Source organism: Rhizobium leguminosarum bv. viciae (assembly GCF_012276115.1).
In the GTDB taxonomy this organism is placed as follows: Bacteria; Pseudomonadota; Alphaproteobacteria; order Rhizobiales; family Rhizobiaceae; genus Rhizobium; species Rhizobium leguminosarum_T.
The window spans coordinates 1-112,179 of record NZ_WIEU01000014.1 but is presented as its reverse complement, the minus strand read 5'-3'; the positions used below and the strand labels follow the sequence as shown (position 1 = coordinate 112,179).

Annotated in this window: 105 protein-coding genes and 7 pseudogenes; 50 read left to right on the top strand and 62 right to left on the bottom strand. The window is 61.4% G+C overall.

From position 1 onward, the window contains the following. Window positions 1-78: 78 nt before the first annotated feature. Complete coding sequence (locus GFM02_RS23065; protein ID WP_168322906.1) at window positions 79-1,089, bottom strand: extensin-like domain-containing protein; 1,011 nt, start codon at window positions 1,087-1,089, stop codon at window positions 79-81. Window positions 1,090-1,298: 209 nt separating this feature from the next. On the opposite strand from GFM02_RS23065, the gene GFM02_RS23060 reads away from it, so the two are divergent. From GFM02_RS23060 to queF, 6 genes are all read left to right on the top strand, one after another. Beyond that, window positions 1,299-3,557, top strand: coding sequence for a TonB-dependent hemoglobin/transferrin/lactoferrin family receptor (locus tag GFM02_RS23060; protein WP_168322905.1), 2,259 nt, complete (start codon window positions 1,299-1,301; stop codon window positions 3,555-3,557). Window positions 3,558-3,822: 265 nt separating this feature from the next. After that, window positions 3,823-6,012 (top strand): anthranilate synthase, encoded by a 2,190-nt coding sequence (locus tag GFM02_RS23055; protein WP_168322904.1) that lies wholly within the window; start codon window positions 3,823-3,825, stop codon window positions 6,010-6,012. Window positions 6,013-6,140: 128 nt separating this feature from the next. Beyond that, entirely contained in the window at window positions 6,141-6,380 is a 240-nt protein-coding gene (locus tag GFM02_RS23050; RefSeq protein ID WP_003541831.1) for a hypothetical protein, read from the top strand. A 15-nt stretch (window positions 6,381-6,395) separates the two neighbouring features. Then, complete coding sequence (locus GFM02_RS23045) at window positions 6,396-7,067, top strand: DUF2161 domain-containing phosphodiesterase (protein ID WP_168270686.1); 672 nt, start codon at window positions 6,396-6,398, stop codon at window positions 7,065-7,067. A gap of 154 nt (window positions 7,068-7,221) precedes the next feature. Next, complete coding sequence (gene emfA, locus GFM02_RS23040; RefSeq protein ID WP_168322903.1) at window positions 7,222-8,136, top strand: CDF family cation efflux transporter EmfA; 915 nt, start codon at window positions 7,222-7,224, stop codon at window positions 8,134-8,136. Then, window positions 8,136-8,600 (top strand): preQ(1) synthase, encoded by a 465-nt coding sequence (gene queF / locus GFM02_RS23035; RefSeq protein ID WP_168270690.1) that lies wholly within the window; start codon window positions 8,136-8,138, stop codon window positions 8,598-8,600. Before emfA ends, queF begins: the two co-directional genes overlap by 1 nt. Window positions 8,601-8,725: 125 nt before the next feature. On the opposite strand, the gene GFM02_RS23030 is transcribed toward queF, so the two are convergent. Continuing rightward, the gene (locus tag GFM02_RS23030; protein WP_168322902.1) at window positions 8,726-9,520 is read right to left on the bottom strand and encodes a DUF2076 domain-containing protein; all 795 of its coding nucleotides are present in this window, start codon (window positions 9,518-9,520) and stop codon (window positions 8,726-8,728) included. 331 nt (window positions 9,521-9,851) lie between these two features. Between GFM02_RS23030 and GFM02_RS23025 the strand changes: the two genes are divergently transcribed. The 3 genes from GFM02_RS23025 (at window position 9,852) to leuA (ending at window position 14,007) form a co-directional block, all read left to right on the top strand. Beyond that, entirely contained in the window at window positions 9,852-10,436 is a 585-nt protein-coding gene (locus GFM02_RS23025; protein WP_077978929.1) for an ATP-dependent Clp protease proteolytic subunit, read from the top strand. Between the two features lie 161 nt (window positions 10,437-10,597). Next, window positions 10,598-11,827 (top strand): benzoate/H(+) symporter BenE family transporter, encoded by a 1,230-nt coding sequence (locus GFM02_RS23020; protein WP_168322901.1) that lies wholly within the window; start codon window positions 10,598-10,600, stop codon window positions 11,825-11,827. Between the two features lie 428 nt (window positions 11,828-12,255). Then, window positions 12,256-14,007 carry a 2-isopropylmalate synthase gene (gene leuA, locus GFM02_RS23015; protein ID WP_168322900.1) on the top strand — a complete coding sequence of 584 codons (1,752 nt, stop codon included), beginning with the start codon at window positions 12,256-12,258 and terminating at the stop codon, window positions 14,005-14,007. 24 nt (window positions 14,008-14,031) lie between these two features. On the opposite strand, the pseudogene GFM02_RS23010 reads toward leuA, so the two are convergent. After that, window positions 14,032-14,516, bottom strand: a pseudogene (locus GFM02_RS23010) (winged helix-turn-helix transcriptional regulator). Between the two features lie 5 nt (window positions 14,517-14,521). Between GFM02_RS23010 and GFM02_RS23005 the strand changes: the two are divergent. Then, on the top strand, window positions 14,522-15,502 hold the full coding sequence (locus tag GFM02_RS23005; protein ID WP_168322899.1) for a quinone oxidoreductase family protein: 981 nt from the start codon (window positions 14,522-14,524) through the stop codon (window positions 15,500-15,502). 57 nt (window positions 15,503-15,559) lie between these two features. On the opposite strand, the gene GFM02_RS23000 is transcribed toward GFM02_RS23005, so the two are convergent. From GFM02_RS23000 to GFM02_RS22985, 4 genes are all read right to left on the bottom strand, one after another. After that, complete coding sequence (locus GFM02_RS23000) at window positions 15,560-16,405, bottom strand: anti-sigma factor family protein (protein ID WP_168322898.1); 846 nt, start codon at window positions 16,403-16,405, stop codon at window positions 15,560-15,562. Window positions 16,406-16,407: 2 nt separating this feature from the next. Continuing rightward, the gene (locus GFM02_RS22995; protein ID WP_168322897.1) at window positions 16,408-16,917 is read right to left on the bottom strand and encodes an RNA polymerase sigma factor; all 510 of its coding nucleotides are present in this window, start codon (window positions 16,915-16,917) and stop codon (window positions 16,408-16,410) included. 187 nt (window positions 16,918-17,104) lie between these two features. Further along, the gene (locus tag GFM02_RS22990) at window positions 17,105-17,665 is read right to left on the bottom strand and encodes a tetratricopeptide repeat protein (protein ID WP_168322896.1); all 561 of its coding nucleotides are present in this window, start codon (window positions 17,663-17,665) and stop codon (window positions 17,105-17,107) included. A 159-nt stretch (window positions 17,666-17,824) separates the two neighbouring features. Next, on the bottom strand, window positions 17,825-18,733 hold the full coding sequence (locus tag GFM02_RS22985; RefSeq protein WP_168322926.1) for a metallophosphoesterase family protein: 909 nt from the start codon (window positions 18,731-18,733) through the stop codon (window positions 17,825-17,827). A 49-nt stretch (window positions 18,734-18,782) separates the two neighbouring features. Between GFM02_RS22985 and GFM02_RS22980 the strand changes: the two genes are divergently transcribed. After that, complete coding sequence (locus GFM02_RS22980; RefSeq protein WP_168322895.1) at window positions 18,783-19,283, top strand: NUDIX domain-containing protein; 501 nt, start codon at window positions 18,783-18,785, stop codon at window positions 19,281-19,283. Window positions 19,284-19,367: 84 nt separating this feature from the next. Here GFM02_RS22980 and GFM02_RS22975 read toward each other — a convergent pair whose 3' ends face one another. Further along, window positions 19,368-20,378 carry a glutathione S-transferase family protein gene (locus GFM02_RS22975; RefSeq protein ID WP_168322894.1) on the bottom strand — a complete coding sequence of 337 codons (1,011 nt, stop codon included), beginning with the start codon at window positions 20,376-20,378 and terminating at the stop codon, window positions 19,368-19,370. Window positions 20,379-20,644: 266 nt separating this feature from the next. Here GFM02_RS22975 and GFM02_RS22970 point away from each other — a divergent pair, with 266 nt between their 5' ends. Further along, window positions 20,645-21,208: a GNAT family N-acetyltransferase gene (locus GFM02_RS22970; RefSeq protein WP_168270700.1), complete on the top strand. Its 564-nt coding sequence runs from the start codon at window positions 20,645-20,647 to the stop codon at window positions 21,206-21,208. Window positions 21,209-21,263: 55 nt separating this feature from the next. Here the strand turns inward: GFM02_RS22970 and GFM02_RS22965 are convergent. The 5 genes and pseudogenes from GFM02_RS22965 to GFM02_RS22945 all read right to left on the bottom strand — a co-directional run. Continuing rightward, window positions 21,264-21,412 (bottom strand): annotated as a pseudogene (locus GFM02_RS22965) (GNAT family N-acetyltransferase); the annotation flags it as partial. A gap of 4 nt (window positions 21,413-21,416) precedes the next feature. Beyond that, window positions 21,417-23,486 (bottom strand): hypothetical protein, encoded by a 2,070-nt coding sequence (locus GFM02_RS22960; protein WP_168322893.1) that lies wholly within the window; start codon window positions 23,484-23,486, stop codon window positions 21,417-21,419. A 1-nt stretch (window position 23,487) separates the two neighbouring features. Continuing rightward, window positions 23,488-26,301 (bottom strand): DUF4159 domain-containing protein, encoded by a 2,814-nt coding sequence (locus GFM02_RS22955; protein ID WP_168322892.1) that lies wholly within the window; start codon window positions 26,299-26,301, stop codon window positions 23,488-23,490. Next, window positions 26,298-27,218, bottom strand: coding sequence for a DUF58 domain-containing protein (locus tag GFM02_RS22950; protein WP_065280837.1), 921 nt, complete (start codon window positions 27,216-27,218; stop codon window positions 26,298-26,300). The genes GFM02_RS22955 and GFM02_RS22950 overlap by 4 nt, the downstream gene beginning before the upstream one ends. Window positions 27,219-27,231: 13 nt before the next feature. Continuing rightward, window positions 27,232-28,242 (bottom strand): AAA family ATPase, encoded by a 1,011-nt coding sequence (locus tag GFM02_RS22945; RefSeq protein WP_131664584.1) that lies wholly within the window; start codon window positions 28,240-28,242, stop codon window positions 27,232-27,234. Between the two features lie 158 nt (window positions 28,243-28,400). Between GFM02_RS22945 and GFM02_RS22940 the strand changes: the two genes are divergently transcribed. From GFM02_RS22940 to GFM02_RS22930, 3 genes are read left to right on the top strand one after another with little or no spacing between them, the layout of a single operon-like run. Beyond that, complete coding sequence (locus GFM02_RS22940) at window positions 28,401-29,024, top strand: DUF1285 domain-containing protein (protein ID WP_168306207.1); 624 nt, start codon at window positions 28,401-28,403, stop codon at window positions 29,022-29,024. Then, window positions 29,021-29,671 carry a CoA pyrophosphatase gene (locus tag GFM02_RS22935; protein ID WP_020051065.1) on the top strand — a complete coding sequence of 217 codons (651 nt, stop codon included), beginning with the start codon at window positions 29,021-29,023 and terminating at the stop codon, window positions 29,669-29,671. The genes GFM02_RS22940 and GFM02_RS22935 overlap by 4 nt, the downstream gene beginning before the upstream one ends. Further along, the gene (locus GFM02_RS22930) at window positions 29,668-30,921 is read left to right on the top strand and encodes a CCA tRNA nucleotidyltransferase (RefSeq protein WP_168322891.1); all 1,254 of its coding nucleotides are present in this window, start codon (window positions 29,668-29,670) and stop codon (window positions 30,919-30,921) included. The genes GFM02_RS22935 and GFM02_RS22930 overlap by 4 nt, the downstream gene beginning before the upstream one ends. Here the strand turns inward: GFM02_RS22930 and GFM02_RS22925 are convergent, their stop codons facing one another. From GFM02_RS22925 to hemF, 3 genes are all read right to left on the bottom strand, one after another. Then, window positions 30,922-31,107, bottom strand: coding sequence for a DUF1059 domain-containing protein (locus GFM02_RS22925; protein WP_003565542.1), 186 nt, complete (start codon window positions 31,105-31,107; stop codon window positions 30,922-30,924). 114 nt (window positions 31,108-31,221) lie between these two features. Next, the gene (locus GFM02_RS22920) at window positions 31,222-31,491 is read right to left on the bottom strand and encodes a hypothetical protein (RefSeq protein ID WP_131664587.1); all 270 of its coding nucleotides are present in this window, start codon (window positions 31,489-31,491) and stop codon (window positions 31,222-31,224) included. Between the two features lie 103 nt (window positions 31,492-31,594). After that, entirely contained in the window at window positions 31,595-32,506 is a 912-nt protein-coding gene (gene hemF, locus GFM02_RS22915; protein ID WP_168322890.1) for an oxygen-dependent coproporphyrinogen oxidase, read from the bottom strand. A 178-nt stretch (window positions 32,507-32,684) separates the two neighbouring features. On the opposite strand from hemF, the gene GFM02_RS22910 reads away from it, so the two are divergent. Then, entirely contained in the window at window positions 32,685-32,945 is a 261-nt protein-coding gene (locus GFM02_RS22910) for a hypothetical protein (protein ID WP_003541775.1), read from the top strand. 3 nt (window positions 32,946-32,948) lie between these two features. On the opposite strand, the gene GFM02_RS22905 is transcribed toward GFM02_RS22910, so the two are convergent. Further along, window positions 32,949-34,595, bottom strand: coding sequence for a Na/Pi cotransporter family protein (locus tag GFM02_RS22905; RefSeq protein WP_168322889.1), 1,647 nt, complete (start codon window positions 34,593-34,595; stop codon window positions 32,949-32,951). Window positions 34,596-34,804: 209 nt separating this feature from the next. Beyond that, window positions 34,805-35,266 carry a tRNA (cytidine(34)-2'-O)-methyltransferase gene (locus GFM02_RS22900; protein WP_131664590.1) on the bottom strand — a complete coding sequence of 154 codons (462 nt, stop codon included), beginning with the start codon at window positions 35,264-35,266 and terminating at the stop codon, window positions 34,805-34,807. Between the two features lie 386 nt (window positions 35,267-35,652). On the opposite strand from GFM02_RS22900, the gene GFM02_RS22895 reads away from it, so the two are divergent. Then, window positions 35,653-37,509 carry an ABC transporter ATP-binding protein gene (locus tag GFM02_RS22895; protein ID WP_168270707.1) on the top strand — a complete coding sequence of 619 codons (1,857 nt, stop codon included), beginning with the start codon at window positions 35,653-35,655 and terminating at the stop codon, window positions 37,507-37,509. A gap of 111 nt (window positions 37,510-37,620) precedes the next feature. Here GFM02_RS22895 and GFM02_RS22890 read toward each other — a convergent pair whose 3' ends face one another. After that, a complete protein-coding gene (locus GFM02_RS22890) occupies window positions 37,621-37,851 on the bottom strand; it encodes a ribbon-helix-helix domain-containing protein (protein ID WP_026265371.1) in 231 nt (76 codons plus the stop codon). Between the two features lie 161 nt (window positions 37,852-38,012). Between GFM02_RS22890 and GFM02_RS22885 the strand changes: the two genes are divergently transcribed. Beyond that, window positions 38,013-39,926, top strand: coding sequence for an ABC transporter ATP-binding protein (locus tag GFM02_RS22885; RefSeq protein ID WP_168322888.1), 1,914 nt, complete (start codon window positions 38,013-38,015; stop codon window positions 39,924-39,926). Here GFM02_RS22885 and GFM02_RS22880 read toward each other — a convergent pair. Continuing rightward, window positions 39,882-40,814, bottom strand: coding sequence for an endonuclease/exonuclease/phosphatase family protein (locus GFM02_RS22880; RefSeq protein ID WP_168283993.1), 933 nt, complete (start codon window positions 40,812-40,814; stop codon window positions 39,882-39,884). The genes GFM02_RS22885 and GFM02_RS22880 overlap by 45 nt on opposite strands. 283 nt (window positions 40,815-41,097) lie before the next feature. On the opposite strand from GFM02_RS22880, the gene petA reads away from it, so the two are divergent. The 4 genes from petA to GFM02_RS22860 all read left to right on the top strand — a co-directional run bounded on the left by petA (window position 41,098) and on the right by GFM02_RS22860 (window position 44,526). Then, window positions 41,098-41,676 carry a ubiquinol-cytochrome c reductase iron-sulfur subunit gene (gene petA / locus GFM02_RS22875; protein WP_026265370.1) on the top strand — a complete coding sequence of 193 codons (579 nt, stop codon included), beginning with the start codon at window positions 41,098-41,100 and terminating at the stop codon, window positions 41,674-41,676. A gap of 14 nt (window positions 41,677-41,690) precedes the next feature. After that, entirely contained in the window at window positions 41,691-42,959 is a 1,269-nt protein-coding gene (locus GFM02_RS22870) for a cytochrome b (protein WP_020051055.1), read from the top strand. 24 nt (window positions 42,960-42,983) lie between these two features. Continuing rightward, on the top strand, window positions 42,984-43,868 hold the full coding sequence (locus GFM02_RS22865) for a cytochrome c1 (RefSeq protein ID WP_168322887.1): 885 nt from the start codon (window positions 42,984-42,986) through the stop codon (window positions 43,866-43,868). A gap of 115 nt (window positions 43,869-43,983) precedes the next feature. Next, entirely contained in the window at window positions 43,984-44,526 is a 543-nt protein-coding gene (locus GFM02_RS22860; RefSeq protein ID WP_131664596.1) for an adenine phosphoribosyltransferase, read from the top strand. 21 nt (window positions 44,527-44,547) lie between these two features. Here GFM02_RS22860 and GFM02_RS22855 read toward each other — a convergent pair whose 3' ends face one another. Continuing rightward, window positions 44,548-45,015, bottom strand: coding sequence for a MaoC family dehydratase (locus GFM02_RS22855; protein WP_168270711.1), 468 nt, complete (start codon window positions 45,013-45,015; stop codon window positions 44,548-44,550). Between the two features lie 16 nt (window positions 45,016-45,031). Continuing rightward, window positions 45,032-45,523: a MaoC family dehydratase gene (locus tag GFM02_RS22850; protein WP_168322886.1), complete on the bottom strand. Its 492-nt coding sequence runs from the start codon at window positions 45,521-45,523 to the stop codon at window positions 45,032-45,034. Window positions 45,524-45,604: 81 nt separating this feature from the next. Here GFM02_RS22850 and GFM02_RS22845 point away from each other — a divergent pair, with 81 nt between their 5' ends. Further along, window positions 45,605-46,684: a hypothetical protein gene (locus tag GFM02_RS22845; protein WP_168322885.1), complete on the top strand. Its 1,080-nt coding sequence runs from the start codon at window positions 45,605-45,607 to the stop codon at window positions 46,682-46,684. Window positions 46,685-46,700: 16 nt separating this feature from the next. Here the strand turns inward: GFM02_RS22845 and ychF are convergent, their stop codons facing one another. Beyond that, the gene (ychF, locus tag GFM02_RS22840) at window positions 46,701-47,804 is read right to left on the bottom strand and encodes a redox-regulated ATPase YchF (RefSeq protein WP_168322884.1); all 1,104 of its coding nucleotides are present in this window, start codon (window positions 47,802-47,804) and stop codon (window positions 46,701-46,703) included. Between the two features lie 153 nt (window positions 47,805-47,957). Between ychF and GFM02_RS22835 the strand changes: the two genes are divergently transcribed. The 3 genes from GFM02_RS22835 to clpS all read left to right on the top strand — a co-directional run bounded on the left by GFM02_RS22835 (window position 47,958) and on the right by clpS (window position 49,030). Continuing rightward, a complete protein-coding gene (locus GFM02_RS22835) occupies window positions 47,958-48,236 on the top strand; it encodes an AbrB/MazE/SpoVT family DNA-binding domain-containing protein (protein ID WP_168322883.1) in 279 nt (92 codons plus the stop codon). After that, entirely contained in the window at window positions 48,226-48,624 is a 399-nt protein-coding gene (locus GFM02_RS22830) for a type II toxin-antitoxin system VapC family toxin (RefSeq protein WP_168322882.1), read from the top strand. Before GFM02_RS22835 ends, GFM02_RS22830 begins: the two co-directional genes overlap by 11 nt. Before the next feature lie 94 nt (window positions 48,625-48,718). Beyond that, entirely contained in the window at window positions 48,719-49,030 is a 312-nt protein-coding gene (gene clpS / locus GFM02_RS22825; protein WP_168322881.1) for an ATP-dependent Clp protease adapter ClpS, read from the top strand. Window positions 49,031-49,058: 28 nt separating this feature from the next. On the opposite strand, the gene GFM02_RS22820 is transcribed toward clpS, so the two are convergent. From GFM02_RS22820 to GFM02_RS22800, 5 genes are all read right to left on the bottom strand, one after another. Continuing rightward, window positions 49,059-49,520: a GNAT family N-acetyltransferase gene (locus GFM02_RS22820; RefSeq protein WP_168322880.1), complete on the bottom strand. Its 462-nt coding sequence runs from the start codon at window positions 49,518-49,520 to the stop codon at window positions 49,059-49,061. Beyond that, window positions 49,517-50,248: an aminoacyl-tRNA hydrolase gene (pth, locus tag GFM02_RS22815; protein ID WP_168322879.1), complete on the bottom strand. Its 732-nt coding sequence runs from the start codon at window positions 50,246-50,248 to the stop codon at window positions 49,517-49,519. The genes GFM02_RS22820 and pth overlap by 4 nt, the downstream gene beginning before the upstream one ends. 190 nt (window positions 50,249-50,438) lie before the next feature. Beyond that, window positions 50,439-51,152, bottom strand: coding sequence for a substrate-binding periplasmic protein (locus GFM02_RS22810; protein WP_026265367.1), 714 nt, complete (start codon window positions 51,150-51,152; stop codon window positions 50,439-50,441). A 25-nt stretch (window positions 51,153-51,177) separates the two neighbouring features. Continuing rightward, a complete protein-coding gene (locus GFM02_RS22805) occupies window positions 51,178-53,529 on the bottom strand; it encodes an EAL domain-containing protein (protein ID WP_168322878.1) in 2,352 nt (783 codons plus the stop codon). Window positions 53,530-53,713: 184 nt separating this feature from the next. Next, on the bottom strand, window positions 53,714-54,322 hold the full coding sequence (locus GFM02_RS22800) for a 50S ribosomal protein L25/general stress protein Ctc (RefSeq protein WP_168322877.1): 609 nt from the start codon (window positions 54,320-54,322) through the stop codon (window positions 53,714-53,716). Between the two features lie 296 nt (window positions 54,323-54,618). Here GFM02_RS22800 and GFM02_RS22795 point away from each other — a divergent pair. Beyond that, a pseudogene (locus GFM02_RS22795) lies at window positions 54,619-56,701 on the top strand (putative bifunctional diguanylate cyclase/phosphodiesterase). Window positions 56,702-56,803: 102 nt separating this feature from the next. Beyond that, window positions 56,804-58,339: a hypothetical protein gene (locus GFM02_RS22790; protein ID WP_168306222.1), complete on the top strand. Its 1,536-nt coding sequence runs from the start codon at window positions 56,804-56,806 to the stop codon at window positions 58,337-58,339. Between the two features lie 220 nt (window positions 58,340-58,559). On the opposite strand, the gene GFM02_RS22785 is transcribed toward GFM02_RS22790, so the two are convergent. The 6 genes from GFM02_RS22785 to lgt all read right to left on the bottom strand — a co-directional run bounded on the left by GFM02_RS22785 (window position 58,560) and on the right by lgt (window position 64,541). Then, a complete protein-coding gene (locus tag GFM02_RS22785; protein WP_020051039.1) occupies window positions 58,560-59,492 on the bottom strand; it encodes a ribose-phosphate pyrophosphokinase in 933 nt (310 codons plus the stop codon). A 105-nt stretch (window positions 59,493-59,597) separates the two neighbouring features. Further along, on the bottom strand, window positions 59,598-60,419 hold the full coding sequence (locus tag GFM02_RS22780; protein WP_168270721.1) for a hypothetical protein: 822 nt from the start codon (window positions 60,417-60,419) through the stop codon (window positions 59,598-59,600). 91 nt (window positions 60,420-60,510) lie between these two features. Beyond that, window positions 60,511-61,662: a M24 family metallopeptidase gene (locus GFM02_RS22775; protein ID WP_168270722.1), complete on the bottom strand. Its 1,152-nt coding sequence runs from the start codon at window positions 61,660-61,662 to the stop codon at window positions 60,511-60,513. Between the two features lie 5 nt (window positions 61,663-61,667). Next, complete coding sequence (gene pgeF / locus GFM02_RS22770) at window positions 61,668-62,462, bottom strand: peptidoglycan editing factor PgeF (protein ID WP_168270723.1); 795 nt, start codon at window positions 62,460-62,462, stop codon at window positions 61,668-61,670. A 111-nt stretch (window positions 62,463-62,573) separates the two neighbouring features. Continuing rightward, window positions 62,574-63,674, bottom strand: coding sequence for a class I SAM-dependent methyltransferase (locus GFM02_RS22765; RefSeq protein ID WP_020051035.1), 1,101 nt, complete (start codon window positions 63,672-63,674; stop codon window positions 62,574-62,576). 18 nt (window positions 63,675-63,692) lie between these two features. After that, the gene (gene lgt / locus GFM02_RS22760) at window positions 63,693-64,541 is read right to left on the bottom strand and encodes a prolipoprotein diacylglyceryl transferase (RefSeq protein WP_168270724.1); all 849 of its coding nucleotides are present in this window, start codon (window positions 64,539-64,541) and stop codon (window positions 63,693-63,695) included. Between the two features lie 202 nt (window positions 64,542-64,743). Here lgt and GFM02_RS22755 point away from each other — a divergent pair, with 202 nt between their 5' ends. From GFM02_RS22755 to GFM02_RS22740, 4 genes are all read left to right on the top strand, one after another. Further along, entirely contained in the window at window positions 64,744-65,004 is a 261-nt protein-coding gene (locus GFM02_RS22755) for an accessory factor UbiK family protein (protein ID WP_003541711.1), read from the top strand. A gap of 390 nt (window positions 65,005-65,394) precedes the next feature. Beyond that, a complete protein-coding gene (locus tag GFM02_RS22750; protein WP_003541709.1) occupies window positions 65,395-65,895 on the top strand; it encodes a YbjN domain-containing protein in 501 nt (166 codons plus the stop codon). A gap of 1 nt (window position 65,896) precedes the next feature. Further along, window positions 65,897-66,724 carry a pyrroline-5-carboxylate reductase gene (gene proC, locus GFM02_RS22745; RefSeq protein WP_168270725.1) on the top strand — a complete coding sequence of 276 codons (828 nt, stop codon included), beginning with the start codon at window positions 65,897-65,899 and terminating at the stop codon, window positions 66,722-66,724. Between the two features lie 10 nt (window positions 66,725-66,734). Then, the gene (locus tag GFM02_RS22740) at window positions 66,735-67,076 is read left to right on the top strand and encodes a tRNA-binding protein (RefSeq protein WP_168322876.1); all 342 of its coding nucleotides are present in this window, start codon (window positions 66,735-66,737) and stop codon (window positions 67,074-67,076) included. A gap of 14 nt (window positions 67,077-67,090) precedes the next feature. Here GFM02_RS22740 and GFM02_RS22735 read toward each other — a convergent pair whose 3' ends face one another. Then, entirely contained in the window at window positions 67,091-67,786 is a 696-nt protein-coding gene (locus GFM02_RS22735) for an MBL fold metallo-hydrolase (RefSeq protein ID WP_168270726.1), read from the bottom strand. A 287-nt stretch (window positions 67,787-68,073) separates the two neighbouring features. On the opposite strand from GFM02_RS22735, the gene GFM02_RS22730 reads away from it, so the two are divergent. Both GFM02_RS22730 and GFM02_RS22725 read left to right on the top strand, forming a co-directional pair. Next, window positions 68,074-68,691, top strand: a complete 618-nt coding sequence (locus GFM02_RS22730; protein WP_168322875.1) for a DUF1236 domain-containing protein — start codon at window positions 68,074-68,076, stop codon at window positions 68,689-68,691. 185 nt (window positions 68,692-68,876) lie between these two features. Next, window positions 68,877-69,146 carry a hypothetical protein gene (locus GFM02_RS22725; protein WP_003541697.1) on the top strand — a complete coding sequence of 90 codons (270 nt, stop codon included), beginning with the start codon at window positions 68,877-68,879 and terminating at the stop codon, window positions 69,144-69,146. A gap of 143 nt (window positions 69,147-69,289) precedes the next feature. Here GFM02_RS22725 and GFM02_RS22720 read toward each other — a convergent pair. Continuing rightward, window positions 69,290-69,733: pseudogene (locus GFM02_RS22720) on the bottom strand (aminotransferase class IV); the annotation flags it as partial. A gap of 254 nt (window positions 69,734-69,987) precedes the next feature. Between GFM02_RS22720 and GFM02_RS22715 the strand changes: the two are divergent. The 3 genes from GFM02_RS22715 to GFM02_RS22705 are packed head-to-tail and all read left to right on the top strand — an operon-like array spanning window position 69,988 to window position 72,582. After that, window positions 69,988-70,479, top strand: a complete 492-nt coding sequence (locus GFM02_RS22715) for a MarR family winged helix-turn-helix transcriptional regulator (RefSeq protein ID WP_168322874.1) — start codon at window positions 69,988-69,990, stop codon at window positions 70,477-70,479. Further along, entirely contained in the window at window positions 70,480-71,181 is a 702-nt protein-coding gene (locus tag GFM02_RS22710) for a response regulator (RefSeq protein ID WP_011652933.1), read from the top strand. A gap of 24 nt (window positions 71,182-71,205) precedes the next feature. Next, a complete protein-coding gene (locus GFM02_RS22705; RefSeq protein ID WP_020051028.1) occupies window positions 71,206-72,582 on the top strand; it encodes an ATP-binding protein in 1,377 nt (458 codons plus the stop codon). Between the two features lie 26 nt (window positions 72,583-72,608). Here GFM02_RS22705 and GFM02_RS22700 read toward each other — a convergent pair whose 3' ends face one another. The 6 genes from GFM02_RS22700 to GFM02_RS22675 all read right to left on the bottom strand — a co-directional run bounded on the left by GFM02_RS22700 (window position 72,609) and on the right by GFM02_RS22675 (window position 77,607). Next, the gene (locus GFM02_RS22700; protein ID WP_168322873.1) at window positions 72,609-73,346 is read right to left on the bottom strand and encodes an ABC transporter ATP-binding protein; all 738 of its coding nucleotides are present in this window, start codon (window positions 73,344-73,346) and stop codon (window positions 72,609-72,611) included. A 4-nt stretch (window positions 73,347-73,350) separates the two neighbouring features. Beyond that, window positions 73,351-74,193 (bottom strand): ABC transporter permease, encoded by an 843-nt coding sequence (locus GFM02_RS22695; protein WP_168322872.1) that lies wholly within the window; start codon window positions 74,191-74,193, stop codon window positions 73,351-73,353. A 19-nt stretch (window positions 74,194-74,212) separates the two neighbouring features. Next, window positions 74,213-75,181 carry an aliphatic sulfonate ABC transporter substrate-binding protein gene (locus tag GFM02_RS22690; protein ID WP_168322871.1) on the bottom strand — a complete coding sequence of 323 codons (969 nt, stop codon included), beginning with the start codon at window positions 75,179-75,181 and terminating at the stop codon, window positions 74,213-74,215. 238 nt (window positions 75,182-75,419) lie between these two features. Continuing rightward, complete coding sequence (locus GFM02_RS22685; RefSeq protein WP_017961454.1) at window positions 75,420-75,875, bottom strand: BA14K family protein; 456 nt, start codon at window positions 75,873-75,875, stop codon at window positions 75,420-75,422. A 140-nt stretch (window positions 75,876-76,015) separates the two neighbouring features. Further along, a complete protein-coding gene (locus GFM02_RS22680; RefSeq protein WP_003561293.1) occupies window positions 76,016-76,231 on the bottom strand; it encodes a cold-shock protein in 216 nt (71 codons plus the stop codon). A gap of 485 nt (window positions 76,232-76,716) precedes the next feature. Continuing rightward, complete coding sequence (locus GFM02_RS22675) at window positions 76,717-77,607, bottom strand: DMT family transporter (RefSeq protein WP_020051024.1); 891 nt, start codon at window positions 77,605-77,607, stop codon at window positions 76,717-76,719. A 98-nt stretch (window positions 77,608-77,705) separates the two neighbouring features. On the opposite strand from GFM02_RS22675, the gene GFM02_RS22670 reads away from it, so the two are divergent. Continuing rightward, the gene (locus tag GFM02_RS22670) at window positions 77,706-78,176 is read left to right on the top strand and encodes a DUF3052 domain-containing protein (protein WP_168270730.1); all 471 of its coding nucleotides are present in this window, start codon (window positions 77,706-77,708) and stop codon (window positions 78,174-78,176) included. A 4-nt stretch (window positions 78,177-78,180) separates the two neighbouring features. On the opposite strand, the gene GFM02_RS22665 is transcribed toward GFM02_RS22670, so the two are convergent. Genes GFM02_RS22665 through GFM02_RS22655 form a run of 3 tightly spaced genes read right to left on the bottom strand, consistent with a single transcriptional unit; the run spans window position 78,181 to window position 82,532 of the window. Beyond that, window positions 78,181-79,323, bottom strand: coding sequence for a PQQ-dependent sugar dehydrogenase (locus GFM02_RS22665; RefSeq protein WP_168322870.1), 1,143 nt, complete (start codon window positions 79,321-79,323; stop codon window positions 78,181-78,183). Window positions 79,324-79,381: 58 nt separating this feature from the next. Then, complete coding sequence (locus GFM02_RS22660; RefSeq protein WP_168270732.1) at window positions 79,382-80,155, bottom strand: class GN sortase; 774 nt, start codon at window positions 80,153-80,155, stop codon at window positions 79,382-79,384. Next, on the bottom strand, window positions 80,145-82,532 hold the full coding sequence (locus GFM02_RS22655; protein ID WP_168322869.1) for a marine proteobacterial sortase target protein: 2,388 nt from the start codon (window positions 82,530-82,532) through the stop codon (window positions 80,145-80,147). The genes GFM02_RS22660 and GFM02_RS22655 overlap by 11 nt, the downstream gene beginning before the upstream one ends. Before the next feature lie 384 nt (window positions 82,533-82,916). Here GFM02_RS22655 and GFM02_RS22650 point away from each other — a divergent pair, with 384 nt between their 5' ends. From GFM02_RS22650 to GFM02_RS22625, 6 genes are all read left to right on the top strand, one after another. Further along, the gene (locus tag GFM02_RS22650) at window positions 82,917-84,119 is read left to right on the top strand and encodes a pyridoxal phosphate-dependent aminotransferase (protein ID WP_018495440.1); all 1,203 of its coding nucleotides are present in this window, start codon (window positions 82,917-82,919) and stop codon (window positions 84,117-84,119) included. Window positions 84,120-84,219: 100 nt separating this feature from the next. After that, entirely contained in the window at window positions 84,220-84,480 is a 261-nt protein-coding gene (locus GFM02_RS22645) for a type II toxin-antitoxin system Phd/YefM family antitoxin (RefSeq protein WP_020051018.1), read from the top strand. Between the two features lie 2 nt (window positions 84,481-84,482). Beyond that, complete coding sequence (locus tag GFM02_RS22640) at window positions 84,483-84,869, top strand: type II toxin-antitoxin system VapC family toxin (protein ID WP_026265364.1); 387 nt, start codon at window positions 84,483-84,485, stop codon at window positions 84,867-84,869. Window positions 84,870-84,969: 100 nt separating this feature from the next. Then, window positions 84,970-85,956, top strand: a complete 987-nt coding sequence (locus tag GFM02_RS22635) for a glycosyltransferase family 8 protein (protein ID WP_168322925.1) — start codon at window positions 84,970-84,972, stop codon at window positions 85,954-85,956. Between the two features lie 46 nt (window positions 85,957-86,002). Beyond that, the gene (locus GFM02_RS22630; protein ID WP_168270735.1) at window positions 86,003-86,872 is read left to right on the top strand and encodes a 3-deoxy-manno-octulosonate cytidylyltransferase; all 870 of its coding nucleotides are present in this window, start codon (window positions 86,003-86,005) and stop codon (window positions 86,870-86,872) included. 95 nt (window positions 86,873-86,967) lie between these two features. Continuing rightward, on the top strand, window positions 86,968-87,657 hold the full coding sequence (locus GFM02_RS22625; protein WP_168322868.1) for a glycosyltransferase: 690 nt from the start codon (window positions 86,968-86,970) through the stop codon (window positions 87,655-87,657). Window positions 87,658-87,696: 39 nt separating this feature from the next. On the opposite strand, the pseudogene GFM02_RS22620 reads toward GFM02_RS22625, so the two are convergent. After that, window positions 87,697-87,972, bottom strand: a pseudogene (locus GFM02_RS22620) (calcium:proton antiporter); the annotation flags it as partial. A gap of 276 nt (window positions 87,973-88,248) precedes the next feature. On the opposite strand from GFM02_RS22620, the gene GFM02_RS22615 reads away from it, so the two are divergent. Next, window positions 88,249-88,536, top strand: coding sequence for a DUF2188 domain-containing protein (locus GFM02_RS22615; protein WP_003541669.1), 288 nt, complete (start codon window positions 88,249-88,251; stop codon window positions 88,534-88,536). Here the strand turns inward: GFM02_RS22615 and GFM02_RS22610 are convergent. Further along, complete coding sequence (locus tag GFM02_RS22610; RefSeq protein ID WP_168322867.1) at window positions 88,533-89,048, bottom strand: GrpB family protein; 516 nt, start codon at window positions 89,046-89,048, stop codon at window positions 88,533-88,535. The two genes, GFM02_RS22615 and GFM02_RS22610, sit on opposite strands and share 4 nt — an antisense overlap. Before the next feature lie 105 nt (window positions 89,049-89,153). Next, complete coding sequence (locus GFM02_RS22605) at window positions 89,154-90,053, bottom strand: LysR family transcriptional regulator (protein WP_168322866.1); 900 nt, start codon at window positions 90,051-90,053, stop codon at window positions 89,154-89,156. Between the two features lie 94 nt (window positions 90,054-90,147). Here GFM02_RS22605 and GFM02_RS22600 point away from each other — a divergent pair, with 94 nt between their 5' ends. Next, complete coding sequence (locus GFM02_RS22600) at window positions 90,148-91,170, top strand: NAD(P)H-binding protein (RefSeq protein WP_168322865.1); 1,023 nt, start codon at window positions 90,148-90,150, stop codon at window positions 91,168-91,170. On the opposite strand, the gene GFM02_RS22595 is transcribed toward GFM02_RS22600, so the two are convergent. The 6 genes from GFM02_RS22595 to trxB form a co-directional block, all read right to left on the bottom strand. Next, entirely contained in the window at window positions 91,167-91,967 is an 801-nt protein-coding gene (locus tag GFM02_RS22595) for an aminoglycoside phosphotransferase family protein (protein WP_168322864.1), read from the bottom strand. The genes GFM02_RS22600 and GFM02_RS22595 overlap by 4 nt on opposite strands. Before the next feature lie 75 nt (window positions 91,968-92,042). Beyond that, window positions 92,043-93,167 (bottom strand): alkene reductase, encoded by a 1,125-nt coding sequence (locus tag GFM02_RS22590; protein WP_168270741.1) that lies wholly within the window; start codon window positions 93,165-93,167, stop codon window positions 92,043-92,045. A gap of 25 nt (window positions 93,168-93,192) precedes the next feature. Next, on the bottom strand, window positions 93,193-94,359 hold the full coding sequence (locus tag GFM02_RS22585; RefSeq protein WP_168270742.1) for an MFS transporter: 1,167 nt from the start codon (window positions 94,357-94,359) through the stop codon (window positions 93,193-93,195). A 1-nt stretch (window position 94,360) separates the two neighbouring features. Next, the gene (locus tag GFM02_RS22580; protein WP_011652911.1) at window positions 94,361-94,654 is read right to left on the bottom strand and encodes an ArsR/SmtB family transcription factor; all 294 of its coding nucleotides are present in this window, start codon (window positions 94,652-94,654) and stop codon (window positions 94,361-94,363) included. A 553-nt stretch (window positions 94,655-95,207) separates the two neighbouring features. Further along, window positions 95,208-96,104 (bottom strand): LysR family transcriptional regulator VtlR, encoded by an 897-nt coding sequence (locus GFM02_RS22575; protein ID WP_018446649.1) that lies wholly within the window; start codon window positions 96,102-96,104, stop codon window positions 95,208-95,210. 22 nt (window positions 96,105-96,126) lie between these two features. Next, on the bottom strand, window positions 96,127-97,101 hold the full coding sequence (trxB, locus tag GFM02_RS22570; RefSeq protein WP_168306030.1) for a thioredoxin-disulfide reductase: 975 nt from the start codon (window positions 97,099-97,101) through the stop codon (window positions 96,127-96,129). A gap of 230 nt (window positions 97,102-97,331) precedes the next feature. Between trxB and GFM02_RS22565 the strand changes: the two genes are divergently transcribed. After that, window positions 97,332-97,799, top strand: coding sequence for an Lrp/AsnC family transcriptional regulator (locus tag GFM02_RS22565; protein WP_003541645.1), 468 nt, complete (start codon window positions 97,332-97,334; stop codon window positions 97,797-97,799). Window positions 97,800-97,831: 32 nt separating this feature from the next. Here the strand turns inward: GFM02_RS22565 and GFM02_RS22560 are convergent, their stop codons facing one another. Beyond that, complete coding sequence (locus GFM02_RS22560; RefSeq protein ID WP_168322863.1) at window positions 97,832-99,178, bottom strand: sigma-54-dependent transcriptional regulator; 1,347 nt, start codon at window positions 99,176-99,178, stop codon at window positions 97,832-97,834. A 4-nt stretch (window positions 99,179-99,182) separates the two neighbouring features. Continuing rightward, window positions 99,183-101,051: an ATP-binding protein gene (locus GFM02_RS22555; RefSeq protein WP_168322862.1), complete on the bottom strand. Its 1,869-nt coding sequence runs from the start codon at window positions 101,049-101,051 to the stop codon at window positions 99,183-99,185. 224 nt (window positions 101,052-101,275) lie between these two features. On the opposite strand from GFM02_RS22555, the gene GFM02_RS22550 reads away from it, so the two are divergent. Then, window positions 101,276-102,610 (top strand): dicarboxylate/amino acid:cation symporter, encoded by a 1,335-nt coding sequence (locus GFM02_RS22550; RefSeq protein ID WP_168322861.1) that lies wholly within the window; start codon window positions 101,276-101,278, stop codon window positions 102,608-102,610. 71 nt (window positions 102,611-102,681) lie between these two features. Here the strand turns inward: GFM02_RS22550 and GFM02_RS22545 are convergent, their stop codons facing one another. The 5 genes and pseudogenes from GFM02_RS22545 to GFM02_RS22525 form a co-directional block, all read right to left on the bottom strand. Beyond that, window positions 102,682-103,740 (bottom strand): glycosyltransferase family 4 protein, encoded by a 1,059-nt coding sequence (locus tag GFM02_RS22545; RefSeq protein WP_168322860.1) that lies wholly within the window; start codon window positions 103,738-103,740, stop codon window positions 102,682-102,684. Window positions 103,741-103,767: 27 nt separating this feature from the next. Beyond that, the gene (gene greA, locus GFM02_RS22540) at window positions 103,768-104,244 is read right to left on the bottom strand and encodes a transcription elongation factor GreA (protein WP_018074018.1); all 477 of its coding nucleotides are present in this window, start codon (window positions 104,242-104,244) and stop codon (window positions 103,768-103,770) included. Between the two features lie 185 nt (window positions 104,245-104,429). Next, window positions 104,430-105,695: a T6SS phospholipase effector Tle1-like catalytic domain-containing protein gene (locus GFM02_RS22535; RefSeq protein ID WP_168322859.1), complete on the bottom strand. Its 1,266-nt coding sequence runs from the start codon at window positions 105,693-105,695 to the stop codon at window positions 104,430-104,432. A 138-nt stretch (window positions 105,696-105,833) separates the two neighbouring features. Next, a complete protein-coding gene (gene carB / locus GFM02_RS22530; RefSeq protein ID WP_168322858.1) occupies window positions 105,834-109,322 on the bottom strand; it encodes a carbamoyl-phosphate synthase large subunit in 3,489 nt (1,162 codons plus the stop codon). 272 nt (window positions 109,323-109,594) lie between these two features. After that, window positions 109,595-110,368 (bottom strand): annotated as a pseudogene (locus GFM02_RS22525) (LytTR family DNA-binding domain-containing protein); the annotation flags it as partial. Between the two features lie 47 nt (window positions 110,369-110,415). Between GFM02_RS22525 and GFM02_RS22520 the strand changes: the two are divergent. Both GFM02_RS22520 and ypfJ read left to right on the top strand, forming a co-directional pair. Beyond that, complete coding sequence (locus GFM02_RS22520) at window positions 110,416-110,946, top strand: DUF2306 domain-containing protein (protein WP_168322857.1); 531 nt, start codon at window positions 110,416-110,418, stop codon at window positions 110,944-110,946. A 77-nt stretch (window positions 110,947-111,023) separates the two neighbouring features. Further along, on the top strand, window positions 111,024-111,944 hold the full coding sequence (ypfJ, locus tag GFM02_RS22515) for a KPN_02809 family neutral zinc metallopeptidase (RefSeq protein ID WP_168322856.1): 921 nt from the start codon (window positions 111,024-111,026) through the stop codon (window positions 111,942-111,944). A gap of 128 nt (window positions 111,945-112,072) precedes the next feature. Here the strand turns inward: ypfJ and GFM02_RS22510 are convergent. Beyond that, window positions 112,073-112,179: pseudogene (locus tag GFM02_RS22510) on the bottom strand (IS110 family transposase); the annotation flags it as partial.

Here is a 112,179-nt window from a genome sequence, read left to right as displayed (position 1 = left end):
CGCTCCGCCGTTTCTTCGCATTCAAGTCTAGTGGTTGGATGGCCCGATTCAAGAGGGAATCGCAAACCATTGAAATGATTAGTGACAGTAGCGATAGCCGCCCTTCCTCTCGATCACGTCGAGGTGGAAGTGGGTCTCGTGGGCGGCGTCGCTTTCGGGGTCGAGGACGGTGGTGAAGTAGAGGCAGCCGGCGGCGCTGACGGTGCGCTGGAAGGCGCCGGTCAGCGTCGAATCCTCGCGACGGGAGCGGACGGCGACATCCTCGCCCTTTTCGAAATGGAAGCTTGCGATATCGATAGCGTTGCCGCGGGCATGTTCGGAGATCTTGCCGGTTCCAGCGCCGTTGCGCAGGCGGCACATATAGGACGTTGCCTGGTTGACGGTGGTGATGCGGCCCTGCTCCGGCAGGGCGGCGGAAGCCGCCGGGATCACGCTGTCCTTCATCCAGCGGGCAAGGGCGAGTGCCGCCGGGCAGCGCATCGTTGCTTCCGGCTTCAGCCTGATGCCGGGAAGGGCTTCGGAGACGATGATCGGCTTGTCGATGCCGCAGCCGTTACCATCGTCGATGCGCGGCGTGTCCTTGAAGACGACGCCCAGGGACTGAAGGGCGGCAGTGCATTCGGCATGCTCGGCATCGCTTTCGGGTTCTATCGTCAGGTGTTGCTCTTCCAGTGTCTGCTCGCCGGGCGGCTTACCTTCTTCCGTCGGCGCCTGCGAGCTTTCAGGGCTGCCCGGCGGCCGTGGTGGACCTTGCATCGGCTCTGCCGGCTCGGGCTTTGACGGTGCGGCCTGCGGCGCTGGCGGCGGGTGCGGTACCGGTGCCTGCGGATCCTTTAGATCGGGTTTCGGCTGAGGGGTCGGGACCTCTTCGGGCGCGGGCGGATCCGCCTCCGAGGACGGGGAGGTGGGGCTGGTCGCCTGTCCGGCATCTGGCCGAGGTTCGGGCATCGGGCCTTGCGGGGGCAGACGGGCGCCGGCAAGAAAGGCGGTAGCGGCGACAAGGATCGCCAATGTCGAAAGTTTTCTCAACGCGTCCGATTCCTCGTATCCGTGGCTGAAGACAACGCATGAGGGCGTTTTTCGTTGCAATTGTGCAACGTCATTGAAGATCGCTAAAACTTGATAGATTTATTCAACATAAAGCGACGGCTTATGTTGACAATGCTCCTCATGTTTTTTATGCGGCGAAAAGAAGGCGGAAAACTACTTCGTCTTCATCCGTAAAAGCCCAGCCAGCCCCTCGAGCGTGCGACACGCCACGACCAGCCAGCCCGGTAATCATCATGAGAGGGTAGGTTATGATCGTCCGGCATTGGCGCTCGGTTCTATTGGTCTGCACGGCAGTTGCAGCTGTTCTTCCTGGTTCGCAGTCTTTCGCGCAAAGCGCTCCGGCCACCACGCCGGAAGCCACGCCGGAGGACAGCACCGTCCTGCAGAAGATCGTCGTCAAGGGCAAACGCGTGGCGCCGGGCAGCGTCGCCGATACGCCGCTTGCGACCGAGATCACCGCGACGCAGCTCGAAGAAAAGCAGGTCACCAATTTTGACGATATCGGCCGCAGCATCGATGCAGGTGTGAATTATTCGCGTGGTGACGCAGGCTTCAATCTGCGCGGCCTTTCCGGCGCTCGCATCCTGACCACGATCGACGGCATTCCGATCCCCTATATTTCGAACAGCTCGCGCCAGGGTGCCTTTGCGCCGGCCAACGCCAACGGCGGCGGCGACACCTTCGATTTCGATTCACTGTCCTCGCTCGATATCGTGCGCGGCGCGGATTCGAGCAAGGGCGGTTCCGGCATGCTCGGCGGCGCCATCGTTCTCAATACGCTGGAGCCGGAGGATCTTATTCCCGAAGGCCGGGATTGGGGTGCGATCGTCAAGTCGACCTATGACAGCGAAGACCGCAGCATTTCCGGCTCGGCCGCCGCTGCCAAGAAGATCGGCAACACGTCGATCCTCTTTCAGGGCGGCTACCGCAAGGGCCATGAACGCGACAATATGGGCGACAACGACAGCTACGGTGCTCTTCGCACCGAGGCGAATCCGGCTGATTTCGATCAGAACAACCTGCTCTTCAAACTGCGCCAGGAGCTGGAAGGCGGCCATCGCATCGGCTTGACAGCGGAACGATTCCGCCGCGATCTTAAGACCGACCTGCGCCAACTCCAGGGAGGCACCAGTCCTCGCAACTTCATGATCGACAATTATGACGGTCGCGAACTGCGTGACCGCGATCGCGTATCGCTCGATTATGATTATGAAGCGCAGTCCTCCGACGCGTTCTTCAGCAGTGCGCGTGCCACGCTCTATTGGCTGGATTTGAAGAAGGAAGCCGGCAGCAGGGGCCGTACGACCGCCAATGTGGCCTATGGACGTAACAACGAGATTGAAAACGAAACCTGGGGCTTCAGCGGCACGGCAACGAAGGATTTCGAATATTCCGGTCTCAGCCACTCCGTTCGGGTGGGCCTCGACGTCGGCGTTTCGAGCTGGAGCCAATATAGCTGGGCACTTTGCCCGACGCCCACAACGTGCCCGGCGCTAAATAACCAGGCGGAAGTGCCCAATGTCGACAGCCAGAATCTTGGGCTGACCTTCGAAGACAAGATCGAAATCGGCAATACCGGCTTCGCGCTGACACCCGGCTTCCGCTTCGACTGGTTCAACTACAATCCCTCGACCGGCGGGAGTTTCGCAAGCAATACCGGGCTTGCCCGTTTAGGGGACCTGAACGACCGAACGGAAGCCGGCGTGTCACCGAAGATTCTTGCGACATACGACCTGACGCCTGACGTGCAGCTCTATATGCAGCTGGCAGTCGGCTTCCGCGCACCCACCGTGGACGAACTCTACAGCCGCTTCTACAACCCGACGGGCCGCTACGCCCAGCTTGGCAATCCCGATCTGGAACCCGAAATCGGCCGCGGCGTCGAAATCGGCGCTAATTTTGACACGGGCGATTTTACCGGTCGGGTCGCGGCCTTCCACACCCGCTACCAGAACTTTATCGAGACGGTGACGAGCGTCGACGCGACCGGCTTTACGGAATTCAACTACATGAACGTGTCTGCGGCCACGATCTCCGGTATTGAAGCCAGCGCCGCCAAGACATTCAATAACGGCATAAATCTGCATGCGTCACTTGCCTATGCCTATGGCAGAAATGAAGAAACCACTCAGCGCCTACGCTCGGTGGCACCGTTCAAGGCGATCGTCGGCGGCGGCTGGAGCAACGAGACTTTCGGCTTCGACCTTTCCTCGACGCTGTCGGCCGGCATGCTCACCGACCATCTCGATACGCCCGTCAGCAACACCAACGACACGACCTTCGATGCGCCCGGCTACGCAATCGTCGACCTGACTGGCTGGTGGACGCCGGAACAGGTGCCGGGCCTGCGCGTGCAGGCAGGCGTCTACAACATCTTTGATCAGGAACATTACAACGCGCTCGCCGTGCGCGAGGTCAATCTGAGCTCGGCGACGGCGTCCCAGCCGCGGGAGTGGTATTCGGAGCCGGGCCGTACGTTCAAGGTGTCGATCACCAAGACCTTCTGACGCCAATCACGCCTTCAAGGCTGGGGAGGGGCGGCTTTCGGGCCGCCCTCTTTCATTCCCGCATTCGCCTCTTGCGCAATCGCTGATCTCAAGCTAACAATTTTCCCATGATCAAGTCCTTGAACATTGCTGTTTGGTGGTGGGTTCGCTAAGGCGGCCTCGACCAATCGTGTCCAAAGACGACGAGTGAGCCGCCCGAAACTTCGAGGCGGCTTTTTTTGTTTATGGCCGCCTGTCGTCCGGGCCCCGATAACGGAGTGGAACAATGGTAACGATCCTGCGGGATGATGGTGCGGAAATCTACGAGACCAAGGGCGGCATATCCGTCACGCGGCAGCGGCGGGCGATCCCCTACGGCGATGCGGTCTCTTCCTATGTCGACAAGCTCGACGAGCGCCGCGGCGCGGTGTTTTCGTCGAACTACGAATATCCGGGCCGCTATACGCGCTGGGATACCGCCGTCGTCGATCCGCCGCTCGGCATCTCTTCCTTCGGGCGCGACGTCTGGATCGAGGCCTATAATGAACGCGGCGAAGTGATCCTCGGCTTCGTGACCGAGCGGCTGAAGACCGTGTCCGACATCGTGCTCGGCGCTTCCTCGGCCCGCCGCCTCGACCTCACCGTCAAGACGCCGGACCGGGTGTTCACCGAGGAAGAGCGCTCAAAGATGCCGACGGTCTTCACCGTGCTGCGCGCCGTTACCGACCTGTTTTATTCGCAGGCGGATGCGAGCCTCGGGTTCTACGGCGCCTTCGGATACGACATCGCCTTCCAGTTCGACGCGATCGATCTGAAGCTGACGCGACCCTCCGACCAGCGCGACATGGTGCTCTACCTGCCGGACGAGATCCTCGTCGTCGACAACTACGCCGCCAAGGCCTGGGTCGACCGTTACGACTTCGAAAAAGACGGCGTGACGACCGAGGGCAAGACCCAAGATATCGCAGCGGAGCCCTTCAAACACACGGATGCCATTCCGCCGAAGAGCGATCACCGGCCGGGCGAATATGCCGAGCTCGTCACCAAGGCGAAGGAAAGTTTCCGCAAGGGCGACCTTTTCGAAGTCGTGCCTGGGCAGAAATTCATGGAGCGCTGCGACAGCAAGCCGTCCGACATTTCAAAGCGGCTGAAGGCGATCAATCCCTCGCCTTATTCCTTCTTCATCAATCTCGGCCATCAGGAATATCTGGTCGGCGCCTCGCCCGAAATGTTCGTGCGCGTTTCCGGCCGTCGCATTGAGACCTGCCCGATTTCGGGCACGATCAAGCGCGGCGACGACCCGATCGCCGACAGCGAGCAGATCCTGAAGCTCCTGAATTCCAAGAAGGACGAGTCCGAGCTCACCATGTGCTCGGATGTCGACCGCAACGACAAAAGCCGTGTCTGTGAGCCGGGTTCGGTCAAGGTGATCGGCCGCCGGCAGATCGAGATGTATTCGCGCCTCATCCACACGGTCGACCATATCGAAGGGCGCCTGCGCGATGACATGGACGCTTTCGACGGCTTCCTCAGCCACGCCTGGGCCGTCACCGTCACCGGCGCCCCGAAGCTCTGGGCGATGCGCTTCATCGAGAGCCATGAAAAAAGCCCACGCGCCTGGTATGGCGGGGCGATCGGCATGGTCGGCTTCAACGGCGACATGAACACCGGCCTGACGCTGCGCACCGTGCGCATCAAGGATGGTATCGCCGAAGTGCGCGCCGGTGCGACGCTGCTCAACGATTCCATTCCTGACGAAGAAGAAGCCGAAACAGAACTGAAGGCCTCTGCCATGCTTTCCGCCATCCGAGACGCCAAGACGGGCAATTCCGGCAGGATCCAGCGCGACGTCGCAAGCGTCGGCAAAGGCATCAGCATCCTGCTCGTTGATCACGAAGACAGTTTCGTCCACACGCTCGCCAATTACTTCCGCCAGACGGGCGCGACGGTTTCGACCGTGCGCACGCCGGTGCCGGAGGAAATCTTCGACCGGCTGAACCCGGACCTCGTCGTGCTGTCGCCCGGACCCGGAGCGCCGAAGGATTTCGACTGCAAGGCGACGATCAAAAAGGCGCGGGCGCGCAACCTGCCGATCTTCGGCGTCTGCCTCGGTCTGCAGGCACTCGCCGAAGCCTATGGCGGGGAACTGCGCCATTTGGCGCTGCCGATGCACGGCAAGCCCTCGCGCATCCGCGTGCTGGAGCCGGGTATCGTCTTCTCCGGCCTTGCCAAGGAGGTGACGGTCGGCCGCTACCACTCGATCTTCGCCGATCCCTCGACGCTGCCGCGTGAGTTCATCATCACGGCCGAAAGCGACGACGGCACGATCATGGGCATCGAACACGCCAAGGAACCGATCGCCGCGGTGCAGTTCCATCCGGAGTCGATCATGACGCTCGGCGGCGATGCCGGGATGCGGATGATCGAAAATGTCGTGGCGCATCTGGCGCGCAAGGTGAAGACGAAAGCTGCCTGAGGATTTCGACGGTTATTCGGCCTGCCCTTTCCCCGATTGCGGGGAGCGGCAGGCCGTTTTCGAAAGGCCGGTTGACTTCTTCAGGCAAATCAGAACATTTCAGGAACGATCAATCGGGATATCTCGCCGTGGCCAATGCTGAAAAGTTCATCGTTCTCCCTTACCGCAAGAACCGCGGCAATCTCGTGCCCGGCGAAATGCGCCAGGCATCGAACTCCGTCAGCGCGGAGAAAATCGCATCGGCGATGTCGGAGCGTTTCGTCGGCGTGGCGGCTTATGCCGTGATCGTCGATGAGGAAACCGGCGATATGTCGTCGCCGCGATTGCTTGCACGATATGGCGAGATTGCCGATCTCAACGCTGCCTGAGGCGCGGTTTTCAATATGGAGACATCGCTCTACCTGCCGGTCAAAGCTTTCCTGGAGGCGGCGGGTTATGTCGTGAAGGGTGAGGTCGGCGGGTGCGATCTCGTGGGCCTCAGCGATGCCGAGACGCCGGTCGTGGTGGTCTGCGAACTCAAGCTCTCCTTCAACCTCGAACTGCTTCTCCAGGCGGTCGACCGCGCGGCGATGAGCGATGAGGTCTGGATCGCGGCCCGCGTCTCCGCCAAGGGTCGAGGGCGGGAGACCGACAAACGCTATCGCGATCTCTGCCGTAGGCTCGGCATCGGCATGCTCGGCGTCTCCGATGCCGGCGAGGTCAGCATCATCGTCAGTTCCGTCTCGCCGATGCCGCGCACCAATCCCAAGCGGCGCACGCGCCTCGTCAAGGAGCATCAGCGCCGCCACGGCGATCCCGCCGTCGGCGGCAGCACGCGGGCGCCAATCATGACCGCCTATCGTCAGCAGGTGCTGCTCTGCGCCGCCGCAATCGAGCGTGGGGTCGGGCGGCCGCGGGATATGAAGGCTCAGGTGCCCAATGCCGGCCGAATCCTGCTCGACAACGTCTACGGATGGTTCGAACGCAAGGAGAAGGGCGTCTACGTCCTGACGCCTGCAGGGCGGGCGGCGCTCTTGCGCTGGCCGCAGACTATTCTCTCCGAGCTTGGTCCTTGAGTCACGCGGCAGGGGAACCTCATTGCCCTTTGACAAATCCGCCGTCTTCCCCCATATCACCTTCAACTGAACCGCCTGCGCGACATTCGCGTGGGCGGTTTTGCGTTTCAACGGCTTGAATTCTGCAATTCATTCGCAACCGCAGGGGAACGATATGAGTGACAACGGCGATCTTACGGTTCGTACGCTGGCGATGTGGGGGATTCCGCTGTCGCTCGGCGTCATGGGTCTGAAGATGGTGGCGTGGTGGGTCACCGGGTCGGTGGCGCTGCTGTCGGACGGGCTCGAATCGTCGGTCAACGTCGTTGCCGCCTTCATCGCCTTCTTCGTCATCCGCTATGCGCAGAAGCCGGCTGACCACGACCATCCCTTCGGTCATCACAAGGCGGAATATCTGTCTGCCGTCACTGAGGGCGTGCTGATCGTCGTCGCTGCCCTGCTGATCGTCAACGAAGCTGTTGGTTATCTCGCCGAGCCACGCATGCTGGATGCACCTGTGCTCGGCCTTGCGATCAACTTCGCGGCCGGTGTCATCAATGCGATCTGGGCGCGGTTGCTGATCCGGACTGGACGCAGACATCGCTCGGCAGCGCTCTCGGCGGATGGACAGCATATCATGTCCGATGTCGTGACCTCCGTTGGGGTGCTCGTCGGCCTGCTGCTGGCGCTGGCAACGGGATATGCGATCTTCGACCCGGTGCTTGCCATTCTCGTTGCCGTCAACATCCTCTATCAGGGCTGGAGGGTAATCTCGCAATCGATCGGCGGGCTGATGGACCAGGCGGTCGAACCGCAGGAGGAGGAAGCGATCAAACAGGCGATTGCCACCCACGCGGAGGGTTCGATCGGCGTGCATGATCTGAAAACGAGGCGGGCGGGCACCGTCACCTTCATCGATTTCCACATGGTGGTGCCTGGCGGGATGTCGGTGCGGCAGGCGCATGATATATGCGACCGCCTTGAGGATGCCATCAGGGCGGTGCACGAGGGCGCCACTATCGCAATTCATGTGGAACCGGAGGGTGAAAAGGCTCACGGCATCCGCGTCAAAGTCGTCAAGGAGGTATAATGCCGAGTACCGATGTTTCCAGCCTGTCGATGCTGGGTCAGCAAACCGAAACCGCGCAATCGCCGGAGGAGGCAATGCTTGAAAAAGTGCCGTCCAACCATGCCGGCACCGATTACGTCGTGCGCTTCACCGCGCCGGAATTCACCTCGCTCTGCCCGATGACCGGGCAGCCGGATTTCGCTCATATCGTCATCGATTATATCCCCGGCGAATGGCTGGTGGAATCGAAATCGCTGAAGCTCTTCCTGCATTCCTTCCGCAATCACGGCGCTTTCCACGAGGATTGCTCGATCTACATCGCCAAGCGCATCGTCGAACTGCTCGATCCGAGGTGGCTGAGGATCGGCGCCTACTGGTATCCGCGCGGCGGCATTCCGATCGATGTCTTCTGGCAGACGGGCACACCGCCGGAAGGCGTGTGGCTGCCGGAGCAGGGCGTCGCCACCTACCGCGGCCGTGGGTGAGCCGCGGTCGGGCGCAGCCCGAGCAATCGATCCAGTGAATCGATTGCAGCGGCGAACGCCCTGAGCTTAGAGCGAAGGGCCGGGCAACGGTGCGGCAACCGCTGCCCATCTCTACCCGCTAAATCTCACACATCCGTAACGTCATCGCCGGACGAGTCGTCGGTTGAATCGTCGCCGTCGTAATCGGCCTGCTGCAGGTTGGCGTCGTTGTCATCGCCTGTGTTGTCGGAGGCCTGGCGGGCGTCATCATTGCCGTAATAGTTGTTGATGACGGTTTCCTCGGTCGGTGCGCTGGCATTGCCGAGTGGATTGGCGCCGAAGGGCGAACCCAAGCCGAGCGCGGCCATGTGGTTGCCGAAGATGCCGCTCAGCGAATTGGCAAGCAGCATGCCGCCGGCCACGCCCGCTGCCGTGCCGAGCGCGCCGCGCAGGAAGCTGCCGCCGGCCGACGGCGCATCGGCCTGCTGGCTCCAGGGGCCGGTCGGCTGCTGCTGCGTCTGGCGGGCATTGCCGTCGCCGCGGGGATCGTCATAGCCGCGGGACTGCTGGCCCCAGGGGCCAGGATTGGAGGAGCCAGGATTGGAGGGGCCAGGATTCGAGGGAACTGGGGCCGGCTGCTGCGTCTGGGTATTGCCGAAGATCGAGCTCAGGAAGCCGCCGCCCTGTTCGGCCTGGTGGTGTTCACTCGCGCCGGCTTCCAGCTGGCGGACATGCTCTTCGAGTTCCTTGATATGATTGGCGGCCGCCTCCAGCCCCTTTTCCTGAACGATGACGGCCTGGGCCAGATAATAGGTGGCGGAGGGCTGTTCGCGCGTCGCCTGGTCGATCAGCACTTCGGCCTCGCGGTCGCGCGGTGTGGCCGCGGCGCTGCGTACGCGGTCGAAGAGGGCGGTCAGCAATTGGCGTTCTTCGGGTGACATTGTCCTGCCTCCTAATGATCTAGAGCGCCGCGCGTCCGATAGGACGCGCTAAGGACGCTCTATCAATTTAAAGCTGCGCATAATCCTTTCCGACAATCGATTCGATTGTCGGGGTTATGCGCTGGCGGCGTTTGCCGCGTGAAACTGAGGTAGGAACCGATTTAGGCTTTTCAAAGCCTTTCGCCGTTACAATTCAGTAAGGCTTGCAGAACGGCGTGCGGCTTCTTAAGGATATCTCCATCGCTTCGATGCCTTGTGTTTTTCCCGCATTGTTTTAGGCATTGAGTCGCACTATGTGCGAGGAACCCGAATTCATCTCCAAGAGGTTCGAATGAACGACGAAGACCAGGACGACAAGACGAAGGAACTGCCGCTCGGCAAGGAAACGGAGGCGAATCTTTTCAAGTCGCGTTCGATCTTCATCTACGGACCGATCAATCAGGAATTGGCGCAGAAGGTCTGCTCGCAGCTCGTGGCGCTTGCCGCGGCGAGCGACGAGGACATTCGCATCTATGTCAATTCGCCCGGCGGCCACGTCGAATCCGGCGATTCCATCCATGACATGATCAAGTTCATCAAGCCGAAGGTCTGGATGATCGGCACCGGTTGGGTTGCCTCGGCCGGCGCGCTGATCTATGTCGCCACTCCGAAGGAGCGGCGCCTGTGCCTGCCGAACACGCGCTTCCTGCTGCATCAGCCCTCCGGCGGCACGCGCGGCATGGCATCCGACATCGAAATCCAGGCGCGTGAAATCATCAAGATGAACGAGCGCCTGAACAGGATCATGGCGGAGGCCACCGGCCAGCCGCTCGACAAAATCGACAAGGATACGGATCGCGACTATTGGCTTTCAGCCGAAGAGGCGAAGGAGTATGGCCTCGTTTCACGGATCGTGACGTCGCAAGCCGAGATCTAAGTTTTCTCAGCCAAAGCTGCCAAGAACCCGCCCTTGCCTGCCGATCGCAGGTGAGGGCGTTCTGTTTTCGGATAGTGCTGAACGGAGATGATCTTCCAGCGGCAAGGTCCGAACGGAAAGCAATGAATCCGGACTTGCGCCTGGGACAACCATCATGCTCCATGCGCCATTCGCGCAGCTCGAGTCCCGCCATGCTCAAAGATTTTTCCGTCCAAGCCCTGTTCATGGGGCTGCTGACCGCCTTCGTCGGTTCCGCCAGTTCCTTCGCCGTTGTGCTGCACGGCTTGCAGGCGGTCGGCGCCACGGATGTACAGGCGGCTTCCGGGCTGATGGCATTGTCGATTTCCATGGGCGTCTGCGCGATCGTGTTGAGTGCGGTGACCCGATTGCCGGTCAGCATCGCCTGGTCGACGCCGGGCGCCGCGCTGCTGGCGAGCACCGGGACGATCGAGGGCGGCTTCAATGCGGCGGTCGGGGCATTCCTGATCTGTGCTGCGCTGATTATCGTTGCGGGACTGTTCAAGCCGCTCGGGCGAGCGGTTGCCGCCATTCCGGCACCACTCGCCAATGCGATGCTCGCCGGCGTGCTGATCGGCCTCTGCTTCGCGCCGGTGAAGGCGATCGGATTCAATCCGCTGTTCGGCCTGCCGATCGTCGTCGCCTGGATCGTTGTCGGCGCCTTCAAGCGGCTTTGGGCGGTGCCGGCAGCACTCGCGGCTTTCGTGCTGGTGCTCGTCTTCGGCGTCGATATCCCTGACGGTGCGCTAGTCTCGCTGGAACGATCATTGGTGCCGACGGCGGAGATCGTCCGGCCGGTGTTTAATCTTGCCGGCCTCATCTCGATCGCGTTGCCGCTCTTCATCGTCACCATGGCCTCGCAGAACATTCCGGGTATCGCGGTGCTGAAGGTCAATCACTACGATCCAAAGCCCGGTCCGCTCTTTGCCGTCACCGGCTTCTTCTCGCTGCTCTCGGCGCCGTTCGGCGGCCACGCGGTCAATCTGGCGGCCATCACCGCGGCGATGTGCGCCGGACAGGATGCCCATGCCGATCCGAAGCGGCGCTATTGGGCGTCACTGATCGCCGGCGTCGGTTATATCATCCTCGGGCTGCTCGCCGGCACGGTGACGGCCTTCGTCGCGCTCGCGCCTCCGATCCTGATCGAGGCGGTGGCGGGGCTGGCGCTGGTCGGCGCCTTCTCGTCCTCGGCGATGTCGGCCTTCCAGGCGCCGGCCTCGCGCGAGGCGGCGGCAATCACCTTCCTCGTCACCGCCTCCGGCGTTTCCTTCGGCGGTATTTCCGGCGCCTTCTGGGGCCTGATCGCTGGTGGGCTGATGCTCGCGCTGTCGCGGCTGGTAAAGATTTGGAAAGACCGGGCTCAGTCGAGGTAACGGAAGGTCGTTGTGCTCTCCAAATGCCGGATCCTGGCGCTTTCAGGCAACTCCGCCGGCAATAGGCTGGCAATTCGTCGACCGTTGGCGACGACCAAAAGCGGGCAAGGACTTGCCAGCGTCACCGCCCGAGGTTATAAGCGCGGTCATGAAGACCACTGGCGCCAGAATTTCTGACACGATTGCACGCGGCCGCATCGCCTTGCGTGACGTCTCGCGCGCCCTGACCTCGCTTCTTCTCCTCGGCCTTACGCGCGGTTGCCGGGTCCTTTGAGGAGCGCCCGGCGGCCGAAAGCCCGCCCGGCCATCGCTCCTCGCGACTCACTTTCAAAATTGACCTAACGACCGACAAGGTCCGCATTTGTTTATCGCCAAGCCCGACGTGATCGGCTAAGAGCGGGCAAATGCCGGGACGAGGAGACGATACGATGGACGCGAAGACGCAATCCCCCCGAGATAAGATGGCCTCCAAGAGCGAGATCAGCTCCGCAAAAGGCATGCCCGACGCCGCGGTGAAATACCGGGCCTATCCGCAGGTGAACATTCCCGACCGCACATGGCCGACGAAGGCCATTACCAAGGCACCGGTCTGGTGCTCGGTCGACCTGCGCGACGGCAACCAGGCGCTCGTCGACCCGATGGGCCACGATCGCAAGGCGCGCATGTTCCATTTGCTGATCGAGATGGGCTTCAAGGAAATCGAGATCGGTTTCCCCTCGGCTTCGCAGACCGATTTCGACTTTGCCCGCTGGTGCGTGGAGGAGGGCAATGTTCCCGACGACGTCTCCCTGCAGGTATTGGTGCAGTGCCGCCCGGAACTCATCACCCGCACCTTCGAAGCGCTGGAAGGCGCAAACCGGCCGATCGTGCACTTCTACAACTCCACCAGTGAGTTGCAGCGCCGCGTCGTCTTCGCCAAGGACGTGCAGGGCATCAAGCAGATCGCCGTCGATGCCGCCAAGATGATCACCGATATGGCCACGAAGGCCGGCGGCGGTTACCGTTTCGAATATTCCCCGGAAAGCTTTACCGGCACCGAACTCGATGTGGCGCTGGAGATCTGCAATGCCGTCATCGAGGTCGTCAAGCCGACGCCCGATAACAAGCTGATCATCAACCTGCCGTCCACCGTCGAGATGGCGACGCCGAACGTCTATGCCGACCAGATCGAATGGATGTGCCGCAACCTCGACAATCGCGAGAACCTGATCGTTTCGCTGCATCCGCATAACGACCGTGGCACCGGCATTGCCGCTGCCGAACTGGCACTGCTGGCAGGTGCCGACCGTGTCGAAGGCACGCTGTTCGGCAATGGCGAGCGCACCGGCAATGTCGACATGGTGACGATGGCGCTGAACATGTTCACGCAAGGCGTCGATCCCGAGATCGATTGCTCGAATATCGAGCGCATCAAGGAAGTGTTCGAATATTCGAACCAGATGGCGATCGGCGAGCGTCATCCTTACGTCGGCGAACTGGTCTATACGGCCTTCTCCGGCTCGCATCAGGATGCGATCAACAAGGGTATGAAGGCAGCACAGGTCGCCAACCATCCCGTGTGGGAGGTCCCGTACCTGCCGATCGATCCGCGCGATGTCGGTCGTTCCTACGAGGCGATCATCCGCATCAACTCTCAGTCCGGCAAGGGCGGCATCGCCTATATCCTGCAGCAGGATTACGGGCTGAACCTGCCGCGCAACCTGCAGGTGGAATTCCGCGAGGATATCCAGCGCATCACCGACGTAGAGGGCAAGGAGCTTCCGTCCCGGCGCATCTACGACCGCTTCATCGAGCGCTACGTGACGCAGCCGGAAGGGCGCCTGCGCTTCGTCGACCATCACACCTATCCCGACACTGAGCACAAGGGCCAGCGGATCGTCGCAGCCGAGATTACCGACAATGGCGAGATTAAGCGCATCGAAGGGCGCGGTAACGGTCCGATCGACGGCTTCATCAATGCGCTGTCGCATTATCTCGGCATCGAGATGTCGGTCGAGGACTATTCCGAGCATTCGCTCCAGCATGGCTCGAACGCGGCGGCGATCTCCTATGTCGAGACCTCCTATCCCGGCGGCAAACTCTTCGGCGCCGGCATCAATACCAACATCGTCGCGGCATCGCTGGAAGCGATCGTCTCGGCCGCCAACCGCGTGCTCGACGTGAAGGCCGGCAAGGCCTGATCGGAGGTCTCGATCGGATAGGTTTCAGGCCGCGATCGCATCGGTGCGGCGCGGCCTGACGATGCAGTGGCAATATCGCCGGCTTCGTTGCGCGCCTCTGCGTGGCGCTGGCCCCATTGGCAGAGCGCCAGCAGCACCGGTTCGAGACCGAGGCCGACTTCAGTCGCACTGTATTCGACGCGGGCGGGGACTTCGGCGAAGACTTGGCGGGCGACCAGCCCGTGCTGCTCCATCTCGCGCAGCTGCTGGATCAGCACCTTCTGGGTAATGGCGGGCATCATCCGCTTCAGCTCCGAAAGACGCTTCGGGCCGGAGAAGGCGTAATAGAGGATGATGGGTTTCCAGCGCCCCGAGATCACCTTCAGCGCACGCTCGACCGGTAGCTCGGGGAGTCTTTTCATCGGCTCAGCCATGGTCACCTCCTGGTGGGTATGGCACTAAAGAGTGTGTATTTTTATCTGATATTCTATTGCTAAACCTGCCCCACGCCAATCAGACGTGAGGTGCATCTGCCATGAAAGCCGTCCAATTCACTCGCTTCGGTTCGCCCGATGTTCTCGATGTCGTAGAACTGCCGGTCCCCGAGCCGAGGCCGGGTGAGGTTCTCGTCCGCGTCCATTCGGCGGGTGTGAACTTCTTCGAGGTGTTGATGCGGGCCGACCGTTACGCCGTAACGCCCGACCTGCCGATGTTTCCCGGTGTCGAGGTCGCGGGTACGATCGAGCGAGCAGGGCCTGGTGCCGACCGCTCGCTCATCGGCATGCGGGTTGCCATTCCTCTCTTTGCGATCGGGCGCGGTTCGGGCGGCTATGCCGAATTCGTCGCGGTCGACGGCGGGGCGGTGGTGCAGCTGCCGGATGCGGTTTCGTTCGAGGCGGCTGCCGGGCTGATGGTGCAGGGGCTGACAGCGTTGCATCTGCTGCGCCGCAGTCCCGCGAAAGGCAAGAATGTTCTCGTGAGTGCTGCAGCGGGCGGTGTCGGGTCGCTGCTTGTGCAGCTCGCGAGACGTGACGGGGCGAAGATGGTGATCGCGGCGGCGAGCAGTGACGAGAAGAGGGCGCTTTCCCTGTCGCTCGGCGCCGATCATGCGGTCGATTATACGGCGCCTGGCTGGCAGGAGGACGTCAAGAGCCTGACCGGAGGGCTCGGCGCGGATATCATCTATGAAACCGTCGGCGGCGTGTTTTCAAGGGCGGCACTCGATGCGCTGCCGCCTTGCGGCGAGCTGGTGCTGGCGGCGATGGGGCGATTCGGGCTTGAGGCGGCCGATGTCGAGCACATGCTTGATGACAATCAGTCAATCAAGGGATTTTCGCTGTTGCCGCTGCTGACGCCTCACGGGGTGCTGGAGGATCTTGCCGCGCTCTTCGAGCTTGCCGCGGCGGGCGCCCTGACGGTTATCGATGGCGGTCGTTTCCCACTGCATCAAGCGGCGGAAGCCCACCGCGCCATCGAAGGGCGGCGGGCAGTCGGCAAGGTGGTGCTGGTGCCTTAAATCAAAGAAGGCGATGCACGATGTCGTGCGATACCGCTCGGCATCATGCTCCGCCAATCAGATCGCGGTAGCGATCTCCATGGCAAGCTGGCCGAGCGTTGCTTCGGCGGAGGGGCCGGCAAGCACATAGGATGTGCCGGCATTGTGCCAGGTCACGAGGCCGATCTCGTCCTTGATCGTTTCCTTGAAGTCGTCGGTCTCGGGCGGCTGCGCGTCCTTGCGGAAACAGATGGAGATAACGTCGCCGTCGGCGTTGGAATAAACGAGCTGCCCGACAGGGCGGCTGTCGCCGAGAATGACACGCGCGCCCTGGAAGGTCCAGGCTTCGGCGCTGAGATTAGGCACGCGGAAGGGCACGCCGATCGCGGTCGTCAGCCAGCTGGAGATTTCCTCGGCCTGCGAGGCGGGCACTTCGACGAGATGGCGGGGCTGGCGGATTAGCAGGCGCTGATAGGCGGTGACGTCGCCCAGCCAGTCGTTGGTATTGGTCGGTGCCGCACTGGTGGTGGCCATGGTGGCGATCTCGTCGGCATCGGGGCCTGCGCCGACGAAATAGCCGATACCGCAACCGACGACGAAGAGGATGAGGGCGGCGGCCAGCGCCTGCGGGCCGCTCGGCGCCAGTTTCACCTGCGGACGCGTGGCGCGCTGGACGATCGGCGTTTTCGGCGGCTGCGTGCTCTTGATCGAGCGGACGAGGGCGAGCGGTACAGGCTCTTTCAGAATATCGTCGAGGCGGCGGCGGCCGAAATCAGCCCCGTGGCGCAGCTTCTCATGCAGCCGGCGTGCATTCTCGTCGCTTGCCAGACGCTGCTCCAGTTCGTGCCGCTGTTCGGGCGAGACTTCGCCGTCGAGAAGGGCGGTAAGCTGGGCTTCGAGCGGCAATTTCCTAAGATCGAGCAAATTCAGAACCTGTGGATCGGGTGGGTGCCGGCAAGCCCGGCAAAATGCAGCCTCGCGGTCGCGAGCTGCGAGACGACGTTTGCCACTGGAATGCCCATGATGTCGGCCGCCTGCTGGTAGCTGTGGCCTTCGACGTCGACCAGCAGGAACATGCTGGAAACGCCATCCGGCATATCGGAAATCATGTGATGAATGGTGTCGGGATCGACCGCGGCCGAGCGTTCGCGCGCGGCCTCGCGAATATCGGTGACGTTGCCGCGGACGGAAGCTTTCGGCTTGCGCTTGCGGTTGTCGTCGGTCCATTGCTGGCGGGCAAGCGTGTAGATCCAGCTTTCCAGCCGGCCTTCGCCGTTCCATTGATGACCTTTGGAGACGGCGCGCTGACAGACGGCCTGAACGAGTTCATCGGCCACGGCAACCTCGCCCGCGAGCGTGATCGCGAAGCGGCGAAGGCGGGGCAGGAGGCCGACGAGATCACGCCGGAGATCGATGGTCGTTGCGGGCTGACGCATTGTCTATCCAAGAAGCATTCACAATGGTTTCGCGGACGAAGGGTTCGCCGTCGGGCGCGAAACCGACTTTATCGACGCCGTCGATGCATACGCTTTATGAAACAAGTCTCCTGCACTTCGCAAGCATCCGGTCGTCTTCATCCCTCTTTCCCAAGGGATTTTCGTATTGTGGCGTGCAAAGCTTGCGTCAATATGTCTTGTAGCCGTTCAAGCTTTGCAGCAGGGAGCGATAGGCCCAAGTGCCTTCGCCGCCGCGATCACGGATTTCGACAAGCTGGACGCGAGCACCCTGGATGTCTCCCTGTTCCACCAGCGCCATGCCCATATAGGAGCGGGCGAGGATATAATTCTCATCCGCCTGCAGCGCCTTGCGGTAGTAGAACATGCCGAGCTCCATGCGCCCGGCCTTGCGGTTGGCGTAGCCGAGATAATTGAGGACGCGCGGGTCGTTCTGGTTGCGAGCGAGATTGAGCATGGTGATGGCGTTGTCATACTGGCCGGCATAGGCAAACTCGCGGGCGAACTGATAGAGATCGTCGTCGTTGAAGCTGCTCTTCTTCGGGTTGACACATTCCTTCTTGGCCTTGTCCCAGACCTTGCCGCCGGTGCAGGTCTTGGTCGTCTGGGTCTTCGGCGGCGGATTGGTGTCATCGTTGCTGTCGCCGGCCGCGGAAGCGGCCGTGGCGATGCCGAAGGCAAAGCCGGCGGCGAGCGAAAGTCTGGACAGGTGGCGGAAAGAAAAAGTCATCGGCGCGCTCCGTTCTCAGGCAATGCAGTTGCTCGGATTGTACGCTTACCACTAAAAATACCAAGAGGGTAAGCAACCTCTGTGGCAAATGCTGCGACGGTGGACTGATGTCCTCGCGGATCGATTCAAGTGCTGCACAAAAAGAGTCTGGAACCAGCGCTAAGGCGCGAAAATATCGGCGCTTTCCGGCATCACCGCGTCGCCGGCCCTGTTGAGGCTGAAGCGCTCGCCGCTGAGCTCCCAGGCACCGGGAGAGCCATCAATGGAGAAGAGGTTGTAGGCAGCGGGCGGCTTGATGCTGCCCGGTCCCTGCGAGGCAGAGGCGATACCGACGACTGGCACCGGCTGCATCTGGCCGCGCAGCCAATTTAGCGTGTTCAGGTGCGTATGTCCGTGCAGCACGAGTTCGGCGCCGCCCGTCGAAATCACGGCGGCGAAGCGGCGGATGCCGATCATCCGTTTGTAGAAGGCCGTGGCGCCGCGGATCGGCGGGTGGTGGATCATGACGACGCGGAAGAGACCGGCTTCGCCAGCCGCACGCAGTATGTTGACGGTATCGCGGGCCTGTCGCGCGCCGAAAAAGCCAGAGGCGGCGAAGGGAGGGGTGGCGACCGCCGTCGAACAGCCGACAATCGCGACTTTGCCGCGAACTCGGAGATAGGGAAAGATATGGCGGTCGTCCTGCCATTGCGGTGGAGCGAGATCGCCGCGGACATAATCGTACCAGGCACGCATCGACTTCTCGTAGGAGCCGGGCACATAGGCGTCGTGATTGCCGGGAACGACCGACGTGTCTGCGGGATCGCCGAGCGCGCGCAGCCAGGCGGCGGCCGAGCGGATCTCGATGCCGCTCGCCAGATTGACGAGGTCGCCGGTGACGGCCAGGTGATCGGCCTGATGGGCGCGGATGTCGTCGAGCAGCAGATCCAGCGTGCTGCCGAAAAGGTGCTTGCGTCGATTTCGATGCCAGTTCACAAAGCCTGTTATGCGTTTTGAAAACAGCTCTTGAATGGAAAGACTGGGCAACGGCCCGAGGTGGACGTCGGAAATATGCGCGAGCTTGAACATGCTACGAGACATAGACCAGCTTATTGACAAATCAAACACATCCGGCGCGATGAAGAGCCGAAACGGAACGATCGTGGATAAAGAGAAGCGGCCCCCTCACATCCGGCTGGCCTTGCGCCTCCTGCATGTCTATTTTTCCTTTGCCCGCGGCATGACCATGGGTGTTAGGGCGGCCTGCTTCGATGCGGACGGTCGGATTTTCCTCGTGCGCCACAGCTATATCGGCGGCTGGCACATGCCGGGCGGCGGGCTGGAGCGCAACGAGACGGTCGAGGAAGCGCTCGTCAAGGAATTGCGCGAGGAGGGCAACCTCAGGATCATCGGCAAGCCGCAGCTGTTCCACGTCTATTTCAATACCACGACCACAAAACGCGACCATGTCGTCTTCTACCGTGCGACCGTCGAGCAGACGGCGCCGCGTCCGCCGGACTGGGAGATATCCGACAGCGGCTTCTTTTCCCTAGACAGCCTGCCCGAGGGCACGACTGATGCCACCCATCGCCGTCTTGCCGAGCTTCGGGGCGAGCAGGGGCCCGACCATCGCTGGTAAGTTCAGGCCGCGGCAAGCCCGCTGCACAATTTACTCTTAAATCGGAATCGATTTTAAGAGTAAATTAAGCAGCAATTTAAAGTTCTACAGCGTCCTTTGCGCGTCTAAAAAGACGCGCTGCGCTGTAGCGCGGCCATGCGGGCTGTCGAGATCGAGGGCCGGGCCGACGGGGACGATGCCGGTCGGGTTGATCGTCTTGTGGCTGCGGTAATAGTGCTGCTTGATATGTGTCAGATTCACCGTCTCGGCAACGCCAGGCATCTGGTAGAGATCGCGGAGGTAGCCTGGCAGGTTGCGGTAATCCGCGATGCGGCGGATGTTGCATTTGAAGTGGCCGACATAGACGGGGTCGAAACGCACCAGCGTGGTGAACAGGCGCCAGTCGGCCTCGGTCTGCCTGCTGCCGAAGAGATAGCGGTTTTTGCCGAGACGTTCATCGAGCATCTCGAGCGTTTCGAACAGCTTGGCCACATTTTCCGCATAGGCTTCCTGGGTGGTGGCAAAGCCTGCCTTGTAGACGCCGTTGTTGACTGTGTCGTAGACGGTGGCGTTCAGCGCATCGATTTCGGAGCGAAGGTCCTCGGGATAGAAATCGGCTGTCGAGCCGGTCAGCCCGTCGAAGGCACCGTTGAACATGCGGATGATCTCGGCGGATTCGTTGTTGACGATCGTGCCGGTCTTCTTGTCCCAGAGCACGGGAACGGTGACGCGGCCGGAATAGTGCGGATCAGCCTTGACATAGACCTGCCAAAGCGCGGACGCGCCGAAGAGGTGGTCGCCGGTGGCGCCGTCGCCGACCTTGAACTCCCAGCCGTTCTCGAGCATCAGTGGATCGACGACGGAAACCGAGATCAGCTCTTCGAGCTTCTTCAGCTTGCGGAAGATCAGCGTGCGGTGCGCCCAGGGGCAGGCGAGCGAGACATAGAGATGGTAACGCCCGGCCTCGGCCTTGAAGCCGCCGCTGCCGGAAGGGCCGGCCCCGCCGTCGGGTGTCACCCAGTTGCGGAACTGCGAGGGCTGCCGCTTGAAATGGCCCTTGCTCTCCTTCGTGTCGTACCAGGCGTCGTGCCAGACGCCGTCCACCAACATTCCCATGATCTTCATTCCCTTGATTGCGTGTTGGAGCGGAAGATATCGCAGATGGCAGGGCTTTACAGGCGGCAAAGATTGAACAGTGCGTCACATCGTTCGGGCACCGCATAATTCAGTGTTGCAGCGTCCTTTGTAGCTCTCGAAAAGATGCGCAGCGCTGTGGTCGTGCATTTTGCGTTGGACGACGGAAATTTTTCCTGCTATCGGGCTTTTCACGATTTTCGGACCCCTGCCCTGATGTTCATTTCCAGAAACCCGCGACGACGCTGATGCTCCCGAACGCCCAAGGCGTGTTCGAGACCCATCAATCTGTCCATCCGGTTTCTGTCATCATGTACAAGCACGATCTCGTCTACCTCACTGAAGACGCGTCTCATGACGCCGCCATCGAACACATCAACGAAGAAGCCTTCGGTCCCGGCCGCTTCACGCGCGCTGCCGCGCGCATCCGTGAGCAGGGGCCTCATGATCTGTCGCTTTCCTTCATCTGTACCGATAATGGTGAGACGATCGCCTCCGTGCGCATGACGCCGGTGCTGGCCGGCACGGTGAAGGGACATCTGCTCGGCCCGCTCGCCGTCCGCCCCTCCCACAAGAACAAGGGCATCGGCCGGGAACTGGTGCGGATTGCGGTGGAGGCGGCAAGACGCAAGGGCTCGGAAGCCGTCATCCTCGTCGGCGATCCACCCTATTACGGCCCGCTCGGCTTCGAGAAGGTTGCCTATAACGCGCTGTCTTTTCCAGGCCCGGTCGATCCCGGCCGTGTACTCGTCGTTCCGATCGCCGAGGGCGTACACGTGCGGCTGAAGGGCACGATCGCCTGGCGCGAATGATCTTGCAACCGCCCGCTATAGGCTTTTCCGGAGGAAGCTATGCGTGCGGCTTCCGGGTCACTTTGCAGTCGGTATCGCGGATGAGGACGGCGAGCGGGCCGCGATCCGAAGGCCGACATCGCTGGTGTTGAAGGCTGAGAGCGCATCGGGGATCACCGCCAGTTCCTCCGGCGAGGGCGAGGCGGTGATCTCGAATTCCGGCATGAGATTAGCGCCCTTCGCGCCACCACATGGCGCCGAAGGCGAGCAGCAGGATGCCGACGCCGGCGAAACCGGCAAAGAGCGGCAGCGTGTTAATGCCCTTCAAGACTGTCTCATTGGTCATGCGGATCATCATGCGATCGTTGTCGGAGACGCGGACCTGGCCGCGCACCGGCAGGATCGGCGGCACGGAGATCGCGCCATTTGCATTGGAGACGCGGGCGACGAGACCCTTGCTTCTGTCTGCGACCGGCTGCAGTACATCGGTCGTCGAGATCATCGCCTTGAATTCCGGTGCGTCGACGGCGCCGATATGGACAAGCGTCGACAGCCTGCCGTTGCGGATTTCGAAGAGACCGATTTCGTCCATCCTCTTCTCGGCCTTGTAGAGCCCCGGTTCGGACTGGGTGAGCGGCAGGGTTTCGGTCTTGCCGGAGGGATAACGCACGGTGGCATTGCCGGGATTGTCGCCGATCGTCTGGCGGGTGACTTCAAGGGTCCGGCCGGAGGCGCGCGCCGTCAGCGCTTCTTCCTCGAGCGCCGGCTCCTTCATCAGCCAATGGGCGATACGGCGATAGAGCGAAACATTCGGACCGCCGCCTTCGAAGCCGCGCGCCCAGAGCCAGCCCTGATCGGAAAGCAGCATGGCGACGCGGCCCTGGCCGGCGCGGTTCAGCACCAGCAGCGGGTGGTTGTCGGCGCCGAGCATGATGGTCTCGCCCTGCGGCCGGTCGACATCGACGCTACGGAACCAGCGGCCCCAATGCGGCGGATCCTCGCCCGAACCGTCCAGACCGCGCGTGACGGGATGTTTGCGGCCTTCCTCGGAGAGGCGGGGATAGAAGGCCTTCTCGATCATCTCTCCGGTGGGCGTTGCCGGCAGGACCGTGGAAAGCGGCGTCAGCGCAATCGAATCTGGGCCGGCATGCTCGGGACCGGCGGCGATCAACAGCGCGCCGCCATTGTCGACATATTGCGCGATGTAATCGTAATAGAGCAGCGGCAGCACGCCGCGGTGCTGGTAGCGGTCGAAGATGATCAGGTCGAAATCCTTGATCTTGTCGACGAAGAGCTCCCGCGTCGGGAAGGCGATCAGCGACAGCTCGTTGATCGGCGTGCCGTCCTGCTTTTCCGGCGGACGCAGGATGGTGAAATGGACGAGATCGACCGAGGCATCGGATTTCAGCAGATTGCGCCAGGCGCGCTCGCCGGCATGCGGCTCGCCGGAGACGAGCAGGACGCGGAGATTCTGGCGGATGCCGTCGATGACATGGACGGCGCGGTTGTTGGCGGTGGTGACTTCGCCAGGAAGTGCTGCGACCGAGAATTCGAGTACATTGCTGCCGCCACCCGGCACCTTGAAGGAGAAGGGCGTATCCTGCCCAGGCGTCGCCTGCAGGGTGGCGATCTCGTCACCATTCAGCTTAACCGTGACATCGGCCGTGCCGCCGGGGCTCGGGCCGTCGTCGAAGACGCGCAAGATTACCTGCTGCTCCTCGTTGACGATGCCGAAGCGCGGCCCCTTGATGACCTCGATGCGGCGATCGAATTCGTTGGCCTTGCCGGTGACGAGGCCATGGATCGGCGCGTCGAAACCGAGCGCCTGATTGGCGCCCGGTACATCATGGACTTCACCGTCGGTCAGCATGATGGCGCCGCCGATGCGGGCGGGCGGGACATCGGCAATGTTGGCCGACAGCGCGTCGAACAGGCGCGTCGACGGCACGTCGGAATTGACGTCGCCTTCGACATCGACGAAGCGGGGCTCTATCTGGGGGAAGCGGCCGAGCTGTCCCTTCAAGGCCGCAAGCGCATCGTCGGTCATCTTGACGCGATCGGGCGTCTGCTGGCTCTGGCTTCGGTCGACAAGAACGGGAACGATCGTCGACAACTGATCCCGATCTTCCTGCAGCAGCACAGGATTGGCAAGCGCGGTCAGCATGGCGAGTGCTGCCAGCGTTCTGATCCAGGCGCCGCGAATGCCGCGCAAGATCGCGAAGACGGCGATAACAGCGCTGACGACAGCCAATGCAGCCAGAACCGACCAGGGCAGGAAGGGCGAAAAGTCGAATGTCATCTCATTGTCCTAACCGTTCGAGGAGGTCGGGAACATGGACCTGGTCGGTCTTGTAGTTGCCGGTCAGCATGTACATCATGATGTTGACGCCGGAACGGTAGGCATATTCGCGCTGGGTTTCATCCGACGGCACGGTCGGCAGTATCGGTACGCCGTTGTCGTCGATCGCCCAGGCGCCGGCGAAATCATTGCCGGTGATCAGGATCGGCGAAACGCCGTCGGCCGTCGCCGCCGATTTTTCGCTCGGCCCCTGACCGCCTTGCCGGGCCTCGATCCAGAGAGGGCTGCCGGCATAACGACCGGGAAAGCTCGATAGGAGATAGAAGGATTTCGTCAGCACGTGATCGGACGGTACCGGCTCGAGCGCCGGAATGTCCAGATTGGCGAGGATTGCCTGCAGCCTCTCACCGTTGGCGCTGACATTGCCGCCATTGTCCAATGCGCTGATCTGATCGCGCGTATCGAAAAGCACGGTGCCGCCATTGCGCATATAGGCATCGATACGGCTGATCGCCGCCGACGACGGCATGGGCGCTGTTGCCGAAACCGGCCAGTAGATGATCGGATAGAAGGAGAGCTCGTCCTTGGTGAGGTCGATGCCGACGGGCGGTGCCGGCTCCAGCGTCGTGCGAAAGGTCAGGAACTGGGTCAGTCCCTCGAGACCGCGATCGGATATATTGTCCACATCCTGTTCGCCGGTGACGACATAGGCGAGGTGCGTGTTATCGAGCCTCTGCAGGATGAGGTCGTCGCCGGGCTTGGAGTCGTCGGCGTGAAGCGTGCCTGGTTGCATTAGGAAGCCGGCGCCGACGGCGACCGCGATCATCGCTGCAGTGCGGACAGCCGGGCGCAATCGCGAGAATGCACCATTCATGAAGAGGACGATCAGGCTATCGGCCAAGAGCAGCAGAAAGGCTGCAAGAAAGAGGGCGGGTTTTGCCGACCAGCTTTCGCCGCCGATCAGGCCTTCGCGCATGGCATTGGTCCCTGTTGTGTCGATCGGCTTCAGTTCGGCGTTCTCGGGCAGCACGTTGAGGGAGGTGAAACCATCCTCCGAACCGTAGAGCCCGGGAGGGTTGTCGAAATTTGCCGTCGGTTCGACTCCGGCCTGTGGAATGAGCGGTCGCGCCGAACCCGTCTCGGAGACGAGCGTGCCCTTGGCCGTCAGCATGCGGAATGGCGGCAGAGTTTCGGAGACACGCGCATTGCCGCGCGCCTCCGACGTCACGCCGCCCGAGCGCGATATCTGCAGGAGGTGACGCAGCATGTCGACGAAAGTGCCGGAGATCGGCAGATCGGACCAGGTTGCTTCCGCGGTGACGTGAAACAGGACGATCTGGCCGGAGGCGAGCTGCTTCATCGTCACGAGCGGCGTGCCGTCAGCCAGGCTTGCCCAGGTGCGTTCGGCAAGATCAGGCGTCGGTTCGGCAAGCACCTGCCGCTTGACGACGACATCGGCGGGACGCGCTATGCCGGCGAAAGGCCCGATACTCGGAAATTCGGCAAGCGACTGCGGCTCGCTCCAGGACAAGGTGCCGCCCAGCGCCCGTTCTCCCTGACGCAGGATGACAGGGATCAGCGGATCGTCCGCAGGGGCTGCCGCCATGCGCGGGCCGGCAAAACGCAGGAGCATTCCGCCATTCGATATCCAGCGCGTCAAAGGCTCGTAGCTCTCCTCCGGCAGCCGGCCGATATCGGCCATGATGATGATGGAGGGATTGCTGGCGAGAAGTTTTGGTATTGCGACCGAAAGATCGGAATCGGCAGGTTGGATTAGATCCGCATAGGGTTGCAGCGCCCGCTGGATATAATAAAGCGGCGAGAGCAGCGGCTGGAATTCGTCCCCTCCTTCACCTGACAGCAAGACGACGCGGCGGCGCTTGAATGCGTCGTCGAGAAGGTGGACGGCGCCTGCCGTCGCGCCATTGTCGACGCTGACGCGCGCGAAATCGTTGCGCATCTCGAAGGGGGCGCTGATCGAACTCGTCGCGACGCTCTGGCCGGGGCGGAAATCCGCCCTGCCATTGGCGATCGAGCGGCCCTGGGTATCGACGGCGTTCAGCGCTACCGATGCGGCCTGCGCACTGTTGAGCCGCGTGACCTTGACGGTCATGGCATCCGCCGCATTGTTGGCCGCCGTGATCGCGACTGTCCGCGCGGCATCGCCCTCGATCAGGCGCAGATCGGCGGGTTGGAGTTCGGCGAGCCTGCGCACCGTCGCGTCGTCGGGCTTGGCGGCGGCGCCGTCGGTCAGGAAGGCGAGGGTGCCGGGCTTGATGCCGTTCAGCGCGGCGCGCAGCGCCTGGAAGGCGCGTTCGCGGTCCGGCACAAGCGGTCGTGGCTCGGCGGCGCGCAGCTTGTCGCGGGCGGCAGCGGCGGTGCCGGGCACGGCGTCGTTGGTCGGATCGGCGGTGAAGGCGATCGACACAGGCGTGCCGGCGGATTCGGCGTCGTCTATCAATGCGTCGGCGGTCTGGATGCGGCGCTCCCAGTCGGGTGCCGTCGCCCAGCTGTTGTCGACGAAGAGGACGAGCGGGCCACCTAATGCGAGCGAACTGGTGCGTGGATTGAAAACCGGATCGGCGATCGCAAGGATGATGGCGGCAGCGAGCAGCATGCGCAGAAGCGTCAGCCACCACGGGCTTTGCGCCGGCGTCTCCTCGCGCTTCAGCACGGAGGCGAGAATTTTCAGCGGTGGAAAGACTTCGGTCTTCGGACGTGGCGGCGTCAGCCGCAGCAGCCACCAGATGACGGGCAAGGCAAGGAGCGCGCCGAGAATGGCGGGATAGGCGAAAGCGAAGGGAAGGGCGTTCATAGCTGCCCTCCATGGGTTGCCTTGGCCGGCATGCCGGACAGATACATGTGCACAGCGACCAGCGCCTCCGATGCAAGGTGATCGGTGCGGTGGCTCGCGAAGGTCCAGCCGAGATGGCGCAGCGACTGGCCGAGGCTGTCTCTGCGGGCGAGATAGGCGGTGCGATAGGCCTCGCGGATATGTTCGGCGCGGCCGGAGATAAGCTTGGCGCCGCTCTCGGGATCGGTGAATTCGGTGCGGCCGCTATAGGGGAATATCTCTTCAGCGGGATCTGATATCTCGACCACGTGGCCGCGCAGGCCGCGGCGGGCAAGCGGGCCGAGCCGTTCCATGATTGCCGGCGCATCATCGAGGAAATCGCCGATAAGGACGAGGTCGCTCCAGCCACGGATCATCGCCGTTTCCGGCAGGCCGCCGGTCAGCGGCGTGTGCATGAGAGCGGCTGCGAGGCGTTCGGCGGCGTTACGGGCGGAGGCGGGCTCCATGATGCCGGGGCAGCCGATGCGCTCGCCGGAGCGGGCGAGGATTTCGGCAAGCGCCAGCATGATGACCAGCGCGCGGCTTTCCTTGGAGACGCTGCCATAGCTCGACTTGTACATCATCGAGGGCGACATGTCGCACCAGAGCCAGATCGTATGCGCTGCCTCCCATTCGCGCTCGCGCACATAGGTATGGTCGTCGCGGGCGGAGCGGCGCCAATCGATGCGCGACAGGCTCTCGCCCTCGGCATAGGGACGGAACTGCCAGAAATTCTCGCCGATGCCGCGCTTGCGGCGGCCATGCCAGCCGGCGATCACCGTATTGGCGATGCGCTTGGCTTCCACCAGGCAGTCCGGCACCAGGGCGGCCCGCTGCCTGGCGCGGGAAAGGGCATCGCTGCCTGACGTCGGGTTGACGATCTGTCCGATAGATGCCACGCGTCCGGCTTCCTTATCCCTTTGCCTGCTTGACCAGTCCGGCGATGACGTCACGCACCGACATGCCTTCGGCGCGGGCGGCGAAAGTCAGCGCCATGCGGTGCTGGAGAATGGGTTCGGCGAGCGCGAAGATATCGTCCAGAGACGGGGCGAGACGGCCTTCGTAGAGCGCGCGGGCACGCGCGCAGAGCATCATCGACTGGCCGGCGCGCGGGCCGGGGCCCCAGGCGACATTCTTGTCGGTCGAGGCATTGCCCTGTCCTGGGCGGGCGGAACGCACCAGCGCCAGGATGGCATCGACGACCGTGTCGCTCACCGGCATCTGGCGCACCAGGGTCTGGATCTCGAGCAGCCGCTGCGCATCGATGATGGCTTCCGGCCGGGTTTCGCCCAGGCCCGTCGTCTCAAGCAGGATCTGGCGCTCGGCGGCGAGTTCAGGGTAGTTGACGTCGACCTGCAGCAGGAAGCGGTCGAGCTGGGCTTCGGGCAGGGGGTAGGTGCCTTCCTGCTCGAGCGGGTTCTGGGTGGCAAGCACATGGAAGGGCGCCGGCAGGTCATAACGCTGGCCGGCGATCGTGATATGGTATTCCTGCATGGATTGCAGAAGTGCCGACTGGGTACGCGGCGAGGCACGGTTGATCTCGTCGGCCATCAGGAGCTGGGCGAAGACCGGGCCCTTGACGAAACGGAAGGAGCGGCGTCCACTGTCGTCCTGGTCCATCACCTCGGAGCCGAGAATATCCGAGGGCATCAGATCCGGCGTGAACTGGATGCGGTTGGCGGCAAGGCCGAGCACCTCGCCGAGCGTCGTCACCAGTCGGGTCTTGGCAAGGCCGGGAACGCCGACGAGCAGGGCATGACCGCCTGACAGCACGGCGAGAATGGTGTTCTCGACGACGCTTTCCTGACCGAAGATCACTTTCGAGACTTCCCCGCGGATGGCGGCGATATCGGAGAGCGCCTTTTCGGCGGCGGCGACGATCGCCTTTTCATCGAGGCTGGCTTCGGTCTTCATCATACCCATGCGTATCTCCAACGGCTGAAATCATTCGGCAGCGAATCGGCGGACTTATACATGTGCCTCATACCCGATAGAGTTATGGAGATGTGACGGGCTGACAAGTTCGTTGCGAATGACTATCTCGTGACTTTACTTCGTTAAGGACAAACCGGGACGGAAGAATGGCAGCCGAGGAAATCAGCGGACAGGCGGATGCGGCGGGACTTGCCGCACTGATTTCGCGCGCGTTTCAGGAAAATGCCGGTAAAAAACGAGGATTACCGCCGGTAGAGCGGTGGAATCCGCCTTTCTGCGGCGATATCGACATGGAAATCCGGGCGGACGGTACCTGGTTCTACATGGGTACGCCGATTGGCCGACCGGCGCTGGTGCGGCTGTTCTCGACGGTTTTAAGAAAAGACGACGACCAGAAGACCTATCTCGTAACTCCTGTGGAAAAGGTCGGTATAAGGGTCGTCGACGCGCCTTTCATCGCCGTGGAGATGAGCGTGACGGAGGGGCAAGGCCAACAGGTGCTGACCTTCCGCACCAATGTCGGCGATGTCGTGGAGGCGGGAGGAGAGCATCGGCTGCGCTTTGCCATTGCAGGCGAGAATGCCGAATTGAAACCCTATCTGCATGTGCGCGGGCGGCTGGAGGCGCTGGTGTCGCGTGCGGTGATGTATGAACTGGTGGCGCTCGGCGAGACGCTCGAGGTCGAGGGACAGGCGATGTTCGCCGTCCGCTCCGCCGGAGAAGTCTTTGCGATGATGCCGGCCGATGAACTGGATGCGCTTTCCCGATGAATGATGCGATTACCCAACGTTATCCGCTGTTTTCCGCAGCCGAATTCCGCCGCCGCGCGCTCAACCAGAATGGTGGGCCGGTCGATCACGCCTGGCGCGATCACGGGGACCACATCCTCAATCCCGATATCGTCGCCGAGGTCGAGACCTTCGAGCTGCGCGACGCCGCCGTGCTCGTGCCCGTCGTCGACGACGGCGAGGAAGCGCATGTGATCTTCACCAAGCGCACGGCGACGCTGCGCAAACATTCCGGGCAGATCGCCTTTCCCGGCGGCTCGATCGATCCCGCCGATATCTCGCCCGAAATGGCGGCGATCCGAGAAACGGAGGAGGAGATCGGCCTGGCCGGTTCCTTCGTCGAAACCGTCGGGCGGCTGCCGAATTACCTTGCCTCGACGGGCTTCCGCATTACGCCGGTGCTCGGCGTCGTCTCGCCGGGCTTTGCGCTGGCGCTGAACCCGACCGAGGTGGACGACGTGTTCGAGGTGCCGCTTTCCTTCCTGATGGATCCTGCCAATCACACCCGCGACAGACGTGTCATCGACGGCATCGATCGGCATTTCTACCGCGTGCCCTATGAAAGCAGAATGATCTGGGGCATCACCGCCGGCATCGTCCGCACGCTCTACGAAAGGCTTTATGCATGACCGGCATCGCCGACCAAGCATGGTTTCTCGACCCGGCCCTCGGCCGGATCTTAGCGCTTCTCAACGCCGATGGCGGGGAAGGGCGGGTGGTTGGCGGAGCGGTGCGCAACAGCCTGATGGGCCTGCCGGTCAATGATGTGGACATAGCGACGACACTCAGACCGGAGGCGGTGATGGAGCGGGCGGCGGCGGCCGGCATCAAGGCAGTCCCAACCGGCCTCGATCACGGCACGGTGACGCTCGTCATCGATGGCAAGCCCTTCGAGGTGACGACCCTTCGCACCGACGTCGAGACCGACGGACGCCGTGCCAAGGTTGCCTTCAGCACCGACTGGAAGGCAGACGCCGAACGGCGGGATCTGACGATCAACGCGCTTTATGCCGATGCAAAGGGCGAGGTGGTGGATCTCGTTGGCGGACTTGCCGACATTGAGACGCGCAACATCCGCTTCATCGGCGATGCCGCGAAGCGCATTGCCGAGGATCATTTGCGTATCCTGCGCTTCTTCCGGTTCTTTGCCTATTACGGTTCCGGGCGGCCGGATGCGGAGGGGCTGAAGGCGTGTTCCCTCGCGCGTTCGAAACTGACGACGCTTTCGGCAGAACGCGTCTGGTCTGAACTGCGAAAGCTACTTGGCGCCGACGATCCTGGCCGCGCGCTGCTGTGGATGCGGCAGGTGGCGGTACTGACTGAAATCCTACCGGAATCGGAACGATGGGGGATCGATGCGATCCCTTCGCTGATCGCCACCGAAAAGGCGCTCGGCTGGACGCCCGATCCGCTGCTGCGTCTTGCGGCGATCGTGCGGCCCGATGCCGCGCGCATGGAGGCGCTCGCAGTCCGGCTCAAGCTCTCGAATGCGGAAGCGGCCACTCTCAAGGCCTGGGCAATGGCAGCGCCAGTCAAAGACGACATGTCGTCGGCCGCCTTCGAACGGCTACTTTACCGCAACGGCGCCGACGGCATCACGATACGGCTGAAGCTGGCGCTTGCGGTGGCGCGCGGCAAGGCTGAAGGTGATTTCGACGAAATGGCGCGGTCGGCGCGGCTTAGCAAGCTGCTGGACAGAGCAATGCACTGGAAGAAACCACAGTTTCCGCTGAACGGCGGCGACGTGATTTCTGCAGGAATCGCGTCCGGCCCGCGCGTCGGCGAACTGCTTGCCGGTCTGGAAAGCCAATGGGTGGAGGAAAATTTCGTTGCCGACCGGGCGGCGCTGCTCGCCCGGCTGCAGGAACGCGTGCAATAATCAGGCTGCGTTCACCTCGTCGCGAATGCGAGCCTTGATATTATCCACCATGTTCTCGCGGATCGTGGTTTCGCCGTGAGCATTTTTCAGGTGCTCGACGGCACGGCGGACCACCTCGGCGTCGCTATCTGCCCGTGTATGCCAGGCGCAGCCCGGAACGAGAGTGCCGCATTCGAAAAGTCGCATGGTCTTCTCCTCTGTTCGAAACACAACGACGATCGCGATCTTACGCGATTTATGAATGTGCGGGGGGAGGGAAGGTTCCGGCCGGCATCGACATGCCGGCCAGTACAGGCCGTGTCAGTCGGGCATCGCCCAGGCTTTGTAGGTATCCAAGAGGTGGTCGGGCATGTTGCTGTTGGCGGCCGCTGCTTCGTTCTGCAGCTGTTCCGGCGACTTCCCGCCGGCCAGTTGCAGCTTAACCTGCTCGATGAAGCAGGACAGCGGCAGATCCGAACCGCTCTTGGCCCGCAGTTTCTCGGCAATGCGCGTCAGAAATTCGGACGTGTCGATCGTGCGGGATGTTTCCTGGACATCCGTGGACGTTGGCGAGCCACTTTGTATCGTCATGACAATCCTCCTCCGATTGTTACGCACATACATATAAAGTTAGGACGCACTGAATTTTCGTGAAGGTCTGTCAACTCGAATTTATCGATAAGATCTCACAGTTTCATGGCCAGCGCACGACAGGGGGCAGCGATGAGAGAATGGATTCAACGTTGCCGCCGGTTTTCAGGCCGAAGATCGTGCCGCGATCATACAGCAGATTGAATTCGACGTAGCGGCCCCGGCGGATCAATTGTTCGTCGCGGTCGGCCTCTGTCCACAATTTATTGAAATTGGAGCGGACGATTTTTGGATAGACCATGGCGAAAGCCCGGCCGACATCACGCGTGAAGGCGAAATCGGCGTCCCAGCCGCCGGCTTCCTCGTTTGAATGCAGCCAGTCATAGAAGATGCCGCCGATGCCGCGGGCCTCGTTGCGATGTTTCAGGAAGAAATATTCGTCGCACCAGGCTTTGTACGCATCGTAATCGGCGACGGTATGATTGCGGCAGGCGATCTCCATGGCCTTGTGGAAGAGCTGGCTATCCTCGTCCTCCTGCGTGCGGCGGCGCGACAGCACCGGCGTCAGGTCGGCGCCGCCGCCGAACCAGCGGCTGGTGGTGACGACCATGCGAGTGTTCATGTGCACCGCCGGAACGTTTGGGTTGACGGGATGGGCGATCAGCGAGATGCCCGAGGCCCAGAAACGCGGATCGTCCTTGGCGCCGGGTATCTGGGCGCGGAAATCCGGGGCGAATTCGCCGTAGACAGTGGAGGTATGGACGCCGACCTTTTCGAAGACGCGGCCTTCCATCATCGACATCCGGCCACCGCCGCCGGCGCCGTTTTCGCGTGACCAGTCCTTGGCGACGAAGCGGCCGGGCTCCTGGTCGGACAGCGGCCCTTCCAACTCATCCTCGATGGCTTCGAAGGAGGCGCAGATCGTATCGCGCAATCCCTCGAACCAATTGCGGGCAGCAGCCTTCTTCTCTTCGATATCGTCAGGCAAGCCGATCGGCAGTTCCGGTCTTTCCATTTACGCCTCCAACGGTCGGCATCTCCTTCGGAGGCGACTCGCTCATTCTTGATTGCACGCCATGATTAGCAGTTGGCGCTGCATCTCGCCAAGCCGAGGCAAGCACCGCCGAGCACTTCCAAGATTCGACTCGCAAATCAAGAATTTCGATACTACCTTTTCCGAGGAGGTAGGTTTGATGAAGAAAGTTCCAGGGCCTCCGTCCTTCGACGGCCTGAAGCGCAGGATAGCAAGACATCGGGCGGAAAATCCCCCGAGCAAGAAAGACCATTTCGTGCGTGAGACATATTGCCTCGGCCTCATGGACGCACGCGCCAAGGCGCGCGAATGGTTCGACGAATATCCGAAAGCCGCTTACTGGACCGAGGTGGAAAGCTGGCGCCAGCTCGACGGCGACCAGATCGAATTCACCATGCGCCGCCTGCCTTCGGCCGACTGACCGTCACTTCGCAGTCGCCCGTACGCGGCTTTCGATCAAGAGGCCGTTTTCATCCATGATCGGATGCGCCACCGAGACGATGTGAGCGTTGAGGCGCTTCAGGTCGCGCAGCATGTCGAGATGCAGCGAACTCGTCTGCAGGCTGTCGGCGCGGCCGTCACGCAGGCGTTCGAGATGGCGCTCGGCAGACTGTTTCTCCATCCGGCGCACCTCGACCTTTACCTCCATCATCTGGCGCGCCAGATTGAAATCGCGGGTGACGAAGATCGTCTGGGCGACGCGCAGATTGTCGATCGTCAGATCGAACAGCTTGCGCAGTTCCTGATGACCGTCCTCGGAAAATTTCAAACCGAGAGAGATTTTCTTCGCCACCTGCTCCGCCAGGCCCTTCTCGATGATGTCGCCCATATGTTCGAGATTGATCGCGTAATCGATGACGACGATCGAGCGGCGGGCGTTTTCGTCGCTGAGTCCCTCGCGGCCGAGCTTCGAAAGATAGACCTTCACCGCCTGCTGCAACCGGTCGACGCGCTCTTCGAGAGCCGGAATCTCGGCAAGCTTGGATGCATCCCCCTGCTCGAAGCCTTCGGAGACCCGGATCAGCATGCGCTCGATGAGATCCCCGACGCCGAGCACTTCGCGTGTGGCGCTGGCAAGGGCAACCACCGGCGTCGAAAGCTCCTGCACATCTAAATATTTCGGGGCGCTCTCAGGCTCGGCTTGATCCGGCACCAGCCGGGTCATCAGGGCGGCGAGCGGCCGGGAGAATGGCCAGGCAACCGCTGCCAGCAGAAGGTTGAAGGCAAGATGCGCATCGACCGGCAGCTTGGCGGGACCAAAGGGCAGCATCTGGATGAGTTCCGCGCCATATCCCGCCAGCGGTAGAGCGATGAGGCAGCCGAGCGCGCGGACGGCGAGATTGCCGAGGGTGACGCGCCGCGCCGAAGCCGGGCCGGACAATGTCGCGACGACAGGTGGTATAGCGCCGCCGAGATTGGCGCCGAGGACGAGCACGATGACGAGTTCGGCGGAAATCACGCCGGCCGAGGCGAGTGACAGGATGAGCACCACCACCGCAAGGCTCGACGAGGATGCGAAGGCAAGTGTTGCCGAGACGATCATCGCCACGGGCAGGGCGCCGTCCAGCAGGCCGATGAAAGCGGCAAGGGCGGGAGAGGCGCGCATCGGTTCTGTTGCAAGGCCAAGCAGGTGCAGCGACAGTAGCATCAGGCCGATGCCGATCAGCGCTGTGCCACCACCCTGGCTGGTGCTTGAACGGCCGCGGCAAAGCACGATGCCGGCAAGAATCAGGAGGGGAGAGAGCCATTCGATGCCCGTTGCCACGATCCAGGCGGTGATCGCGGTACCGACATTGGCGCCGAGCAGGACGATCTGCGCCATGCGCGGCTTGATCAGGTCACGCTCGACGAAGGAGGCCGTCATCAGTGCCGTTGCCGTGGAGCTCTGCAGCGCGATGGTTGCGCCGAGGCCCGACAGGAAAGAACGAAGGCTGCCGCGTGTGCCGGTAGCCAGACCTGTTCTCAGGCGGGCGCCGAAGGCCCTGGACACGCCATCCTTTACCTGCGCGAGGCCGAACAGCAGCAGAGCCACGGCGCCGAACAGGTTGATCATGATGATTGTAGAGTCCATTTTGTTGTTTTATTCTTCTTTCACGTCCTAAGAGCGTAGTTTTTCTAAATAAACCTTTCCAAGCCGTTGGAATCTTAGAGGTCGTGGAGCAGTTTTTATTGTTCGGCTAATAAATATAAACCGGTTTGACGGCTTGGCAATGTCATTTTCCGACAATGCCAAGCTGATTTGCGATTGCGCCGGCCTATGCTCCGCCAGTCTGATGTCGCTCAAGCCCAGACGGTTTGGCGCATCGCCTCGCCGACGATCATCGCGGCCGAGACGGCGACGTTGATCGAGCGCTGGCCTTCGACCATCGGGATCAGGACGCGCGCATCGGCTGCTTCATGCACCTGATCCGGCACGCCAGCGCTTTCGCGACCGAAGAGCAGGATATCGTCCGGGCGGAAGGCAAGATCGGTATAGCGATCCGCCGCCTTGGTCGAGGCGAGGATCAGGCGGCGGCCGGTGCTCAGACGCCAGGCCTCGAAGCGGTCCCAGTTGACATGGCGGGTGAGGGCGGCGGCGGCGATATAGTCCATGCCGGCCCGTTTCAGGTTGCGGTCGGAGATGTCGAAGCCGGCGGGCTCGATCAGATCGACCGCGAAGCCAAGGCAGGCGGCAAGACGCAGGATGGTGCCGGTATTGCCTGCTATATCCGGCTGATAGAGTGCCAGTCTGAGTGAAGTCATGATGCGCCGTTTTCCCGCTTTCGCCGCTCAAGGCCTAATGCAACTGTGATTTCGGCGCAACAGGGCGCGTTTTGACCCGACGAGATGAAATTTTTGGCACAATAGGGCTGGAAAATTCCTCGTTTTCGCGTTATCGGTGCATATCTTCAATCGCCAGCAAGGAGCGCCAGAATGAATATTTTGCTGTATGTGCGCCTCCCGGCCGTGATGCCAAGCGGTGCGATTTTCCGCCGATAGGGCGGGTTTCTTCCCTGAATTTCCTTTTTTGATCCATTGTGCGGCTGTCTCAGCCTCGCCCCTTGAACGTTCGGTTCCCATATGTGCTTGCATGGCGCTGGGATGGCGCGAAGCCGGGAGCCGGAACGCTGACGTTTCGGAGCAATTTTATGTTTGGCTGGTTCGAACAGCGACTCAATCCCTTTCCCAGCGAGGACCCTGTCGCCCCGCCGAAAGGTCTCTTTGCCTTTTGCTGGCATTACAGCAAGCCGGCTGCGCCCTGGCTCGGCCTGATGGCCGTGCTGACGGCGCTGATCGCTATCGGCGAAGTGGCGCTCTTCCAGTTCCTCGGCGACATCGTCGACTGGCTGACCAATGCCGACCGCGCCACATTCCTGGAGAGAGAAGGCCACAAGCTTTTCTGGATGGCGGCGCTGGTGCTGGTCGGCCTGCCTGTGGTAGCCGGGCTCGATTCGCTCATCATGCACCAGATGATGCTCGGTAATTATCCGATGATCGCACGCTGGCAGATGCACCGCTTCCTGCTGCGCCACAGCATGTCGTTCTTTGCCAACGAGTTTGCCGGGCGTGTCGCCACCAAGGTGATGCAGACCTCGCTTGCCGTACGTGAAACGGTGATGAAGATCCTCGACGTCTTCGTCTATGTCGTCACCTACTTCCTGACGATGATCATCGTGATTGCGGCGGCGGACTGGCGGCTGATGATCCCGATCCTCGTCTGGCTCGCGGTCTATATCAGCATCGTCGCCTATTTCGTGCCGCGGCTTCGCAAGATCGCGGCGGCGCAGGCGGATGCGCGTTCGATGATGACGGGCCGCGTGGTCGACAGCTATACGAATATCGCGACGGTCAAGCTGTTTTCGCATGCGGGCCGCGAGGAGGTCTATGCCAAGGAGGGCATGGACGAGTTCCTGCAGACCGTGCACAAGCAGATGCGCAAGGTGACGCTCTTCCACATCTTCGTCTATGTGAACAACTGCGTTGCGCTCTTCGTCATCTCGGGCCTGTCGATCTGGTTCTGGCTGAACGGGGCGATCTCGGTCGGTGCCATCGCCATCGCTATCGGTCTTGCCATGCGCGTCAACGGCATGTCGCAATGGATTATGTGGGAAGTCTCCGCGCTGTTCGAAAATATCGGTACGGTCTATGACGGCATGGAGATGATGAGCAAACAGCACGACATCGTCGACAAGCCGGGCGCACCCACCCTGATGGCGAAGAAGGGCGCGATCCACTACGACCGCATCCGCTTCCACTACGGCAAGAGCAAGGGCGTCATCGACAACCTGTCGCTCGACATCAAGGCAGGCGAGAAGGTCGGTCTGGTCGGCCGTTCCGGTGCCGGCAAGACGACGCTGATGAACCTGCTGCTGCGCTTTTACGATCTGGAGGCCGGCCGCATCACCATCGATGGGCAGGATATCGCCGGTGTCTCGCAGGAAAGCCTGCGTTCGCTGATCGGCGTGGTGACGCAGGACACCTCGCTGTTGCATCGCTCGATCCGCGACAACATCGCCTATGGTCGTCCCGAAGCAACGGATGACGAGGTGATCGAGGCCGCCAAACGCGCCAACGCCTGGGAGTTCATCGAAGGCCTCGTCGACATGCAGGGCCGCGCGGGGCTCGACGCGCAGGTCGGCGAACGCGGCGTCAAACTGTCAGGCGGCCAGCGGCAGCGCGTCGCGATCGCCCGCGTCTTCCTGAAGGACGCGCCGATCCTGGTGCTCGACGAGGCGACCTCGGCGCTCGATTCGGAAGTCGAGGCGGCGATCCAGGAAAACCTCTTCGCCTTGATGGAGGGCAAGACGGTGATCGCCATCGCCCACCGGCTGTCGACGCTGACGGAGATGGATCGGCTGATCGTGCTCGACAAGGGCCGGATCATCGAGGCCGGCTCGCACAGCGAACTGATCGAAGCAGGCGGTATCTATGCCGACCTCTGGAACCGCCAGTCCGGCGGCTTCCTCTCCGATCACGCCGACGAAGCGGAAGTGGCGGCGGAATAAGATGAAATGAGGCCCTCCCTGCGAAAGCGGGGAGGGCCTCTTTTTCTTAGGATGGCTATAAGCTTGCCGGACGGTTGCTGAAGGCCTGACTGGCGTTTGCCTCTTATCCGTTCAAAGACTGTCGGCCCAATCGATCACGCGGTGATGTTCGACGACGATCATGGTGTTGGCGGCTGCGATCGTGCGCAGTGCGACGAGACGACGCTGCTCTTCCTGGTCCAGCCAGGCGGTAATGGCCTCAGCGACGATCTCGTCGCGCGGCAACCCCAGGGCGAATGCCAGAGCATCCAGCCTTTCTGCAAGCGGAAGCGGAATATGCGCATCGAGCACTTTCGTTTCCATGGGAATATCTCCGGTAAAGCGCGATCGTAACGTCAGATTGTGACCGGTTCGGGGGCATTCAATGGGTATGCCGCCGATGTTACCGATAATTACCAAAATATAACACTCTGTCCGCTTTTCATTCTCTTTGCCGGTCCGGCTATTCCGCCTATATCGCTTCTATGTTGCTGAAGCCCATCCTCCGCCGGTTCGAAACCTGGATCGATCCGTTCCGCCCCCGCGCCAATCTCCAGCCGCCGCGCTCGACGCTCGGATTCATCTGGTTTTATATCGGTCAGGCGAGGATGCCGTTCGTTGCCATGCTCGTCCTCGGCGGCACGTCGGCGGCGATCGAGGCTGCGCTCTTCTGGTTCGTCGGGCGGCTCGTCGATATCCTCGGTAGCATCACGCCGGGCGCCGGCTGGAGCGGCCTTCTCGCTGCCCATGGCGGCGAGTTGTTCGGCATGCTCGCCCTCATCGGGCTGGTGCGCTTCGTCATCGCCTTCCTGATCGCGCTGGTCGACCAGCAGGTGATCACGCCGGGCTTCTACAATCTCGCACGCTGGCAATCCTATCTCCACGTCTCCAGGCAGTCATTGTCGTTTTTCCAGAGCGATTTTTCCGGACGCATCGTCACCAAGGTCTGGTCGGCCGGGCAGGCCACCGGCGATCTCGTCACCTCGCTGATGGAAAGCGTCTGGTTCGTCGGCATCTATGCCGTAACGACGCTCGTGCTCGTCGCCCGGCTGGACTTTTCCCTTGCCGTTGTCGTGCTGTTCTGGCTTGGCGCCTTCAGCCTGCTTGCCCGCCACTTCGTCCCGCGGATCCGCCATCATTCTCGCGAAACGGCGGAAGCCGGATCGATGCTGAACGGCAGGATGGTCGATTCCTACAGCAACATGCAGACGCTGAAGCTGTTTGCACGCGACGAGGAGGCCGACCGCTACATGCGGCAAGGCTTCGATATCTATCAGGATACGGTGCTGCGCTTCACGCGGTTCATCACCGGCGTCAGGGCCTCGATGGCGCTGCTTTCCGGCCTGATGATCGTGACGATGGCGGGCCTGAGCGTCGATCTCTGGCTGCGCGGCCTCATCAGCTCGGGTGCGGTGGCGTTTTCGCTGGCGCTGGTGCTCAGGCTGAATTTCCTGCTCGGACGGTTGATGACGCAATTCAACGGCATCATGCGCAACCTCGGCACCATCCAGAACGCCGCCGAGCTGATCTCCCAGCCTCTGGGGCTCGTCGATCGGACCGATGCGAAGACGCTGGTGATCCGGCAGCCCGGCATCCGCTTCGACAATGTTTCCTTCCGCTACGGCAAGGGCCACGAAGCGGTGGTCGAGAATTTCTCCATGACCATCCGGCCCGGCGAGAAGGTCGGGATCGTCGGCCGTTCGGGCGCGGGGAAATCGACGCTGATGAACCTGCTGCTGCGCCTCTACGACATTCAGGACGGCCGCATTCTCATCGACGGCCAGGATATATTAGCCGTGACGCAGGAATCCCTCAGGATGCAGATCGGCGTCGTCAGCCAGGACACCGCGCTGCTGCATCGTTCGGTGCGCGACAATATCCTGTTCGGGCGGCCGGATGCCGGCGAGGAGGGGCTGGTCGAGGCGGCCAGGCGCGCCGAAGCCATCGACTTCATCGAACGCCTGCAGGATCAGCAGGGCCGCAGAGGTTTCGATGCGCATGTCGGCGAACGCGGCGTCAAACTGTCCGGCGGGCAGCGCCAGCGTATCGCCATTGCCCGTGTCATGCTGAAGGACGCGCCGATCCTCGTTCTCGACGAAGCGACGTCGGCGCTCGATTCGGAGGTGGAAGAAGCGATCCAGTCCAATCTCCACCGGATCATGGAAGGCAAGACGGTGCTTGCGATCGCCCATCGGCTGTCGACGATCGCCGCGCTCGATCGGCTGATCGTCGTCGATCTCGGACGGATCATCGAGGAAGGCAGCCATGACGCACTGCTTCGCCACGGCGGGCTCTATGCCGAACTTTGGGCGCGCCAGTCCGGCGGCTTCCTTGCTGCGGATGATGACGTGGGCTCAAGGGTCGACGACGAATTCCGCCATGAGGCCAAAATGATTTGATCCGAAGCCGTTTTCGATGCGGCGGACCGATTTCAGCCGCAGCGGCGCGCGGGCAAAGATATGATCGATCGGAATACCGAAGGCGCCGGCGCGGATCGGCCATGTCGCGGGCTCCAGCGATGCCGTGCCCAAGCCTTGAGTGCGCATGAGATACTGCACGTCGGGCGCGAGAATCGATGTATTGAAATCACCGGCCAGAACGAGCGGTCCCGAAAGGGTAGGGATGACCTCCGCGAGATCCCAGATCTCCAGACCGTGGAACTCGTCGTAATAAGGTTTGGTCAGGTGCGCGGCGAGGAAATTGACCTTCTGGCCTTCGAAATCGATCGTCGAGATCGTCAGCCGGTTGCGCCAGAGCAGGCCGAGATTGCGGATGCGGGGTTCGATCAGCGGACGCTTCGACAGCACCAGCGTATCGCATTGCTCCATGCCGACACCGCAGCCGATATAATAGGGATAGGTCTTCAACAACCGCGGCAGTTCCGACAGCAGCGGCTCGGCCTCCAGGATGTTGACGACATCGGCGCCTGAGGCGATGACCATGTCGGCGATGTCAGGGCCGTTTGCGAAATTATCGTTCTCGATATTGAAGGACATCAGCCTGAACAGGGCCGGGCGGCTCTCTTCAACTGATGGTTCGACGAATTCGCGCATCATCACGATGCCATGGACTGCAAGAACCACCGATACCGAGAGGGTCAGCAGGCCATACCAGTGCCGCTTGACGAGAAGGGCAGCAACCGAGGCAACCGCGCCGGCTGCCGCCAGATGAACCTGGAAGCTGTAAAAGAAGGACAGCAAATAGAAATCGGTGACGTATCGCAGGGAGATAATGGCGAGAACGAGCGTCGTGAGAACGCTGAATACGCAAAAAATCGTGTCTCTCATCCGCTCCGGTCCGGCTCACTTGCATGGCTCGGACTGCGCCTATCACGAGGGCATTTTTGTTGCAATGCAACATAATGGCAAGCGCGTGTTTGCCTTAAAAAATTCATCCCAAATTTCCCGCGACATTGTGCCCTCATCCCCTTGCCAAGGCTGGACATAATTTGCGATCAAGCATAGAACGCGCCGGATTGCTGGGGAATCTATGGCCGAATTGTGTCTAGAGAGATTCGCCGGTTGAGGGGTAGGGCGGAATTCCGCGAAAATTGCGCAGAGGATGTTAGCCGTGAGCGAACACGAAACGACAAGCGAGGGCACGGGCGAACCCACTCGCCGTGATTTCCTTTATCTCACCACTGGTATGGCGGGCGCAGTCGGCGCCGTCGCGGTCGCTTGGCCGTTCATCGATCAGATGCGTCCTGACGCTTCGACGCTCGCTCTCGCCTCAATCGAAGTCGACGTTGCCAGCCTGGAACCCGGCATGTCGCTGACAGTCAAATGGCGCGGCAAGCCGATCTTCATCCGCAATCGCACCCCGGAAGAAGTAACGGCCGCAGCCGATGTTCCGCTGTCGGATCTCAAGGACCCGATCGCGCGCAATGCAAACCTTCCCGCCGACGCTCAGGCAACGGGTGTTGACCGTTCGGGCGGCAAGGACAAGGAAAACTGGATCGTCATGATCGGCACCTGCACGCATCTCGGCTGCGTACCGCTCGGCCAGGCCGGCGAATACAATGGTTGGTTCTGTCCCTGCCATGGCTCGGTCTACGACACGGCCGGCCGCGTTCGCAAAGGTCCTGCGCCCGAGAACCTGCCGATCCCGACCTTTTCATTTGTGTCCGATACCAAAATCAAGATCGGTTGAGGGGAGACTGATATATGAGTGGCCATTCCAGCTACGAGCCATCAACCGGCCTCGAGAAATGGGTCGATGCGCGCCTTCCACTGCCGCGCATGGTCTATGATAGTTTCGTCGCCTATCCGGTTCCGCGTAACCTGAACTATGCCTATACTTTTGGCGCAATGCTCTCCGTCATGCTGATCCTGCAGATATTGACGGGTGTGGTTCTCGCCATGCACTATGCCGCCGAGACGACGATTGCCTTCAACTCCGTTGAAAAGATCATGCGCGACGTCAATCATGGCTGGCTGCTGCGCTATATGCATGCCAATGGCGCGTCTTTCTTCTTCGTCGCGGTCTACCTGCATATTGCCCGCGGCCTCTACTACGGCTCCTACAAGGCGCCGCGCGAAATTCTCTGGATTCTCGGCGTGGTCATTTATCTCCTGATGATGGCGACCGGCTTCATGGGTTACGTTCTGCCGTGGGGCCAGATGTCCTTCTGGGGCGCCACCGTCATCACCGGCTTCTTCTCGGCCTTTCCCCTGATTGGCGAATGGTTGCAGCAGTTCCTACTCGGCGGCTTTGCCGTCGAACAGCCGACGCTGAACCGCTTCTTTTCGCTGCATTACCTGCTCCCCTTCATGATCGCCGGCGTCGTCGTCCTGCATATCTGGGCGCTGCACGTCACCGGCCAGACGAACCCAACGGGCGTCGAGGTCAAAACGAAGACGGATACGGTGCGTTTCACGCCTTATGCGACGATGAAGGATGCGCTTGGCGTATCGGTCTTCCTGCTGGTCTATGCCTATTTCGTCTTCTACCTGCCGAACTTCCTCGGTCATGCCGACAACTACATCCCGGCCGATCCGTTGAAGACGCCGGCCCACATCGTTCCGGAATGGTACTTCCTGCCGTTCTATGCGATGCTGCGCTCGATCACCTTCAACGTCGGCCCGATCGATTCCAAGCTCGGCGGCGTGCTGGTGATGTTCGGCGCGATTATCGTACTGTTCTTCCTGCCCTGGCTCGATACCTCAAAGGTCCGTTCCGCCGTCTACCGTCCCTGGTACAAGCTGTTCTACTGGTTGTTCGTGATCAACGCGATCATCCTCGGCTGGCTTGGCTCGCAGCCGGCGGAGGGCCTGTTCACCACGATCTCGCAGATCTGCACGCTCCTCTACTTCGCTTTCTTCCTGGTCGCGATGCCGGTTCTCGGCTTGGTGGAAACACCGCGCCGCATCCCGAACTCGATTACCGAAGCGGTGCTCGAAAAGCGCAACAAGACCGTAGTGGTCAAGGCATAGCGAGCGACGGAAGGGAATAGAAATATGAAAACGCTTGTTACAAGCATTCTTTCGTTCGCATTCGCCGCCAGTTTCGGCAGTGCCGTGCTGGCTCAGGAGGCGACGCCCGCCAACGGTGCAGCTCCGGCCCATCACGAGGAAAGCGAAACGCCTCACTATCCGCTGAAGCATCCGAAGGAAGAGGAATGGTCTTTCGCCGGTCCGTTCGGCCATTACGACAAGGGCCAGCTCCAGCGCGGCCTCAAGGTCTACACGGAAGTCTGTGCAGCCTGTCATTCGATGAAGCTCGTGCCTTTCCGCACGCTCGACGAGCTCGGCTATTCCGAGGCGCAGGTGAAGGCCTTCGCCGCGAACTACGAGGTCCAGGATGGTCCCGACGCCAGCGGCGAGATGTTTACCCGCAAGGCGGTTCCTTCCGATTACTTCCCGTCGCCTTTCCCCAATGCTGAAGCCGCGGCTGCTTCCAACAATGGCGCGGCTCCGCCCGATTTTTCGCTGATTGCCAAGGCCCGCTCAGTCGAGCGCGGCTTTCCGCAGTTCGTTTTCGACATTTTCACGCAATATCAGGAAAGCGGCCCGGACTATATCCACGCACTGCTGACCGGCTATGAAGAGCCGCCGGCCGGTTTCCAAGTGCCGCAGGGGGGACATTATAACCCTTATTTCAATGCTGCCGCCGTCCTTGCCATGCCAAAGCCGCTCTCTGACGGCCAGGTGACCTATGACGACGGCGCGCCGGCGACGGTCGACCAGTATTCGAAGGATGTCACCGCCTTCCTGATGTGGGCAGCGGAGCCGCATCTCGAGGAGCGCAAACGCACGGGCTTCATGGTCATGGTCTTCCTGGCGATTTTCACGGTGCTGATCTATCTGACGAAGCGCTCGATCTACGCCAATAAGGAACATTGAGCGGTTCCCCGCCGGATTTCGAAAGGCGGCCTACGGGCCGCCTTTTTTGTTGGTTCCGCCCCTCGTAATTGGTAGGGTGCGGCCAGTTTCATGCGTTCGCAGATATGGATTTTCCATGAATAATACGACTTCGGAGCTCGCAGCCAGCATCCGCTCCATTCCTGACTATCCCAAGCCCGGCATCATCTTCCGCGACATCACCACGCTGCTCGGCAACCCTCGGGCTTTCCGCCGGGCGGTCGACGAACTCGTGCAGCCCTATGCCGGCACGAAGATCGACAAGATCGCCGGCATGGAGGCGCGCGGCTTCATCCTCGGCGGCGCGGTGGCGCACCAGCTTTCCTCAGGCTTCGTACCGATCCGCAAGAAGGGCAAGCTGCCGCACGAGACTGTGCGCATCGCCTACAGCCTGGAATATGGCGTCGACGAGATGGAGATGCATCGCGATGCTGTCCAACCCGGCGAGAAGGTGATCCTGGTCGACGACCTGATCGCCACCGGCGGCACCGCGGTCGGCGCGACGAGGCTATTGCGCCAGATTGGTGCGGAAGTCGTCGGCGCCTGTTTCGTCATCGACCTGCCGGATCTTGGCGGCCGCAGGAAGCTGGAAGAGCTCGGCGTCGTCGTGCACACACTGGTCGAATTCTCCGGTCACTGACCGGGTGCCATTCCGGCTGTGTCAGTCGAATTCGAGGACGCTGCTTTCGAAGCGGATAACGGCATCTCCGTTTTGATTGACGCCCTCGCAGAGGATGGTGTTGAGGTGCCATCCCGGCCGCGACGCGAGCGCGCGGCTGGAGAGGAAGGCGACGGAATAGGTCACGACGTCGCCTGCGAAGACCGGCCGCAGCCATTGCAGTTTCTGGAAACCGGGTGAGGGGCCGAGGTTCGGCGACGTCAGGCCGTTTTGCGCGAGTGCGGCGCTCTGTCTTTCCCAAAAGGCGAGGAAGGTTCGCATCCAGGCTGCGGTGGTGTGCCAGCCCGAGGCGCAGAGATCGCCGAAGAGGGTGCCTTTGGCGGCTTCTTTGTCGAGGTGGAAACGCTGCGGATCGTAGCGTGTCGCGAAACGGATGATGTTTTCCTCGGTAAAAGTATAGCTGCCGATCTCGGCCTTCTCGCCAACCGCGTAAAGCTCGGACATTCTCATGCTGACGCCTCCGGGCTCATGCTGACGTCTCCGGGCTTATGCCGATATCCGCGGGACGGGCGCGCATGCCGAACATGACCGAATTCTCCGAGACGCAGACAAGTTCGCCGCGCTGGTTTTCCACCTCGTGGCGAAACTTGACGATGCCGATGCCGGGGCGCGATCGCATCGGCCGGGCTTCAAGCACGATCGAGTGGCCGGAGAGCGTGTCGCCGGCAAGCACCGGCTTTCGCCATTCCATCAGATCGACGCCCGGCGCACGCTCGCAGAGCGAATGCAGCACATAACTGTCGGCCATCATGCGCATGAACATCGAAGAGGTATGCCAGCCGGAGGCGGCAAGGCCGCCGAGAATGCTGGCGCGGCCGGCAGCCTCATCGAGATGCATCGGTTGCGGGTCGAATTCGCTTGCAAACTCAATGATTTCCTCGGTGGTCACCGGCTTCGGGCCAAGCGCGAAGCGGCGGCCGGGCTGGAAATCCTCGAAGGAAAGCTTTTCTGCCGACATTCACTCCTCCCGCCATATGCAGCGCACAATGCTTACAATAGCATCCGCGCGGGCTCAATGATTCCGGGGAGATAAACCGGCATGACTGAACTAAGGTCGATACTCGACGAGGCCGTGCGCCAGGAGCTGATTTCGCCGGAGGCGGGCGGGCGGCTTTTGCCGTTCCTCATCGAGCGGGGCGTGGCCGTCGCTGGGGCGCCTGGAATGGTGGCCGAGGAGCAGGCCTGGTCGGATACGGAGACGCCGCGTTTCGTGCGAGGCTTCCACGACGTGCTGATCACCATCGGCGTTATCGTCGCGCTCGTCGGCCTCTGGGGCCTTGCGCCGCTTTACGCCGTGCCGGCTGCCATCATCGTGCTTTCGGAAATCCTGGTGCGGAGCCAGCGGCTTGCTTTGCCGGCCGTCAGCCTGACGATCGCGCTGTTCTGCTGGACATGGCCGCTGATGTCCGGCTTCTTCCCGCCGTGGGCACAGACCTCCGGATCCTTCGGAGCGGAGGTGACACAGCTCGTTGCCGGCTTCCCGATCATCCTCGGCGTTTACTATGCCCGCTATCGCGTGCCCTTGGCGCTGGCGCTCTCCATCATGTCGACGCTTGCCTTCGTGCTCACCCTGCTTTTGCGTTTGGTGCAATGGGTAAGCGGTAATCCGACGTTTTTCGCCGACCATCTTGCCGTGCTGGCTGCGGTCTCGCTCGTCTGCGCGCTCGGCCTCTTCGCGACGGCGCTCTATTTCGACCTCGGCGACCGGCTGCGCCGGACGACGCGCTCGGATATCGCTTTCTGGCTGCATCTCGGCGCGGCGCCGGCGATGCTCTACAGCACCGTTTCCTTGCTGTCGTTCGAGGAAAGCGGCCGTATCTTCGACCTGGCGAACATGTCGGCCCGGACGCCTGTGGTCGTCGCGACGGTGGCGGCGCTGATGCTGATCGGCCTCGTCATCGACCGCCGCGCCTTCGTCACTTCGGGGCTGTTGTCGCTCGGCGTTGCGATCTTCAGCGTCTTCCGGCACGGAAGTGCGACTGTCGACACCTACATCTACACGACGCTGATCGTCGTCGGCGCGATCGTTCTCATTATCGGAACGGGCTGGATGCCGCTGCGCCGGATGTTGCTTAGGGCACTCCCTCCGGCAATCGCGAACAGGCTGCCGCCTGGTTAGGGCGGCAGCGATTTGATCAAGTATTAAAGCGGAAGTGGATGACGTCGCCGTCTTGGACGACGTATTCCTTGCCTTCGTCGCGCGCCTTGCCGGCATCCTTGGCGCCGACTTCGCCGTTATATTTGATGTAGTCGTCATAGGCGATGGTGTTGGCGCGGATGAAGCCGCGCTCGAAATCCGAATGGATGACGCCGGCGGCCTGCGGCGCCTTGGTGCCGCGCTCGATCGTCCAGGCGCGCGTTTCCTTCGGGCCGACGGTAAAATAGGTGATGAGGTGGAGCAGCTTGTAGCCGGCGCGGATCAGCCGGTCGAGGCCCGCCTCGTCAAGGTCGAGGGCAGAGAGGAATTCCTTGGCTTCCTCCTCGGGAAGCTGGGCGACCTCCGCTTCGATCGCCGCCGAGATGACGACGGTTTCGGCACCCTGTTCCTTCGCCATGATGGCAACGGCCTCGGTGAATTCGTTGCCGGTCGAGGCATCGCCTTCGGCGACGTTGCAGACGTAGAGCACCGGATGCGAGGTCAGAAGGTTGAGGCTCTTGAGGATGACGATTTCTTCCGCATCGAGTGTCGACAGCAGCGTGCGCACCGGCTTGCCTTCGTTGAGCAGCTTCAGCGAGGCTTCCATGATCGGCAGCATCGCCACCGAATCCTTGTCCTTGCCGGTGGCGCGCTTGCGCGTCTGCTCGGTGCGGCGCTCCAGGCTTTCGAGGTCGGCAAGCATCAGCTCGGTCTCGATCGTCTCGGCATCGGCGACCGGGTTGATGCGGCCCTCGACATGGGTGATGTCGCTGTCTTCGAAGCAGCGCAGCACATGGACGATGGCGTCGACCTCGCGGATATTGGCGAGGAACTGGTTGCCGAGGCCTTCGCCCTTCGAGGCGCCGCGCACCAGGCCGGCAATATCGACGAAGGAGATGCGGGTCGGGATCAGTTCTTTCGACTTGGCGACGTCGGCAAGCTTGCGCATGCGCGGATCGGGAACGGCGACTTCGCCGGTGTTCGGCTCGATGGTGCAGAAGGGGTAGTTCGCCGCCTGTGCCGCCGCCGTCTTGGTAAGCGCGTTGAAGAGGGTCGATTTGCCGACATTCGGCAGCCCGACGATACCGCATTTGAAGCCCATGGCTTGATCCATATCTATTGGTAACTTTGCCCTGCCTATGCGGGAATGGCCGCCCCGGGTCAAGGGTTCGCAACATGAATTGAAAAAGCTGAGGCGCTCGGCTTGAAGGTAAGGCGGTTTAGCCTTACTTTTGGAGCAAAGGATACCATCATCATGGCAACTCTGACTGTGACGGCAAAGGGGCAGGTCACCCTGAAAAAGGAGGTGCTTCAGCATCTCGGGGTCAGGCCTGGCGACAGGATCGATGTCGATCTCCTGCCTGGCGGCAAACTCGAGGTCATTGCTGTTGAGAGGCGGCCGGTCGCCGGTTCGGTGGAAAGCTTCTTCGGGAGTTTGGAGAACAAGGAGAATATTCATGCGACGCTCGAAGAGATCGATGAGGCCATAAAGGCGGGCTGGGCAGGCGAGGTCGGCGTCGACAATGATCGTTGATACGAATGTGCTCGTACGTTCGGCCGTGCATGACGATCCGAAGCAAACTGAGCGTGCAAGGACGTTCATGCGCGAGGCCGAACGCCTGTTCATTTCCAATCTGACGTTTTGCGAATTCGTCTGGGTCGCCAGCCGGGTCTATCGCACGGGCGCTTCAGAGATATCAGCAGCCATCCGGCTGCTGATATCGGACAGGAAGGTTGTCTACGACAGAGTTGCCGTCGAAGCCGGATTATCCTTTCTCGATGCTGGCGGGGACTTCGCCGATGGCATCATCGTCTTCGAAGGTCGCAGGCTTGGCGGCGAAACATTCGTGACATTCAACAAGAAGGCTGCCGCAATCCTGGAAAAAGCCGGCCAGAATTGCCTCCTGCTCTCCGCGGAATAACACTCCGTCATTGAACTGCCGTGCTTACGGTGCAATATATTGGTGGTGGACGTTTCTCCGCCTTTTCCATGTCATCAACGGGTGGATTTTTCCGATGAGTGACAATGACATTGCCCTGAAACCGAAGGCCAAAGTGAAGCTCAAGCTGGACAAGCCGAAGCTCTACAAGGTCATCCTCGTCAATGACGATTATACCCCACGCGAACTCGTCATCATGATCCTGAAGGCCGTCTTCCGCATGAGCGAGGAGACGGGTTACCGGGTGATGATGACGGCGCACAAGCTCGGTTCCTGCGTGGTCGTGGTCTGCGCCAGGGATATCGCCGAGACCAAGGCCAAGGAGGGTATCGACCTTGCCAAGGGCATGGGCTTTCCGCTGATGTTCACCACCGAACCGGAGGAATAGGCGCTTTCCGAGGGCCGCCCCGATGGAGTCATGGCCGGCGGATCTGATAGCCGGTCTTTTCCTGCACGAAACCGCAATTCTCATAGAAGCGCAACGTTGCCGGATTCTTGGAGCCGGTAAGCAGCATCACCTTGTAGCATCCGGCGTTCCAGGCCTCGGCAAGCGCGTGGCCGATGACGGCGCGGGCATAACCGCGCTTGCGATGATCGGCATGGGTGACGACGTTTTCGATGAGCGCATAGGGCGCGCCGTTCCGTGTCAGGTTCGGCAGGACGATGCTTGTGACGGTGGCGACGGCGACCTCACCCGCAAGACCAATGAATATGGTCATGCCGGGCTGGGCCAGGATGGCGGAAAAGCGTTCTTCGGCAATGGCGTCGTCAAGAACCGGATCGGTGGGGTTCAGGTGACGGTAAAGCGTCATGAGACCGGCGAGATCGCCGCGGGCAGCCGGGCGGATGATGACGCCTTGATCCGGCATAGGTCTCAATCGCCCTTTTTGCCGAACATCTTTTTCAGCATGTCGGCCATCGGGCCGGTGGCCGGCAACTTCGGCTGATTGTGGTTGCGGGCCTGATGGATATGCGACTGGCTGGCCGGCTTCTTCTCGACATCCTTCTTTTCTTTTGCCGGTTTCTCCTCCTCGGCCTTTCCGCCGAGCGCCAGCGCAATCTTGTTCATCAGCTGCGAATCTTCGTTTCGCACCAGCATGTCGGCATTGTCGGCGAGCGTGTCGAGAAGCGGCTCCAGCCAGGCCTTGTCGGCCTTGGCGAAATCGCCGAGCACATGGTTCTGCACCATTTCCTTGATGCCGGGATGGCCGATACCGAGGCGTAGCCGCCGGTATTCCCTGCCGCAATGGGCGTCGAGCGACTTGATGCCGTTGTGGCCGTTGTGGCCGCCGCCGGTCTTCAGCCGCGCCTTGCCCTGGGGAAGGTCGAGCTCGTCGTAGATGGCCAGGAGATCGGCCGGCTGGAGCTTGTAGAAACGCATCGCTTCGCCGACGGACTCGCCGGAAAGGTTCATGAAGGTCTGCGGCTTCATCAGCAGCACTTTCTCGCCGCCGACCTCGCCCTCGGCGATCTCGGCCCTGAACTTCTTCGACCAGGGCGAAAAGCCGTGGCGCCGATGGATGGCGTCGACGGCCATGAAGCCGATATTGTGGCGGTTGCCGGCGTATTTGCTGCCGGGATTGCCGAGACCCGCGATGATCAGCATGGCCTGTCTTTCCTCGCTAAAGCATGTCGCGCAAAGTGTGCAGCGGTTTTGCGACAATCACATGCGTAAAAACAAAGACCTAAAGCGCGACAAGCGAATCTGAAAGATCGCGACGCGCTTTAAAACTTCCCGCCGTTCACCACCGCGAAATGAAAGCAAAGTCAAGCGGAAAGGGCAGTTGTCTCCGGAGTCATTCCGACAGGTTCATGCCGTATTTCAGGAAGATCTGCTTCTGGTCGCCATCGGCGATCAGCTTGTCGAGAGCAGCCTGCATCCTGGCGAGCAGATCGTCCGGAAAGTTCTTCTCGCAGGCGATGCCCATTGGCTGGGCGGAGAGCACGGTCACCAATTCCACCGGCTGGTCGGCCTTCAGTTTTTCGAAATAGAGTTCGGAGATCGGCATCATGTCGATGCGCCCGCCAAGCAGTTTGCGCAGCGTCGCATTGAAGTCGCTGGCGACATCGAGCTTGGTGAAACCCTTCTCCTTCAGGATCGTCTCGGTATAATCCTCGCGCTGCGTGCCGACCGTATATTTCTTCGCCTCGTCCAGATTGCCGGCGGTGACGCCCGAGCCCTTGCGGGTGATCAGGATGTTGCGGTCGATGAGCAGCGGCTCGACCCATTTGAACAACGGGTCGCGTGCGCCGTTGTGGGCGGTCGCAAAGACACAAGTCATCGGCGCCGTGCGGGCGAGGCTGAAAGCACGCGCCCAGGGCATGATCTCGATCGTGTAGTCGACGCCGATCGCGGCCATCACCTTTTCGACCTGCTCGACGGTCGCGCCCTTGATCTCCTTGCCTTCGCGGTAGTTGAAGGGGGCATAGTCCTCGGTCGTGAACGTCACCGTTTGCGCATGGGCGGTGCAGGGCAGCGCCAGGCATGCGAGAAGCAGGAGCTTTTTCATCCGTATCATCTCCTTGGTTCTTCGTTCACGAGGCACGTGCGACGGCCGATTGCGAGGCCGTCAGTTCGTCGATCAGCGTGGCGGCGTGCTGCGGACGATGGAAGAGATAGCCCTGGCCGTAGTCAAGCCCCATCTGGTGGAGCGTGCGGCATTCCTCTTCGGTCTCGATGCCCTCGGCAATAACGGTGCAGTTCATCTTGTGGGAAAGCGTGGTGATGCCTTCGATCAGCATCCGGCTCTTCTGACGCACGTCGTCGTCGCCGTCGTTGATCGCGCGGGTGAAGGACTGGTCGATCTTGATGATGTCGACGGGGAAACGGTTGAGGTAGCTCAGCGACGAATAGCCCGTGCCGAAATCGTCAAGCGCGATGCGGCAGCCGAAACGACGAAGCTCCGTGACGATCAAGCGGATCTGCGGGTTGTCGTGCATCAGCACGGCTTCGGTGATCTCGACGACGATGCGCTCGGGGCGGATGCCGTGGCGGCCGATGACGGCGGCAAGACGGGCCGGCAGCGCCGGCTCGAACTGCAGCGGCGAGAAGTTGATGGCGAGATAGGTATCCTGCATGCCTGATATGCGGGAAATCTTCGCGAGGTTGGCGATCGCTTTTTCCATGATGACGTTGCCGACGCGGACGATCTTTGCCGTTTCCTCGGCGACGCTGATGATCTCGGCCGGCGACATCATGCCCTTCTGCGGATGGTTGAGGCGCATCAGCGCCTCGAAACCGGCAATGCCGCGGCCGTTCAGGGTGACGATCGGCTGCAGGAAGGCTTCGAACCAGTTGTCGACCAGGCCGGCTTCGATATTGGCCTCGATTTCGGCGCGGCTGCGAGCGCGGTCGAGCATGGCATTGTCGAAGAGCTGCGCGCCGTTCTTGCCGTCGCGTTTCTTGGCATACATCGCCATGTCGGATTTTTGCAGCAGCTCGGCCGCGGTTGCAGCATGATGCGGATAGATGGCGATGCCGACGGAAGCGCTCAGATGCATGTCGGGGGCGAATGGCGTTTCGAAGATCGAGGCAATCTGCTCGCACATCACCTTGGCGCGGCTTTCGGCGTCCTTGGCCGGCAGCAGGATGGCAAATTCGTCGCCGCCGAGACGGGCCGCCTCGTCGGAGGGGGCAAGATGGGTCTTCAGGCGCTCGACTAGCTCGACCAGCGCCATGTCACCGGCGGCATGGCCCATATTGTCGTTGATCCACTTGAAACGGTCGAGATCGACGAAGAGACAGGCGAGTTCCTGGCCGGCGGCATCGGCGGCGGCGATCTTGTTGTCGAGCACGGCTTCGAAGCCCTGGCGATTGAGAAGCCCGGTCAGGTGATCGGTGATTGCCTGGCGGTGGTTGCGATCCTCGGACGCCTTGAGTTCGGTCACATCGGTCATGACCGATAGCGAGAGGCGGTCCTGAGCGCCAGCTCCCGCCTCCGATTCCATGATGAGGACGTCCATGGTGCGGCCATCCAGGCAAACGAACTTGACGGTGACGGTCATGCCGCTTTCGGCTTGGCGGCGCTTGACGAATTTGTCGCGGGTCGCGGGGGTGACGAGATTGGCGAAGTTGCGGCCGATGACGGCGGCGCGGTTATAACCTGTGGCAAGCAGCCAATAATCGCTGACGGCGGTGATGCGGTCTTCCTCGTCGAGCGAGAAGAGCATGGCGGGCGTCAGATTGTAGATGTCGGTGGCGCGGCGGTGTGCGAGCTTCAGCTCCTTTTCCTCGCTTTCGAGCTTGGTCTGCATCTCGTTGAAGCTATGGGCAAGCCGTCCCATCTCGTCGTTCGACTGCCAGTCGACATGATGGCGGGAGCCCAACTGGCGGGTGGCCTCGATTGCCGCCGTCAGCCGCATCAGCGGCTGGATGACGAAGAAGCGGTTGCCGATCAGCGCCGTGCCGAAAACGGTCAGCACCGCGAAGATGAAGATCGAGATGAAGACGACCTCTTCCTGCTTCAGGCCGGAAAACAGGCCGAGCGCAGGATAATAGACGCTGATGCTGCCGAGGTTCTTCGGACCGTCGACGTTGTTATAGATGATGGCGCGCGACACCTGCACCAGCTTGCCGTCGAAGGAGCGCGGAATGGTGGACTGGCTGACGTCGAGCTGGCCCGACTGGTCACGCACTTCGACCTTGACGATGGCGCCCTGGGAAACGACCGTCGCGCTGATCTGGGTGACGCTGTCCTCATCGAGGTCCCACAGGGGTTTGGCCAGCGCCTGGGCATTGGCGACAAGAAGAACGGAGATATGGTCGCGTATTTCCTTGTCGGCCCGTTCCGAGGAAAGAAAAAGGAAGAGAACAAAGAGGGGAGCGACAAAAACAAGCAGCGCTCCGCAAACTATCGCAAAAAATCTGTTCTCAACGGAATTGTTCATGGTTCCGTCTACTCCCCGGGCCGGCCGTATTTGCTGTCGCGCGTTGAGGCGGGCTTCTTCGCAGCTGACGGAGCATGCTTTCACGAATTTGTTAAATGTTGCTGAAACGGGGCGTTTCCGGGCAATGAAAAGCCCGCTTTCCAGGGGAAAGCGGGCCATATGCTTTACAAATTGGTCGAAGCGATCAGGCTTCGGCTTCGCCTTCCGCGGCGCTCTCATCGATGCCGGCAGCCGGAGCGATGATCGTCGCGATCGTGAAGTCGCGGTCGATGACCGGGGTGACACCCTTCGGCAGGGTGACTTCCGCGATATGGATGCTGTCGCCGATCTTCTTGCCGCTGAGGTCGATGTTGAAGAACTCGGGGATCGCATCGGCCGGGCAGTGAACTTCGACTTCATGGCGAACGATGTTCAGAACGCCGCCGACCTTGAGGCCCGGTGACTTCTCTTCGTTGACGAAGTGCACGGGGATTTCGACGGTCACTTGGGTGTTGCCGGAGACGCGTAGGAAATCGACATGCATGGTGAAGTCACGGACCGGATCGAGCTGGTAGTCCTTCGGCAGAACCTTGTGCTTCTTGCCGTCGACTTCGATCGTCGCCACGGTGGTCATGAAACCACCGGCGTGAATGCGCTTCGTCACCTCATTGGTGTTGAGAGCGATGGAAATGGGGGCCTGCTTGTCACCATAGATGACAGCGGGAATCAAACCGTTGCGGCGAAGTTCACGGGCGGACCCCTTACCAACCCGTTCGCGCGCCTCGGCCTTGAGCTCGTAAGTTTCCTGGCTCATGGCTATTCCTTTCGAGGTTATTTGGAGAGTTCGGCGGCGGGCAAAAGCCTTGTTCCGACGAACCGGAGGCGGGATGACCCGACCTCATCCGCGTTGCCTCCAAGGGTGTCTACACGGACCGGTGGCCTATATTATAAGTCGATCGGAAACGCAAGTTGCGGATTTGAGTTGTTTTTTGCCCATATACACGCTTTCGCCAAGGTTTAACCATCGAAAGCGAAATCGGCGGCGATTAATAAATCCTGCGTTTACCCGCCAATATAAGCAGGGCCGTCTCAATTTGCCGGTTGCCTCTCATGTTGCGCGTCCTTTCCTGCATCACAGTCGAACACAGCCTTCCGCATCTGATCTTCGCCACTGTTATCTGTGTGCTCGGATCGATGCTGTCGATGCGCCTCTTCACCCGGGTGCGCCGATCGCAGGGGCTGCAGAAAACCAACTGGCTGTTTCTCTCCGGTTTCGTTGGCGGCTCGACCATGGACGACGCATTTCATCGCCATGCTCGGTTACCAGACGCCGGTGGCGAACGGCTATGGGCCGACGCTGACGCTGCTGTCGCTGTTTGCCGCCGTCGCGACGACGATGATCGGCTTTGCCATCGCGTCAATCGCGCAGAAGAGCGCGCTTATCGAGGCAGGCGGCGTGATCGTCGGCCTCGGCATCGCGGTCATGCACTATGTCGGGATCGCCGGTTACGAGATCGAGGGTCGTCTCGAATGGCAGACCTCCTATGTCGTCGCCTCGCTGGTCTTGGCCGGCTTGTTCGGCGCAGTCGCCACCAATCGCGTCTGCCGGCCGATCACGCGTTTCTGCCGCCACGGGGCTGCCCTTTCGCTGATCCTTGCGATCGTGCTCACGCATTTCACCGGCATGGCGGGGCTGACGATCCTGCCGGATGCCACTGTTGCGGCACCCACCGAGATCATCTCTGACGGCATCATGACCGGTCTCGTCAGCGCCGTCATGATCATCATCCTGGCGCTGGGCGCCTCCACCTATATCATCGACATGCAGTCGACCCAGGCAGCCGTCGAGCGTTATCGCCATCTGTCGCTGCATGACCCGCTGACCAATCTTGCCAATCGCGCCGCCTTCAACGAGCATCTGTCGGCGCTGGTCAACAAGCCGAAGGACATGACGGCCAATATCGCCGTGCTCTCCTTCGACCTCGACCGTTTCAAGGAAATCAACGACGTTCACGGCCACGCCGCCGGCGATGCCGTGCTGCGCGCCGTCGCCGAACGGCTGTCCAGGATCATGCAGAACGGCCAGTTCGTGTCGCGGGTCGGCGGCGACGAGTTTGTGGCGGTCATGTGCGATTATTTCGTCCGTTCGGACGCCAAGGGACTGGCACAACGCATGCTCGACGAGATCGCCCGGCCGATCGAATGGAACGGCCATGCGCTGACCGTCGGCTCCAGTATCGGTATCTCCACCTATCCCGGACAGGCGAACACTTTGGACGACCTGCTGTCACAGGCCGATACCGCCATGTATCGGGCAAAATCGACAGCGACCAACAGCATATGCTTCTACGAGCCCTCGATGGACCAGGCAGCGCGCGAACGCAACGCGCTGGCGAGCGAGATGCGGGAGGGATTGGCACGCGGCGAATTCGAGCTGTTCTACCAGCAGCAGAATGACACGGTGACGCGCGACATCGTTGGCCTGGAAGTGCTCCTGCGCTGGAGACATCCTGTGCGCGGCTACATCTCACCCGTCGAATTCATTCCGATCGCGGAGAAGACCGGCTTTATCATTGAGCTTGGTGAATGGGTGCTGCGGGCCGCTTGCGCGGAAGCGGCGACCTGGAAGAACCCGTTACGCATCGCCGTCAACGTCGCGCCGCAGCAGCTCGGCGACAACCGCCTACCGCAGATCGTGCATCAGATCCTGCTTGAGACCGGCCTGCCGGCGGCGCGACTCGAGATCGAGATCACCGAATCCGGCATCATCGCCGATCATCAACATGCGCTTCAGGCCATCCGCCGGCTGAAAGCGCTCGGCGTAAAGGTGGCGATGGACGATTACGGCACGGGTTATTCGTCACTGTCGACACTGCAGAGCTTCCCGTTCGACAAGATCAAGATCGACCGCGCCTTCGTCGACGGCGTCGTCACCAACAAGCAGTCTGCTGCAATCGTGCGTTCGACGCTAATTCTTGCAGCAAGCCTCGACATACCGGTGCTTGCTGAAGGCGTCGAAAACGAAGACCATATCGACTTCCTGCGACGGGAAGGCTGTCTGCAAGTGCAGGGCTTCCTCTTCGGCAAGCCGGGACCGCGCTCGGGCATCGAGGCGATCGTCAACGGCGAGGTGCCGGCCGTACAGCAGGAAACGGTTCTTGCGCCGGTCGTGAAGAAATCCGCGGCCGCGTGAGCGGCAAATTGCCCTTCTCCGCCGCAGCTGAGGTTGACATCCGCGCGCTTCGCATCTTTGGATGGCCCGCATTCAAAAAAGCGGCTGAGGAGAAATCGGACTATGCGTCTCAAACTTGTCACGGCAACGAGCTTGCTGGCACTTTGCCTTGTCACCACGGCCCAGGGTGTCGAGATCAATCAGGATGGCGCCAATGCGGTCAAGGACACGCTGACGAAGCTGCTTCCCGAGGATTTGGCGAAGAGCGGCCTGATCACCGTCAATCCGGCGGGGGCGCGATATGAGATCATTTACGATCTGGCGAAGCTGCTTGCCAAGGCCGATCCGGCGACATTCGCGATCAACGGGCTGACGCCGTTCTCGATGTTCGCCACGCCGCTCGACAGCGGGCTCTGGAACATCGAGGGTGACAACAACCTCAACGTTTCCGGCCATTTCAAAGGTCCCGACCAGAAGCCGACGGACTTTTCCTACTCCATCGCTTCGCTTGTCTACACCGGCGTCTTCGATCCGGCGATCAGCTATCTGCGCTCCGGCACCTTCACCGGCAAGGACATCAAGGTCACCAGCAAGTCCGACACCGAGGAAGTCCATGCCAGTATCGCCGCGATCGACCAAAAGCTGAGTTCGACGGACAGCGCAGGCGGCAACGGGCGTATCGATTTTGCGGGCAGCGGCTCGATGTCCACTTTCGTGGAGCAGGTTTCCGGCCTGCAAATGCCGCCCGTTGAAATCCGTGCCGATTCGATCGATTTCGATGCCAAGGTGAACGGCCTGCCGGCCAAGCAAATCCGCGAGATCGTCCTTTTCGTTCTCGACCATCTCGAGGAGAAGGAACTGAGCCCGGAGAATAGCGACAAGATAAAGGGAATGCTCAAGCAAGCCTTCCCGATTCTTGCCTCTTTCAGCGAAACAATCGGGGTCAACAATCTGACCGTCAGCAGCCAGATGGGCAATGGCGGCGTCAAGGCGTTTGGTTACAACCTGGCCATCGATGGGCCGAGCGATGCCATACGTTTCGGCTTCGGCATCAATGCGCAGGACATCAGACTCGACAGCCCGCTGATGCCGCCAAGCTATTCGCCATTCATGCCGACCAGCTTCGAGCTGCAACTCGCCATGCCGAATCTGGATTTCGCCACCTTCGGCGACGCCTTCATGGCGGTGGATTTCAGCAGCGCCGAGGCGCCGGAGACGAGCGGCGAGGAGATGGCGAAGAAGCTCTTCCGCGATGGCCGGCTCGCCATCGAGTTTCCGAAGGTCAGCGCCAAGTCCGATGTCTATGACCTCGACATGACCGGCAAGATCGAGGGACGCGTCGATACCCAGAAGGACTATTCGATGGAGGCGACGATCCTTGCCCGTGATCTCGACAAGACGATTGCCGCGGTTCAGGAGCTTGCCAAGACGGATCCCGATCTCAATCAGGTCTCCTTCGGCATCATGATGGTGAAGGGTTTCGCCAAGACCGATGCAGATGGCCGCTCGCGCTGGGACATCAGCGTCAGCCGCGACGGCGCGATCGCCGTCAACGGGCAGGTGGTCAAGGGGCCGGATAGTCCGGATCAGGAGCCAGACCAGGAGCAGGAACCGGATCAGGATCAGGACGCGGTACCTGCGCCGCCGCAGCAGCCTTGAGCATTATCAAATTAGGATCAGAAATGAAAAAGCCGGCCTTGTGCCGGCTTTTTTGCGCCCAACGATCGCAACGGCGGTTTATTCTGGGCTTTCGTTGTCACCGAACGCGGCTCGGCGACTATCAACGGCCAGCAATTCATGCGGCTCGAAGAGCATGCCCAGTAATAGCTTGGTCCATCTGATGCAGAAATTGAAAGAGCCGGTCGAATGCCGGCTCTCTTTAATCGAACAGGCTGGAGACGGACTCTTCCTGAGCCGTTCGGCTGATGGCTTCGCCGATCAGCGGCGCCGTCGTTACGATGCGGATATTGTGCGCCGAGAGAACCGCCGTGGTCGGCTGGATCGAATCCGTGATGACGAGTTCGCGCAGCTTCGAAGAAGTGACGCGGGTGACTGCGCCGCCCGAGAGAACGCCGTGGGTGATATAGGCGGTGACGCTGGATGCGCCCTTGGCCAGCATCGCGTCGGCAGCGTTGCAGAGCGTGCCGCCGGAATCAACGATGTCGTCGATCAGCAGGCAGTCCTTGCCGGTGATGTCGCCGATGATGTTCATGACTTCGGAGTCACCCGGCCGCTCGCGACGCTTGTCGACGATGGCCAGAAGACAGTCCAGCCGCTTGGCAAGCGCGCGGGCGCGAACCACGCCACCGACGTCAGGCGAGACGACCACGACGTTGCTGAGGTCATAATGGCTCTTGATGTCGCGCGTCAGCACGGGCATGGCGAAGAGATTGTCGGTCGGGATATCGAAGAAGCCTTGGATCTGCCCGGCATGGAGATCGAGCGTCATGACACGGTCGGCGCCGGCTTCGGTAATGAGGTTTGCAACCAGCTTGGCGGAGATCGGTGTGCGGCCGGAGGCACGGCGGTCCTGGCGGGCATAGCCGAAATAGGGAAGGACGGCGGTGATGCGGCGGGCTGACGAACGACGCATGGCGTCGATCATGATCAGCAGTTCCATCAGGTGGTCGTTTGCGGGAAAAGCGGTGGGCTGTACAAGGAAAACGTCCTCGCCGCGCACATTTTCCTGGATTTCCACGAAGATTTCCTGATCGGCAAACCTTCGAACACTGGCTTTCCCCAAGGGAACGTTGAGATAGTTGCAGATCGCTTCGGCGAGTTGCCGGTTCGAATTGCCCGCGAAAACCTTCATTTTGGTCCGCCTGTTACGCGCTGATAGCCGCGCTTTTTAGTCAGCTTCCCCGTGAATGCAAGGGCAAAGGCGCCACAGGCTTCCATATTTGCAAAAAGTTTGTGACTAACCGCCCTGAGCCTGCCGCCAGGAAGAGAATTCCGCGATGGTTTTCGAGGCGATCTGCTGCATCACCGAGGCCGGAACGCCCGCCCAGGGATCGGCCGCGGCCGTCGGTACGCTTTCCTGTCCCTGGATGCGGTGCAGGCGGCCCCCGCCGCTGTCGAGAATGTCCCAGACATAGACCACGGTGACCTTGCCGTCGTCGCTGAAGGCGGAGAGGTAGCCCTTGAGGATGTAGTCGCTGCTCGCGTCGTTCGAACTCTTGATGGAAAGACCGTGCGCGCGCGCCTCGGCACCGAGCTGGCGCGAGAGCGGTGTCACGGCCTGCACCGGCGCGCCGATGATCGGTAGGAAGCGCACGGTATTGCCGTGGGCGGAGGAAGAACTGGGGGGGAGGGCGGCGGTCTGCTGCGGCTGTTGCGCCTCGGCCGGCGGAGCCGGCTGTGCGGCAAGCTCACCACTGGCCGCCGGCGGGGGCAGCGATTGTCCGTCGATCGCGGCAGAGGCGGCCGGTGAGGAGCCGCTTCTCGAAAGGGCATCTGCCTGTTCCTGCATCGTCGTCGGCGCCGCGCCGGTGCCGGGTCGATAGGCCCGCTGCGACTGATCATAGGCTGGATGGTAGCCGCCCTGCTGCGAGTTTCCCGAGAAACTCGGCTGGCGGCTGCCTGCCAAGCGCTCGGCTTCGCTCTGCGTCACCGGGCTTGACGGGGCGCCCCCGGAGGAATTGCCGATGTCGACCTGCGGCGTCAGCGCATCGGTCGTGTTGCAGGCTGTCAGTAAAGCCATGACGAACAGGAGCGTGGGCACAATCGCAGCTCGCGTCATCCCTTGGTCCGTCCTTCCCGCAATCGCAATCAGCCCCACCCGAATTTATGCGGGTGGGGACGGTCGTCTGTCAATTCCGGATTCTCACCGGTCAGAGCCCGATGAAATCGAGCGGATGACGGGATAGCGCGCGCGGCGCATCCGCTGTCGTCAGATAGGTCTGGCCGAGCGTCATCGCCGTTCCCGTATCGGAATCAGCGATGATCATGTGCACGAAGAGCGACATGTTCGGCTCGATCGGCTGCGGATTGCCGACATGGAACATCTGATGCTCCATCCAGGACGGCGAGAAGCGGGCGCCGAGCGAATAACCGCAGGCATTCAGCCGGTGGCGGGCCAGGCCGCGCTCGTCGATGATCCTGGCATGCATGTCGAAGACATCGCCGAAGGTCTGGCCGGGCTTGAGCACGGTCTCGATCGTCTCGATGGTTTCACGGCAGGCGTTGTAAAGCTCGCGGTGGCGATGCGTCGGCTCGCCGATGACGATCGTGCGCATCATGGCGGCATGGTAATGCGCATAGGTGCCGGCCCATTCGAGCGTCAGCTGGTCGTTGGCGTCGAGCTTGCGGCGGCCGGCCTTGTAGCGGCAAAGCAGGGCGTCGGCGCCGGAGCCGATGATGAACTCGTTGGCGGGGTAGTCGCCGCCGCCGGAAAAGATCGCGCCCTGCATGGCGGCGAGGATATCGGCCTCGTCGGCGCCGGGTTTTGTCAGCCGTATCGCGGCATCGAGCGCATCGTCGGCGAGAACGGCGGCGCGCTCGACATAGGCGACCTCCGTCGGGCTCTTGATCAGGCGCAGGCGGCTGACGAGGTAGGAGGCGTCGACGATCTGGCCGAAGGCGGTCAATTGCGCGTCGAGTAGCCGGGCGACGCGGCCGGTCATGCCGTGCGTGTCATATTCGATGCCGATGCGGGCGCCGAGCAGGTCCATCTCGACCAGCAGGTTCTTCAGGTCGAGCGTCGGGTCGGCATTGACCCGGTCGACCCAGATATGGATGTCCTCGAGGATCGAGGTATGCCTGGCCTGGCGAAGATCGGCCGAGCGGGTGATCAGCGCCATGGTGCCGTCGCTCTTGACGACCAGCGTCTGGAAGAAGCAGTAGCCGAAGGTGTCGTAGCCCGTCAGCCAGTACATGCTTTCCTGGGCAAAGAGCAGCAGGGCGTCGAGCTTTTCTTCCTTCATCTTCTCGGTGAGGCGCGCAAGCCGGCTTGCGAATTCGGCCTTTTCGAAGTGCAGTGCCATTCTGCTCAAGTCTCCCTGATTGATATCGCGGAAATCTGGCGGCCGTAATCCGGCTCCTTGCGATGTGTCGTCCTGCGGTAGGAAAAGAAGCGCTCGTTGTCCGGATAGGTGCAGAGGCTGAGGCTTTCCGCACGCACGCCGGCTATCGTCAACCGGTCGACGGTCAGCGCCGGCAGGTCGAACATGGCGTGGCCGGGCGTTGCGGAAGGCACGAAATAGCGCTCGTCCTCCGGGTTTTCGGCGACGAAACGCTCGACGAACTCAGGGCCGACCTCATAGCTCGCCTGGCTGATCGAGGGGCCGAGGCAAGCGACGATGCGAGCGCGGTCCGCACCGAGCGCCTCCATGGCGGCGATGGTATTTTCGAGCACGCCCGTCAGCGCGCCCTTCCAGCCGGCATGGGCGGCGCCGATGACGCGATTGTCGGGGTCGGCAAACAGGATGGGTCCGCAATCGGCGGCGAGCACGCCAAGCGCAATGCCAGGGGTGCGGGTTACCATCGCATCCGCGTCGGGGCGGGCGCCGTCGTAATCGGCGCCGATCGTCACGACATCGGCGGAATGGACCTGATGCGTGGTTGCCAGCCGCTCGACCGGCAAGCCGAACCAGGCGGCGACGCGACGGCGGTTTTCCAGGACCTTGTCGCGTTCGTCGCTGGAGCCGAGGCCGACATTGAGGCCGCGATACAGCCCTTCGGAAACGCCGCCGGCCCGAGTGAAATAACCGTGCCGGATCGTGGCGCCCGCTGCTTCGTTTAGCAGCGCGCTTTCGATCGGTGCGGGAGAGGCCGCGTCCTGCATCTGTGATTCCGGGGTTTTCGAGGGGTTTGTTATTATCCCAAGCGCATCGCCTACGCGGCGCGCTTCAAGTTCTTGTTTCGGGCGGATGTTGAACCAGCCGCGTGCGCCCTGTCAATCCATCGGACGAAAGGGCATGAGATCGAGGGCGGGATAGGAGACCGCCATCACCTTGAAGAGTTCGCCCATCCGGCCTTCACCGGCGCCGGCGAGCCTTTCGACCGCCGCCTGGATGACCTGCTGGGTTTGCGGCTCGCGATCGCGGCCGAGCGCGGTTGCGCGTTCGAGGATGCCGAGGCCGGTCAGGAAATCACCCTGATGCAGGGCGCCGTTCAGATGCAGGCCGGCCGCAAGCGCCGTTTCGGCGAGCTGCTGGAAGTCGACATGGCTCGTCAGATCGGCTTCGCCGGGATGGGCGAGCGGCGGGTCGAATTCATGCATGCGCACGGCCTGCAGCGTATCGCCGAAGCCGGTGACGAGATGGCCGTAGTCGATCGTAAGCGCCGTGCCGCCGAAGGCGCGCAGCCGCTCGCAGATCGCCATCATCACCGCCTGGCGGGCAGGCGAGATCTCGAAGAGGGTGCCAACCGGCACGTTCTGCACCGGTTCGGGCAACAAGGTGGGATCGAGGCCAGCGACGCCGGCGGCGAAAGTCAGCTCGCCATCGGCGTCGAGGCCGACCATGCGCTCACGGAACCCTGTGGGCATGCGGACGAACTGGCGGATCGGGATGGCGTCGAAGAGTTCGTTGGCGGCAATCAGCGTGAAGCCGGGCGGTACTTCGTCGAAGCCATCGTGCCAGGTGATCTTCTCGCCGTAAGGTTCGAGCGTCTGGCTCTGGACGTCGCGCAGGCGCTCGCTGGTTTCGACGAGATGCACGGTCATGGCGTCGAAAAGCGGTGGAGCGATGCGGGAGATGACGCGCAGCATGTCTGATATCATGGTGCCGCGGCCGGGGCCGATCTCGACGAGGCGGACGTCTGTCGGTGTGCCATGGCGCTGCCACGCATGGACGATGAACACGCCGATCATCTCGCCGAAGATCTGGCTGACCTCCGGCGCGGTGACGAAATCACCGGAACGGCCGAAGGGCTCGCGGGTGCGGTAATAGCCGTGTTCGGGGTCTGCGAGGCAGAGCGAGAAATAATCGGTGACGCTGATCGGGCCGTTGGCCTGGATAATCGCCTTGATCTTTTCGCCGAGAGCGGTGGTCATGTCGCGCGTCCCGCCGTTTCAGAGCTGCAGCGCAGCCTGGCGGCGAGCCCGCAGCATCGCCCAGAGGCCAAGCAGGATCATCGGGGAGGAGAGCACCATGCCCATGGTCAGCCAGTTCGTGCCGAGGAGGTAACCAAGCTGGGCATCAGGCTCGCGGAAGAATTCGACGAAGATGCGCGACAGCGCATAACCGCAGACGAAGACGCCTGTAATGAAACCGGGGCTTTTCAGCGCGCGCATGCCATAGACGAAGGCGGCCAGCACCAGGAGCAGAACGATGCCTTCGAGGCCGGCTTCGTAGAGCTGGCTCGGATGACGGGCGAAGGGACCGCCGGTCGGGAAGACCACGGCCCAGGGCGCGTCGGTCAACCGGCCCCACAGCTCGCCATTGATGAAATTGGCGATGCGGCCGAAGAACAGACCGAAGGGAACGACGGCGGCGACAATATCGAACAGGCTCCAGACCGGGATGGCGTTGCGGCGGGCAAAGAGGATCATGGCGATCGTCGTGCCGGTCAGACCGCCGTGGAAGGACATGCCGCCGTTCCAGATCTCGAGCGCACGGACGGGACTGCGCAGGACGGCGGGGAGATCATAGAAGAAAATATAGCCGAGACGACCGCCGAGGACGACGCCAAGCGCTGCCCAGACGATGAAATCATCGAGCTGCGTCTTTGATATCGGCGAGACGTTGCCGGGCCAGAGACTGTCATTGGCGGCGATGCGGCGCGCATAGGCCCAGCCGAGCAGGATGCCGGCGACATAGGCGAGGCCGTACCAGTGAATCGCCAGCGGACCGATCGAAAAAGCGATCGGATCGATATCCGGGAAAGGCATGATGGCAAGGAGATCGGCTGCTGTCGGCAAGGTTTTCCACCTGTTGAGTTGCGCGGAACATGCCGCTGCGATCCCGGACGGTCAAGTCCATTGTTCGTGATGGCCCGTTCCCGGCCGGTTCCCGGCAAGCTTATCCCGTGTAAAGCGCTTGCATCGTCGATGGCGAAGCCCTACCTCAATCCTCGATGCCCTGAAGGGCTGAAATCACCTCATGCGAAGGGAGAAAAACGCCATGACGACCGGAACGAACCGCATCATGGACGAATTCGCCAAGCTGATGACCGATGCGGCCGGTGCCGCCCAGGGCGTCCGCAAGGAGATCGAAACCGCCTTCAACGCCCAGGCCGAGCGTTGGCTGAACAGCATGGACATCGTCAAGCGCGAGGAGTTCGAGGCCGTGCGCGAGATGGCGATCAAGGCACGCGACGAGAACGAGGCGCTTGCCGCCCGCATCGCAGCACTCGAGGCGAAGCTTGCCGGCGAGGGCGCTTAAGTCCCGATACGACACAGATGCGGCGTTGCCTTCATGCCACACGCCGCATCTTCCGTAGAAAAAACCAGGTGAGTTTTCCACCTGTGGACACTGCCAAAAAAGCCAATTCGCAGAGTCGCTTATTCTCCCTTCTGAATTGAATTTCGAAGAGCCTTTCCACAGTGGCCGGTCCTATTTTCCCTTCAGGGGGCTGGCAGGGGGCAAGGGGCGCTATACACTGATTTTAAATGATGATTCGAAGCGACTTGGTAAGCTCCGGGCAGGTTATCTGCGTTAAGTCTGGCAGCGGTTCAACGATCATCCGAGTGGTGGTTCCGGTATTTTGCGTGTGTCTTTCTTGTGTTCGTACACCAAGTTAGGTCGCATTCGTTCCGGTCAAGAAGGTGCTGCATGAACCTGATGGAATTGGAAGTCGAGCGTCAGTCGAACCCGGTCGATATGATCGAGTACGTTGCCTCCAACAACGACTGGTCGTTCGAACGGTCCGGCGAGGACGAGATCGCGATGACGGTCGAGGGGCGCTGGACGGACTACCACGTCTCCTTCTCCTGGATGGAGGAGTTCGAGGCGCTGCATCTTGGCTGCGCCTTCGATATCAAAGTTCCCGACATCAGGGTCAACGAGGTGGTCAAGCTGCTCTCGGCGATCAACGGGCAGGTGCTGATGGGTCATTTCGACCTCTGGCGCCAGGAAGATGTCGTGATTTTCCGCCAATCGCTGCTACTTGCCGGCGGCGCGGAGCCCACCAATCGCCAGGTGGAGGTTCTGCTTTCCAGCGCGCTCGACACCTGCGAAGCCTATTTCCAGGCGTTCCAGTTCGTCGTCTGGTCCGGCATGGAAGCGACGAAGGCGATGGAAGCCGTGCTGTTTGAAACGGTCGGCGAGGCATAAGATGCCGACGATCCCTTTCTCCTCGACACATCCCGTCGTTCTGATCGGTGCCGGAAACATGGGCGGGGCGATGCTCTCCGGCTGGCTGAAAAGCGGCGTTCCGGGCTCGGCCGTCATCGTTGTCGATCCCGGCCCGTCGCCGGCGATGCTTTCGACGATCAACGAGGCTGGTGCGACTCATCTGACTGCGCTTCCTACGGATTTGAAGGCGAGCGTGCTGTTCCTCGCGGTCAAGCCGCAAGTGATGGAGACGGTGCTGCCGGCGGTTAAGAGTGCCGTCGGGCCGGGCACGGTCGTCGTCTCGGTCGCGGCCGGCAAGACGCTCGGTTTCCTCGAGAAACATCTCGGCAAGGCCGCCATGGTGCGGGCCATGCCGAACACGCCAGCCATGGTCGGGCGCGGCGTCACCGGCGCTTTTGCGAATTCAGGGGTCAGCGATCGGCAGCGTGAACGCGTGCATTCCCTTCTGCGCGTCTCGGGGCCGGTCGAATGGGTACCGGCGGAAGCCGATATCGATGCCGTGACGGCGCTTTCGGGCAGCGGTCCGGCTTATGTATTCTATCTCGCCGAATGTATGGCGGAGGCAGGCCGTAAACTCGGCCTGCAGGCGGACCTCGCCATGCGTCTTGCGCGGGAAACAGTCGCGGGGGCTGGTGAACTCATGCACCAGTCCCCCGACGACGCTTCGCGGCTGCGGGAGAATGTGACCTCTCCCGGCGGCACCACGGCGGCGGCGCTCGCCGTGCTAATGGCCGAAGACGGCATGCAGCCCTTGTTCGACGCAGCCCTTGCGGCGGCGCGCAAACGGGCCGAGGAACTGGCTGGCTGACGGAGACCATATGGCAGAAGAGATCACCTACGCCGATTTCGAGCGTGTGAATATCCGCGTCGGCACGATCATCGAAGCCAGTCCTTTTCCGGAGGCGCGCAAGCCTGCGTTCAAACTGCTGATCGATTTCGGTCCTGACATCGGCATCAAAAAGTCCTCAGCGCAGATCACCGTGCATTATACGCCGGAAAGCCTGATCGGCCGGCAGGTGCTCGGCGTCGTCAACTTCCCGCCGCGCCAGATCGGGCCGTTCCGCTCGGAAGTGCTGACGCTGGGTTTCGAGGATGAGAACGGCGCAATCGTGCTTGCTGCGGTCGAACAGCTGGTGCCGAACGGCCGAAAGATGATGTGAGCGCGAGCTTGCAGCTATTTGTTCGAGGCCTCGCCTGAGGTGCCGGCATCGGATCCTCCACGAGGTTTGATCTCTTGCAGGAATGGATTGCTTCGTCGCTCGTCGCCAATGCGGCTGCCGGGGCCGTGGCCGCAGATGAAGCCGACGTCGTCGCCGAGCGGCAATACCTTGTCGCGGATCGAATCGAGAAGCTGCTGGTGATTGCCGCCGGGCAGGTCGGTGCGGCCGATCGAGCCGTTGAAGAGGACATCGCCGAGATGAGCGAAATTCTGGGAACGGTTGAAATAGATGACGTGGCCGGGGGCGTGGCCGGGCGTGTGGTAGACCTCGAACTCATGGGTGCCGAAAGAGATCTTGTCGCCGTCCTTCAGCCAGCGGTCGGGCACGACGTCGCGCAATCCTGATATGCCGTATTTTTCAGCCTGCGTTTCGATCCGCTGCAGCAGCGGCAGATCGTCCTGATGCGGGCCGACCACATCGATGCCGAGGGCCTCCTTCAATTCACTGGCGCCGCCGGCATGGTCGAGATGGCCGTGTGTCAGCCAGATTTCCTTGATGGTCAGGCCGTTCTGGGCAATCGCCTGCAGGATGAGCGGCACGTCGCCGCCGGGATCGACGACGACGCCTTCCTTGGTATCGGGATCGAAGAAGATCGTGCAGTTCTGCTGGAAGGGTGTCACCGGAATGATGCCGGCCTGGAGCATACCCATAAGTGCCTCGCTTCGTGTCTCTGTTGCTTCGGGTATAGTCCGAAACCGCGGCAAGGACAGCCGGAATCTTCCGCCATTGCGGCCTGCCTCACGGCAAAGAGACGGACTGCAACAAGAGTTTATGCCTCTCTTCGCCATTGCCTTAGAGCGGAAAAATCGAATTTTCTTCAATTCTTCAAGGCACTTGGATGAAATCTCCGACAAGCGGCGTTTCGCTGGGCGGAGTGCCGGGGAACATCGTGGAACCCCGCGCGTTGTCAGCCCATCGAAACCAAGGAGACGCTCATATGACCTTGAAGAGAAACATTCTGTTGGCTGGAGCCGTGCTCCTGGCGAGCGGCGGCCTTGCGCAGGCGGAGATGATGGCGACGACGGTCAATGATCTCAACGTTCGCGCCGGTCCTGGTCCGCAATATCCCTCGGTCGGCCTTGCCACCCGCGGCTCGACCGCGGTGCTCGACGGTTGCATCGAAGGCAGCCGCTGGTGCCGTGTCGACGTCAACGGCATGCGCGGCTGGGTCTATGCCGATTATCTACAGGTCGATCACGGCGGCAGCTCTGTCATCGTCGAGCAGCACCGCGCCGAGATCGGCGTTCCCAGCGTGACTTACGAGTCGACCGCGAGTGTCGTTCCGGCCGATCCGCAGCCGGCGCCGGGCGACGAGTTGCTCGGCCCCGTCGGAGCGGTCGAGACCATCACCCCGCCGGAGACGGTCCGCACCTATATCGACACCAATCCGGGCGAGACGGTGCAGCTTGGCGGCGATGTCGTCGTCGGCGCGGAAGTGCCTGCAGACGTCACCTTCCAGACGATTCCCGACTACGAGTACCGCTATGTCAGGATCAACGACCGGCCGGTGCTGGTCGATCCCGGTACACGCCGGATCGTCTACGTCTATCAATGACGTGATCGACAGAAACTGAGGCGAGGCGGACGTCGGACCGCCTCGTTTCGGGGCGTTTCTTCCTGCCTTAATCCCGCATCGGTTGATTTTCCTTAACGCTTTCCTCCAAAAAACATGATAATATACTAATATGCCGAAGGTTCGGCATGGATCGGCGGTCGGGGAGATCGCCAGAGGAGGAAATCATGGAAGCGCTACTTCCGCTCATCACACAATTGATTGCCGGTGCAATCGGCGGCAACGCCGCGAGCGCCGCTTTGAAGCAGCAGGCGATCAATGTCGTCGCCCGTACGATCGCCGGTGCGATCGGCGGCGTTGCCGGCGGTATGCTGCTCAGCATGGTCGGTGGGGAAGCGGCTATGACCGGCCTGATCGCCGACGGCATCGGCGGCCTGATCGGCGGCGGCATTCTCTCTACGCTCGCCGGACTGGTCATGGCACGGGCGCATAGATAAAAAGGCCCGACGGGTCTGGATCTACAGCGCCGCGCGTCTTTTCGAGAGCCGCAAAGGACGCTGTAGCACTTTGAATTGCTGCATCCTAAAATCGATTCCGATTTTAGGAATTATGCAGTGGCCGGGCCAATTGCGTGAGGGCCTTATCCGGCGGCGATCGCCGGCGGATAAACTTCCTTCATGTCGTCGTTCATCAGCGTTTCGGAGATTGTCGACGGCGTGAAGCGAGGTCGATGACCGTCTGGCGGGTGATGCCGTTCAGGAAGCAATTCGGGGGTCGGCGTGTGAATGACGCCATCCTTGATGAAGAAGGTGTTGGCGCCGGTCGCCTCAGTGACCTGGCCGCGATAATCGAGCATCATTGCATCTGCGTAGCCCTTGGCTTCGGCGGCGTGCTTGGAAATGGTGCAGATCATGTAAAAACCGGCAGCCTTGGAGGCGCGGGGCGCCGTCTTCGGATCGGGACGGCGGTATTCGGCGATATCGAGGCGGACGCCCTTCAGCTTTTCGGTCGGGTTGAAATAGCTACCCCATTGCCAGATGGCGACGTTGATGCGGTTGGCCTGCGCCCAAACGCCCATCATCTCCGGCGCTTAACGCGCCATGCCTGTTGATTGTTGTCCCCATTACGTTTTATCCACAGACGCAAGAGGAAATCGCGTATCGCGTCGGAGTACCGGGACGGGCCTTGGTTTCCGGGGAAATGCCAGGGAAATGAGAGGCCGTGCGGAGCTCCCGCAGAGTTCGCGGAAGCTAATAGCGACCCAAATTTATGTCAATAAGGCTGACATATCTTCGCGAAAGCTTCCGGCAGCGCGCGGAAAAAGAAAGGAAATGCCGAGTGTCACGACAGACCGGCCCGAAAGCAGGCAAGCCAGAGCCGCTAGCCACGCCGATGGAAGATACTGATATCATCGATTTCGAGATCATCGAGCTGTTCTTCTTCGCCTATCGCGACTTCGTTTCCGATCCTGACACTATCCTCGAAAAGAGCGGCTTCGGTCGAGCGCATCACCGCGTCGTGCATTTCGTCAACCGCAATCCCGGCATGACGGTAGCCGATCTTCTCGAAACGCTGAAGATCACCAAGCAGAGCCTTGCAAGAGTGCTGAAACAGCTGATCGACTCAGGCTATATTCGCCAGGTGGCAGGTCCTGAAGACCGGCGGCAGCGCAAGCTCTATCCGACGAAATCGGGACGAGAGCTGGCGCTTGCCCTTGCCGAGCCGCAATCGCGCCGCATTGAGCGGGCATTCGAAGGGGCTTCTGCGGAGGTGCGGGAGGGCGTAAAAGCTTTCCTCAGCGGCATGCGGGACAGACAGAAGGCGGATTGAATGGCGGTCAAGACAGATATTTCCGATGATGCGGCGCACTTGCTGGTGGTCGATGACGACTCCCGCATCCGTGCGCTGCTCAATCGTTATCTCGCCGAGAACGGCTTCCGCGTCACCGTCGCCGCCGACGGCGCCGAGGCGCAGCGCAAGCTTGCGGGTCTCGACTTCGACCTGATCATCATGGATGTGATGATGCCCGGCGAATCCGGCATCGAGGTTACCCGCGGGCTTCGCGCCATCAAGAACGTCCCGATCATCATGCTGACGGCGCTGGCAGAATCGGGCAACCGCATCGAAGGCCTTGAGGCGGGCGCCGACGACTATCTTTCCAAGCCCTTCGACCCACGCGAACTGGTGCTGCGCATCAACAACATCCTGCGCCGCAACGCCGGCGGCGAGGGACCGAAGATCGAACAGGTGATGTTCGGCCCCTACACTTTCTCGCTGACCCGCAAGGAGCTGAAGAAAGCCAGCGAGGTGATCCGGCTCACCGACCGCGAGCAGGAGATCATGCTGCTCTTTGCGCGGCGCGCCGGCGACACGATCCCCCGCCATGAACTGATCGGCAACGATACCGAAGTCGGCGAGCGGACGATCGACGTGCAGATCAACCGGCTGAGGCGTAAGATCGAGGACGATCCCGCCAATCCCGTCTGGCTGCAGACCGTGCGCGGCATCGGATACAGGCTGAGCATCGACTAAACTCAAGGTTCGGGACCGGCGCTGATGGTGACGATCGACAGCTTGCGGCGGGAAGACCGCACTTCTGCGCCGGGCTGGCGCTCGATCGTCCGCTGGCTGCGCCGGCGGTTGCCGACCGGACTTTACGCGCGTTCGCTGCTGATCATCATCATTCCGATGGTGCTCCTGCAATCCGTCGTCGCCGCCGTTTTCATGGAGCGCCACTGGCAAATGGTAACGGAGCGGCTGTCGCTTGCAGTTACCCGCGACATCGCCGCGATCATCGAGATCATCGAGACCTATCCGCAGAATTCGGACTATAGCGAGATCATCCGCATCGCCCGCGACCAGCTCAGCCTGCAGATCTCGATCGAGCCGGACGGCGACCTACCGCCACCGCGCGTCAAGCCGTTCTTCTCGATCCTCGACGGCATCCTCAGCGACGAGATCACCGACGAGATCCATCGGCCTTTCTGGATCGACACGGTCGGCAACTCGAACCTCGTCGAGATCCGCATCAAACTCGACAACAAGATCCTGCGTGTGCTGACCAAGCGCAGCCAGACCTATGCCTCGAACACGCATATCTTCATCGTCTGGATGGTCGGCACCTCGCTGGTGCTGATCGGCATCTCGATCCTCTTCCTGCGCGGCCAGATCCGGCCGATCCTGACCTTGGCGCGCGCGGCCGAAAGCTTCGGCAAGGGGCAGAAGCCCGATAATTTCTATCCGCGGGGCGCCGACGAGGTGAGGCGCGCCGGCCTTGCCTTCATCCTGATGCGCGAGCGAATCGAACGGCAGATCGAGCAGCGCACCGCGATGCTCTCCGGCGTCAGTCATGATCTGCGCACCATCCTCACCCGCTTCAAGCTGCAGCTGGCGCTGGCCGGCGACAATCCCGATCTGCATGGCCTCAACGATGACGTCAACGACATGCAGACTATGCTGGAGGCTTATATGGCCTTTGCACGCGGCGAGGTCGAAGAGGATGTCGGCGAGCTGAGACTCAGTGAGATCTTCGCGAAGCTGGAATCCGATTTCGCCCTGCACGGCAAAAAATTCAGCTACTCCATCGAAGGCGATGACGATATCTCCGTCAGGCCGAACGCTTTCATGCGGCTCGTCACCAACCTTGCCTCGAATGCTCGGCGTTATGCCGATAGGCTCGACATCGAGGCCAAGCACAATGCCAAATGGCTGACCGTCATCTTCGACGATGACGGGCCTGGCATTCCCGAAAAGAACCGTGAGGACGTGTTCAAGCCGTTCTTCCGGCTGGATACGGCGCGCAACCTCGATGCATCAGGTACCGGGCTCGGCCTTGCGATCGCCCGCGACATCGCCCGCAGCCACGGCGGCAACGTCACGCTCGGTGACAGCCCGCTCGGCGGGCTGAGGGCCACGATCCGCATCCCGGCCTAACAGGCCTGCGCCAAATGGGCAGCATATCAGGTGGACTGCAGCGATACATTGAGCGACACGAGCAGCTGTCTTTTCGCGGCCTCGAACGACGCCGATGCCCGATCACGCTTCCTCGGCAGGTCGATGCTGATCTCATCGAGAATGCGACCCGGCCACGGTCGCATCACGATGATCCGGTCGGCGAGGACGAGCGCCTCGTCGATATCATGCGTCACCAGCACGAGCGTTGGGCGCGTTTCGGCCCATATGTCGAGCAGGTGATCCTGCAGATCGGCGCGCGTGAAGGCATCGAGGGCCGAAAAAGGCTCATCCAGCAGCAGCACCTCCGGTCGGGTGATCAGTGCACGGGCGATTGCCACCCTCTGGGCCTGGCCGCCCGACAACTCCTTCGGCCAGCGTCCGCCCAATTTCGCGAGGCCGACCTTTTCCAATGCGGCCTCCACCCGCTGCCTGCGATCATCGCCTTCGAGTTCGGTGAGGCCGAAGCCGACATTGTTGGCAACGCTTAGCCAGGGGAAGAGGCGGGGCTCCTGAAAGATCAGATTGATCAGCGGATGCGGCTTGGTGACCTGTTCGCCATTCAGCTCGACCGTTCCCTGCGTGGGAATGTCGAGGCCGCTGATCAAACGCAGCAACGTGCTCTTGCCGCAGCCGGATCCGCCGATGACGGCGACGATTTCTCCCGGAGCCAGCCCGAGCGAGAAACCCTCCAGGGCACGCACTCCATTTGCATAGGTTTTTCCCAAATTTCGCAGCGTCAGCATTGGCTTATCCCTCGCGCCTGTAGCTGTCCTGCCAGGTCAGGAAAGGTGTCGTCGTCGCAAGCAGCAGACTGTCCGTCAACTTGCCTGCGACCGCGAAGGTGATGATGGCAGCCATGATCTGGTCAGGCTTGCCCATTTGCTGGCCATCGACGAGGAGATAGCCGAGGCCCTCCGAAGCTCCCATGAATTCCGCTGCGACGACAAACATCCAACCGAGACCGAGGCCGGATCGCAAGGCAGTCACATAGGCCGGGAAGACCGCAGGCAGCATGACCCGCCGCAGCAGTGCGAAACCGGAAAGCCTGAAGATGAGCCCGACCTCGACAATCTTGCGATCAATCGAGAGAATTGCGCCCGAGACGCCGAGATAGACCGGAAAAAAGACCCCGACGGCGATCAAGGCCACTTTGGATGTCTCGAAGATCCCGAACCAGAGAATGAAGAGCGGCACCCAGGCGATTGAGGGAATGGAGCGGAGCGCCTGAAGCGACGGATCGATCAGTCGGCGGGCGAGCCCAAAATATCCAGTTATAGCGCCGGCGATCGTGGCCGTGACGGCGCCGATCGCAAATCCGAAGAACACCCGGACGATGGTGATGCCGATATGATCGAGCAGTTCGCCGGACCTCAAGAGCACCCATAGCGTCGCGGCGACCCTGGATGGCGGCGGCATGAGACGGCCTGAGAACCAGCCGGCCGCGACGGCAATCTCCCAGAACAATAGCCCGAGCGCAGGCAGCAGCATGGCCAGCGCCACCCTGTTGCTCACGCCATAAAAGATCGACGCCGCGACCAAGCGCGGCGTCCTCGTTTCCGTCTTGATACCGGTTTCGGTCAAGTCCGTCATAGCGATGTTCTATGCTCTGTTACTGGGTTTTCCCGACGGCAAAACGATCGTCGATCAGCTCGTTCGTGACTTCGGGAATGTCGACGTCTGCGGGCAGGACACCGGCGCTTTGCAGGGCGATACCCGCTTTCGAGATCGTATCGCGCTGCAGGTCGCCGATCGTCGATTGCGAGATGTCCGTCCGCTCCAGCTGCTTGGCGATCACTTCGTCCGGCAGCTTTGCCGCTTCCACCAGCACCGCCTTGAGTGCCGCAGGATCGGCAAGCGCCTCGGCCCGTGCCTGCTCATAGACGGCGATGACTCGCTTGATTATGTCGGGATGTTCGGCGGCAAATGTCTCGGTCGTATTGAGCACGCCCCAGCTGTTGTTTTCCGGCTTGCGATAGAAGAGCTTCGCCTTGTCGTCCACTTCGGCGGCCGCCATAAGCGGATCGAGCCCGGCCCATGCGTCGACATCGCCGCGCAGAAGCGCCAGCTTGCCGTCGGCATGCTGCAGCAGTACCAGCTTCACGTCCGATTGTTTCAGGCCGGCATCCGCCAAGGCACGGACGAGAAAGACATGCGGATCGGTGCCGCGCGTCACCGCGATCGTCTTGCCCTTCAGATCCTGAACGGTGGCAATCGGACTGTCGGCGCGGGTGACCAGAGCCGTCCATTCGGGGCGCGAATAAACATAAATGGATTTGATCGGATTGCCGTTGACCCGCGCGATCAGTGCCGCCGCACCCGCCGTCGAGCCGAAATCAATCGATCCGGCGTTCAGGAATTCCAGCGCCTTGTTCGAGCCGGCGGATTGTACCCAGCGAATGCTGATATTGTCCTTGGCGAATTCCTTTTCCAGCAGGCCTTCCTTCTTCAGAAGAACACTGACCGGGTTATAGGTCGCCCAGTCGATCCTGATTTCCGAAAGATCGGCCGCGTCAGCCGATGACAGCCCCAGCCCCAAGGCAACCGTGACACCGATCACCGCCGAACGAAACACGCCCATAATTTATTCCTCTCCTTACCATTGCCATCGATAGGTTGAGATAACCTACGGACACCGGAGACAGGCGGGAAACCTATAACGTCTATTTCTATGGAATTTGTGGAAATATTTTTCCTCTGCCGCGCGGTGCGGTGCGCAATATCAAGAAAGCGGATACGCCGGAGAGGGCCGGCTGACAGGTTGACAAAAAGAAAGCGCCGCTGAAGAGCGGCGCTTGGCATCAGGGACGATGGCGAAATCAGCCGGCGGTGCAGAAATGGCTGCGGCCGTCATAGCCGATATAGGTGCCGCTGCGCGGATCGAAGGAGCGGTAACGGTAGGAGCAGTAGCGCTGCCATTGCGGCGACCAGGGCTCAACCGCTGTGCGAACCGGCGCGTAATATTGCGGCTGGTCGACATAGACGCGGCGGGGCGCGCGATAGACCGGAGCGGGCTCGTAGTAATCCGGCTCGTAGGCTGGGTCGATGTAGCGGCGCTCTTCGTAAACCGGACCGTTATTGGCATTGGCGATGGCAGAGCCGACGATCAAGCCGGTCGCAAGGCCGACGGCGCCGCCGACCCACGCATCGTTGTTGCCGTGATTGCCATGGCGCCAGTGGCGGTCGCGGGCCGACGCTTCACCGATGGCGGAAAGCGTGAGTGCGGCAGCGGTTGCCGTCAGCAAAAGGGTCTTGGCGAGCCTGTTCATAAGCATAATCCTAATCCCGGGAACCGAACGCCGGTCCCTTTCTCGATGGTCACAGTCGTACAGACCTGTAGCTGAACGAAGGCTGAACGACAAAACCCGGCATTGCTGCCGGGCTTCAACTCGAATTCGCCAGCCTTGTTAAGGGTTCAGCCCGCAATCTGCAAATTGACGGCCTTCGGCCCCTTGCCGCGGCGATCCGGCTCCGTGTCGAAGCTTACCTTCTGGTTTTCCGTCAGACCGGCCAGGCCGGAGGCCTGAACGGCAGAAATGTGAACGAAGATATCGGCGCCGCCCCGGTCCGGCTTGATGAAGCCGAAGCCTTTATCGGTATTGAAGAATTTTACAGTGCCAGTCTCTGCCATGCCTCAGGTCCTTTTCTCTCTGCCCGCCATCCACACGGGCAGCATCATAGCATTGCCTCCTTGCGGGAGGTGTTGGCAGGCAATTCTTGAAATTTGAGAAAAAGGTCCCCTCTACCTCGGCCTGTCCCAGGCAGGACTTTCGCCCGCCATTTTCGGAACCGGCTGACCGGAATATTAGCGTTCCCGGCGCGCAAATACTTAAGGACTTCCCATGCTCGCAAAATGCCCGAACGCGCTGAGAGTGCTGCGTTTAAAGGATTTTGGCAAGCAAAAGTTTTTTAACGTGTCGTTCCGGGCACACCCCTGTCGATCTCCAATTTGCGCAAAAACGCAAAATTTCCTTCGCCGATAGGGAATGATTAACGTTTTATATCGTCTGCAATATAAGTTCCGAGCAGATTTTCCCAAAAATGCAACGTGAACGCGTCTCTTGCGGCAGATGAATTTTTTTCCGATGCGTGACTCGCCCATATTTGGACGCGTGTTCACGCGGCTGGCAGGTGCCGCTGGGTGAACCCGGGCACGAGCTCGACCACAAGCATAGCGATAAACACTAGCGCGCAACCTGCATAACCTGTTGCCGGCATCGTTTCGCCGAGCAGCAGGGCTGCAAGTGAGGCACCGAAGAGCGCTTCGGAAGAAAGAAAGATCGCTGCCTGCGAGGGTGTCGTGTAGCGCTGGCCGATCACCTGCAGCACGAAAGCCACGCCTGAGGAGAAGATGCCGACATAAAGGATCTCCGGCGCCGCGGCCCGTATCGCCGAAAGGCTGACCGGTTCGACGGCTGCGGCAACGGCCAGCGCACAGACCGCGGTGACGGCGAATTGCACGGCGGAGAGCGCGAGCGGCCTTCCGGTCTCCGAAACGGTCGTGCCGGCAAGGGTGATCTGGATCGCCCAGAAGACGGCGCAGACGACGGTCAGCAGATCGCCTGATGTCAGCGCCGAAAGATGGCCGCCGGACAGCAGATAGATGCCGGTGACCGCCATCAGCGCGCCCGGCCAGATGATCCAATGCGGAGCACGGCGCAGGAAGAACACGGCGATAACAGGCACGAAAACGACGTAGAGGCCGGTGATGAAGCTGGAATTCGTCACCGTCGTCGTCTGCAGTCCGACCTGCTGCGTGGCTGCGCCGCCGAAAAGGGCAAGGCCGATCAGGATGTAGAGCTTGGCATGACGTGCGCTGGTCTTCTCCGTTGCCTTGCGCGCTTCAAAAAGGACAAAAGGCAGCACGGCCAGGGTGGCGACGGCAAAACGCAGGCCGATGAACCAGAAGGGGCCGATCGCCTTCATCGCCGTCGACTGCGCGACGAAGCCGCCGCCCCAGATGGCAGCTGCAAGCAATAGGAGGAGGTTCGCCTGAACGCGCGTCATGTCGTCCTCGATGGGAAGGAGATGTGCCCGAGCGGTTAGCAGTTGCGTTTGCTTTCGGCAAGGGTGAAGACTTCGTGCCGGTTGACGGAGGTGAAGACATGCGACGCGAGGAACGGAAGCCGGCCGGCGATGCGGCGGTAGCTGGGACAGCAGGCTATTCCGGCACGCCGCTCGTCAGGAAACTCGGCCTCGCACAGGGGCAGGCAGCCGCTCTTCTCGGCATTCCCGAAACGATCGGCGACATCAATGGTTTCGCGGGTTTTGCTTCGGTCGTCCATGCGCTTCCCGAGACGCCTCAGCGTGCATTCGACTACGTGCATCTGTTTACGACAGAACGTGCGGCGCTGGAGGCCATCGCGCCAGCGCTTTTTTGTGCCCTGAGACCGGACGGTATGGTCTGGATCTCCTGGCCGAAGAAGAGTTCAAGGGTTTCGACCGATATCACCGAGGACGTGCTGCGGGATGTTCTGCTCCCAACCGGTCTGATCGACGTCAAGGTCTGCGCCGTCGACGAGATCTGGTCCGGGTTGAAATTCGTCATCCGCAAGGAACTGCGCGGCGCGTTGTGACGTCTCAGCCGTTACGGGCTTGGGCTCTCGAGATCCTGAGCAGCGCGCCGTCGTCCTCGTCCGTCACCATCAGCAGGGCGCCGTCGGGGGCGACGACGACGTCGCGGATGCGGCCGTATTCGCCTTTAAACAGGCGCTCCTCGGCGACGAAGGCGCCGGTTTCGTCACGCTGCATGCGCGAGAGCAGCTGGAACTTCAGCGCCGCGACGAGGAAATTGCCGTCCCATTCCGGGAACATGGCGCCGCGATAGACGACGAGGGCGCCAGGCGCGATCGAAGGATCCCAATAATGCAGCGGCTGTTCCAGCCCTTCCTTGGCTGTACCTTCGCCAATCTCCGCGCCCGAATAGTCTCGGCCATAGGTGATGATCGGCCAGCCGTAATTCTTGCCGGCCTCGGGCTGGTTGATCTCGTCGCCGCCGCGCGCACCGTGTTCGACGGTATAGAGCTTGCCATCCTTGGCGTCGAAGGTGATGCCCTGCGGGTTGCGGTGGCCTTTCGACCAGATTTCCGGCAGCGCCTTGCCGCCGTCCTTGAACGGATTGCCGGCAGGGATGCTGCCATCGGCATTGATGTGGATGATCGAGCCGGCATCGTCCTGCCAGTTCTGCGAGCGGTCGCCGTTGCCGCGATCGCCGACGCTGATGAACAGCGTACCGTCACCTGATATCGCGATGCGCGAGCCGTACTGGATATTGCCTGACGTGAAGCGCCGCATGCTGAAGATAGGCGTCACGGCGTCGAGTGTCTTCTCGTCAGTGGAAAGCGTGGCGCTGAAGGCTTCGGTGCCGGAGCCCTGCCTGTTGGCGATGGCGGCGGTGAAATAGAGTTTGCGAGATGTCGCAAAGTCCGGCGCGAGCGCCACGTCCATCAGGCCACCCTGGCCACGGGCACTGACCTTGGGCACGCCGCCAATCGGGTCGGAGACCTTGCCGTCGCGGATGATGCGCATGCGGCCCGGCCGCTCGGTGACGAGATAGGCGCCATCGGGCAAGACCTCGACCGCCCAGGGATGTTGAAGGCCATCGACGAGTTTGTCGACGCGGACGGCGAGATCCTGCGTCTTGACGGTATCGGCCGCATCCGCGGAAACGGCGCCGAACAGGGCCAGCGCTGCAGCGAAATGGAAGGCGGACACTCTCTTCATCTTGCTCCCCGTCGTCTCTTAATCTTGAACGTGGAGCGGACAGGGAAGGGCTTCAACCTCATTGGGTCTGCAATAACGGCTTTGTGTTTGCCGGTTGAACGGAGCCGGTCGCCTGGCTATCGACCAATTCTGCCTCGAGGATATAGCGCAACGGCCCGCGTTCGATGGCATTGAAGGGCCAGCAGGTGGTCAGCACCAGGCGGTGGCCATCGGAGGAGGGATCGATGCCGTTGGCATCCCACGGGGCGATGCGGCCCTCGCCGGCCTTGAAGGTCAATAGTTTGCCGTCGCGGCGAGTGACCTCGATCGTATCGCCGGGCCTTATATATTGCAGCCAGCGGAAATGCGTGTCGCGATGGGCGGCAATGACGGAGGTGCCTTCCTCGCCGGGCTGCGGCGTGTTGGCGAGCCAGGCCGGGCCGAATGCCAGAGCCTCGCCAGAGGCGCCGGAGAGCACGATCGCTTCCTTGCCGAGGCGCGGGGCGCGCACCTTGGCCTCCGTGGTGAAATCCGCCCAGGGCCAGGGTTTTGTCTCTTTCCCCTGCAGTTCCGCGGCAAAGGCGCGTTTCAGCAGGATCTGGGAGAGCTCGGCCTTCGCCTTCAGCAGGAAGCCGTCGCCGATCAGCGCCAAGCCATAGAGGGCAAGGCCGGCGATGGCAAAGGCGATCACCTTTTCGATCGAGGAAAGACGCCAGAGGAAGAAACCCTTCTTCTGGCGCATCTTCGGTCTGTCATAGGCCGTGGCGGCGGCCATGGCGAGTTCCAGATAGCTCGGAAGCGGTTCGAATTCGGCCGCTTCCTCGTTCTGGCTTGCGGAGAGCCTAGAGACCATTTCGCTTGGCTCCGACCGCGATAATGCCCTTGAGGCGCCGCCGCCAGACGGCCAGCCCGCTTGCCGCCGTCAGCGCCAGGAGCAGCATGGTCAGCCCGCGGATGATCTGCTCGTCGGCGCGCGTCGCCGTCTGCGGCAGGTTCACGGTCGAGCTCTTCTGCGCGATCATGGTGGCCGCCTTGGCGGTCGGGGCTGCGGCCATCATGTTTGCGATCTCAGGCGATGCAACAAGTGCCTGTGTTTCGGCTGCAGCCTGCTCCGGTCCGGCGTTTCCTGCCGGCGTAGCCGAGCCATGGCGTTCTAGGCCGCCAAGAGGGGCAGCGTTTTCACCGAAGACTTTATCGAAATCCCAGCCATCCGGCAGATTGAGCGGCAGCTTGGCCGAGCCGAGCGGCTGATCGGCCGGGCGCGACGGGGTTACATCGACGGCAACCAGGCTGGTGACGCGGGAGACGAGATGGTGGGCGAGCGCCACTGTCTCAATATCCTTGTCGAGCGCGGCCGGATCCCGACGCTCATAGGCGCGGGCCTCGAAATCGTCGATCTTGCGGCGCGCCCAGAGCTTGGAAATGCCGCTGCCGTCGGCGGCATTGGCGATATCCATCTCGACACGCCAGGGCTGGTCGCCTGTCTTGCCGATGATCTGCAGCTTGCCGGCGGGCTTCGCCTCAGGCAGCTCTGCGGTCAGCACGACGGGCTCGCCGCTGTAGAGGTCCGGCATCGGGTTCGGCGTGATATTCTCGGCTTCGATGCCTTCGAAGGTGGCAGTGATATCGGTCATGGCTGGGTTCTGCAGCTTGGCGAAAAGCTCGCCCATGCGGCTTGCCACCTGGTCGGTCGAGCCGATCGCCGTGAAGGTGCCGCGGCCGATCTCGGCGGCCTTGGTCATGAAATAGGTGTTCGGCGCCGAGCCGATGCCGACGGTGAAGACACGGGCATCGCCGCGATTTGCGGTGATTTCCTGGAAGAGCTGCCGTTCGTTGCCGATCGCGCCATCCGTCAGGAATACGACCTGGCGCAATACTCCGCTTGCGACCGGTCCCTGGTTTCGCAACGCATCCTCAAGAGCAGGCAGCATTTCCGTGCCGCCGTCAGCGGTGAGGCCTCTGACATAGGCGATCGCCTTTTCGCGATTGTCAGGCGTCGCAGCAACGAGACCCTTGAAATAGTCAGTCATCGTATCGTCGAAACGGATGACGTTGAAGCGGTCGTCGGGGTTCAGCTTGGAGATGGCAAGCGCCAGGCTCTGCCTCGCCTGCTCGATCGACGGGCCGGACATGGAGCCGGAATTGTCGATGACGAAGACCACCTCGCGTTTTGCCGCCGGCGCTGCCGCATCTGGGGCCGTGGGCGGGGTGACGAAGGCGAGCAGATAGGTCTTACCATCAATCACTTCGCGGAAGAGGCCGGCACTCGGCATTTTGCCGGGAGCGGCCTTCCAGGTGAGCTCGAAATCCTTATCGGCGGGAACGGTGTCCGCCTTCAGGCTGATCGTCCTCGCCTGGTCTCCATGCTGGCTGATATCGACCGCGTGGAAGGACGATTTGACATCGCCGAGCGGGAAACCGGCCTGGAGGTCGACGGTCAGCGAAACCGGATTGATCCTGGCGTTCTCACGCGGATCGAGCACGGGGGCTTCGATCTTGTCGCGGTTTTCCACCGGGTCGCGCGGCGTGGCGAAACCGGCGCCATTGTTGAATTCGACAGTCTGGACGATCGGCGCCGGATTGTAGCGCGGAGCGACGACCATCGGGAAGCGCAGCGAGAACTCGCCGCCCGACTGGTGGATGGTCTGCTGGTATTCGATCTGGACGACGATGGTTTCGCCGGGACCGATATTGGCGACCTGGTTGGTGAAGATGTTCGGCCGCTGCTGCTCGAGCAACGCCGTCTTCTTGCCCTCCGCCTTGGCCTGCTCGTAGATCTCGCGGGCTTCCTGGCGCGGTTTGATCTGGCCTTCGATGAAGCGTTCGCCGATCTGCATTTTCAGCGCGTCGACGGCGGAACTGTCCGGTAGCGGGAAGACGTAGGTGCCTTCGACCCAACCCTGGCTCGGATTCTGGAAGCGCTGCGTCACCTTCACCCTGGCGATCGGGCCGGAGACATCGATGGCGACATCGGTCTTCAGCCGCGGCGCTTCGACATAGAAGCCCGGCTCCTTCGACGGAAAGAGCAGCGAGCCGCTATTGACGTCGTTCGGCCGGACAAGCGCTGTGAGCTGGGCGGATGCCTGCGGCGTCTGCCCGGCGCGGGCGGCGGAGGCAAGCCCCAGTATCGCGGCGATGCAGGCGGCAAAGGCGGTGACGGCAACAAGGACTGAAACGGAAATTCGGCGCGCACGAATGCGCCCTATGGCAAACTCATCTTCCAGAAACATTGGCATACCCTCAATAACCAATTTCGGATGCCGGATGATGCGGCTTCGATCTCGGCGCGCTCGCGACGGAATTGCGGCGTGGCGCGGCATTTGTTGCGGCTTATTCGTGGCAATGATCGAATTCGACGATGCCACTGATTTCAGCGGATAAATCCGGGTGACTTCAGAGATTGATTCAAGATCTGCGCATGGCGTTTCGACCGCGTGACGCAAGCTTCTCCAAAGGGGGCGGCATGCCGGGTGGGCGGCGTGGCGAACCGATCAATAAGAATCATGCCACCATGACGCCTTTCCGCTTGAAATGCCGTCATACATTGGACATAGAGCTAACCGCAGAACTCCGGTCCCGGCTTTCTGTCCGTTTCAACCATTAGGACCGTTATCATGGCTTTCCTTGCCGATGCTCTTTCCCGTGTGAAGCCTTCAGCCACCATCGCCGTCTCCCAGAAAGCGCGCGAGCTGAAAGCAAAAGGACGTGACGTCATCGGCCTTGGCGCGGGTGAGCCGGATTTCGATACGCCCGATAATATCAAGACGGCCGCCATCGACGCGATCAACCGCGGCGAAACGAAGTACACGCCGGTTTCCGGTATCCCGGAACTGCGAAAGGCGATCGCCGCCAAGTTCAAGCGCGAGAACGGCCTCGATTATTCCTGGGAGCAGACGATCGTCGGCACCGGCGGTAAGCAGATCCTTTTCAACGCCTTCATGGCGACGCTGAACCCCGGCGACGAAGTCGTCATCCCGGCGCCCTACTGGGTTTCTTATCCTGAGATGGTGGCGCTGTGCGGCGGCACGCCGGTTTTCGTTTCGGCCACCCAGGAGCATAACTTCAAGCTCCAGGCCGCCGATCTTGAAAAGGCGATCACGCCGAAGACCAAGTGGTTCATCTTCAACTCGCCGTCCAACCCGACGGGGGCGGCCTATACGCAGGACGAGTTGAAGGCGCTGACGGATGTGTTGATGAAGCATCCGCAGGTCTGGGTGCTGACCGACGACATGTATGAGCACCTGACCTATGGCGACTTCAAATTCGTCACTCCTGTGGAAGTCGAGCCGAAGCTCTACGACCGCACGCTGACGATGAACGGCGTCTCCAAGGCCTATGCGATGACCGGCTGGCGTATCGGCTATGCGGCCGGCCCGATCCAGCTCATCAAGGCCATGGATATGATCCAGGGGCAGCAGACCTCGGGTGCGACGTCGATCGCCCAGTGGGCAGCTGTCGAAGCGCTGAACGGCACGCAGGATTTCATCCCAGCGAACAAGAAGATCTTCGAAGGCCGCCGCGATCTCGTCGTTTCGATGCTGAACCAGGCCAAGGGCATTGTCTGCCCGGTGCCGGAAGGCGCCTTCTACGTCTATCCGTCCTGTGCCGGCCTGATCGGCAAGACGGCGCCGTCGGGCAAGGTGATCGAGACGGACGAGGATTTCGTTTCCGAGCTTCTGGAAACGGAAGGTGTTGCCGTCGTTCACGGTTCGGCCTTCGGTCTCGGCCCGAACTTCCGCATCTCCTACGCGACTTCGGAAGAGCTGCTCGAGGAAGCCTGCCGCCGCATCCAGCGCTTCTGCGGCGCCTGCAAGTAAGCGGTTCTCAAAAGCACCAATCGAAGGCCCGCTGGCGACGGCGGGCCTTTTCTATGCGAAGACGTTGACGATGTAGCTGCATGTAGCTACATTTGCCTCCATGAAGACCGTTTCGATCCGTGATGCGAAGAACCGCCTGACCGAACTCGCCCGTGAGGTCGAGGAAGGTGAAACCATTGTCGTGACACGCAACGGCCGGCCGGTGTTCGATCTCGTGCCGCATCAAAAACGCGGCGGTTTGAACCTGGAGGCCGGCGAAGCCTATCTTCGTTCCAAGGGTATCGCGCGGACGGAGATGTATATCGCCGACGACTTCGACGATCCTTTGCCGGAAGATTTTCTTCTCAAGCCGCTGCCGTGATCATGCGTGTGCTACTCGACACGCATATGATCATCGCAATCGTCCAACGAAAGCTGACGGACCGTTTTCCTGATGTCCAACGCGTGCTTTTGCACGCCGCGACCGAAGGTTTCGTCAGCGTCGCGAGCCTTTGGGAAATCGCGATCAAGACACGACTTGGCAAGTTGCAGCCGGGACTAACCCTGGACGTTATTCCAGCCTACCTGCAGGGCACCGGGCTGACGATCCTGCCCATCGATATCGCGCACGTCATCACCGCCGCCGACCCCGAGCCGGAGACGCGCGATCCCTTCGATCGCTTGCTGCTCGCTCAGTGCAAGGTCGAGGGACTGCAGCTTGCAACAGTCGACCGGCTGCTCGTTGATCATCCATTGGCGCTGCGGCTCTAAGTTCACGTTCCGATTCAACATGCTGCACATCCAAATCCGCTTTGTCTCGCAAGTCGTTGAATTCCGATTCAAATCGTGACGCAGAGTGACGGTCAGGCGGGTGATCTGCGGTTGCGGGTTGGCATTAAACCAACTAGATATCCGGCATCAGTTTAAGTCGCCGCTTCGGGAGGCCGGGATTTTGCAGCAGAGTGCCGTCATCGTCTGTTCGGATGTCAACATGCTGCCGGCCGCCTGCTGCACCCTGCTTTCCGTCAAGCGCAATCTCTCAAGTTCCACTGTGGAGTTCCTGCTTCTCGGCATCGACCTCAAGCCGAACGAGATCGCCGAGGTCGAAAATTTCGCTCGGCTGCACGGCATGGCAATCAAGGTGCTGCCCTACAATACGCCGGATACGGCGCTGCAGGCGCGGGGCCGCTGGTCGGGCGCGACGCTGGCGCGGCTCTACATGGATCTGCACATTCCAGAACATGTCGCGCGGCTGCTTTATCTGGATGCCGATGTGCTTGCGGTTGCGCCGGTCGACGACCTATTCGCCATGGATTTGCAGGGCAAGGCGCTTGCCGCCGTAGACGATTATGTCATGGCCTTTCCCGAGAAGGCCGGCGCACGGCAGCGAAAGATCGGCATGCGCGAGGGCGGCCGCTATTTCAATGCCGGCGTCCTGCTGTTCGACTGGTCGGCCTGCCGGTCGAGGGGGCTTTTTTCCGGGACGCGGAAGATCTTCGAGGAGCGGTCGCATCTTTTCGAGAATAACGACCAGGATGCGCTGAACGTCACTTTCGATGGCAACTGGCTGGTGCTCGATCCGCGCTGGAACACGCAGACCGGCCTTCTGCCTTTCGTCGGCCGGCCGGCAATCATCCATTTCACCGGCCGGAAAAAGCCGTGGCAGGCGACTGTGCCGTGGGTGCATCGTCGGATGGCCAGGCGTTATGCAGAGGATCTCGCCAATACGCCATGGGCTTTCTTCTGCAGACAGCCGTCGATGACGGGCCGGATTGCGGGGTTCCTTTCGCATTTGGGAAAGCGGATCGGCGGGCTGGCGCGGCTGGCGCGAACACGCGCTTATTTCAGCAACAGCTAGTGGGACGACCGAGCGCATCGTCCTTGGAAAGTGCATGTGAGCCGATATGGAAGCAATCCCCAGCGACACCCAGACCATGCCCGCCCCGGATAGCGGCTTCAATTTCCTGACGCCGGAGGCGTGGAAGGCGCTGTTGTCGCGCTATTCCCACGTCGTGCTGGTGGCAAACAGCGAAGCCGTCGATTTCGAGCGGCTGCGAAGCGAATTGCCGGAGACGGCGCTCTACGTTTTCTTCAACAAGGTCTACAAGGTGCTCGACGAACCGTTCGTCGGCCATTCCATGCTGGTTGCCCGCAGCGACGTGATGGGCGCCCATATCGTCCACCGGCGCGAGGTGGCGAATGTCTTGCGCTTCTTTGGCGGCGGCAATTTCCTCGGTGTCGTCAACATTCGCGTTTCCGTCGAGGAAAATCTTAGCGAAAAGAGCCGCTTCGAAGGCGCTCAGACCCGTCACCTTGATCTGACGCAAATGCTTGCCGATCTCTATCCGATCGGCAAGATCGCGACGAGCGGCTTTGCGGTAGCGATGTGGCTCGGCGATCTACAGTTGCCGGGCAAGATCCTACTTGCTGGCTTTTCGGCGAAGCGGAGCGAGAAGTGGAAGGTGTTCGACGTGCACGATTGGACGTTCGAGCAGATCTTCCTCCGTCTCTTTGCGCGCATGGGTTCGATCTCGATGATGGGCGGCGTCGATGCCAGCCCCTATGCGGCACTCGCCAAACGGTTTCCTGAGGTGCCGCCGATCGAGATCGCGATGACCGCGGCTGAGGTCTTGTCAGAGCGGCTCGACAATACGAACAGCCAGATCGACAGGCTGATGTCCGTTACTAAATTCATACGCGCCATCGACAATTTCTTTCGGCGGTTCAAACCGAAAACCCGCAAGCAGCGTTTTCTCGAAAAGTCGAAAGGATGACTGTCGCCGGCCGTTGCTAACAGGCGGGGGTGGCCAAGAAAGCTGCTTCCGATACCAATCAATTCATCGCTCTATACTGGCGATCACGGTGGACAATGAAGCAACAGAACGTCCGAATTTTCGTGGGATTCGATCCCAAGGAAGTGGTCGCCTACCACGTTCTCGTGCAGAGCATCATCGAGAAGTCGTCGATCCCTGTCGAGTTCTCGCCCATTGCGCTTTCCAATCTTGGCGGGATTTTCACCCGTGAGCGCAACGCGCTGCAATCCACGGAGTTCTCTTTCTCGCGTTTCTTGACGCCCTATCTCAGCGGTTACGAGGGCTGGAGCATCTTCATGGATTGCGACATGCTGATGCGTGCCGATATCGCCGAGCTTTGGGCATTGCGCGACGACCGTTACGTCGTCATGTGCGTCAAACACGATTACCAGCCGAAGATCGAGACCAAGTTCCTCGGCCAGACGCAGACCAAGTACGAAAAGAAGAACTGGTCGAGCTTCATCCTCTTCAACAATGACGAATGCCGCGCGCTGACGCCCGACTACGTCAATACGGCGACCGGGCTGCAACTGCATCAGTTCAAATGGCTGGAGAACGAAGACCTCATCGGCGAATTGCCGGTGACGTGGAATTACCTGGTCAATGAATACGACTACCGCGAGGACGCCAAGAACGTTCATTTCACCGATGGCGGGCCGTATTTCGAGGAATACAAGAACGACGATTACGCCGAGGAATGGTTCGCAGCCCGCGAACGCCTGCTTTTCGCCCGACAGCCCGCCTAAACAGCCTGTTCTTTCCCTTTCTTCGTGGGAAGGGAGGCGTCAAAGCCCCAGCGTCGTCAGCATGACGAAGGTGGCGAAGAGGATGAAATGCGTCATGCCCTCGATCGCGTTGGTCTCGCCGTCGTTGAGGTTGATCGCGGTAGTAATCAGCGTGATCGCCACCATCACCGTCTGTACCGGGGTCATCGCCATGAGGAAGGGCTGGCCCGTATAGAGCGCAATCGCCTCCATGACGGGGACCGTCAGGATGACCGTCGACAGCGAGGCGCCCATGGCTATGTTGACAGTCGCCTGCATGCGGTTCCTCAACGCGGCGGCGACCAGAAACCTTTCCTCTTTAAAGCGTGACGCGATCCCCAAGCCTCAGCTCCTGTCCCGATTCATGCGCTCTATCTAAGTCACTGATATCGCATATCAAGCAAGTCCTGATCGAGTGCCATTTGCAGTCTTCGGCGTTTAATGGAATACTGAACGTCATCGGGGCCGGAAAGCAGATCGCGGCGTCCTCGAATTCTCGTCAAGCGGCCGCGATGATCCGGATCTTTTCCGGAAGCGTGCGAACGCGCAACAAGAAGATGAGGAGACGGATGCATGATCAAGGTGGTCTACGAAGTCGTGCCGCACGACGGCGGCTGGGCCTACAGGCTGGGAGGTGTCTATTCAGAGGCATTCCCGACCCATGCCGAGGCGCTCGAAGCTGCGCGCATCGTCGCGGCCGAACAGCAGGTCGGCGGCGATTCCGCCGAGATCAGCTGGCAGGACGAGAACGGCAAGTGGCATGAAGAATATGCCGAGGGCGGCGATCGGCCGGAAACCGAGGTGGTGGACGGCCAGTGGAAGGATCGCACGGCCGAGGCCTCGCAAGGTATCGGAAGCTAACCATCTCCCGCCAATGCCCGCGCGACGATCGCCTCGACGAATTCGCGCTTATGCGCAGTATAGCCGTCGCCGTCCATCCGGAATTCGGCCGCCAGGTTGCGTTTGAGTGCGGCATAATCGGCCGCCGCCAGTGGATGCGCGATGAGATAATCCCGGAAAGCCAGCCTGTTTAGATGCGTGCGGTTGCCGGCCGGGCAAAGGTAGACCCGTTCCGCCGGCACCGAACCTTTCGATAGAAAAGCCCAGACATCGTCGTCATAGCGGTTGCCGCGCGGCTCGTAGCCTTCGGCCAGAAGCACGCGTGTGGCGTTCTCGATATGCCCAAGGCCGGGAAGAACGATGTCGATATCGATAAGCGGCTTGGCCATCATGCCCGGTATGGACGTGCTGCCGATGTGATCGATGGCGAGCGCCTGCGGCAGCACGGCCAGCAGCTTATCGCGGATGCGCTGGAAGGCTTGCAGCCATTGCGGATCATGGGGCACGAGTTCGACCGGGCTGTGCGTTCTCATTTCCAGTTCCGCTGGGATGCTCGTCCGAAAGGACGCGTTAAGGAGGCTCTATCGCTTCGAAATTTGCGCATGATTCTTCCCGAGAATCGATTCTGATTTTTGGGATTATGCGCTTGTCGAATATCGGTGATAGTCCTGAAGCCCCTTGACCAATACGTCAAAGGTTGCGCGGTAGCGCGGCGAAGACTTCAAGTTCTCATGCATCGCCACCCATGTGCCGAGCGGTATGCTGAAAGCATCAGGCAGGATGTGAACAAGGTCGAGATTTTCACGCGCGAGTCCTGTCTGGCAGATGCCGATGCCCACCCCGGCACGGATCGCCGCAAGCTGGGCAAGATTGCTGTCGGTTCTGTAGGAGAATTCGATGCCGGGCACCGCATAGCGTTTCATCACCATGCGGACATAGGCCGTCTGCCGGTCGAAACCGATGAGGCGGTGGTCTGCGAGGTCGGCCAGGGTTTGCGGCATGCCGTACCGTTCGAGATAGCGGCGATGGGCATGAAAGCCGAGGGGGATATCGCCGATGCGGCGCACGACGAGTGCAGCCTGCTGCGGCTCGGCCATGCGCACGGCGATATCGGCCTCGCGGTTGACGAGGTCCTCGATCGCATCGGAAGCCGAGAGCTCGATCAGCAGTTCGGGATAGGTCTCCTGCAGCGGTCCGAGAATCCCCGGCAGCACTTCGACGGCGATGACTTCGCTGGCGCTGACCCTGACCGTTCCCGCCACACGCTCGCGCTGGCCGGACGCCGTTCGCAAAAGGGCGGCGGCGGTTGCGGCCAGCGTTTCGGCATAAGGCTTCAGCGCCAATGCGGCATCGGTCGGCAGCAGCCCGTTCGGCGATCGGGTGAAGAGTTCGGCGCCGATCGCCAGTTCCAGTGCATCGACATGGCGGCCTATGGTCGGCTGGGTCAACCCCAGTTCGCGGGCGGCGGCCGAAAGCGACCCCTGCTGAAGCACGGTCAGGAAACTGCGGTAGAAATCCCAGCTCGGTTCCACACTCATATATTTTTGTATAACAGATGCATTTCTTTCGTCAATTTCGTTTATGTCATTCTAGTGGCATGATCCTCTCATCCGATCGAAGGAGATGATTGTCATGAGCAGCGAAATAAAGATGACGGCCCTCGTTCTTGGCGCGACCGGCGGTATCGGCAGCGCGGTTGCCCGCAAGCTGCTTGCACGCGGCTGGCGCATCCGCGCGCTCAACCGTGACGCCGCCAAGGCGTCGAGGAGTGAGCCGGCTTTCGAATGGGTTCAGGGCGATGCGATGAATGCCGGTGACGTCCTGAGGGCGGCTAAAGGCGTCGGCCTGATCGTCCATGCCGTCAATCCGCCTGGCTACCGCGACTGGGAAAAGCTGGTGCTGCCGATGCTCGACAATACCATCGCCGCTGCCCGCGCTGTCGGCGCGCGCATCGTCCTGCCGGGCAACGTCTATAATTTCGGTCCCGACGCCCTGTCGGCGCCGACGGAAGAAAGCCCGCAGCATCCGGTGACGAAGAAAGGGGCGATCCGCGTCGAAATGGAGAAGCGGCTGAAGGCGGCCTCGCAGTCCGGTGCCGGCGCCATCATCGTCAGGGCAGGGGATTTCTTCGGTCCAGGCACCACGGCCAACAGCTGGTTTTCGTCCGGTCTCGTGACCCCGGGCAAGCCGGTCGGCACGATCAGGAACCCGGGTCGGCGCGGCATCGGTCATCAATGGGCCTACCTGCCAGACATGACGGAAACCATCGCCCGGTTCGTCGAGCGGGCCGATCGGCTGCCGGCCTTTGCCGTCTATCACATGGAGGGCTTCTGGGATGCGGATGGCATGCAGATGGCCGAAGCGATCAAGCGCGTCGTCGGCGGCAAGGCGAAGATTGGTAACTTCCCGTGGTGGATCGTGCCGCTTGCCGCTCCTTTCGTTCCTGTGATGCGGGAGATCAAGGAGATGCGCTATCTCTGGAAGGCGCCGCTGCGGATGAGGAACGACAAGCTTACGGCCGAACTCGGCAAAGAGCCGCAGACACCGATCGACGAGGCGGTCAGGGCTTCGCTCGTGGCGCTCGGCTGCCTGCCCGAACCTTACCGTGAAGCCGCTACTGCCTTTATCGGGCATTCACCTCAGAAAACGGGTTAGCTTTCGAGTTCGGCCAGCGCGATCCGGGCGACCGTCAGGGCCGTTTCTGCCTGCTGAATATTCGGATCACCGAGGAACCAGGCGGCGGAAAGACCGGAATAGGCGGCGATCCATTGCAGTAGCCGCTTCGGCTGCAGCTTCGCCTCCGCTGAGACGATGGCGAGCTGGCGGCGGAAACGGGCGGGATTGGTGATGACAGGCAGTTCTTCGTTGGCGAAGATATTGGCGAAATCGAAGCCGCGCTCGCCATGGAGCCGCTTCGGATCGATCGCCAGCCAGCCGCGTGCCTCGAAATCGAGGATATTGTCGTGGTGGATGTCGCCGTGGAGGATGGTGAGATCACGCTGATCGGCAAGGAGGACGTTGGCGATCGCAGAGCAATCGGCAAGCGTGCCCCCATGTTTGCCTGCTGCCGGCTCCAGATCGCGGAACCAGCGGGTAAGGGGAATGGGGTCGGGAAGCGGTTTTTCGCGCGGCGCATGCAGCCGTGCCGCCGTCCCGCAGAGGATGCGGCTTGCCTCATCGTCTTCGCCGTTCATCGCCATGGCAAGCAGCGAGCGTTTTCCCGTCGCCCTTTCGAGCAGCACGGCATCGCCCTCATGGGCATAGACATAGGCTGCGCCGTCGCCGTCCCACCACTGCATTAGAAGCGCGCCATATCGTTCGTCGATATCGGCCGCCACTTTCAGCATGGCAGGCTTATCCTGCCAGAGGACCGGCAGGAGGCGGCTGGAGTGGGTGATGATGGGCTCGCCGTCTGATATCAGCGACCAGCGATCAAGATAGGGAGCAAACATGGTGGCACCCTACAAAAACCCGTCAAAGATGGAAATCCCGCCTTTCGGCGGGATTCGCGTTCGCGTGTGAAAGGTTCAGGCGACCTTTTCGAGAATGGGATAGTCGATATAGCCCTTGCCGGTGCCGCCATAGAAGGTCGACTGGTCGGGCGTGTTGAGCGGCAGGTTGTGTTCAAGGCGCTCGACGAGATCGGGATTGGCGATGAAGGGCTTGCCGAAGGCGACGAGATCGGCGCGGCCGCTTTCGACGGCGTCGATCGCCAGATCGCGATCGTAGCCATTGTTGACCATCCAGTCGGCCTTGCCGCCGGCCTTTTCATAAGTCTGGCACAGCGCCTTGTAATCGAAGGAGGGATTGTCGCTCTGCTTGTAGTCGCGGTCGCCGCCGGTCTGGCCTTCGATGACATGGATATAGGCGAGCTCGTATTTGGCCAATCCTTCGATGACATGGGTGAAGGTCGCTTGCGGATTGGAATCGTAGCTTTCGCCTGATGGAGTCACCGGCGAGATGCGGATTGCGGTGCGGCCGGCGCCGATTTCCTTGACCACGGCATCGACGACTTCGAAGGTCAGACGGGTGCGGTTTTCGATCGAGCCGCCATATTGGTCGGTACGGTCGTTGATACCGTCGCGGATGAACTGGTCGAGCAGGTAGCCGTTGGCACCGTGGATCTCGACACCGTCGAAGCCGGCGTCGATCGCCGCACGGGCGGCCTTGCGGTAATCCTCGATGATGCCGGGGATTTCTGCGGTTTCGAGCGCGCGCGGCTCGGAGGTGTCGGCAAAGCTGCCGGTGCCGTCGGCATTGACCAGATAGGTCTTGGCCTTGGCGATGCGGTTGGTCGAGGAAACCGGCTTGCCGTCGTTCGGCTGTAGCGTCGTGTGCGAGATGCGGCCGACATGCCACATCTGGACGACGATCTTGCCGCCGGCTGCGTGAACGGCGTCGGTGACGCGCTTCCAGCCGTCGAGAGCCTCTTTGCTGTAGAGGCCCGGCACGTTGGCATAACCCTGGCCCTGATGGGTGATCGCGGTTGCTTCGGTGATGATCAGGCCAGCAGTCGCGCGCTGACGGTAATATTCGACGTTGAGGTCGTTGGGGATTGCGCCCGGCGAGCGGTTACGGGTGAGCGGCGCCATGACGATGCGGTTCTTGACGGATATGTCGCCGACTTTCGTGGGTTCGAAAAGCTTGGCCATGATGGTCCTTTCTTTTGCGGGAGGATCACTCGGCAGGGGCAAGGGCGGCCCGGCCCCTGGCGGAGAGATAGGTGAGCGCCGTCGCGCCGAGGCCGATCAGGGCCATCAGGGCCGCGGCGAGCGGAACGCGGGTGAGATCGAAGCCGGCGTCGATGACCAGGCCGCCGACCCAGGCGCCGAGCGCATTGCCGGTGTTGAAGGCGCCGATATTGATCGTCGAAACCAGGTTCGGGGCGTCCTTGCCGAAGCCGACGACGCCGACCTGAAGCGCCGGCACGGCGGCAAAGCTTGCCATTGCCCAAAGGAAGAGGGTGATTTCAGCCGGGATGAAGAAGCGGCTCGTATAGCTGAAGGCGATCGAAGTGATGGCGATTGCGGCGAAGACGCCTGCAAGCGTTGCGCCGAGCCGCCAGTCGGCAAGCTTGCCGCCGACAAGGTTGCCGATTGTCAGCCCGAGGCCGATCAGGAACAGCGTCCAGGTAACGCCTTCCGGCGACACGCCGGTGACGTCGCGCAGCAGCGGCGCGATATAGGTGAAGAGGGCGAACATCGAGGCGGCGAAGAAGACGGTGGTGGAGAGCGCCAGCCACAGGCGGCCACTCCTGAGTGCTGCGATCTCGCGCAGGATGCTGCCGTTTTCCTGCTGCTTGTCCCTGGGCAGGATGGCGATCAGGCCTGATATGGTGACGATACCGATGACGGTGACGACGCCGAAGGTGGCGCGCCAGCCATAGGCCTGGCCGATCGCAGTGCCGAGCGGCACGCCGAGAACATTGGCAAGTGTCAGGCCGGTAAACATCAGCGCGACGGCGCGGGCCTTGCGATCTTCGGCAACGAGGCCGGCGGCGACCACCGAGCCGATGCCGAAGAATGCGCCGTGGCAAAGAGCTGTCACGACACGGGCGATCATCAGCACCCAGTAGTCGCTCGCCAGAGCGCAAAGCAGGTTGCCGGCGATGAAGAAGGCCATCAGCGCAATCAGGGCGGTGCGGCGCCTCAGCTTCGCAGTCGAAATCGCCATCACAGGGGCGCCGATGGCGACCGCCAGGGCGTAACCGGTCACCAGCCACCCGGCCTGCGGGATGCTGACTGAGAGATCGGCGGCGACCTCCGGCAACAGACCCATGATGACGAATTCGGTGGTGCCTATCGCAAACGAGCTCAAGGCTAGAACGAGGAGGGCGAGGGGCATTCTAAAGGTCCTGCGTCAGTTGCTTGAGGAAGGCGGCGATGGTTTCTTCGTTGCGCTTGTAAAAGATCCACTGGCCGACGCGTTTGGTGGTGACGAGGCCTGCACGATGCAGCGTCCCGAGATGGGCCGAGACCGTCGACTGCGACAGGCCGCAGCGCTCGAACTGGCTGGCGCAGACGCCCATTTCGAAAGGATGCTCCTGCGAGGGGAAATGCTCCTCGGGATTTTTCAGCCAGTTCAAAATGTCCATCCGGGTGGGATGGGCGAGCGCCTTGATAATTTCGTCTTTGTCCATCGTCGTTCGCCGAACTATAAATCGTCTCTGACCGATATATCGATCGTCAGGCTTCGATATGCAAATCACGGAGGCGTGAGGCGATGGATTTTATTGAATGAGCAAATTTTGGGCAAAAAAAGAGGGCCACCGGAAAACCAGGGCCCTTATAATTGTGAAGGTCAAAAAACCTCCAGAGGGGAACAGCTAATGCGGTGGTACTGGGAGAGAAACCACAAGATGCATCAGCTGAGAGGGATATGGTGCTTCCTTGAGCAGGTTTCAATGCTTTTTTGTGCATGTCTGCTATGCGCCGCACAAATTTTTTGCGGTGCGGCATTACGCTGAGGAAGAAAGGCAAAAAAAGAGGGCCACTGGAAAACCAGGGCCCTTATAAGTGTGAAGGTCAAAACCTCCAGAGGGGAACAGCTAATGCGGTGGAACTGGGAGGAAAAGCCACCATGTGCATCAGCTATAAGCGATATGGTGGTTTATTGGGCAAACGGCAACCCTCATTTGTGCATGCCAGTCATGCACGTTCTGCATAGTCGGCAATTCATCAATAAAACCGGGCTCAAAAGTTCCAGTTTCTGGCCTTGCTGACGATAAAATCGCGGAAGGCCTTCAGTTTGGCGGCGTTCTTGATCTCGTCGGGATAGCAGAAATAGGTGTCGAAGGAAGGGACGTCGGCATTGATTGCCAGCTGAATCAAGCCTGGGTCGCGGCCGACGATGTAATCCGGCAGGCAGGCGACTCCGATGCCGAGCAGGGCGGCGCGCTTGATCGAGGTCTGGCTGTTGATCTGCAGATGCGGAATACGCTTGTTGTCGGACGAGCGGCCGGCGACCTCAAGCCAGTTGACATCGAGCAGGTAACTCGGCGCCGGTTCGCCGAAGGTGATGATGCGGTGATTGTCGAGATCCTCGACCTTTTGAGGCTCGCCATGACGGTTGATGTAGGACGGGGCCGCATAGACGTGCATGTGCACGGTGAAGAGCTTGCGCTGGATGAGGTCGGATTGCTGCGGCTGGCGCAGGCGGATCGCGCAGTCGGCATGACGCATGTTCACATCCACTTCCTCATTGTCGAGGATCAGCTGGATCTGCACATCAGGATAGAGCTGCAGGAATTCCTGGATCTTGTCGGTCAGCCAGCCCTGGCCGAGGCCGACCGTCGTCGTGACGCGCAGCTTACCGGATGGCGTCTCGGTCGTCTCGGTGAGCTGCATCTTCACGGTTTCGAGCTTCAGCAGCACGTCATGGGCGGTGCGATAAAGCAGTTCGCCCTGTTCCGTCAGAATCAGGCCACGCGCATGGCGGTGAAACAGCTTCGTGCCGACATCCTGCTCAAGCGCGCTGACCTGGCGGCTGATGGCGGATTGGGACAGATGCAGTTTATCCGCCGCATGCGTGAATGAACCCGCCTCGGCAGCTGCGTGAAAAATACGCAGCTTGTCCCAATCCAATGGCATTCCCCCACCCCTCATGCCGATCTTACTCCGCGGCCACGGCGACGGGCATGTGGCCCGTCAAGTATCGCTCAGCTTCAAGTGCAGCCATGCACCCCAGGCCGGCGGCAGTGATCGCCTGGCGGAACGTATCATCCGTCACGTCGCCCGCGGCATAGACGCCGTCCAGGCTGGTCGCAGTCGAATCCGGCGCGGTCCAGAGATAACCATTGTCCTTCAGCTTCAGCTTGTCCTTGAAGAGCTCGGTTGCCGGCGCATGGCCGATGGCGACGAAGACGCCATCGATCACCATCTCCGTGATCGTGCCGCTGCGGGTGTCGCGCAGGCGCGCACCGGATACGGATTGCGGCATCGGCGGCTTGGCCGGCGTGCCGGTAATCTCAGCCACTTCGGTATTCCACAGAACCTTGACATTGTCCTTGGAGAACAGGCGTTCCTGCAGGATTTTCTCGGCGCGGAAGAAGTCGCGGCGGTGCACGACCGTGACCGACTTGGCGATGTTGGAGAGGTAGAGCGCCTCTTCGACGGCGCTGTTGCCGCCGCCAACCACGATCACATCCTTGTTGCGATAGAAGAAGCCGTCGCAAGTGGCGCAAGCCGAAACGCCGAAGCCCTGGAAATGCTGCTCGCTCTCGATGCCGAGCCACTTGGCCTTGGCGCCGGTGGCAATGATCAGCGTATCGGCGGTCCAGACCTGGCCGCTGTCGGTGCGGGCGACGAAGGGGCGCTGGTTCATGTCGACTTCGGTCACGAGGTCGTTGACGATCTCAGCGCCGACATGTTTTGCCTGCTGCAGCATCTGTTCCATCAACCAGGGACCCTGGATCGGATCGGCAAAGCCCGGATAGTTCTCGACATCGGTGGTGATCATCAGCTGGCCGCCCTGTTCGAGACCGGCGATCAAAACCGGTTTCAACATGGCGCGCGCGGCATAGACCGCGGCAGTATAGCCTGCGGGTCCGGAACCGATGATGAGCACCTTGGTATGGCGGGCGGGCATGTCATTTCCTTTCGACTGGCAGGAGGGCGGCGGCTAGATAGCGATTGCGGCCGTTTCGCGTCCCTGCGCCATTTATGAACGTCCAATGCTTTTATTCAAGGGCAGCCTTGCGTTACCAACAAGGCAAATCGCCCAGATGTGCAAGAATCCGTCATCGGCGTGAAACTTTCTTGCGTATTCCGCGGCTTTATATAGAAGCTCCCCGCGGAGAATTAAAGAAAGGCAATGATGTGGGTCGTGCGGAACTCGACGTCATCGACATAAAGATACTCCGGGAGCTGCAGGCCGATGGCCGCATGACCAATGTGGAGCTTGCCGATCGCGTCGGCATCTCGGCGCCGCCTTGCCTGCGCCGGGTGCGCAAGCTCGAGGAAGCCGGCATCATCGAGGGCTATCACGCGATGCTGAACAGCCCGAAGCTCGGATTCGACCTCGTTGCTTTCTGCATGGTCGGCCTCAAGCATCAGTCGGAAGGCAATCTCAAGGCCTTCGCCGCCGCCACCGCCGAATGGCCGCTGGTGCGCCAGGCCTGGATGGTCTCCGGCGACAGCGATTTCCTGCTGCATTGCGTGGCGGAGAATCTCACCCGCTTTCAGGATTTCGTCATCGAGGTGCTGACGGCGAACGAACATGTCGATACCGTGCGCACCATGCTGACGATCCGGCAGGTGAAGAAGCTGGGACTGGTGGAAGTCTAACACCACCTCGGCAGAGCAAACGTCATCGCCCATTACTTGCGCGATATATAGCCGCCCCGGTTGATGCCGTGGCGCTGGAGTTTGTCGTAGAACGTCTTTCTCGGAATGCCGAGCGCCTCGATGGTGCGGCGGACGTCGCCGTCATTGGCCGACAGCGCGTCGCGAATGATCTCCGCCTCGTAGCGCTCCAGCCGTTCGGGAAGCGTCGCATCCGTCGGCTGCGGAGGGACCGCTGCCGTTCCCCCGCCTTCCACGCCAAGCACCACGCGTTCGGCATAATGCGAGAGCTCGCGGACATTGCCCGGCCATGTGTGCGAGGCGAGATGCCGCCGCACATCCGGTGAAAGCGGCGGGACATCGCGACGGAAGCGCTCCGCGGCGCGAGCGGCGAAGTGGGAAAACAGCAGCGGAATATCGTCGCGGCGTTCTCTCAGCGGCGGAATGGAGATCGTCACGACATTCAGCCTGTAATAGAGATCCTCGCGAAAATCGCCGCGCACCGAGGGATCCCCGAGGTCGATCTTGGCAGCCGCGACGACGCGAAGATCAACCGGACGCACCTCATTGGTGCCAAGCGGCGTGATCTCGCGCATCTCCAGCACCCTCAGCATCTTGACCTGGGTGGCGGCCGGCATGCTTTCGATCTCGTCGAGAAACAGCGTACCGCCGCTTGCATGTTCGATGCGGCCCGTGCGGCGCTTCTGGGCGCCGGTAAAGGCGCCGGCCTCGTGGCCGAACAACTCGCTTTCGATGACGGTTTCGGGCAGGGCGCCACAATTCAGCGCCACGAAATTTCCCTTCCTGCGGTGGCTCCACTGATGCAGGAGCTGGGCAACCACTTCCTTGCCGCTGCCCGTTTCGCCGGCGACGAGCACGTCCACATCGGTATCGGCGATGTGCCGAAGAATGTTTCTGAGGTTTTCCATGACAGGCGTCTGGCCGATCAGCGGCAAATTCTCCTGCGCATCCTCGGCTGCTTTCCGCAGCATGCGGTTTTCCAGAACAAGCCGCCGCTTCTCGCTTGCGCGACGCACGCTCTGGACGAGCCGATCGGCTGCGAAGGGCTTGGCGATGAAATCATAGGCGCCGTCCTGGATCGCCTGAACGGCCATGGGAATATCGCCGTGACCGGTCATCAGGATTACCGGTAGGTCGGCATCGACGCTCTGGAGCGTGGCGAAGAGCTGCAGCCCGTCGATCTCCGGCATGCGGATATCGGTGACGACGGGGCCGGCAAAGTCCGCCGGCAGATCCGCCAGCGCGGCTTTCGCACCGTCATAGGCGGAAACGGAAAATCCGGCGAGTTCGAGCGTCTGGGCGGTGGCGCGGCGCAGATCCTTGTCGTCGTCGATCAGCGCAACAGGGGTCGGCGTTTCCATGATCTCAAGCCTTCTTTAGCTGAACGATGAACCGGGTTCCGCTGCTGTCGCTTAAAACCTCCATCCGACCGCCATAGTCGCCGACGATATCCTTGGAGATCACCAGGCCGAGGCCGAGGCCGCTTTCCTTCGAAGTGTTGAACGGCGTGAACAAGCCCTTGCGAATATCAGGCGGGATGCCGGGACCGTTATCGGCGACCGTCACGGTCACCGTCCCTGCATCGGTGGATGTACTGACCTCGACGCGACCCTCTCCTGCCTTCGGCGCCACCGCCTCAAGGGCATTTTGAAGCAGGTTGATGAGCACTTGCTCGAGACGGATCCGGTTTCCCATCACCTGCAGCTCGGCGGGCGGAAGGTCGATGTCGAGCGTATCCATGCGGCCGGCAAACCGGCTGCGCAACAGTATCACCGCGCCCTCGATGACGTCCTTCAATCCGGTTGGTTCGGCGCTGCCGCGGCCTTTGCGGGCAAAGGTCTTCAGCTCCTCGGTGATCGAACCTATGCGCTCCGTCAGCGCCGCAATGCTTTCGAGATTTTCGCCGGCAGGCGCCGTCTGGCCGCGATCGAGGAAGGTGCGGGCGTTATCCGCATAGGCACGGATGGTTGCCACCGGCTGGTTGATCTCATGGGCGACGCCGGCGGCCACCTGACCCAGGATGGCCAGCCGGTTGGCCTGCACCAGATCCTGCTGCACCGCCTGCAGCTTCTGCTCCGTGCTCTTGTGGCCGATGATTTCAGCCTGCAGCCGGTCCCGCGCCTGGCTGAGATCCAGCGTCCGCTCGGCGACGCGCCGTTCCAGTTCCTCCCGCGCCCGCTGTTCGCTGGAGATTCGCAGGGTGATCACATGGCGACGGCGCAACAGGAAGGCTGCTCCGGCCAGCAGCGGCAGGAGTATCAGCAATGCCAGCATGCGGGCTTCACGAATCCCCGCATCGACGGATGGTCCGAGTGCGACGAGATGCTGCAAATGCCAACCGGTCGCCGGCACCGACGTTGCGACATCGAGAAACCTGGTTTTCCCGGCATCGCCGGGCATGACGATCCCGACGACATCGAGCCCGTCACCGAGGTCTCGGACCATGTCGAGGGGCAGGGGTTGAAGCGGCGCATCGCCGAATTGAAGGCTTTCACGGATCGCCGTCAGCCGGTCTTCGGCGATCCGGCCAATCGTCATGAACCGCCATGACGGAATACTGGTGATGAGGACAATGCCGCGCTCGTCAACGACGTAGGACGGGGTGTTCGAGGCATTCCAATCCGCCTCGACGTCGTCGAACTCGACCTTGACCACGACGACGCCCAGCAGGCCAGTGCTGCCCGAAATCCGCTGGGAGATATAGAGGCCCGGTTTCTTGCTGACCGTGCCGAGCGCGAAGTGCTCGGCCTGTCCTCGTTCGGCCGCCCCCTGAAAATACTCGCGGAAACGATAGTCATTGCCGACGAAACTCGTCGGTTCGCGCCAGTTGCTGGCCGAAACCGCCATGCCGTCCTTGTCGATGACATAGATGACGGCAGCCTTCGTGCCCGCAGCCAGCGTTTCCAGCTTCTGACTGAGCCGCTCGAACGCGCCGGCATCGTTTCCCGCCAGCGCCGCGGCGAGTGCCGCGTCCTGCGACAGCACGAAGGGAAGCGCCCGGTATTTTTCGAGAACCGTGCGCAGCAAAGCCGCATTCAGCCTCGCATCCATGCGGGCCTGTTCCTCGAGAGCAGCCTCCGCCCGGTGCCGGCCGATCTCGCCGCTGGCCCACAGGCTTGCCACGACAGCGAGGAGGGCGAGCACGGCATAGGCCCACCACATCCGGCGGATGCGGTGTTGCAAGGGCAGGGAAGGCCACAATTTCTGCGACACGGACATGGCGGATCTGTGCATTTTTCTGCACGAAACGCAAATTGATTTGTGCGGATTTCCGCATTGCTTAATGAGACATCAGAAGCCTCGTAAATTTTTATGTAATAAATTCAATGTGTTGATTGTCGACGCAAAACTGGCACGGCGATTGCGAAGAAGCTGGCAACAACGGCTGAGCTGTTGGACTTGAAGCGAACGGCTCGGGAGGCCGGAGTTCGTTCCGGACGAGCCATTAGGAGGACATCATGATCGCAGCACCACTCGATGCAGTCGCAGACAGCAAGGGCAAGAAGCCCTTTTATACCCATCTTTACGTTCAGGTTCTCGCGGCCATCGCCGCCGGTATCCTGCTCGGCCATTTCTATCCCGAATTCGGCACCCAGTTGAAGCCGCTCGGCGATGCCTTCATCAAACTCGTCAAGATGATCATTGCACCGGTCATCTTCCTGACGGTTGCGACCGGCATTGCCGGCATGAGCGACCTGCAGAAGGTCGGCCGCGTCGCCGGCAAGGCGATGCTCTACTTCCTGACATTCTCGACATTGGCGCTCATCATTGGCCTGATCGTCGCCAATGTCGTCCAGCCCGGCGCCGGCATGAACATCGATCCGGCCTCGCTGGATCCGACCGCCGTCTCCGGCTACGCCGCAAAGGCGCATGAGCAGAGCATCGTCGGTTTCCTGACCAACATCATCCCGACGACGATCGTCGGCGCTTTTGCCGATGGCGACATTCTGCAGGTACTGTTCTTCTCGGTGCTCTTCGGCATCGCGCTCGCCATGGTCGGCGAAAAGAGCGAACCGGTCGTCAACTTCCTCAATGCCTTGACGGCGCCTGTGTTCAAGCTCGTCGCCATCCTGATGAAGGCTGCTCCGATCGGCGCCTTCGGTGCCATGGCATTCACCATCGGTAAGTACGGCGTCGGATCGATCGCCAACCTCGCCATGCTGATCGGTACCTTCTACGTCACCTCGCTGCTCTTCGTCCTCGTCGTTCTCGGCGCCGTCGCCCGCTACAACGGCTTCTCGATCGTGGCGCTGCTGCGCTATATCAAGGAAGAACTGCTGCTGGTCCTCGGTACCTCGTCTTCGGAGGCAGCACTTCCGGGACTGATGAACAAGATGGAAAAGGCCGGCTGCAAGCGCTCGGTCGTCGGCCTCGTCATCCCCACGGGCTATTCCTTCAATCTCGACGGCACCAACATCTACATGACGCTGGCAGCGCTGTTCATTGCCCAGGCAACCGGCATTCAGCTTTCCTGGGGTGATCAGATCCTGCTGCTGCTGGTGGCGATGCTGAGCTCGAAGGGTGCCGCAGGCATCACCGGCGCCGGTTTCATCACGCTTGCGGCGACGCTCTCCGTCGTGCCCTCCGTGCCGGTCGCCGGCATGGCGCTCATCCTCGGCATCGACCGCTTCATGTCGGAATGCCGGGCGCTGACCAACCTCGTCGGCAATGCGGTCGCGACGATCGTCGTCGCACGTTGGGAAAACGAGCTGGATACGGCGCAGCTTGCCGCGGCACTGGGCGGCCAGACCGGAGAGCATATTTCGGCTGCCGGGCTGCAGCCGGCTGAATAACTGACCGGACTGTCCGCAGTCCTAAAATCCTGAAACGGCCCGTTATCCGGCGGGCCGTTTTCTTTTCCGATTTAGCCGCGGTTGCCGCCGAGAAGGCTGTTGTAAACGGCGCCGATCGCGCTTGCTTCCTTCTCCAGCGCAAAATTCGTCCTGACGTGCCGTAGGGCATTCTCGCCATGGGCGATCGCCAGAGCGGGCTCTGCGATATAGGGCGCGATTGCCCGCGTCAGCGCCTCGCCATCGCCGGCGGCGACGACCGAGCCCGTCTCGCCCGTGACGATGAGCTCGGCATAGGCGCCGGCGTCCGATGCCACCACTGCGGTGCGCGAAGCCATGGCTTCGAGCGGCGTCAGGCCGAAACCCTCGTTGCGGGAAGGGGCGACGTAAAGCGTCAGGCGGCGATACCAGACTTTGATGTCAGGCACTTCGCCGAGGAAGAGGATACGGTCGCTGAGCCCGGCGGCCGCGACATCCGCTTTAAGTTTGTCGCCAAATGCCGTGTGTTCGGCCGTCACCCGGCCGGAGACGATCGCCGTCCAGTCGGGATGCTGCGGCAGCAGTTCGATCATCGCCCTGACGAAAAGATCAGTGCCCTTCTGATGGCGCACGCGGCCGAAGCAGCCGATGAGATGGCGGCCCGGCAGGCCGGTGGCGGCGATGCCGTCCTCCGCTGTTTCCGGCGGATGGAACAAGGCAAGATCGACGCCGTGCTGGATCACCGTGTGCGGCACGTCGAGGAACGAGCCGGATCGATCGCTGGTCGCGATGACGGCGTCCATGCGGCGGATCAGCCATTTCGTATAGGCGCTGTGGCGGCGTTGCGCGGCCGAGGTGAAGAGAAGCTTCAGCGGCATGCGCATGAGATGGCGCAACAGGATACCGACGGCCATCTCGTTGTTGCGGCGGGCGTGCCAGACACGCTGGCGCCGGCGCGCCGGCGGGCACCAGAGGCCGAGGAGCTGCCGTACCTTAAGTTTCGGCAGGTTCTCCGGCAGGCCTGGGCCGAGTGTCGCGATCTTGATGCCGAGCCGGATCTGGCACGGGATGAGCTGGACGATAGTCGACGTGACGCCGGAGAGCCGGCGCTTGAAATTAGGCGCGATGATCTCGACGTCACGAATATCCGGCAAGGGAGGGGTCTCGCGGCTGGCGGGCGATCAGCCCCAGGAAACCTGGAGGATTTCGTAGGCCTTGGAGCCGCCCGGCGCGTTGACCTCGATGGAATCGCCGACTTCCTTGCCGATCAGCGCACGGGCGATCGGCGAAGAGATGGAGATGCGGCCGGCCTTGACGTCGGCTTCCTGGTCGCCGACTATCTGGTAGGTCTTTTCTTCCTCGGTGTCTTCGTCGATGAGCTTGACCTTGGCGCCGAACTTGATCTTGTCGCCCGACATCTTGGTGAGGTCGATGACCTCGGCGCGTGCCGTCAGGTCTTCCAGCTCGCTGATGCGGCCTTCATTGTGGCTCTGGGCTTCCTTGGCAGCGTGGTATTCGGCGTTTTCGGAAAGGTCGCCATGGGCACGGGCTTCGGCGATCGCCTCGATGATTCGCGGGCGCTCCTCCTGCTGACGCCAGCGCAGCTCTTCCTGCAGCTTGACGAAACCGCCCTGTGTCATCGGTACCTTTTCAACCATTTTTCTGTCCTTCAATCCTCGTATCCGCACAATCAGCGGCGAACACAAAAGAAAACAGGTCCCGAAGGGGAGCTTCGGAACCGTGCCACAATCTTAGTCGGACGCTTATAGCAGATCGCCAAGGCCGATTTCCAGAAAATTCGCATAAAAGAAACGCGGCCCGTCCCGGCATCAGGTGATGCGCCTCAAAATTGTGCAGGAGGCGGATGGTCCGACCCATCCTTGGCCGGCGCGCGGTCCGACCATGGCTCTATCGTGAAGCTTCCCTGCCGCGGCAGGTTCGGGGACAGATTTCCGCGATCGATCACCGACTGGTGGATGACCGCACCGTCAGGAATGAAACGGCGATCCTGGAGCGGCAGGTAGATCCCCTCCGTGTTGCCGCGCTTGCGCCAGGAGGTTTCGGGGACGCGGCGGGGAACATATTCGAGAAGCCGCCATCCGGCGGTCATAGAATGGTGAGGATTGGCTTGCGCGTTAGGGGCCACGTAGTTCTGGATCGGCCTGCTGTTGTTCCCGAGCACGACTGCCTTGACCGTCTGGTCGATATAGTCGAGGCCGGTCTGCCTGGTTTCACTGATCATCCATTCGAGCGGGATCTTGATGATGCCGCTTTCCTTTTCCGGGTAGCCGCCGCCGATGTCGCCGTGGACGCCGGCAAACCAGACTTCCTTGACGTTCTGCGGCACCGGCTCCTTCGGCCGGAATGGCCCGCCCCAATATTCCTGCCCCGGCGTCCAGGGCATCGGGTTGAACATCGTCCGCCGCTCGTCGATCGCCATGGCATGGCGCACCCATTCGACGCTCGGATTCTTCCTGGTGAAGGGCAGGGTCCTTAGCTGCGGCACCCATTTGCCCATCTCGATCACCGAGGCTACGGTATCGAAAAGCCCGAGCAGCTTGATCTTCGGCCGGTAGGTCTTCAGCGTCCTTTCATAGAGCCGCATGCTGGAAAAGGCCGATGGAGCATCATCGTCGGTCGCGCCGGCGAAGCCGCCGGCCTTCGCTTCATTGTCGGAGATGCCCTTGTAGGTCCTGTAGGCATAATCGATGAGATTGACATGGTGCCGGCTGACGATGCCGAGCGCATGGATGAAGCCGGCGAGAACCCGGGCGCTATAGGCGCCGCGGCTGAAGCCGAAGATATGGATGCGGTCGCTATCCTCACCGCTGCCGCGTGGCGCGTGCTCATAATTGTCGACGATGAAGCGGTAGGCTTCCTTGACGTTCTGGTCGAGACCCCACCCGGTCGCCAGGCCCCAGACTTCGATGCTCTTGCGATAGGCCCTGGACCAGGCATTGGCCGCGCCAAATGTGCCAACACCGGGATCGTAGTAGACGATTTGCGTCGACGAACGTTTTAAAACGCCGAAAAGCCTGAGGATATTGGTGCGGTCCGCCGCAATCTCATTCGACGTGCCATCGAAGAGAATGACGATATTCTTGCTCATGCTCGCCCCCTGTTTGCGGGAATGCTAACATGATCGCGGAAGATGTGCATTGGACGAAGCGCGAAGGCCGCGCCTTGTTTCTCATTCGAATTCGGGACAGGAGCAGGCGCGCGCGCTGCGCCCGCCTCTGGACCGATCTCAGGCGAAATAGCTCTGCAGCGGTCGCACTTCGAGATTGCCTGCCTTCAGCGCCTTGATCGCCTGGGCGGCGGCCTCGGCGCCTGCCATGGTCGTGTAGTAGGGCACCTTCTGCATCAGCGTCGCACGGCGCAGCGACTTGGAGTCCGAGATCGCCTTGTTGCCATCGGTGGTGTTGATGACGAGCTGGACCTGGCGGTTGCGGATCGCGTCCTCGATGTGCGGGCGGCCTTCGAGCACCTTGTTGATCTTGGTGGCGGTGATACCGTTTTCGGCGAGGAAGCGGGCGGTGCCGCCGGTCGCCAGCACTTTGAAGCCCTGCTCGACGAGGATGCGGATCGCCGGCAGCACGCGCGGCTTGTCCGCGTCGCGGACGGAGACGAAGACCGTCCCATCCCGCGGCAGCTCGACGCCGGCACCGAGTTGCGACTTGGCAAAGGCCAGCGCGAAATCGGTGTCGAGGCCGATGACTTCACCGGTCGAGCGCATTTCCGGGCCGAGCAGCGTGTCGACGCCGGGGAAACGGGCGAAGGGGAAAACGGCTTCCTTGACGGCGATGTGCTTCAGCTTGCGCGGATCGGGCTTTTGCCCATAGGCGGCGAAGGTCGCGTCGAGTTTCTCGCCGGCCATGACGCGGGCGGCGATCTTGGCAATCGGCGCGCCGATGGTCTTGGCGACGAAGGGCACGGTGCGCGAGGCGCGCGGATTGACTTCGAGAACGTAGACGGTGCCGTCCTTGATGGCGAACTGGACGTTCATCAGGCCGCCGACATTGAGCGCCTTGGCCATGGCTTTCGCCTGGCGTTCCAGCTCGTCGAGCATCTCGTTGGAGAGCGTGCGCGGCGGCAGCGAGCAAGCGCTGTCGCCGGAATGGATGCCGGCTTCCTCGATATGCTCCATGATGCCGGCGACATAGACGTCGGTGCCGTCCGAGAGGCAGTCGACGTCGACTTCGATGGCGTGGCTAAGATAGCTGTCGAAGAGCAGCGGGTTCTTGCCGAGCAGGGTGTTGATCTGACCGGTCTTGTCGTTGGGATAGCGCTGCTTGATATCCTCGGGCACCAGTTCCGGCACGGTATCGAGCAGGTAGCTCTGCAACTGGCCTTCCGAATGCAGGATCTGCATGGCGCGGCCGCCAAGCACGTAAGAGGGACGCACGACCAGTGGGAAGCCGATTTCGGTGGCGACCATGCGAGCCTGCTCGACCGAATAGGCGATGCCGTTGTTCGGCTGGTTGAGGTCGAGCTTCATCAGCAGCTTCTGGAAGCGGTCGCGGTCCTCGGCAAGGTCGATCATGTCAGGCGCGGTGCCGAGGATCGGGATGCCGTTCTTTTCCAACGCCTCGGCAAGCTTCAGCGGCGTCTGGCCGCCGAACTGGACGATGACGCCGACGACTTCACCCTTTTCCTGTTCTGCTCGCAGGATCTCGATCACGTCCTCGGCCGTCAGCGGCTCAAAATAGAGGCGGTCCGACGTATCGTAGTCGGTCGAAACGGTTTCCGGGTTGCAGTTGATCATGATCGCCTCATAACCCGCATCCTTCAACGCGAAGGCGGCATGGCAGCAGCAATAGTCGAACTCGATGCCCTGGCCGATGCGGTTCGGGCCGCCGCCGAGGATGACGACCTTCTTGCGGTCCGACACTTCAGCCTCGGAGCGGGCGGCGCCGACAAAAGGCGTCTCATAGGTCGAATACATATAGGCGGTCGGCGAGGCGAATTCGGCGGCACAGGTATCGATGCGCTTGAAGACAGGGCGGACGTTCAGGCTGTTGCGGAATTCGGCGACTTCCTTCGGGCGCTTGCCGGTCAGTGTCGCCAGGCGCGCGTCGGAAAAGCCCATGGCCTTCAACATGCGCAGGTTGGCGGCATCATCCGGCAGGCCGTGCTCGCGGATGCGGGCCTCCATCTCGACGATCGCCTTCAGTTCGGCGATGAACCAGGGATCGATCTTGCAACCTTCGTGGACTTCGGCCTCGCTCATGCCCTGGCGCAGCGCCTGGGCGACCATGCGCAGGCGATCGGGCGTCGGTGTGCCGATTGCAGCGCGGATGGCGTTCTGGCTGGATTCGCCCTCTTCAAAGCCGGGGATCTCGATTTCGTCGAGGCCGGTCAGGCCGGTTTCGAGGCCGCGCAGCGCCTTCTGCAGCGATTCGGCGAAGGTGCGGCCGATCGCCATGACTTCGCCGACCGATTTCATGGCGGTCGTCAGCACCGGTGAGGCGCCGGGGAATTTCTCGAAGGCGAAACGTGGGATCTTGGTGACGACGTAGTCGATCGACGGTTCGAAGGAGGCGGGCGTTGCGCCGCCGGTGATGTCGTTATCCAGTTCGTCGAGCGTATAGCCGATCGCGAGCTTGGCGGCGATCTTGGCGATCGGGAAGCCGGTGGCCTTGGAGGCGAGCGCCGACGAGCGCGAGACGCGCGGGTTCATTTCGATGACGACGAGACGGCCGTCTTTCGGGTTGACGGCGAACTGGACGTTCGAGCCGCCGGTCTCGACCCCGATCTCGCGCAGCACCGCGATCGAGGCGTTGCGCATAATCTGGTATTCCTTGTCCGTCAGCGTCAGCGCCGGGGCGACGGTGATCGAATCCCCGGTATGGACGCCCATCGGGTCGATGTTCTCAATGGAGCAGATGATGATGCAGTTGTCCGCCTTGTCGCGGACGACCTCCATTTCATATTCCTTCCAGCCGAGCACCGATTCTTCGACCAGCACTTCGGTGGTCGGCGAGGCATCGAGGCCGCCGCCGACGATCTCGAAGAATTCCGAACGGTTGTAGGCGATGCCGCCGCCGGTGCCGCCGAGCGTGAAGGAGGGGCGGATGATCGCGGGAAGGCCGACATGGTCGATTGCCTGGGCGGCAATCGCCATGGCATGGCTCATGTAACGTTGCTTGCGGTCGCTCTCGCCGAGGTTCCACTGATTTTCCAGCTCGTCCAGCGCCTTGTCGAGGTCGGATCCCGAGAGGCTTTCACGCAGCTTGACGCGCTCGGCCTCGTGCGTCTTGCGGTCGAGGTCCTTGATGTCGGTGGCGTTCGCCAGCATCGAGCGCGGAGTTTCCAGCCCAATGCGGGCCATTGCTTCGCGGAACAGCGCGCGGTCCTCGGCCATGTCGATGGCGGCAGGCTTGGCGCCGATCATTTCGACATTGTAGCGGTCGAGCACGCCCATGCGCTTCAGCGAAAGCGCGGTGTTCAGCGCCGTCTGGCCGCCCATGGTCGGCAGCAGCGCATCCGGACGCTCCTTGGCGATGATCTTGGCGACAACCTCGGGGGTGATCGGCTCGACATAGGTGGCGTCGGCAAGGCCCGGATCGGTCATGATCGTCGCCGGGTTGGAGTTGACGAGGATGACGCGGTAGCCTTCCTCCTTCAGCGCCTTGCAGGCCTGGGTACCCGAATAATCGAACTCGCAAGCCTGGCCGATGACGATCGGTCCCGCGCCGATGATAAGGATCGATTTGATATCTTGGCGCTTCGGCATGGGTGCTTCCGTTTTCTGGCTGCGCAGAAAGCCGGCCAGGGTGGGAGATCACCGGGTCGGGTCGCGCATGCTGGGTCTTTTCAGGCTAGAAGCGGCTTATAGGCAAATGTATTTGCAAACGGAACCCCATAAATCGCGGAATCGACAGGAATCCAACACGGCACGAGAGACTATTTCCCGTCAGGCACGACCATCAGCCGGATTTCGCCGCCGCCCTGCTTCCGGAAGTGCGAAAGCGGGAGTCCCATCAAGCGTTTGGCGCGACTTTTTTGCGTGAAGCGGCGGCGCACATCCTCGGCATAGCTGCGGCTGACCGGGATTTCCGTGCCGTCGCGGGTGAGGATTAGCAGCCTGCCATTGTCGCGTTTCAGGCTTTCGACATGGGCATCGGCCACCCAGTGCGAGCGATGGACGCGAAGGCCCGGCGTTGCGGCGGTTTCCCTCAGCGCATCGGCGAAACGCAAGAGCACCAGTTCGCGCCCGCGGCTGGTCACCACCTCGGTATAGTGGTCCTGGACGGAAAGGCGCAGCAGCGAGCCACGATTCTCAGGTTTCAGCCGGTCGAGGATCGTGGTTGCGGGGCTGGTTTCCTGAGGTGCTGCGGCTTCGGCGATTTTCTGGCTCATCGCCATATAGGTCAAAAGGCAGAAGAGGGCGCAGAGCGGCACCGCAAAAAGCGCGCGCTGCAGGCCGCTTTCGAGCGTGGTCGCTTCGCCGGCGAAGATATAGTCGACGAGGCCGATGGCAAAACCGATCGGCAGGGCGGCGGCGAGTGAACCGGCCATCATGCGGGCGAACATGGAAACGATCATTCCCCGCAGCAGTCTTTCGGCCGTGACCGCGCAGAGAATGGCGATCGTCCAGGCAAGGGCATGCAGGGTCAGCCAGTAGGCGAGGCGTTCGCCGAAGGCCATGTTTTCCATCGTGCCGTAGGGGCCGGTGACGGCAAAGAGCAGGACGACCGCGGCAAAGGTTCCCCAGAAGCGCCGGGAGTGGAGAAAGACCTGCAATTCGCGAAGCGTGGATTGCAAGAAGGGGTGAATCACGAAGTTTTCCTGCCGTTCGCGCGGTTCGGATTGAGGCAGATGGAGTCTTGGCGGAAACAGGGATCGAATTCAACCGGATGCCGCTCATGACCCTCGAACCGCTCCTCGACGCCCCGCTCGCCGTTCAGATCCATGTCACTGCTGTTGCGCCGGCGGCACTTCTCGGCGCCTATACCCTGCTGCGTCCCAAGGGCACGCCGCTGCACCGGCTGCTCGGCAGGATCTGGATGGCGCTGATGGTCGTGACGGCGGTATCGAGCTTCTTCATTCATGAACTCAATCTCTTCTATGGGTTCAGCCCGATCCATCTTCTGTCGATTGCAACGTTGTTCGGCAGCTGGAATGCGATCGCGGCGGCTCGTCGCGGCGATATCCGCCTGCACAAGCGCATCGTCGCCGGCCTTTATTTCGGCGGTATCGTCCTTGCCGGCCTGTTCACTTTCCTGCCTGGCCGGATCATGCATGCGGTCGTCTTCACCGGTGCGGAATGGCTGGCTGCGCTTGCCGCGGCGGTGATCGGCTCGATCCTGGTCGCGATCGTGCTGCGCCGCCGACGCGGGCGCCTGATTGCCCGATGAAGTCGCTGGAATTCCGGCCGCCGACGGATATATAGATTGCTTGAGTGCAAGCACGGGCCTTGCCGGGGAGAGCGAAAATGGAATGGAGAGGCCGACGTCAGTCAGACAATGTCGAGGATCGCCGCGGCGGTCCCTCCGGTGGCGGTTTCGGCCGCGGCGGTGGCTTCAATTTTCCCTCCGGCGGCGGCGTTCGCCGCGCCGGCGGGGGCTTGAGCATCGGCACGATCATCTTCCTTGTCGTCATCTATTTCATCTTCAAGATGATGGGCATCGATCTGCTGCAGGTGCTCGACAGCGGCGGCACGACGAGCGGTCCGGGCTACGAGCAGAGCCAGTCCGGCGGAACACGCACGCCCGCCAACGACGAGATGACTGCGTTTATGCGCACCGTCCTTGCCGAGACCGAGGATACCTGGCAGGGCATCTTCCAGGCGCAGGGCCAAAATTACGAGGAGCCACGCCTCGTGCTGTTCTCGGGCTCGACGGCATCGGCCTGCGGCTCCGCATCATCTGCAACAGGTCCGTTCTACTGCCCGAGCGACCACAAGCTCTATCTCGATACCGAATTCTTCCAGGAGCTTTCCGACCGCTTCGGCGCGTCGGGTGATTTCGCCGAGGCCTATGTCGTTGCCCATGAGGTCGGTCATCACGTGCAGAACCTGCTCGGCATCCTGCCGAAGTTCAACCAGGCCCGTCAGCGCATGAGCGAGGCCGACGCCAACAAGATGTCGGTGCGCGTCGAGCTGCAGGCCGATTGCTTTGCCGGCATCTGGGGCAAATATACCCAGCAGAAGGGCCTGCTCGAGTCAGGCGATCTGGAGGAAGCGCTGAACGCAGCCCAGCAAATCGGCGACGATTCGCTGCAGAAGCGGTCACAGGGTTACGTCGTCCCGGAAAGCTTCAACCACGGTACCTCGGAGCAGCGGGCCAGATGGTTCAAGCGCGGCTTCGACAGCGGCCAACTGTCGGCCTGTGATACGTTCTCGGGACCGATTTGAGGGCCCTTCTCTTTCATGGTGCCCTCTAAAAACGTTTGTGATGGAACCAGGAGTAGGAGGCTTTCTCCCTCTTCTCCCCAGCGGGGAGAAGGTGGCCCGAAGGGTCGGATGAGCGACTATCTGGGTTGTCAAGTTGCATATTCGAATTCTCTTCGCGCATCTCGTGCTTTTGCATTGAGAATGACCAGGAGTTTTCGGGCGAGCGCGATGCGGATGACCATTTTGGGTTTGCCGG

What these genes read in the sequence shown, in the direction of transcription:
- GFM02_RS23060 (WP_168322905.1), top strand. Translation starts at nt 1,299, where the DNA reads ATGATCGTCCGGCATTGGCGCTCGGTTCTATTGGTCTGCACGGCAGTT.
- GFM02_RS23055 (WP_168322904.1), top strand. Translation starts at nt 3,823, where the DNA reads ATGGTAACGATCCTGCGGGATGATGGTGCGGAAATCTACGAGACCAAG.
- GFM02_RS23045 (WP_168270686.1), top strand. Translation starts at nt 6,396, where the DNA reads ATGGAGACATCGCTCTACCTGCCGGTCAAAGCTTTCCTGGAGGCGGCG.
- emfA (WP_168322903.1), top strand. Translation starts at nt 7,222, where the DNA reads ATGAGTGACAACGGCGATCTTACGGTTCGTACGCTGGCGATGTGGGGG.
- queF (WP_168270690.1), top strand. Translation starts at nt 8,136, where the DNA reads ATGCCGAGTACCGATGTTTCCAGCCTGTCGATGCTGGGTCAGCAAACC.
- GFM02_RS23030 (WP_168322902.1), bottom strand. Translation starts at nt 9,520, where the DNA reads ATGTCACCCGAAGAACGCCAATTGCTGACCGCCCTCTTCGACCGCGTA.
- GFM02_RS23025 (WP_077978929.1), top strand. Translation starts at nt 9,852, where the DNA reads ATGAACGACGAAGACCAGGACGACAAGACGAAGGAACTGCCGCTCGGC.
- GFM02_RS23020 (WP_168322901.1), top strand. Translation starts at nt 10,598, where the DNA reads ATGCGCCATTCGCGCAGCTCGAGTCCCGCCATGCTCAAAGATTTTTCC.
- leuA (WP_168322900.1), top strand. Translation starts at nt 12,256, where the DNA reads ATGGACGCGAAGACGCAATCCCCCCGAGATAAGATGGCCTCCAAGAGC.
- GFM02_RS23005 (WP_168322899.1), top strand. Translation starts at nt 14,522, where the DNA reads ATGAAAGCCGTCCAATTCACTCGCTTCGGTTCGCCCGATGTTCTCGAT.
- GFM02_RS22995 (WP_168322897.1), bottom strand. Translation starts at nt 16,917, where the DNA reads ATGCGTCAGCCCGCAACGACCATCGATCTCCGGCGTGATCTCGTCGGC.
- GFM02_RS22990 (WP_168322896.1), bottom strand. Translation starts at nt 17,665, where the DNA reads ATGACTTTTTCTTTCCGCCACCTGTCCAGACTTTCGCTCGCCGCCGGC.
- GFM02_RS22985 (WP_168322926.1), bottom strand. Translation starts at nt 18,733, where the DNA reads ATGTTCAAGCTCGCGCATATTTCCGACGTCCACCTCGGGCCGTTGCCC.
- GFM02_RS22980 (WP_168322895.1), top strand. Translation starts at nt 18,783, where the DNA reads ATGAAGAGCCGAAACGGAACGATCGTGGATAAAGAGAAGCGGCCCCCT.
- GFM02_RS22975 (WP_168322894.1), bottom strand. Translation starts at nt 20,378, where the DNA reads ATGGGAATGTTGGTGGACGGCGTCTGGCACGACGCCTGGTACGACACG.
- GFM02_RS22970 (WP_168270700.1), top strand. Translation starts at nt 20,645, where the DNA reads ATGCTCCCGAACGCCCAAGGCGTGTTCGAGACCCATCAATCTGTCCAT.
- GFM02_RS22960 (WP_168322893.1), bottom strand. Translation starts at nt 23,486, where the DNA reads ATGACATTCGACTTTTCGCCCTTCCTGCCCTGGTCGGTTCTGGCTGCA.
- GFM02_RS22955 (WP_168322892.1), bottom strand. Translation starts at nt 26,301, where the DNA reads ATGAACGCCCTTCCCTTCGCTTTCGCCTATCCCGCCATTCTCGGCGCG.
- GFM02_RS22945 (WP_131664584.1), bottom strand. Translation starts at nt 28,242, where the DNA reads ATGGGTATGATGAAGACCGAAGCCAGCCTCGATGAAAAGGCGATCGTC.
- GFM02_RS22940 (WP_168306207.1), top strand. Translation starts at nt 28,401, where the DNA reads ATGGCAGCCGAGGAAATCAGCGGACAGGCGGATGCGGCGGGACTTGCC.
- GFM02_RS22935 (WP_020051065.1), top strand. Translation starts at nt 29,021, where the DNA reads ATGAATGATGCGATTACCCAACGTTATCCGCTGTTTTCCGCAGCCGAA.
- GFM02_RS22930 (WP_168322891.1), top strand. Translation starts at nt 29,668, where the DNA reads ATGACCGGCATCGCCGACCAAGCATGGTTTCTCGACCCGGCCCTCGGC.
- GFM02_RS22925 (WP_003565542.1), bottom strand. Translation starts at nt 31,107, where the DNA reads ATGCGACTTTTCGAATGCGGCACTCTCGTTCCGGGCTGCGCCTGGCAT.
- GFM02_RS22920 (WP_131664587.1), bottom strand. Translation starts at nt 31,491, where the DNA reads ATGACGATACAAAGTGGCTCGCCAACGTCCACGGATGTCCAGGAAACA.
- hemF (WP_168322890.1), bottom strand. Translation starts at nt 32,506, where the DNA reads ATGGAAAGACCGGAACTGCCGATCGGCTTGCCTGACGATATCGAAGAG.
- GFM02_RS22910 (WP_003541775.1), top strand. Translation starts at nt 32,685, where the DNA reads ATGAAGAAAGTTCCAGGGCCTCCGTCCTTCGACGGCCTGAAGCGCAGG.
- GFM02_RS22905 (WP_168322889.1), bottom strand. Translation starts at nt 34,595, where the DNA reads ATGGACTCTACAATCATCATGATCAACCTGTTCGGCGCCGTGGCTCTG.
- GFM02_RS22900 (WP_131664590.1), bottom strand. Translation starts at nt 35,266, where the DNA reads ATGACTTCACTCAGACTGGCACTCTATCAGCCGGATATAGCAGGCAAT.
- GFM02_RS22895 (WP_168270707.1), top strand. Translation starts at nt 35,653, where the DNA reads ATGTTTGGCTGGTTCGAACAGCGACTCAATCCCTTTCCCAGCGAGGAC.
- GFM02_RS22890 (WP_026265371.1), bottom strand. Translation starts at nt 37,851, where the DNA reads ATGGAAACGAAAGTGCTCGATGCGCATATTCCGCTTCCGCTTGCAGAA.
- GFM02_RS22885 (WP_168322888.1), top strand. Translation starts at nt 38,013, where the DNA reads ATGTTGCTGAAGCCCATCCTCCGCCGGTTCGAAACCTGGATCGATCCG.
- GFM02_RS22880 (WP_168283993.1), bottom strand. Translation starts at nt 40,814, where the DNA reads ATGAGAGACACGATTTTTTGCGTATTCAGCGTTCTCACGACGCTCGTT.
- GFM02_RS22870 (WP_020051055.1), top strand. Translation starts at nt 41,691, where the DNA reads ATGAGTGGCCATTCCAGCTACGAGCCATCAACCGGCCTCGAGAAATGG.
- GFM02_RS22865 (WP_168322887.1), top strand. Translation starts at nt 42,984, where the DNA reads ATGAAAACGCTTGTTACAAGCATTCTTTCGTTCGCATTCGCCGCCAGT.
- GFM02_RS22860 (WP_131664596.1), top strand. Translation starts at nt 43,984, where the DNA reads ATGAATAATACGACTTCGGAGCTCGCAGCCAGCATCCGCTCCATTCCT.
- GFM02_RS22855 (WP_168270711.1), bottom strand. Translation starts at nt 45,015, where the DNA reads ATGAGAATGTCCGAGCTTTACGCGGTTGGCGAGAAGGCCGAGATCGGC.
- GFM02_RS22850 (WP_168322886.1), bottom strand. Translation starts at nt 45,523, where the DNA reads ATGTCGGCAGAAAAGCTTTCCTTCGAGGATTTCCAGCCCGGCCGCCGC.
- GFM02_RS22845 (WP_168322885.1), top strand. Translation starts at nt 45,605, where the DNA reads ATGACTGAACTAAGGTCGATACTCGACGAGGCCGTGCGCCAGGAGCTG.
- ychF (WP_168322884.1), bottom strand. Translation starts at nt 47,804, where the DNA reads ATGGGCTTCAAATGCGGTATCGTCGGGCTGCCGAATGTCGGCAAATCG.
- GFM02_RS22835 (WP_168322883.1), top strand. Translation starts at nt 47,958, where the DNA reads ATGGCAACTCTGACTGTGACGGCAAAGGGGCAGGTCACCCTGAAAAAG.
- GFM02_RS22830 (WP_168322882.1), top strand. Translation starts at nt 48,226, where the DNA reads ATGATCGTTGATACGAATGTGCTCGTACGTTCGGCCGTGCATGACGAT.
- clpS (WP_168322881.1), top strand. Translation starts at nt 48,719, where the DNA reads ATGAGTGACAATGACATTGCCCTGAAACCGAAGGCCAAAGTGAAGCTC.
- pth (WP_168322879.1), bottom strand. Translation starts at nt 50,248, where the DNA reads ATGCTGATCATCGCGGGTCTCGGCAATCCCGGCAGCAAATACGCCGGC.
- GFM02_RS22810 (WP_026265367.1), bottom strand. Translation starts at nt 51,152, where the DNA reads ATGAAAAAGCTCCTGCTTCTCGCATGCCTGGCGCTGCCCTGCACCGCC.
- GFM02_RS22805 (WP_168322878.1), bottom strand. Translation starts at nt 53,529, where the DNA reads ATGAACAATTCCGTTGAGAACAGATTTTTTGCGATAGTTTGCGGAGCG.
- GFM02_RS22800 (WP_168322877.1), bottom strand. Translation starts at nt 54,322, where the DNA reads ATGAGCCAGGAAACTTACGAGCTCAAGGCCGAGGCGCGCGAACGGGTT.
- GFM02_RS22790 (WP_168306222.1), top strand. Translation starts at nt 56,804, where the DNA reads ATGCGTCTCAAACTTGTCACGGCAACGAGCTTGCTGGCACTTTGCCTT.
- GFM02_RS22785 (WP_020051039.1), bottom strand. Translation starts at nt 59,492, where the DNA reads ATGAAGGTTTTCGCGGGCAATTCGAACCGGCAACTCGCCGAAGCGATC.
- GFM02_RS22780 (WP_168270721.1), bottom strand. Translation starts at nt 60,419, where the DNA reads ATGACGCGAGCTGCGATTGTGCCCACGCTCCTGTTCGTCATGGCTTTA.
- GFM02_RS22775 (WP_168270722.1), bottom strand. Translation starts at nt 61,662, where the DNA reads ATGGCACTGCACTTCGAAAAGGCCGAATTCGCAAGCCGGCTTGCGCGC.
- pgeF (WP_168270723.1), bottom strand. Translation starts at nt 62,462, where the DNA reads ATGCAGGACGCGGCCTCTCCCGCACCGATCGAAAGCGCGCTGCTAAAC.
- GFM02_RS22765 (WP_020051035.1), bottom strand. Translation starts at nt 63,674, where the DNA reads ATGACCACCGCTCTCGGCGAAAAGATCAAGGCGATTATCCAGGCCAAC.
- GFM02_RS22755 (WP_003541711.1), top strand. Translation starts at nt 64,744, where the DNA reads ATGACGACCGGAACGAACCGCATCATGGACGAATTCGCCAAGCTGATG.
- GFM02_RS22750 (WP_003541709.1), top strand. Translation starts at nt 65,395, where the DNA reads ATGAACCTGATGGAATTGGAAGTCGAGCGTCAGTCGAACCCGGTCGAT.
- proC (WP_168270725.1), top strand. Translation starts at nt 65,897, where the DNA reads ATGCCGACGATCCCTTTCTCCTCGACACATCCCGTCGTTCTGATCGGT.
- GFM02_RS22740 (WP_168322876.1), top strand. Translation starts at nt 66,735, where the DNA reads ATGGCAGAAGAGATCACCTACGCCGATTTCGAGCGTGTGAATATCCGC.
- GFM02_RS22735 (WP_168270726.1), bottom strand. Translation starts at nt 67,786, where the DNA reads ATGGGTATGCTCCAGGCCGGCATCATTCCGGTGACACCCTTCCAGCAG.
- GFM02_RS22730 (WP_168322875.1), top strand. Translation starts at nt 68,074, where the DNA reads ATGACCTTGAAGAGAAACATTCTGTTGGCTGGAGCCGTGCTCCTGGCG.
- GFM02_RS22725 (WP_003541697.1), top strand. Translation starts at nt 68,877, where the DNA reads ATGGAAGCGCTACTTCCGCTCATCACACAATTGATTGCCGGTGCAATC.
- GFM02_RS22710 (WP_011652933.1), top strand. Translation starts at nt 70,480, where the DNA reads ATGGCGGTCAAGACAGATATTTCCGATGATGCGGCGCACTTGCTGGTG.
- GFM02_RS22705 (WP_020051028.1), top strand. Translation starts at nt 71,206, where the DNA reads ATGGTGACGATCGACAGCTTGCGGCGGGAAGACCGCACTTCTGCGCCG.
- GFM02_RS22700 (WP_168322873.1), bottom strand. Translation starts at nt 73,346, where the DNA reads ATGCTGACGCTGCGAAATTTGGGAAAAACCTATGCAAATGGAGTGCGT.
- GFM02_RS22695 (WP_168322872.1), bottom strand. Translation starts at nt 74,193, where the DNA reads ATGACGGACTTGACCGAAACCGGTATCAAGACGGAAACGAGGACGCCG.
- GFM02_RS22690 (WP_168322871.1), bottom strand. Translation starts at nt 75,181, where the DNA reads ATGGGCGTGTTTCGTTCGGCGGTGATCGGTGTCACGGTTGCCTTGGGG.
- GFM02_RS22685 (WP_017961454.1), bottom strand. Translation starts at nt 75,875, where the DNA reads ATGCTTATGAACAGGCTCGCCAAGACCCTTTTGCTGACGGCAACCGCT.
- GFM02_RS22680 (WP_003561293.1), bottom strand. Translation starts at nt 76,231, where the DNA reads ATGGCAGAGACTGGCACTGTAAAATTCTTCAATACCGATAAAGGCTTC.
- GFM02_RS22675 (WP_020051024.1), bottom strand. Translation starts at nt 77,607, where the DNA reads ATGACGCGCGTTCAGGCGAACCTCCTCCTATTGCTTGCAGCTGCCATC.
- GFM02_RS22670 (WP_168270730.1), top strand. Translation starts at nt 77,706, where the DNA reads ATGCGACGCGAGGAACGGAAGCCGGCCGGCGATGCGGCGGTAGCTGGG.
- GFM02_RS22665 (WP_168322870.1), bottom strand. Translation starts at nt 79,323, where the DNA reads ATGAAGAGAGTGTCCGCCTTCCATTTCGCTGCAGCGCTGGCCCTGTTC.
- GFM02_RS22660 (WP_168270732.1), bottom strand. Translation starts at nt 80,155, where the DNA reads ATGGTCTCTAGGCTCTCCGCAAGCCAGAACGAGGAAGCGGCCGAATTC.
- GFM02_RS22655 (WP_168322869.1), bottom strand. Translation starts at nt 82,532, where the DNA reads ATGTTTCTGGAAGATGAGTTTGCCATAGGGCGCATTCGTGCGCGCCGA.
- GFM02_RS22650 (WP_018495440.1), top strand. Translation starts at nt 82,917, where the DNA reads ATGGCTTTCCTTGCCGATGCTCTTTCCCGTGTGAAGCCTTCAGCCACC.
- GFM02_RS22645 (WP_020051018.1), top strand. Translation starts at nt 84,220, where the DNA reads ATGAAGACCGTTTCGATCCGTGATGCGAAGAACCGCCTGACCGAACTC.
- GFM02_RS22640 (WP_026265364.1), top strand. Translation starts at nt 84,483, where the DNA reads ATGCGTGTGCTACTCGACACGCATATGATCATCGCAATCGTCCAACGA.
- GFM02_RS22630 (WP_168270735.1), top strand. Translation starts at nt 86,003, where the DNA reads ATGGAAGCAATCCCCAGCGACACCCAGACCATGCCCGCCCCGGATAGC.
- GFM02_RS22625 (WP_168322868.1), top strand. Translation starts at nt 86,968, where the DNA reads ATGAAGCAACAGAACGTCCGAATTTTCGTGGGATTCGATCCCAAGGAA.
- GFM02_RS22615 (WP_003541669.1), top strand. Translation starts at nt 88,249, where the DNA reads ATGATCAAGGTGGTCTACGAAGTCGTGCCGCACGACGGCGGCTGGGCC.
- GFM02_RS22610 (WP_168322867.1), bottom strand. Translation starts at nt 89,048, where the DNA reads ATGAGAACGCACAGCCCGGTCGAACTCGTGCCCCATGATCCGCAATGG.
- GFM02_RS22605 (WP_168322866.1), bottom strand. Translation starts at nt 90,053, where the DNA reads ATGAGTGTGGAACCGAGCTGGGATTTCTACCGCAGTTTCCTGACCGTG.
- GFM02_RS22600 (WP_168322865.1), top strand. Translation starts at nt 90,148, where the DNA reads ATGAGCAGCGAAATAAAGATGACGGCCCTCGTTCTTGGCGCGACCGGC.
- GFM02_RS22595 (WP_168322864.1), bottom strand. Translation starts at nt 91,967, where the DNA reads ATGTTTGCTCCCTATCTTGATCGCTGGTCGCTGATATCAGACGGCGAG.
- GFM02_RS22590 (WP_168270741.1), bottom strand. Translation starts at nt 93,167, where the DNA reads ATGGCCAAGCTTTTCGAACCCACGAAAGTCGGCGACATATCCGTCAAG.
- GFM02_RS22585 (WP_168270742.1), bottom strand. Translation starts at nt 94,359, where the DNA reads ATGCCCCTCGCCCTCCTCGTTCTAGCCTTGAGCTCGTTTGCGATAGGC.
- GFM02_RS22580 (WP_011652911.1), bottom strand. Translation starts at nt 94,654, where the DNA reads ATGGACAAAGACGAAATTATCAAGGCGCTCGCCCATCCCACCCGGATG.
- GFM02_RS22575 (WP_018446649.1), bottom strand. Translation starts at nt 96,104, where the DNA reads ATGCCATTGGATTGGGACAAGCTGCGTATTTTTCACGCAGCTGCCGAG.
- trxB (WP_168306030.1), bottom strand. Translation starts at nt 97,101, where the DNA reads ATGCCCGCCCGCCATACCAAGGTGCTCATCATCGGTTCCGGACCCGCA.
- GFM02_RS22560 (WP_168322863.1), bottom strand. Translation starts at nt 99,178, where the DNA reads ATGGAAACGCCGACCCCTGTTGCGCTGATCGACGACGACAAGGATCTG.
- GFM02_RS22555 (WP_168322862.1), bottom strand. Translation starts at nt 101,051, where the DNA reads ATGCACAGATCCGCCATGTCCGTGTCGCAGAAATTGTGGCCTTCCCTG.
- GFM02_RS22550 (WP_168322861.1), top strand. Translation starts at nt 101,276, where the DNA reads ATGATCGCAGCACCACTCGATGCAGTCGCAGACAGCAAGGGCAAGAAG.
- greA (WP_018074018.1), bottom strand. Translation starts at nt 104,244, where the DNA reads ATGGTTGAAAAGGTACCGATGACACAGGGCGGTTTCGTCAAGCTGCAG.
- GFM02_RS22535 (WP_168322859.1), bottom strand. Translation starts at nt 105,695, where the DNA reads ATGAGCAAGAATATCGTCATTCTCTTCGATGGCACGTCGAATGAGATT.
- carB (WP_168322858.1), bottom strand. Translation starts at nt 109,322, where the DNA reads ATGCCGAAGCGCCAAGATATCAAATCGATCCTTATCATCGGCGCGGGA.
- ypfJ (WP_168322856.1), top strand. Translation starts at nt 111,024, where the DNA reads ATGGAATGGAGAGGCCGACGTCAGTCAGACAATGTCGAGGATCGCCGC.